This is a genomic window from Enterobacter asburiae (genome assembly GCF_001521715.1).
Lineage (GTDB): Bacteria > Pseudomonadota > Gammaproteobacteria > Enterobacterales > Enterobacteriaceae > Enterobacter > Enterobacter asburiae.
Genome location: NZ_CP011863.1, coordinates 3,598,847 through 3,714,189 on the forward strand (window position 1 = coordinate 3,598,847; position 115,343 = coordinate 3,714,189).

At 55.2% G+C, this 115,343-nt stretch carries 96 protein-coding genes, 4 tRNA genes, 3 rRNA genes, 6 pseudogenes and 1 riboswitch (2 of these 110 running past the window's edge); of the genes and pseudogenes, 61 read left to right on the forward strand and 48 right to left on the reverse strand.

The features are described from left to right. Positions 1-1,059: the 3' portion of an oxygen-independent coproporphyrinogen III oxidase gene (gene hemN, locus ACJ69_RS17395; RefSeq protein ID WP_054829777.1), read on the forward strand. The gene continues 315 nt to the left of window position 1, outside the view; the window shows 1,059 of its 1,374 coding nt (coding positions 316-1,374); the start codon falls outside the window, past its left edge; its stop codon occupies positions 1,057-1,059. A 72-nt stretch (positions 1,060-1,131) separates the two neighbouring features. On the opposite strand, the gene ACJ69_RS25345 is transcribed toward hemN, so the two are convergent. The 4 genes from ACJ69_RS25345 to glnA all read right to left on the reverse strand — a co-directional run bounded on the left by ACJ69_RS25345 (position 1,132) and on the right by glnA (position 5,408). Next, complete coding sequence (locus ACJ69_RS25345; RefSeq protein ID WP_023333898.1) at positions 1,132-1,242, reverse strand: YshB family small membrane protein; 111 nt, start codon at positions 1,240-1,242, stop codon at positions 1,132-1,134. 111 nt (positions 1,243-1,353) lie between these two features. Further along, a complete protein-coding gene (gene glnG / locus ACJ69_RS17405; RefSeq protein WP_023309765.1) occupies positions 1,354-2,766 on the reverse strand; it encodes a nitrogen regulation protein NR(I) in 1,413 nt (470 codons plus the stop codon). Positions 2,767-2,777: 11 nt separating this feature from the next. Then, a complete protein-coding gene (glnL, locus tag ACJ69_RS17410; protein ID WP_008501857.1) occupies positions 2,778-3,827 on the reverse strand; it encodes a nitrogen regulation protein NR(II) in 1,050 nt (349 codons plus the stop codon). 171 nt (positions 3,828-3,998) lie between these two features. Then, positions 3,999-5,408, reverse strand: a complete 1,410-nt coding sequence (gene glnA, locus ACJ69_RS17415; RefSeq protein ID WP_023309763.1) for a glutamate--ammonia ligase — start codon at positions 5,406-5,408, stop codon at positions 3,999-4,001. A 378-nt stretch (positions 5,409-5,786) separates the two neighbouring features. On the opposite strand from glnA, the gene typA reads away from it, so the two are divergent. After that, positions 5,787-7,610, forward strand: a complete 1,824-nt coding sequence (gene typA / locus ACJ69_RS17420; protein WP_029741474.1) for a ribosome-dependent GTPase TypA — start codon at positions 5,787-5,789, stop codon at positions 7,608-7,610. A 54-nt stretch (positions 7,611-7,664) separates the two neighbouring features. On the opposite strand, the gene ACJ69_RS17425 is transcribed toward typA, so the two are convergent. Beyond that, positions 7,665-10,592, reverse strand: coding sequence for an autotransporter outer membrane beta-barrel domain-containing protein (locus ACJ69_RS17425; RefSeq protein WP_059347392.1), 2,928 nt, complete (start codon positions 10,590-10,592; stop codon positions 7,665-7,667). 71 nt (positions 10,593-10,663) lie between these two features. Then, positions 10,664-11,281: a hypothetical protein gene (locus ACJ69_RS17430; RefSeq protein WP_059347393.1), complete on the reverse strand. Its 618-nt coding sequence runs from the start codon at positions 11,279-11,281 to the stop codon at positions 10,664-10,666. A gap of 547 nt (positions 11,282-11,828) precedes the next feature. On the opposite strand from ACJ69_RS17430, the gene ACJ69_RS17435 reads away from it, so the two are divergent. From ACJ69_RS17435 to fabY, 6 genes are all read left to right on the forward strand, one after another. Further along, positions 11,829-12,572, forward strand: coding sequence for a winged helix-turn-helix domain-containing protein (locus ACJ69_RS17435; protein ID WP_059347395.1), 744 nt, complete (start codon positions 11,829-11,831; stop codon positions 12,570-12,572). Beyond that, positions 12,569-13,039 carry a hypothetical protein gene (locus ACJ69_RS17440; protein ID WP_054829776.1) on the forward strand — a complete coding sequence of 157 codons (471 nt, stop codon included), beginning with the start codon at positions 12,569-12,571 and terminating at the stop codon, positions 13,037-13,039. The genes ACJ69_RS17435 and ACJ69_RS17440 overlap by 4 nt, the downstream gene beginning before the upstream one ends. Positions 13,040-13,127: 88 nt before the next feature. Then, a complete protein-coding gene (gene yihX, locus ACJ69_RS17445) occupies positions 13,128-13,727 on the forward strand; it encodes a glucose-1-phosphatase (protein WP_029740331.1) in 600 nt (199 codons plus the stop codon). Next, on the forward strand, positions 13,721-14,602 hold the full coding sequence (locus tag ACJ69_RS17450) for a virulence factor BrkB family protein (protein ID WP_047646947.1): 882 nt from the start codon (positions 13,721-13,723) through the stop codon (positions 14,600-14,602). The genes yihX and ACJ69_RS17450 overlap by 7 nt, the downstream gene beginning before the upstream one ends. Beyond that, positions 14,599-15,036: a D-aminoacyl-tRNA deacylase gene (gene dtd, locus ACJ69_RS17455; RefSeq protein WP_008501836.1), complete on the forward strand. Its 438-nt coding sequence runs from the start codon at positions 14,599-14,601 to the stop codon at positions 15,034-15,036. Before ACJ69_RS17450 ends, dtd begins: the two co-directional genes overlap by 4 nt. Positions 15,037-15,080: 44 nt before the next feature. Further along, the gene (gene fabY / locus ACJ69_RS17460; RefSeq protein WP_059347397.1) at positions 15,081-16,022 is read left to right on the forward strand and encodes a fatty acid biosynthesis protein FabY; all 942 of its coding nucleotides are present in this window, start codon (positions 15,081-15,083) and stop codon (positions 16,020-16,022) included. A gap of 8 nt (positions 16,023-16,030) precedes the next feature. Here the strand turns inward: fabY and ACJ69_RS17465 are convergent, their stop codons facing one another. After that, on the reverse strand, positions 16,031-16,951 hold the full coding sequence (locus ACJ69_RS17465; protein ID WP_054829775.1) for an alpha/beta hydrolase: 921 nt from the start codon (positions 16,949-16,951) through the stop codon (positions 16,031-16,033). 199 nt (positions 16,952-17,150) lie between these two features. Between ACJ69_RS17465 and ACJ69_RS17470 the strand changes: the two genes are divergently transcribed. Next, positions 17,151-17,393 carry a ribbon-helix-helix domain-containing protein gene (locus ACJ69_RS17470; RefSeq protein WP_029741590.1) on the forward strand — a complete coding sequence of 81 codons (243 nt, stop codon included), beginning with the start codon at positions 17,151-17,153 and terminating at the stop codon, positions 17,391-17,393. 2 nt (positions 17,394-17,395) lie between these two features. Continuing rightward, entirely contained in the window at positions 17,396-17,767 is a 372-nt protein-coding gene (locus ACJ69_RS17475; RefSeq protein WP_081051446.1) for a type II toxin-antitoxin system VapC family toxin, read from the forward strand. Between the two features lie 39 nt (positions 17,768-17,806). On the opposite strand, the gene fdhE is transcribed toward ACJ69_RS17475, so the two are convergent. The 4 genes from fdhE to fdnG are packed head-to-tail and all read right to left on the reverse strand — an operon-like array spanning position 17,807 to position 23,330. Further along, positions 17,807-18,736 carry a formate dehydrogenase accessory protein FdhE gene (gene fdhE, locus ACJ69_RS17480; protein WP_029741588.1) on the reverse strand — a complete coding sequence of 310 codons (930 nt, stop codon included), beginning with the start codon at positions 18,734-18,736 and terminating at the stop codon, positions 17,807-17,809. Further along, complete coding sequence (gene fdoI, locus ACJ69_RS17485; RefSeq protein WP_010436852.1) at positions 18,733-19,368, reverse strand: formate dehydrogenase cytochrome b556 subunit; 636 nt, start codon at positions 19,366-19,368, stop codon at positions 18,733-18,735. The genes fdhE and fdoI overlap by 4 nt, the downstream gene beginning before the upstream one ends. Next, the gene (fdxH, locus tag ACJ69_RS17490) at positions 19,365-20,267 is read right to left on the reverse strand and encodes a formate dehydrogenase subunit beta (RefSeq protein ID WP_008501831.1); all 903 of its coding nucleotides are present in this window, start codon (positions 20,265-20,267) and stop codon (positions 19,365-19,367) included. The genes fdoI and fdxH overlap by 4 nt, the downstream gene beginning before the upstream one ends. A 12-nt stretch (positions 20,268-20,279) precedes the next feature. Further along, positions 20,280-23,330 (reverse strand): formate dehydrogenase-N subunit alpha, encoded by a 3,051-nt coding sequence (gene fdnG, locus ACJ69_RS17495; RefSeq protein WP_155616783.1) that lies wholly within the window; start codon positions 23,328-23,330, stop codon positions 20,280-20,282. Between the two features lie 373 nt (positions 23,331-23,703). Here fdnG and fdhD point away from each other — a divergent pair, with 373 nt between their 5' ends. Together fdhD and ACJ69_RS17510 are read left to right on the forward strand one after the other, a co-directional pair. Continuing rightward, positions 23,704-24,540, forward strand: a complete 837-nt coding sequence (gene fdhD, locus ACJ69_RS17505) for a formate dehydrogenase accessory sulfurtransferase FdhD (RefSeq protein WP_029741586.1) — start codon at positions 23,704-23,706, stop codon at positions 24,538-24,540. A 114-nt stretch (positions 24,541-24,654) separates the two neighbouring features. After that, positions 24,655-24,867 (forward strand): YdgH/BhsA/McbA family protein, encoded by a 213-nt coding sequence (locus tag ACJ69_RS17510; protein ID WP_039264236.1) that lies wholly within the window; start codon positions 24,655-24,657, stop codon positions 24,865-24,867. A 39-nt stretch (positions 24,868-24,906) separates the two neighbouring features. Here ACJ69_RS17510 and ACJ69_RS17515 read toward each other — a convergent pair whose 3' ends face one another. Both ACJ69_RS17515 and ACJ69_RS17520 read right to left on the reverse strand, forming a co-directional pair. Then, positions 24,907-25,230, reverse strand: coding sequence for an AzlD domain-containing protein (locus ACJ69_RS17515; RefSeq protein ID WP_033146957.1), 324 nt, complete (start codon positions 25,228-25,230; stop codon positions 24,907-24,909). Further along, on the reverse strand, positions 25,230-25,889 hold the full coding sequence (locus ACJ69_RS17520) for an AzlC family ABC transporter permease (RefSeq protein ID WP_059347401.1): 660 nt from the start codon (positions 25,887-25,889) through the stop codon (positions 25,230-25,232). Before ACJ69_RS17520 ends, ACJ69_RS17515 begins: the two co-directional genes overlap by 1 nt. A 103-nt stretch (positions 25,890-25,992) precedes the next feature. Between ACJ69_RS17520 and ACJ69_RS17525 the strand changes: the two genes are divergently transcribed. The 3 genes from ACJ69_RS17525 (at position 25,993) to yiiM (ending at position 28,111) form a co-directional block, all read left to right on the forward strand. Next, complete coding sequence (locus ACJ69_RS17525) at positions 25,993-26,541, forward strand: helix-turn-helix domain-containing protein (protein ID WP_059347403.1); 549 nt, start codon at positions 25,993-25,995, stop codon at positions 26,539-26,541. Between the two features lie 203 nt (positions 26,542-26,744). Further along, entirely contained in the window at positions 26,745-27,365 is a 621-nt protein-coding gene (gene sodA / locus ACJ69_RS17530; protein ID WP_004203668.1) for a superoxide dismutase [Mn], read from the forward strand. 71 nt (positions 27,366-27,436) lie between these two features. Continuing rightward, positions 27,437-28,111, forward strand: coding sequence for a 6-hydroxyaminopurine reductase (yiiM, locus tag ACJ69_RS17535; protein ID WP_059347405.1), 675 nt, complete (start codon positions 27,437-27,439; stop codon positions 28,109-28,111). 53 nt (positions 28,112-28,164) lie between these two features. Here the strand turns inward: yiiM and cpxA are convergent, their stop codons facing one another. Beyond that, positions 28,165-29,538 carry an envelope stress sensor histidine kinase CpxA gene (gene cpxA, locus ACJ69_RS17540; RefSeq protein ID WP_023309731.1) on the reverse strand — a complete coding sequence of 458 codons (1,374 nt, stop codon included), beginning with the start codon at positions 29,536-29,538 and terminating at the stop codon, positions 28,165-28,167. Then, the gene (gene cpxR, locus ACJ69_RS17545; RefSeq protein WP_006179159.1) at positions 29,535-30,233 is read right to left on the reverse strand and encodes an envelope stress response regulator transcription factor CpxR; all 699 of its coding nucleotides are present in this window, start codon (positions 30,231-30,233) and stop codon (positions 29,535-29,537) included. The genes cpxA and cpxR overlap by 4 nt, the downstream gene beginning before the upstream one ends. A 150-nt stretch (positions 30,234-30,383) precedes the next feature. On the opposite strand from cpxR, the gene cpxP reads away from it, so the two are divergent. From cpxP to ACJ69_RS17575, 6 genes and pseudogenes are all read left to right on the forward strand, one after another. Continuing rightward, on the forward strand, positions 30,384-30,890 hold the full coding sequence (gene cpxP / locus ACJ69_RS17550) for a cell-envelope stress modulator CpxP (RefSeq protein ID WP_059347407.1): 507 nt from the start codon (positions 30,384-30,386) through the stop codon (positions 30,888-30,890). 152 nt (positions 30,891-31,042) lie between these two features. Beyond that, positions 31,043-31,936 (forward strand): CDF family cation-efflux transporter FieF, encoded by an 894-nt coding sequence (fieF, locus tag ACJ69_RS17555; RefSeq protein ID WP_023309697.1) that lies wholly within the window; start codon positions 31,043-31,045, stop codon positions 31,934-31,936. A 174-nt stretch (positions 31,937-32,110) separates the two neighbouring features. Further along, a complete protein-coding gene (pfkA, locus tag ACJ69_RS17560; protein ID WP_023309696.1) occupies positions 32,111-33,073 on the forward strand; it encodes a 6-phosphofructokinase in 963 nt (320 codons plus the stop codon). A gap of 232 nt (positions 33,074-33,305) precedes the next feature. Next, positions 33,306-34,295 carry a sulfate ABC transporter substrate-binding protein gene (locus ACJ69_RS17565; RefSeq protein WP_029741703.1) on the forward strand — a complete coding sequence of 330 codons (990 nt, stop codon included), beginning with the start codon at positions 33,306-33,308 and terminating at the stop codon, positions 34,293-34,295. 170 nt (positions 34,296-34,465) lie between these two features. Then, positions 34,466-35,145 (forward strand): annotated as a pseudogene (locus ACJ69_RS17570) (CDP-diacylglycerol diphosphatase). 73 nt (positions 35,146-35,218) lie between these two features. Next, positions 35,219-36,523 (forward strand): SLC13 family permease, encoded by a 1,305-nt coding sequence (locus tag ACJ69_RS17575; protein WP_059347408.1) that lies wholly within the window; start codon positions 35,219-35,221, stop codon positions 36,521-36,523. A gap of 99 nt (positions 36,524-36,622) precedes the next feature. Here the strand turns inward: ACJ69_RS17575 and tpiA are convergent, their stop codons facing one another. Together tpiA and ACJ69_RS17585 are read right to left on the reverse strand one after the other, a co-directional pair. Beyond that, positions 36,623-37,390: a triose-phosphate isomerase gene (gene tpiA, locus ACJ69_RS17580; RefSeq protein WP_014172206.1), complete on the reverse strand. Its 768-nt coding sequence runs from the start codon at positions 37,388-37,390 to the stop codon at positions 36,623-36,625. Between the two features lie 111 nt (positions 37,391-37,501). Next, on the reverse strand, positions 37,502-38,098 hold the full coding sequence (locus tag ACJ69_RS17585) for a DUF1454 family protein (protein ID WP_023309692.1): 597 nt from the start codon (positions 38,096-38,098) through the stop codon (positions 37,502-37,504). A gap of 112 nt (positions 38,099-38,210) precedes the next feature. On the opposite strand from ACJ69_RS17585, the gene ACJ69_RS17590 reads away from it, so the two are divergent. Next, positions 38,211-38,630: a DUF805 domain-containing protein gene (locus ACJ69_RS17590; protein WP_023293600.1), complete on the forward strand. Its 420-nt coding sequence runs from the start codon at positions 38,211-38,213 to the stop codon at positions 38,628-38,630. Here ACJ69_RS17590 and fpr read toward each other — a convergent pair whose 3' ends face one another. Both fpr and glpX read right to left on the reverse strand, forming a co-directional pair. Beyond that, complete coding sequence (gene fpr / locus ACJ69_RS17595) at positions 38,631-39,377, reverse strand: ferredoxin--NADP(+) reductase (RefSeq protein WP_059347409.1); 747 nt, start codon at positions 39,375-39,377, stop codon at positions 38,631-38,633. It abuts the gene before it with no gap. Between the two features lie 96 nt (positions 39,378-39,473). Further along, positions 39,474-40,484 carry a class II fructose-bisphosphatase gene (gene glpX, locus ACJ69_RS17600; protein WP_054829771.1) on the reverse strand — a complete coding sequence of 337 codons (1,011 nt, stop codon included), beginning with the start codon at positions 40,482-40,484 and terminating at the stop codon, positions 39,474-39,476. Between the two features lie 206 nt (positions 40,485-40,690). Here glpX and ACJ69_RS25350 point away from each other — a divergent pair, with 206 nt between their 5' ends. Next, positions 40,691-40,870 carry a hypothetical protein gene (locus ACJ69_RS25350; RefSeq protein ID WP_153251320.1) on the forward strand — a complete coding sequence of 60 codons (180 nt, stop codon included), beginning with the start codon at positions 40,691-40,693 and terminating at the stop codon, positions 40,868-40,870. Positions 40,871-40,925: 55 nt separating this feature from the next. After that, on the forward strand, positions 40,926-42,515 hold the full coding sequence (locus ACJ69_RS17605) for an anti-phage dCTP deaminase (RefSeq protein ID WP_071886582.1): 1,590 nt from the start codon (positions 40,926-40,928) through the stop codon (positions 42,513-42,515). Between the two features lie 40 nt (positions 42,516-42,555). Here the strand turns inward: ACJ69_RS17605 and glpK are convergent, their stop codons facing one another. Next, positions 42,556-44,064 carry a glycerol kinase GlpK gene (glpK, locus tag ACJ69_RS17610; RefSeq protein ID WP_029739196.1) on the reverse strand — a complete coding sequence of 503 codons (1,509 nt, stop codon included), beginning with the start codon at positions 44,062-44,064 and terminating at the stop codon, positions 42,556-42,558. 21 nt (positions 44,065-44,085) lie between these two features. Further along, a pseudogene (locus ACJ69_RS17615) lies at positions 44,086-44,930 on the reverse strand (MIP/aquaporin family protein). 399 nt (positions 44,931-45,329) lie between these two features. On the opposite strand from ACJ69_RS17615, the gene zapB reads away from it, so the two are divergent. Then, positions 45,330-45,569: a septal ring assembly protein ZapB gene (zapB, locus tag ACJ69_RS17620; RefSeq protein ID WP_010436935.1), complete on the forward strand. Its 240-nt coding sequence runs from the start codon at positions 45,330-45,332 to the stop codon at positions 45,567-45,569. Between the two features lie 84 nt (positions 45,570-45,653). On the opposite strand, the pseudogene ACJ69_RS25775 reads toward zapB, so the two are convergent. The 12 genes and pseudogenes from ACJ69_RS25775 to priA form a co-directional block, all read right to left on the reverse strand. Then, positions 45,654-45,768: pseudogene (locus tag ACJ69_RS25775) on the reverse strand (RraA family protein); the annotation flags it as partial. Between the two features lie 28 nt (positions 45,769-45,796). Further along, the gene (locus ACJ69_RS17625) at positions 45,797-46,885 is read right to left on the reverse strand and encodes a DUF6708 domain-containing protein (protein ID WP_059347411.1); all 1,089 of its coding nucleotides are present in this window, start codon (positions 46,883-46,885) and stop codon (positions 45,797-45,799) included. Continuing rightward, the gene (locus ACJ69_RS17630; RefSeq protein ID WP_054829767.1) at positions 46,878-47,129 is read right to left on the reverse strand and encodes a hypothetical protein; all 252 of its coding nucleotides are present in this window, start codon (positions 47,127-47,129) and stop codon (positions 46,878-46,880) included. Before ACJ69_RS17630 ends, ACJ69_RS17625 begins: the two co-directional genes overlap by 8 nt. Further along, positions 47,104-48,192 carry a DUF6708 domain-containing protein gene (locus ACJ69_RS17635; RefSeq protein WP_059347414.1) on the reverse strand — a complete coding sequence of 363 codons (1,089 nt, stop codon included), beginning with the start codon at positions 48,190-48,192 and terminating at the stop codon, positions 47,104-47,106. The genes ACJ69_RS17630 and ACJ69_RS17635 overlap by 26 nt, the downstream gene beginning before the upstream one ends. Further along, the gene (locus ACJ69_RS17640) at positions 48,185-50,836 is read right to left on the reverse strand and encodes a T6SS effector BTH_I2691 family protein (RefSeq protein ID WP_059347415.1); all 2,652 of its coding nucleotides are present in this window, start codon (positions 50,834-50,836) and stop codon (positions 48,185-48,187) included. Before ACJ69_RS17640 ends, ACJ69_RS17635 begins: the two co-directional genes overlap by 8 nt. 362 nt (positions 50,837-51,198) lie before the next feature. Beyond that, a complete protein-coding gene (gene rraA / locus ACJ69_RS17645; protein WP_032662736.1) occupies positions 51,199-51,684 on the reverse strand; it encodes a ribonuclease E activity regulator RraA in 486 nt (161 codons plus the stop codon). Positions 51,685-51,776: 92 nt separating this feature from the next. Continuing rightward, positions 51,777-52,697 (reverse strand): 1,4-dihydroxy-2-naphthoate polyprenyltransferase, encoded by a 921-nt coding sequence (gene menA, locus ACJ69_RS17650; RefSeq protein WP_033146936.1) that lies wholly within the window; start codon positions 52,695-52,697, stop codon positions 51,777-51,779. 68 nt (positions 52,698-52,765) lie between these two features. Beyond that, positions 52,766-54,100 (reverse strand): HslU--HslV peptidase ATPase subunit, encoded by a 1,335-nt coding sequence (gene hslU / locus ACJ69_RS17655; protein ID WP_023309685.1) that lies wholly within the window; start codon positions 54,098-54,100, stop codon positions 52,766-52,768. A gap of 9 nt (positions 54,101-54,109) precedes the next feature. Then, entirely contained in the window at positions 54,110-54,640 is a 531-nt protein-coding gene (gene hslV / locus ACJ69_RS17660; protein ID WP_008501802.1) for an ATP-dependent protease subunit HslV, read from the reverse strand. Positions 54,641-54,734: 94 nt separating this feature from the next. Beyond that, on the reverse strand, positions 54,735-55,733 hold the full coding sequence (ftsN, locus tag ACJ69_RS17665; RefSeq protein WP_047646961.1) for a cell division protein FtsN: 999 nt from the start codon (positions 55,731-55,733) through the stop codon (positions 54,735-54,737). A 93-nt stretch (positions 55,734-55,826) separates the two neighbouring features. Then, the gene (gene cytR / locus ACJ69_RS17670) at positions 55,827-56,852 is read right to left on the reverse strand and encodes a DNA-binding transcriptional regulator CytR (protein WP_023309683.1); all 1,026 of its coding nucleotides are present in this window, start codon (positions 56,850-56,852) and stop codon (positions 55,827-55,829) included. A 119-nt stretch (positions 56,853-56,971) separates the two neighbouring features. Further along, positions 56,972-59,167 carry a primosomal protein N' gene (gene priA / locus ACJ69_RS17675; RefSeq protein WP_059347417.1) on the reverse strand — a complete coding sequence of 732 codons (2,196 nt, stop codon included), beginning with the start codon at positions 59,165-59,167 and terminating at the stop codon, positions 56,972-56,974. 200 nt (positions 59,168-59,367) lie between these two features. Here priA and rpmE point away from each other — a divergent pair, with 200 nt between their 5' ends. Then, positions 59,368-59,580: a 50S ribosomal protein L31 gene (gene rpmE, locus ACJ69_RS17680; RefSeq protein ID WP_003862040.1), complete on the forward strand. Its 213-nt coding sequence runs from the start codon at positions 59,368-59,370 to the stop codon at positions 59,578-59,580. A gap of 48 nt (positions 59,581-59,628) precedes the next feature. Here rpmE and metJ read toward each other — a convergent pair whose 3' ends face one another. Next, positions 59,629-59,946 carry a met regulon transcriptional regulator MetJ gene (metJ, locus tag ACJ69_RS17685; RefSeq protein ID WP_015966498.1) on the reverse strand — a complete coding sequence of 106 codons (318 nt, stop codon included), beginning with the start codon at positions 59,944-59,946 and terminating at the stop codon, positions 59,629-59,631. Between the two features lie 276 nt (positions 59,947-60,222). Here metJ and metB point away from each other — a divergent pair, with 276 nt between their 5' ends. The 4 genes and pseudogenes from metB (at position 60,223) to katG (ending at position 67,259) form a co-directional block, all read left to right on the forward strand. Continuing rightward, positions 60,223-61,383 carry a cystathionine gamma-synthase gene (metB, locus tag ACJ69_RS17690; protein WP_047646964.1) on the forward strand — a complete coding sequence of 387 codons (1,161 nt, stop codon included), beginning with the start codon at positions 60,223-60,225 and terminating at the stop codon, positions 61,381-61,383. A 2-nt stretch (positions 61,384-61,385) separates the two neighbouring features. Beyond that, positions 61,386-63,818 (forward strand): bifunctional aspartate kinase/homoserine dehydrogenase II, encoded by a 2,433-nt coding sequence (locus tag ACJ69_RS17695; RefSeq protein WP_029739191.1) that lies wholly within the window; start codon positions 61,386-61,388, stop codon positions 63,816-63,818. Positions 63,819-64,044: 226 nt separating this feature from the next. Beyond that, a complete protein-coding gene (gene metF / locus ACJ69_RS17700) occupies positions 64,045-64,932 on the forward strand; it encodes a methylenetetrahydrofolate reductase (RefSeq protein WP_023309676.1) in 888 nt (295 codons plus the stop codon). A gap of 147 nt (positions 64,933-65,079) precedes the next feature. Next, positions 65,080-67,259, forward strand: a pseudogene (gene katG, locus ACJ69_RS17705) (catalase/peroxidase HPI). Between the two features lie 83 nt (positions 67,260-67,342). On the opposite strand, the gene gldA reads toward katG, so the two are convergent. The 5 genes from gldA to argE all read right to left on the reverse strand — a co-directional run bounded on the left by gldA (position 67,343) and on the right by argE (position 74,183). Then, positions 67,343-68,446, reverse strand: coding sequence for a bifunctional L-1,2-propanediol dehydrogenase/glycerol dehydrogenase (gene gldA, locus ACJ69_RS17710; protein WP_059347418.1), 1,104 nt, complete (start codon positions 68,444-68,446; stop codon positions 67,343-67,345). Positions 68,447-68,458: 12 nt separating this feature from the next. Continuing rightward, positions 68,459-69,121 (reverse strand): fructose-6-phosphate aldolase, encoded by a 663-nt coding sequence (fsa, locus tag ACJ69_RS17715; protein WP_059347420.1) that lies wholly within the window; start codon positions 69,119-69,121, stop codon positions 68,459-68,461. A 128-nt stretch (positions 69,122-69,249) separates the two neighbouring features. Then, positions 69,250-70,014: a helix-turn-helix transcriptional regulator gene (locus tag ACJ69_RS17720; RefSeq protein WP_059347422.1), complete on the reverse strand. Its 765-nt coding sequence runs from the start codon at positions 70,012-70,014 to the stop codon at positions 69,250-69,252. 94 nt (positions 70,015-70,108) lie between these two features. Then, positions 70,109-72,760, reverse strand: coding sequence for a phosphoenolpyruvate carboxylase (gene ppc / locus ACJ69_RS17725; RefSeq protein ID WP_023309665.1), 2,652 nt, complete (start codon positions 72,758-72,760; stop codon positions 70,109-70,111). 271 nt (positions 72,761-73,031) lie between these two features. Further along, positions 73,032-74,183: an acetylornithine deacetylase gene (gene argE / locus ACJ69_RS17730; protein ID WP_023309677.1), complete on the reverse strand. Its 1,152-nt coding sequence runs from the start codon at positions 74,181-74,183 to the stop codon at positions 73,032-73,034. 88 nt (positions 74,184-74,271) lie between these two features. Here argE and argC point away from each other — a divergent pair, with 88 nt between their 5' ends. From argC to oxyR, 4 genes are all read left to right on the forward strand, one after another. Beyond that, positions 74,272-75,276, forward strand: coding sequence for an N-acetyl-gamma-glutamyl-phosphate reductase (gene argC / locus ACJ69_RS17735; protein WP_045355532.1), 1,005 nt, complete (start codon positions 74,272-74,274; stop codon positions 75,274-75,276). 6 nt (positions 75,277-75,282) lie between these two features. Continuing rightward, the gene (gene argB / locus ACJ69_RS17740) at positions 75,283-76,059 is read left to right on the forward strand and encodes an acetylglutamate kinase (RefSeq protein WP_153252515.1); all 777 of its coding nucleotides are present in this window, start codon (positions 75,283-75,285) and stop codon (positions 76,057-76,059) included. 74 nt (positions 76,060-76,133) lie between these two features. Further along, on the forward strand, positions 76,134-77,507 hold the full coding sequence (argH, locus tag ACJ69_RS17745) for an argininosuccinate lyase (protein WP_059347424.1): 1,374 nt from the start codon (positions 76,134-76,136) through the stop codon (positions 77,505-77,507). 337 nt (positions 77,508-77,844) lie between these two features. After that, on the forward strand, positions 77,845-78,762 hold the full coding sequence (gene oxyR / locus ACJ69_RS17750; protein ID WP_023309664.1) for a DNA-binding transcriptional regulator OxyR: 918 nt from the start codon (positions 77,845-77,847) through the stop codon (positions 78,760-78,762). Here oxyR and sthA read toward each other — a convergent pair. Next, the gene (gene sthA / locus ACJ69_RS17755) at positions 78,745-80,145 is read right to left on the reverse strand and encodes a Si-specific NAD(P)(+) transhydrogenase (protein WP_008501785.1); all 1,401 of its coding nucleotides are present in this window, start codon (positions 80,143-80,145) and stop codon (positions 78,745-78,747) included. The two genes, oxyR and sthA, sit on opposite strands and share 18 nt — an antisense overlap. Before the next feature lie 196 nt (positions 80,146-80,341). On the opposite strand from sthA, the gene fabR reads away from it, so the two are divergent. Both fabR and ACJ69_RS17765 read left to right on the forward strand, forming a co-directional pair. Beyond that, entirely contained in the window at positions 80,342-80,980 is a 639-nt protein-coding gene (gene fabR, locus ACJ69_RS17760; RefSeq protein WP_008501784.1) for an HTH-type transcriptional repressor FabR, read from the forward strand. 9 nt (positions 80,981-80,989) lie between these two features. Then, positions 80,990-81,349 (forward strand): YijD family membrane protein, encoded by a 360-nt coding sequence (locus tag ACJ69_RS17765; protein WP_008501783.1) that lies wholly within the window; start codon positions 80,990-80,992, stop codon positions 81,347-81,349. A gap of 77 nt (positions 81,350-81,426) precedes the next feature. Here the strand turns inward: ACJ69_RS17765 and trmA are convergent, their stop codons facing one another. Further along, positions 81,427-82,527: a tRNA (uridine(54)-C5)-methyltransferase TrmA gene (gene trmA, locus ACJ69_RS17770; protein ID WP_059347426.1), complete on the reverse strand. Its 1,101-nt coding sequence runs from the start codon at positions 82,525-82,527 to the stop codon at positions 81,427-81,429. 104 nt (positions 82,528-82,631) lie between these two features. After that, positions 82,632-82,807, forward strand: a riboswitch (cobalamin riboswitch). 66 nt (positions 82,808-82,873) lie between these two features. Here trmA and btuB point away from each other — a divergent pair. The 9 genes from btuB (at position 82,874) to ACJ69_RS17820 (ending at position 91,240) form a co-directional block, all read left to right on the forward strand. After that, positions 82,874-84,721, forward strand: coding sequence for a TonB-dependent vitamin B12 receptor BtuB (gene btuB, locus ACJ69_RS17775; RefSeq protein ID WP_059347428.1), 1,848 nt, complete (start codon positions 82,874-82,876; stop codon positions 84,719-84,721). After that, the gene (murI, locus tag ACJ69_RS17780; RefSeq protein ID WP_023309660.1) at positions 84,666-85,517 is read left to right on the forward strand and encodes a glutamate racemase; all 852 of its coding nucleotides are present in this window, start codon (positions 84,666-84,668) and stop codon (positions 85,515-85,517) included. The genes btuB and murI overlap by 56 nt, the downstream gene beginning before the upstream one ends. 381 nt (positions 85,518-85,898) lie before the next feature. Further along, positions 85,899-87,438, forward strand: a 16S ribosomal RNA gene (locus ACJ69_RS17790). 69 nt (positions 87,439-87,507) lie between these two features. Further along, a tRNA-Ile gene (locus ACJ69_RS17795) sits at positions 87,508-87,584 on the forward strand. 42 nt (positions 87,585-87,626) lie between these two features. Then, a tRNA-Ala gene (locus ACJ69_RS17800) sits at positions 87,627-87,702 on the forward strand. 181 nt (positions 87,703-87,883) lie between these two features. Then, positions 87,884-90,787: ribosomal RNA gene (locus ACJ69_RS17805) — 23S ribosomal RNA — on the forward strand. A gap of 76 nt (positions 90,788-90,863) precedes the next feature. Continuing rightward, positions 90,864-90,979 (forward strand): 5S ribosomal RNA (rrf, locus tag ACJ69_RS17810). Together the 16S, 23S and 5S rRNA genes with 4 tRNA genes alongside form the textbook arrangement of a ribosomal RNA operon. Before the next feature lie 55 nt (positions 90,980-91,034). Continuing rightward, positions 91,035-91,111, forward strand: a tRNA-Asp gene (locus ACJ69_RS17815). A 53-nt stretch (positions 91,112-91,164) separates the two neighbouring features. Then, positions 91,165-91,240: transfer RNA gene (locus ACJ69_RS17820), tRNA-Trp, on the forward strand. 99 nt (positions 91,241-91,339) lie between these two features. Here ACJ69_RS17820 and hdfR read toward each other — a convergent pair. Beyond that, the gene (hdfR, locus tag ACJ69_RS17825) at positions 91,340-92,161 is read right to left on the reverse strand and encodes an HTH-type transcriptional regulator HdfR (protein ID WP_059347429.1); all 822 of its coding nucleotides are present in this window, start codon (positions 92,159-92,161) and stop codon (positions 91,340-91,342) included. A 118-nt stretch (positions 92,162-92,279) separates the two neighbouring features. Here hdfR and ACJ69_RS17830 point away from each other — a divergent pair, with 118 nt between their 5' ends. Continuing rightward, entirely contained in the window at positions 92,280-92,618 is a 339-nt protein-coding gene (locus ACJ69_RS17830) for a MaoP family protein (RefSeq protein ID WP_023309658.1), read from the forward strand. A 29-nt stretch (positions 92,619-92,647) separates the two neighbouring features. On the opposite strand, the gene ACJ69_RS17835 is transcribed toward ACJ69_RS17830, so the two are convergent. Next, positions 92,648-94,168: a YifB family Mg chelatase-like AAA ATPase gene (locus ACJ69_RS17835; protein ID WP_054829705.1), complete on the reverse strand. Its 1,521-nt coding sequence runs from the start codon at positions 94,166-94,168 to the stop codon at positions 92,648-92,650. A 341-nt stretch (positions 94,169-94,509) separates the two neighbouring features. Here ACJ69_RS17835 and ilvL point away from each other — a divergent pair, with 341 nt between their 5' ends. The 7 genes and pseudogenes from ilvL to ilvA all read left to right on the forward strand — a co-directional run bounded on the left by ilvL (position 94,510) and on the right by ilvA (position 101,059). Continuing rightward, the gene (ilvL, locus tag ACJ69_RS24465) at positions 94,510-94,608 is read left to right on the forward strand and encodes an ilv operon leader peptide (protein WP_001311244.1); all 99 of its coding nucleotides are present in this window, start codon (positions 94,510-94,512) and stop codon (positions 94,606-94,608) included. Between the two features lie 86 nt (positions 94,609-94,694). Next, complete coding sequence (ilvX, locus tag ACJ69_RS25585) at positions 94,695-94,745, forward strand: peptide IlvX (RefSeq protein WP_166792073.1); 51 nt, start codon at positions 94,695-94,697, stop codon at positions 94,743-94,745. A gap of 2 nt (positions 94,746-94,747) precedes the next feature. Further along, positions 94,748-96,394: an acetolactate synthase 2 catalytic subunit gene (ilvG, locus tag ACJ69_RS17840; protein WP_059347431.1), complete on the forward strand. Its 1,647-nt coding sequence runs from the start codon at positions 94,748-94,750 to the stop codon at positions 96,392-96,394. After that, the gene (ilvM, locus tag ACJ69_RS17845; protein ID WP_003860184.1) at positions 96,391-96,654 is read left to right on the forward strand and encodes an acetolactate synthase 2 small subunit; all 264 of its coding nucleotides are present in this window, start codon (positions 96,391-96,393) and stop codon (positions 96,652-96,654) included. Before ilvG ends, ilvM begins: the two co-directional genes overlap by 4 nt. Positions 96,655-96,672: 18 nt before the next feature. Further along, complete coding sequence (ilvE, locus tag ACJ69_RS17850) at positions 96,673-97,602, forward strand: branched-chain-amino-acid transaminase (RefSeq protein ID WP_023326297.1); 930 nt, start codon at positions 96,673-96,675, stop codon at positions 97,600-97,602. 60 nt (positions 97,603-97,662) lie between these two features. Further along, positions 97,663-99,513 (forward strand): dihydroxy-acid dehydratase, encoded by a 1,851-nt coding sequence (gene ilvD, locus ACJ69_RS17855; RefSeq protein ID WP_059347432.1) that lies wholly within the window; start codon positions 97,663-97,665, stop codon positions 99,511-99,513. A 2-nt stretch (positions 99,514-99,515) separates the two neighbouring features. Continuing rightward, positions 99,516-101,059 (forward strand): annotated as a pseudogene (gene ilvA / locus ACJ69_RS17860) (threonine ammonia-lyase, biosynthetic). 45 nt (positions 101,060-101,104) lie between these two features. Here the strand turns inward: ilvA and ilvY are convergent. Beyond that, the gene (gene ilvY / locus ACJ69_RS17865) at positions 101,105-101,995 is read right to left on the reverse strand and encodes an HTH-type transcriptional activator IlvY (protein WP_023333829.1); all 891 of its coding nucleotides are present in this window, start codon (positions 101,993-101,995) and stop codon (positions 101,105-101,107) included. 152 nt (positions 101,996-102,147) lie between these two features. Between ilvY and ilvC the strand changes: the two genes are divergently transcribed. Continuing rightward, positions 102,148-103,623: a ketol-acid reductoisomerase gene (gene ilvC, locus ACJ69_RS17870; protein ID WP_023333828.1), complete on the forward strand. Its 1,476-nt coding sequence runs from the start codon at positions 102,148-102,150 to the stop codon at positions 103,621-103,623. A gap of 93 nt (positions 103,624-103,716) precedes the next feature. Here ilvC and ppiC (ACJ69_RS17875) read toward each other — a convergent pair whose 3' ends face one another. Then, positions 103,717-103,998, reverse strand: a complete 282-nt coding sequence (gene ppiC, locus ACJ69_RS17875; RefSeq protein ID WP_023309650.1) for a peptidylprolyl isomerase PpiC — start codon at positions 103,996-103,998, stop codon at positions 103,717-103,719. Between the two features lie 50 nt (positions 103,999-104,048). Further along, the gene (gene ppiC / locus ACJ69_RS17880; RefSeq protein ID WP_004886860.1) at positions 104,049-104,330 is read right to left on the reverse strand and encodes a peptidylprolyl isomerase PpiC; all 282 of its coding nucleotides are present in this window, start codon (positions 104,328-104,330) and stop codon (positions 104,049-104,051) included. 112 nt (positions 104,331-104,442) lie between these two features. Between ppiC (ACJ69_RS17880) and rep the strand changes: the two genes are divergently transcribed. Beyond that, positions 104,443-106,467, forward strand: coding sequence for a DNA helicase Rep (rep, locus tag ACJ69_RS17885; protein ID WP_047646985.1), 2,025 nt, complete (start codon positions 104,443-104,445; stop codon positions 106,465-106,467). Between the two features lie 59 nt (positions 106,468-106,526). Here the strand turns inward: rep and gppA are convergent, their stop codons facing one another. Continuing rightward, the gene (gene gppA, locus ACJ69_RS17890; RefSeq protein WP_047646987.1) at positions 106,527-108,011 is read right to left on the reverse strand and encodes a guanosine-5'-triphosphate,3'-diphosphate diphosphatase; all 1,485 of its coding nucleotides are present in this window, start codon (positions 108,009-108,011) and stop codon (positions 106,527-106,529) included. Between the two features lie 6 nt (positions 108,012-108,017). Beyond that, positions 108,018-109,286, reverse strand: a complete 1,269-nt coding sequence (rhlB, locus tag ACJ69_RS17895; RefSeq protein ID WP_059347435.1) for an ATP-dependent RNA helicase RhlB — start codon at positions 109,284-109,286, stop codon at positions 108,018-108,020. A gap of 144 nt (positions 109,287-109,430) precedes the next feature. Here rhlB and trxA point away from each other — a divergent pair, with 144 nt between their 5' ends. The 6 genes and pseudogenes from trxA to wecC all read left to right on the forward strand — a co-directional run. Then, a complete protein-coding gene (gene trxA / locus ACJ69_RS17900) occupies positions 109,431-109,760 on the forward strand; it encodes a thioredoxin TrxA (RefSeq protein WP_006179218.1) in 330 nt (109 codons plus the stop codon). A 345-nt stretch (positions 109,761-110,105) separates the two neighbouring features. After that, positions 110,106-111,365, forward strand: a complete 1,260-nt coding sequence (gene rho, locus ACJ69_RS17905) for a transcription termination factor Rho (RefSeq protein ID WP_008501566.1) — start codon at positions 110,106-110,108, stop codon at positions 111,363-111,365. 241 nt (positions 111,366-111,606) lie between these two features. Then, the gene (gene wecA, locus ACJ69_RS17910) at positions 111,607-112,710 is read left to right on the forward strand and encodes a UDP-N-acetylglucosamine--undecaprenyl-phosphate N-acetylglucosaminephosphotransferase (RefSeq protein WP_029739567.1); all 1,104 of its coding nucleotides are present in this window, start codon (positions 111,607-111,609) and stop codon (positions 112,708-112,710) included. A gap of 13 nt (positions 112,711-112,723) precedes the next feature. Then, complete coding sequence (gene wzzE, locus ACJ69_RS17915) at positions 112,724-113,770, forward strand: ECA polysaccharide chain length modulation protein (RefSeq protein ID WP_029739566.1); 1,047 nt, start codon at positions 112,724-112,726, stop codon at positions 113,768-113,770. Between the two features lie 56 nt (positions 113,771-113,826). Continuing rightward, entirely contained in the window at positions 113,827-114,957 is a 1,131-nt protein-coding gene (gene wecB, locus ACJ69_RS17920) for a non-hydrolyzing UDP-N-acetylglucosamine 2-epimerase (RefSeq protein WP_029739565.1), read from the forward strand. Next, positions 114,954-115,343 (forward strand): annotated as a pseudogene (gene wecC / locus ACJ69_RS17925) (UDP-N-acetyl-D-mannosamine dehydrogenase) (it continues 872 nt past the right edge of the window). The gene wecB and the pseudogene wecC overlap by 4 nt, the downstream one beginning before the upstream one ends.

The window sequence follows — 115,343 nt, forward strand, 5'->3', positions numbered from 1 at the left end:
AGCCAGCTTCACTGGGGCGGCGGCACGCCAACCTATCTGAATAAAGCGCAAATAAGCCGCCTGATGACCCTGCTGCGCGGCAATTTCAGTTTTAACGCCGATGCGGAAATCTCGATCGAAGTCGATCCGCGTGAAATTGAGGTGGATGTACTGGATCACTTACGCGCCGAAGGCTTCAATCGTCTGAGCATGGGCGTGCAGGATTTCAATAAAGAGGTTCAGCGTCTGGTGAACCGCGAGCAGGACGAAGAGTTTATCTTTGCCTTGCTCAACCACGCGCGTGATATCGGCTTTACATCGACCAATATCGACCTGATTTACGGCCTGCCAAAGCAGACGCCGGAGAGCTTCGCCTTCACCCTGAAGCGCGTGGCCGAACTCAACCCGGACCGCCTGAGCGTCTTTAACTATGCGCACCTGCCGACCCTCTTTGCCGCCCAGCGCAAAATCAAAGATGCCGATCTTCCTTCAGCCCAGCAGAAGCTGGATATTCTGCAGGAAACCATCACCTCGCTGACCGAAACCGGCTATCAGTTTATCGGGATGGATCACTTTGCTCGTCCGGATGACGAGCTGGCGATTGCGCAGCGTGAAGGGGTACTGCACCGTAACTTCCAGGGCTACACGACGCAGGGCGATACCGATTTGCTGGGGATGGGCGTCTCCGCCATCAGTATGATTGGCGACTGTTACGCGCAGAACCAGAAAGAGCTGAAGCGCTACTACCAGCAGGTTGATGAAACGGGCAACGCGCTGTGGCGCGGCATTGCGTTAACGCGCGACGACTGCATCCGTCGCGATGTCATTAAGGCGCTCATCTGCAACTTCCGTCTCGATTTCAGCGATGTTGAGTCGCAGTGGGATCTGCACTTCAGCGATTATTTTGCGGAAGACCTGAAGCTGATTGCACCGCTGGCGAAAGACGGGCTGGTGGATGTGTCGGAGAACGCGATTGAGGTCACGCCGAAAGGGCGTCTGTTGATCCGTAATATTTGCATGTGCTTTGACGCGTATCTGCGCCAGAAAGCGCGACTGCAGCAGTTCTCGCGGGTGATTTAAGGCGCATTGCAAAATGCACAAAACGTAGGCCGGGTAAGGCGAAGCCGCCACCCGGCTTTTACGTTTAACTCGCTAGCTAAACAGCCCAACCAGCGCCGCGCACAGCATAGCCGCAACGGCTGTTTGTGGCGTGTGGCTTTCAGCGGCTCCGCTAGAGAGCATATTCACGATTGTTTCCAGCATGATGTTCACCCCCAATTTCCGGGCACGATCATACAAAACTCATCGGAACAGTAAAGCGCAAAATAACGGCAATTTGCGCTCAATTAATAACCTTTACACAGCGGCGTACGATCACTCCATTCCCAGCTCTTTAAGCTTGCGCGTCAGGGTATTACGTCCCCATCCCAGCAGGCGAGCGGCTTCCTGCTTATGACCCTGAGTATGACGAAGCGCGGTAGTTAATAGCGTACGCTCCATCTCTGGCTGAGCTTCAGACAGCAGGTTTTGATGACCGGAACGCAGCGCGCGGTCGGCCCACTGCGCCAGCAGCGTCGCCCAGCTGTCCGGCAGCGCGTGCCCGGTACTGCTTTCAGGTGCGGTCGCTTCAAACAGCTCGGCCGGTAAATCCTGAATCAGCACTTCCTGCCCGGCGGCCATCACGGTTAACCAGCGGCAGGTGTTTTCCAGCTGGCGCACGTTGCCCGGCCACGCCAGACGCGTCAGAGCGGCATCGGTTTCCGGGTGAAGCTGCTTGGCTTCCACACCCAGCTCGCGGGCGGCCACCTGCAGGAAATGGCGCGCCAGGCGGGGAATATCTTCCCGACGCTCACGCAGCGGCGGCAGATGAACGCGGATGACGTTCAGACGGTGGAATAAATCCTCACGGAATTTTCCTTCCTGAACGCGTTGCTCCAGGTTCTGATGGGTCGCGGCGATAATACGCACGTCCACCTTCACCGGCGCATAGCCGCCCACGCGATAAAACTGCCCGTCGGCCAGCACGCGCAGCAGGCGTGTCTGGACATCCAGCGGCATATCGCCGATCTCATCCAGGAACAGCGTACCGCCGTCGGCCTGTTCGAACCGCCCCTGGCGAATGGTATTGGCGCCGGTAAATGCCCCTTTTTCATGGCCGAACAGTTCGGACTCAATCAAATCCTTCGGGATCGCCGCCATATTCAGGGCGATGAACGGCGCTTTTGCCCGCGGACTGTGGCGGTGCAATGCATGCGCCACAAGCTCTTTACCGGTTCCCGACTCACCGTTAATCAATACGCTGATGGACGAGCGGGATAAACGACCAATAATGCGAAACACGTCCTGCATCGCCGGCGCTTCACCGATGATGTCTGTCGTTGGCCCAAAATCGGGCGCGTGGCGCGGCTGTTGCTGCTCCTGATAATGGCTAATCGCGCGCTCAACCAGCGCCACCGCTTCGTCGATATCAAAGGGTTTGGGCAGGTAATCGAACGCCCCTTGCTGATAGGCGCTCACTGCGGCATCCAGATCGGAGTGCGCGGTCATTATGATGACCGGAAGCATAGGGTGGCGTTGTTTGATCTGCTTTAACAGCGCCAGCCCGTCCATGCCCGGCATGCGAATATCCGAAAGCAGAACATCTGGCGTTTTGGTGGTGAGTGCGTCGAGCACTTCGCTGCCGCTCTCAAACGTCGTGCAGCTTAATCCTGCCCCTGTGAGCGCGCGTTCAAGCACCCAACGGATGGAGCTATCGTCATCGACTACCCAGACTATCCCTCGTTGCATAAACGTCACCTTTATTTTTTAATCGGCAGGAAAACCGAAAACTCGGTATGTCCCGGCCAACTGGTAAATTCAATTTTCCCGGAGTGTTGATCGATCAAACTGCGGGCAATGGATAAGCCCAGGCCGGTTCCGCCTTCGCGACCGCTTACCATCGGGTAGAACAGGGTGTCCTGCAAATGCGATGGAATGCCGGGCCCGTTATCCTCAACGTCGATTCGGGCGGCCAGCCGGTAGCGCACGCCGTGTAACGTGAGCTGGAAGGCGGTACGGGTGCGTAAAATAATCTCGCCGCCTTCAGGTCCCAGCGCCTGCAGGGCATTACGCACAATATTCAACAGGACCTGCTCAATCTGGTCCGGGTCATGGGCCAGTTCCGGCAGGCTTGGGTCGTAATCACGTACCAGCGTGACGTTCTCCGGCAGCTCCATTGAGACGAGCTTCACCACCCGCTCAGCCACTTTATGGATGCTTTCCGTTACGTGCATTCCCGGCTGCTGCGGGCCGAGAAGACGGTCTACCAGATTCCGCAGACGGTCCGCCTGCTCAATAATGACGTTGGTATACTCCGCCAGCGCGGGATCGGGCAGCGCCTTGGTCAGAAGCTGCGCTGCGCCGCGTAATCCACCCAGCGGGTTTTTGATTTCATGTGCCAGACCGCGCACCAGGTCACGGGCGGCAATTTGCTGCGCATGCTGAAGCTGCTCCTGGCTCAGTCGACGCTGATTATCCATCGGCGCCATTTCCAGCAGGATCAGACCTTCGGGAAGACGCTGCGCGGTCAGCGACAGAATGTGCGAGCGCCCGTCGATCACCAGCGTGACTTCGTTATCGGTAAACCCCTGGCCAGCCTGCAAACTTTCCTGCATCAGGCCAATATTCAGCGAAAAATAGCTCAGGAGTTCAGGAAGCGGGGTGCCGAACAGTTTACGTGCGCTTTGGGCGAGCAGCTGCTGCGCGGCCGGGTTGGCGTAATGAACGGCCAGCTCGTCATCGACCAGCAATATGCTGTTAATCAAAGAATTGAGGATCTGCCCAGCATCGGGCAGCGTGCCAGTTGCCATTCAGCAGTCTCCTGGAGTCGTTTGCACTAATTTAGTGCAGTATAGCGTTTTCGGCGTAAAAAGCGCGTGAGATCAGGTTGTTGGTGGAGAAAAAAGCCCATCCGGAGATGGGCTAAAAGTTTCCACGGCAACTACCCCCGGCGCTTATCACGCCGGGTAAAACAACTTTAATTAAACGCTGTAGTACAGCTCGAACTCAACCGGGTGTGGAGTCATACGCACGCGGTCGTTCTCTTCCATACGCAGGGCGATGTAAGCATCGATAGCGTCGTCAGTGAATACGCCACCTGCAGTCAGGAACTCGCGGTCTGCGTCCAGCGCCTGCAGGGCTTCTTCCAGAGAGCCAGCAACCTGTGGGATCTCTTTCGCTTCTTCTGGCGGCAGGTCGTACAGGTTTTTGTCCATCGCTTCGCCCGGATGAATCTTGTTCTTGATACCGTCCAGACCGGCCATCAGCAGTGCTGCGAAGCACAGGTATGGGTTAGCCGCTGGGTCCGGGAAGCGAACTTCGATACGACGCGCTTTAGGAGAAGCCACCACCGGGATACGGATAGAAGCAGAACGGTTACGTGCAGAGTAGGCCAGCATCACTGGCGCTTCGTAGCCCGGGACCAGACGCTTGTAGGAGTTCGTGGTTGGGTTCGCCAGGGCGTTGATCGCTTTAGCGTGTTTGATAACACCACCGATGTAATACAGCGCCTGCTCGGACAGACCGGCATATTTGTCGCCAGAGAACAGGTTGGTACCGTTCTTGGACAGAGACATGTGGCAGTGCATACCGGAACCGTTATCGCCAAACATTGGTTTTGGCATGAAGGTCGCGGTTTTACCGAAACGGTGCGCAACGTTGTGCACAACGTATTTGTAGATCTGAATTTCGTCCGCTTTTTTGGTCATGGTGTTGAAGCGGGTTGCCACTTCGTTCTGACCAGCAGTCGCCACTTCGTGGTGGTGAGCTTCAACAACCAGGCCCATCTCTTCCATCACCAGACACATGGTGGAACGAATGTCCTGAGCAGAGTCGACCGGAGGAACCGGGAAGTAACCGCCTTTCACGCCAGGACGGTGACCTTTGTTACCACCTTCGTATTTGGTGGAGGAGTTCCATGCACCTTCGATGTCGTCGATAGCCACGTGGGAGCCAGAAATAGAAGCACCGAAGCGGATGTCATCGAACAGGAAGAATTCTGGCTCTGGCCCGAACAGAACGGTGTCTGCGATGCCGGTAGAACGCAGGTACTCTTCAGCGCGTTTCGCGATAGAACGTGGGTCGCGGTCGTAGCCCTGCAGCGTGCCTGGCTCGAGGATGTCGCAACGGATGATCAGGGTTGGTTCTTCGAAGAACGGATCAATGACCGCAGTGGTTGCATCTGGCATCAGAACCATGTCGGATTCGTTAATGCCTTTCCAGCCACCAATGGAGGAGCCGTCAAACATTTTGCCTTCTTCAAAGAATTCGGCGTTCACCTGATGAGCAGGGATTGTGACGTGCTGTTCTTTACCTTTGGTATCGGTGAAGCGCAGATCAACAAACTTCACTTCATGTTCGTTCAGCATCGTCAAAACGTGTTCAGCGGACATACTTAACTCTCCAGATTGGTCATTGTCGTCGTGGTAACGAGGTCTTCAATTTCTGTTTGTACTGGCTGGTGCCATGTATTTTTTATAAAGCGAAATCTGTGCCAACTTTTAAAACACCCCAAAAAGGCGTTATCATGCGCACCATAGTGCAAAAGGGCTGCACCACAATGGATTTGTTGCACCAGTATAGTGCTTCAATGTGAACATTGAGCACCATATTGGTGCAATTTACGTTAAAGTGCCCTTTTACCGCTCCGTGAAAGCGATCACAAAGCATCTCTGCAATACTTGTTTGCGGGGGATGTTTGTGATCCTGTTTTGTAGTGCGATTAATCCGTGTACAATAACGCGCTATTTCTAAATGCCTGAGGCAAAGTTGTGATCGAAAATTTGCGTAACATCGCCATCATCGCGCACGTAGACCATGGTAAAACTACCCTGGTTGACAAGCTGCTGCAGCAATCCGGTACGTTTGATGCGCGTGCCGAAACCCAAGAACGCGTGATGGACTCCAACGATTTGGAGAAAGAGCGTGGGATTACCATCCTCGCGAAAAACACCGCGATTAAATGGAATGACTACCGTATCAACATCGTTGATACCCCAGGGCACGCCGACTTCGGTGGTGAAGTTGAACGTGTAATGTCCATGGTAGACTCCGTTCTGCTGGTCGTTGACGCAATGGATGGCCCAATGCCACAGACGCGCTTCGTGACCAAAAAAGCTTTTGCCCATGGTCTGAAGCCAATCGTTGTTATCAACAAAGTTGACCGCCCTGGCGCGCGTCCTGACTGGGTTGTTGATCAGGTCTTCGACCTGTTCGTTAACCTCGACGCGACCGACGAGCAGCTGGACTTCCCTATCGTTTACGCCTCTGCGCTGAACGGTATCGCAGGTCTGGACCACGAAGACATGGCTGAAGACATGACCCCGCTGTATCAGGCGATTGTTGACCGTGTTCCTGCGCCAAACGTCGATCTCGACGGCACCCTGCAGATGCAGATCTCTCAGCTCGACTACAACAACTACGTTGGCGTAATCGGCATTGGTCGTATCAAGCGCGGTAAAGTGAAGCCTAACCAGCAGGTCACTATCATCGATAGCGAAGGCAAAACCCGTAACGGTAAAGTTGGTAAAGTACTGACTCACCTGGGTCTTGAGCGTATCGAGAGCGACATCGCTGAAGCGGGCGACATCATCGCTATCACCGGTCTGGGTGAGCTGAACATCTCCGACACCATCTGCGATCCGCAGAACGTCGAAGCGCTGCCAGCCCTGTCCGTTGATGAACCAACCGTAACCATGTTCTTCAACGTCAACACCTCTCCGTTCTGTGGTAAAGAAGGTAAGTTCGTTACCTCTCGTCAGATCCTTGACCGCCTGAACAAAGAGCTGGTGCACAACGTTGCGCTGCGCGTTGAAGAAACCCCGGATGCAGACGCATTCCGCGTTTCCGGTCGTGGTGAGCTGCACCTGTCTGTTCTGATTGAGAACATGCGTCGTGAAGGTTTCGAAATGGCGGTTTCCCGTCCGAAAGTAATCTTCCGCGAGATCGATGGCCGTAAACAAGAGCCGTTCGAAAACGTAACGCTGGACGTTGAAGAGCAGCACCAGGGTTCTGTGATGCAGGCTCTGGGTGAGCGTAAAGGCGACCTGAAAAACATGAATCCAGACGGCAAAGGCCGCGTACGTCTCGACTACGTGATCCCAAGCCGTGGTCTGATCGGCTTCCGTTCAGAGTTCATGACCATGACCTCCGGTACCGGTCTGCTGTACTCCACCTTCAGCCACTACGACGACGTGCGTCCGGGCGAAGTGGGCCAGCGTAACAACGGCGTGCTGATCTCCAACGGTCAGGGTAAAGCGGTTGCGTTTGCGCTGTTCGGTCTGCAGGATCGCGGTAAGCTGTTCCTGGGTCACGGTGCTGAAGTTTATGAAGGCCAGATCATCGGTATTCACAGTCGTTCTAACGACCTGACCGTAAACTGCCTGACCGGTAAGAAACTGACCAACATGCGTGCGTCCGGTACTGACGAAGCAACGGTTCTGGTTCCACCGATCAAGATGACTCTGGAGCAGGCTCTGGAATTCATCGATGATGACGAACTGGTAGAAGTGACTCCACAGTCAATTCGTATCCGTAAACGTCACCTGACCGAGAACGATCGTAAACGTGCGATGCGCGGTCCGAAAGAAGACTAATACGGCTAATGCGTATTAAAAAAAGCCGCTGAGAAATCAGCGGCTTTTTTGTTGTTATTTGAAGCTGTATTTCACCCCCAGCATCCCCTGGGTATCGCTGTAGCCTTTGTCGCCCATCTGTTGAGCCACATTGCCCCATACGCTAAGCTGCGGCGTAATCTGCCCCTCTACACCTGTTTTAAGTTCACCGATATTGCGAGTGCCGCGCATTTCATTGCTGACGTCATCCATGCGGATGCGCGTGGTCTGGGTATTGTGGATCCAGTTCGCCTCGATAAACGGCTGGAAGGTACGGGATTTACCGTCGTCAATCGCGTTATGTCCGCTGATATAGGCCTTCACGCCGAGACGTGTCATCAGGTTTCCCTGAGTCTCGTCTTTCACCCGCGTGCCGTTGCGCTCGCGATGGTCGTCAGCCTGCACGTCCATCCAAACGGCCTGCGCTTTCGGCTGGAGCCAGTAGCTGTTGCGGCCGCTTTCGCCCACCTTAACGCTATAGCCAGCTTCTACAGAGGCGGTTATGCCGCTGGAGCGATAACGCTCAGTCGCCTGATCCTGTCCCATCACCTTATTGTCGAACCAGTTATATAGCATCCAGCTATCAACGTAGGTACCACTTTTATCCGCGTCGTTTGCGTACCAGGTACCGTACAGACCGACGCTATAGCCATTCACTTCGCCACGCGAGTGGTATCCGGTCAGGCTGGAAGCACTCCGGCTCTGGCTGTTGCCGTAGCCCGCCATCAGGCCAAGATGCCAGCGATCCAGGCCGTCGGTGCTCCACTGGGCGACATCACCACCCAGCTGCAGCACGTAGCGATTGGCAGTCGTTTTTAACTGGCCGCTGCCGTCTCTGAAACGCGTATGGCCGCCGACGTTACGCATCCACAGGCTCGTTACTTTTTGCTCGCCGGTGAGCAGGTCGGTGTACTGCGTTTCACCCAGACGGTCGTGCAGGCGGGTCATAAACAGCGTATTTGCCGCATAGCTGTTCGCCTGATAGCTACCAAATTCAGGGCGATACTGATGCTCACTTTTCGGTGGCGCAGCAGGGGGCGCCGGTTCCTGCGGCGGAATCACCGGGTCGACGGGTGGCTCCACAGGGGCAACCGGTGGGTCTACCGGGTCAACAGGTGGGTCCACAGGGTCAACAGGCGGGTCCACAGGGTCAACAGGTGGGTCCACAGGGTCAACGGGCGGGTCTACCGGGTCAACCGGTGGGTCAACGGGCTCAGCCAGGCTGGTCAGAAACCAGTTTTTCCCTTTTTGCACAACGTTATAGTCATAACCCCCCGCCACGATACGGCTGGCCTTCTCGAACGTCCCGTCCGAGTTACCGCCAACGCTGACAATTTCAATCCCTTCTACGGTTTGTGCACCAGTACCGCCAATGTTGTTCACTTCTACCCCGGTTTGGCCGGAGGTGTTGCCTTCAACGATCAGTTTGTCCGTTTCCGAGGCGTCGTCAAACAGCACGGTATTGAAAACCAGCTTGCCGCCGTTGCCGATAAAATCGTCACTGATGGTCAGGGTTTGCCACGCCGCATCCTCAGCATGCTGGAAATTAATCGTACCGCCCGCGTTCAGCGTCAGGCTGGTCAGCGTGGAGCTGTCGCGCATATTCCACACGGCATCATTCATCGTAAGCGCGATAGTCCCGGTACCGTTGGCGTTGCTCTCAATATAAGACGCCCCGTTCCAGAGTGAGTTGTTATCCATATTCAGCGTAATGGTACTGTTTTGAGCCGGAAGCGTGCTGGTGGCCGCGATGCCGCCTGCGGAGAGGATATCGCCGTTGAGGACAAATTTTCCGCCCGCCGAGGCATCAATCACGCCACCGTTGCCGGCGTTCAGAGCGTAGCTTCCGCTGTCGCGCTGGCCTGCGGTGGTAACGGTTGCGCCACCCTCAAGCGTTATCACGCCGCGTGACCAGGCATACATCCCGTGCGGTGCCTGCGCGGAGCTGCTGGTTTTCTCGCTGCTGTTGACTGCAATGGTGACGTTATCCCCAATATTCACCGCGCCTGTATACGCATAGACGCCATGCGCGCTGGCACCGTTGGTGGTGATGGTCGCGCGTTCATCAAGGGTGATGGTTGACGAGCCGGTAGAGTACACCCCGGAGGCGCTGGCCGCGTCGGTGGTAATCGTCGCGTTTTTTCCCAGCTCAATTTTAGATGCGGAACCTGCATACAGGCCGTAGGCCGATGTGCCGTACGTTTCGATGGCGGCCTCATTCCCCAGACGGACGTATGAGCCGCTCTGGTTGGTACGAATCCCCTCGGCGTAGGTACCACGCGTTACAATATGCGCACGATCGCCGACGATAACGTTATTTTTGGCCTTTGACGCATCATTCAGTGCATAGGCGCTAATGCCTCGACCGGTACTGCCGGTGGTTTCGATATAGAGATCGTCACCCACATAAATATTGGCGGAGCCGAGAGATCCCTGGCTGAAGGAGCTGTATCCGGCGTTAATGCCGTCACCGCTTTGACCATTGACGTAAATATGGGTGCGGTCGCCGGTAATGACAAACACCGGGTTATCCGGCGTGTTCATACCATGGGTACGAATGCCGTCGACGTCTTTACCATTATTGGCAGCCACTTTTGACTGGGTGCGAATAGTCAGATCGTCACCAAATATCACCCCCGGGCTGCCGGATGTGGAGTTCTGAATAACGGTGACTGAATGCTCAAAGGCTTCCGCCCCCGGTCCTTCGAGGGTGATCCCATCTCCGTAGATCGGGATATTACCCGCGCTGTACTGGTAGACATAGTTAGGATCGCCGGTATTTTTGCTAAAGTTCGCATTTGCCGTTGCAGGAATCAGCGCCTGTATTTCTGCAGGCAAATCCGTCACTGCTCCCGAGGCAGGTAAATTAGCAAAGTCTATTATTGCCGCATGTGCGGTAAATAGCGTTGACGATAACGCCAGAGAAATCGCAGCGGCGATTGGTGAGTGTTTTAAATATGGCATAACTGCCCCCTTTCTTTCAGGCGTAGAACATCCTCCACAACATTAAATGTGGGTATGTTAAGTGGTTGAAATTACAAAATAGAAACGAGAATTTTATGAATGCTGATACCTAATTTCCTTTCAAGTCGTATTTTATGAACATAAATTTTTTTTACATCAATGCTGTCTGTTTTTATAATCTCCTGGAGGCACGCTCCTGATAAAAACCTGTTAAGTAAAGTGAATTCGACGGTATTCAACTTACTTCCTCGTCTGCTATTCACCCGTCTGCCGGAGAAAAGATGGCTAATTTTTTCCTGTAATATAACGTCCTTATCATCTGAATAAATAACTCCCTTTATTTCACTGCGCTGATTGAATAAGTAATTAGCTAGCGCCTCCAGCCTGCGGTCCGTGATAATCACGATATTCATGTTGGTTATCGCCAGACGTTCAATCCATTGCGGATCGGCAAGTGCGCGCAGGTTATACATCGAAAAGTCTACAAAAATAAACCCACGTGACAGGTGATTCTTGTTCCCACGCAATATCTTATTTTCAATTGCAGTCTGCAAAAAATGATTACCAACCGGCCAAACCGCGAACGAGGCGTTGCCACAGTATTGTGATCGTACTGCGTTATCTGGATATAACTGACAGGACAATTCACAGCTTATACAGCGGACAACCTTTTGCGACGATGTTATCATCCAGTCCACTCCTGTCTTATTTTCATTATCAATATTTCACTGCCGTTCAAATGTGTCAATCTTGAAACATATCTCGTAATCCTGTCTTATTTATAAAAAATAATGGCAGGGAATATAAATTCCTGGTGGTCTCTATTCCGTCAGGCCGTCTTCATAGCGAAAGAACATCAACTGGCAGAAGTAAACCAGGAATATTCATCAATCCTTTAAGATTATTCGACAAAAAAAAGGCGAAAAGCAAATTTACGAAATAGCACTAATAGCTAAAAATTTGTTTCTTAAATCTGCCGTAACGGCAGTCTTTCCTCTGGTTGCGGCTCAATATAATTATTTGGCCTGGTGAAGTGTAATGAAATCTCATTATGTCGTTTTAGATGAGGGAAACCTAAGAAAAGCAGCCTGTAACAGTTTGAAAAATAATACGTTGTTTTTAATCTTAGGTGGGGTGGTATCGCGTCCTAATCCATCTGACCTATAATGTTGTTAAATATACGTATATGTTTTTAGCGTATAAAGTTAAGCATTATTATCGCAGAGGAAAGGAAAATTGTATCTCATTAACAAGTTGGTCGAGTATGATCCAGAAAACAAAACGCTGGTGAATCATATTACCGGGCGCTCGATACAATTGCAGCTTCCTGCCAATCTCTGTTTTCTTTATCTCATCACCCATCCTGGGGAAATTATTTCGCAAAACCAGCTCATGGTGGTGGGATGGGGAGAGCGTAATGACGTCACCACACCGAATACCTTTTACCAGGCCATTTTGACATTACGCAATGCTCTGGCTGAGGTAGGGTTACCGCGCGATACGGTAAAAACGATTTCTCGCCGCGGGCTGATGCTTTCCGAAGCCACTCAGGTTGAAGTATTTACCCCAACCGCTGAACCCGTGATGATTAATAAAGATGCGGTATTAGCTGATGGCACGGCGATGCAAATGCCGGTCTGGTTGATAATAACCACCACTACGCTTTTGCTGATCGCGCTTATCAATGGGGTAATATTATATAAGCATCACCAGAACATGCCGTTTAGCCACTTCATTCCACTTTCAACGGGCAGCACGACCAACGCCTGCCAGCTTTTTTACGCACCTAATGAACATATTCAGGATCATTACTTGCGCCTGTTAAAAAACAATCCCGATCTGTGCGCCGAAAAACGATACGTCTTTCTCATCGGCTATAGTAAAACGGAGCGAATCGCGGCATTTGTCTGTAATAACGATGCGCGACGTGACGCAGCAGCATTATGTACCACGCATTATTTTTGGGCACATGAGCAATGAAGACACTCCGGAACCGTATTATTTTACTGGCAGCATTTCTGATGGCCGCTCTCACCAGCGGCTGGTTAGCGTATTCGCATTTCTCAAGTTCGCCGATACGCTGTACAGGTGATGTGGAGTGGACGATTGGTAAAAACCGATTTGTGGGTACGGTTTCCTGGCGGATGCAGCATCGGGAGGGGGCTACCGTCATTAACGGTAAATTATTTGGTCAGACGGTTTCTGAAGTTAACCGGACCATCTATTTTCACTACAGCTATCATCAGAACGCGCGCGTATTAAATAACGATCGGATTGTTAAAACCTTCGCCGATGATGCGGATGAGGCTGATATCAACGCCACGCTGCCGGGTTTTTATCGTACGCCGGGAAGAGAGCTGAGCCTGATGATCGATGAGTATCGCGGGGCCTGGCTTTTCGCCGCGTCAAACGTCCCTTCACTTTACTGTCGTAAAAGCGCCCCGTAAAAATCGATCGCACACCTTAGGCAGCACGCATAGTCAAATCTCTCTATTCCCGCTACAGTTATCTCTCCACGGCGAGCAGGAGATAACCATGCTTTATATCTTTGATTTAGGAAACGTAATCGTCGATATCGATTTTAATCGCGTGCTGGGGGCGTGGAGCGACTTTAGCCGCGTTCCGCTGGCGACGCTGAAGCAGAATTTCGCGATGGGCGAGACCTTCCATCAGCATGAACGCGGCGAGATTAGCGATGAAGAGTTCGCTGAACGTTTCTGTCAGGAGATGGATCTACCCTTAAGCTACGAGCAGTTTTCACACGGCTGGCAGGCAGTATTTGTCGCCATCCGGCCTGAAGCGATCGACATCATGCATAAGCTTCGCGAGCAGGGCCATCGGGTTGTTGTGTTGTCCAATACCAACCGTCTGCACACCACGTTCTGGCCTGAGGAATACCCTGAAGTTAAGGCGGCGGCCGACAAGATCTATCTTTCGCAAGAGATGGGGATGCGTAAGCCTGAAGCGCGAATTTATCAGGCTGTTCTGCAGTCAGAGGGATTCACCGCGGCCGATGCGGTCTTTTTCGACGACAACGCCGATAATATAGAGGGAGCTAACCAGTTGGGTATAACGTCAATTCTGGTGACCGGAAAAGAGACGATACCAAACTACTTCGCGAAGCAGCTATGCTAAAAACCGTTCATCAAAAAGCCACGCATCATACTCGCCCGCTGAGGGCCTGGCTGAAACTGCTCTGGCACCGTATTGATGAGGACAACATGACCACGCTGGCGGGTAACCTCGCCTACGTGTCGTTGCTCTCATTAGTGCCGCTGGTGGCGGTCATCTTTGCCCTGTTTTCCGCCTTTCCGATGTTTGCGGACGTCAGCCTGCAGCTTCGTCATTTTGTCTTCGCCAATTTCATTCCTGCAACCGGGGATGTCATCCAGAACTACATTGAACAGTTTGTTGCCAATTCCAGCAAGATGACGGCAGTGGGGGCGTGCGGTCTTATCGTTACCGCGCTGCTGTTGATGTACGCCATTGATAATGCGCTGAACACGATCTGGCGGAGTAAAAAAGCGCGGCCAAAAGTGTATTCCTTTGCCGTGTACTGGATGATCCTCACGCTGGGGCCGCTGCTGGCCGGGGCAAGCCTGGCGATCAGTTCGTATCTCCTTTCCTTGCGCTGGGCGAGTGATTTAAACGGCGTAATTGATAATGCGCTTCGCATCTTCCCGCTGATCCTGTCGTGGCTCTCGTTCTGGCTGCTCTATAGCGTCGTGCCGACCACGCGCGTGCCTAACCGCGATGCGGTTTTGGGGGCGCTGGTGGCGGCGTTGCTTTTTGAGCTCGGTAAAAAAGGGTTTGCCCTCTACATCACCATGTTTCCGTCCTATCAGCTGATTTACGGCGTGCTGGCGGTGATCCCCATTTTGTTTGTCTGGGTCTACTGGACCTGGTGTATCGTCTTGCTTGGTGCCGAAATAACTGTCACTCTCGGTGTGTACCGCGAACTTAAAAAAGCAGCAGAAGCTGAAAAACAATTAGAAGCAGACCAACCATGATTGCATTGATACAGCGCGTAACCCGTGCCAGCGTCACCGTGGAGGGAGAGGTGACGGGTGAAATTGGCCCAGGACTTTTGGTGTTGTTAGGTGTCGAAAAGGATGACGACGAACAAAAAGCCAACCGCTTGTGTGAGCGCGTGCTGGGCTACCGTATTTTCAGCGATGCGGAAGGCAAGATGAACCTGAACGTCCAGCAGGCGGGCGGCAGCGTGCTGGTGGTTTCCCAGTTTACGCTGGCAGCGGATACCGAGCGCGGCATGCGCCCGAGTTTCTCTAAAGGCGCCGCGCCGGATCGTGCAGAAGCACTTTACGAATACTTTGTTGAGCGTTGTCGCCAGCAGGAAATGAATACGCAAACCGGACGATTCGCTGCAGATATGCAGGTTTCGCTGGTGAACGATGGCCCCGTCACATTCTGGCTTCAGGTATGAGCCAACTGGCGGCGTGGCCGCGGGTAACAAGAGAGAGTACAGCTATGTATCACCTTCGAGTACCGCAAACGGAAGAAGAGTTAGACGCTTATTACCAGTTCCGCTGGGAAATGCTGCGCAAGCCACTGCATCATCCAAAAGGATCTGAACGCGACGCCTGGGATGCGATGGCTCACCATCAGATGGTGATGGACGAAGAGGGTAACCTCGTCGCCGTCGGGCGCTTGTATATCAACGCCGATAACGAAGCGTCGATTCGCTTTATGGCGGTTCATCCCTCCGTTCAGGACAAAGGTCTGGGAACGCTAATGGCGATGACCCTTGAGTCCGTCGCCCGCCAGGAAGGCGTTAAGCGCGTCACCTGTAGCGCCCGCGAAGATGCCGTAGAATTTTTTGCCAAGCTCGGTTTTGTGAATCAGGGGGAAATCACAACCCCGCAAACCACGCCGATCCGTCATTTTTTGATGATCAAACCCATCGCCACGCTGGATGATATTCTTCATCGCGCCGACTGGTGTGGACAGCTGCAGCAGGCCTGGTATCAGCACATTCCGCTCAGCGAAAAAATGGGCGTGCGCATTCAGCAGTACACCGGACAAAAATTTATTACCACTATGCCGGAAACCGGTAATCAGAACCCGCACCACACCCTGTTTGCCGGAAGTCTGTTTTCCCTCGCGACGCTCACCGGGTGGGGTCTCATCTGGCTGATGCTTCGCGAGCGTCATCTGGGTGGCACGATCATTCTCGCCGATGCCCACATTCGCTATAGCGCACCGATAAGCGGCAAGCCGAGCGCCGTGGCCGATCTGGGGTCACTGGGCGGCGATCTTGACCGTCTGGCACGCGGCCGCAAAGCGCGCGTTCAAATGCAGGTCGAACTGTTTGGCGATAAAACACCGGGCGCGGTGTTTGAAGGCACCTACATTGTTCTTCCGGCGAAGCCCTTCGGCGCGTATGAAGAGGGTGGGAACGAGGAGGAGTAATCTTCTGTTCATTCACCTCGGGCGTGCTTAATCCGCCCGGCGATATCCCGCATTAGGTCTCGCGCTGACTGGCTGACGCCGCCAAGCTGAAAGAAGCCATGGATGACGCCCAGCCAGCGCTGAGCAGTACACTTGACACCCTGCTCAGTCAGATGCTGATACAACATTTCTCCCTCATCGCACAGCGGATCGTACTCTGCGGTAATGATGTGCACTGGCGGAAGCCCGTAAAAATCATCGCGCCACAGCGGGCTGGCTTCCGGATGCTGGCGGCCAGTCTCTGCGAGATACATTTCATACCCGCTGAGCAGGGTATCGCGGGTGATAATATAATCCGTGCCATTAAGGGCATAGCTTTCAAAACTGGCCGTGGCGTCGAGCATGGGATAGATAAGAATAAGCTGTACAGGTTGCCAAAGCTTTTTAACCTTAAGCCGCAGCGCCGTTACCAGCGCCAGATGTCCTCCTGCGCTGTCTCCACAGAGGGTGAGCCGGTTCTTATCTACGCCTAATTTTTCTGCATACTGCCAGACCAGGTCTGCACCTCTTTCAGCATCGTCATGCGCGGCGGGGAAGGTATGCTCCGGCGCTAACCTGTACTGGACCGCGATCACCCGGCAATTGCCGTAGCAGGCTAACTGACGGAGTTGGTTGTCATGGGTTTCAAAGCCGCCGCTGATAAAACATCCGCCGTGATAGTAGATGGCAGCAGGCAATATTTCAGGGGCATTAAGAGGTGCAAATACCCGAATGGTAAGGCCCTCAAGCACTAGCGTTTCCACCTGAACGCGCGTTTCTGTTTTCCCGGCAAGCCCCGTGCTGGCAATGTACCCTGCTCGTCGTACCTCAATGGTCTGTCGACGTGACGAAGGCCGGCCTGCAGCGATAAATCCCTGAACCAGCTGCGCAATACCCTGTTCCAGTGCCATGAAAATTCCCTTTAACTGTATGGATATACAGGTTTATAACCTGGTTTAATTCAAAAGAAAATAAGAAAATTGTCGAGGACTAAAAATCTGGAAAGCGCTTCGCAAATAGCAGGAAAACTATAGCTACGGGCTTTAACCCTTCTGAATGAAAGCGTATGTTGCCTTAAAAATAGACAATGGTGATATACTAAGGTGATATATGAGTCTTTCCGCGGATCTTGATATGGGCAGAATTCTGATCGATTTGTCTGATGACGTAATTCAACGACTGGATAATCTGAAGCAGCTGCGTAACCAACCTCGTGCCGAATTACTGCGTGAAGCAATTGAGCAATATCTCGACCAGCAGAGTTCATCGGTTATCCGCGATGCGCTTGGCCTGTGGGGAAACCAGCAGGAAGATGGGCTTGAGTATGAACGCAAGCTGCGTGAGGAGTGGTAATCATGGAGCACATGGCAGTGTTTGATACCAATATTCTCATCGATCTTTTTAATAATCGTGTTGAGGCGGCGGATGCCATTGATCGCACGGCGTCGCATAGAGCCATTAGCCTGATCACGTGGATGGAGGTCATGGTGGGTGCGCGCAAGCACGGACATGAAGCAAAAACGGCGGCTGTGATGGGGGCTTTTGAGATTATTGATATTTCTCGGGATATCGCAGAAAGAAGCGTTTTACTTCGCGAGAAACATGGGATGAAACTGCCTGATGCCATTATTCTGGCTACTGCTCAGAGCAGAAGTTGCCCGTTAATCTCACGCAATACGAAAGACTTTTCGGGCATTACTGGAGTCGTTTCACCTTACCAGCTGTAGGCCGGGCAAGCTTACGCCGCCCGGCACTGTCAGAGGAAATTACTCCCCTTCACCCGGGAACAGGAACGGGTTGATCGAGCTGCGGGCAAAGCCCTCCTGCTCCATCTTCGCGTCCAGAATCAGCGAAGCGAGATCGTCGGCCACCGCTTCGACTTTCGGGTCTTTTTCCTGATACAGAATCTTCAGGTAAGTGCCGCAGTCGCCGCAGCTTTCGGCTTTCACTGCCGCTTCTTCATTTTCCAGCGACCAATAGTTCAGATCGCGGGTCTGCTCGCAGTTGCTGCATTTGATGCGCACCACGTGCCACTCGGTTTCACACAGGTTGCAGTGCAGGTAGCGCAGCCCCTGAGTCGTGCCGATTTGCACCATGCTCGATACCGGCATAGAGCCGCAGACCGGGCAGAACTGGCGCGCCTCGCCGTATTCGGCGCGGGCTTTACCGGGGATCAGGCTTGCCATTTGCGCCCAGTAGAGCGACAGCGCAGCCCAGATAAACGGCGCTTTATCGCTGCTCACCAGAGCGAAGTCGGAGGCAAACAGCGCGCTCGCCATCTCTTCCAGCTCAAGTTCGGACGCTTTTTCCAGATTCTCAATGACCGCCAGCGCGGTGCCGCTCATCTCCGGCTTCAGCTCGGCAATCAGCGAATGCAGCAGCTTTTGCCAGTGCTTGTCGCGCGGCAGGACGTGAATGTCCAGCGGCGGCTTGCCCTGCGCGTTGGCTTCTTTGATGCGCGCGGTCAGATCCATTTGCAGCGGGTGGTCGTACAGCACCACTTCCTGCGCGTGGGCAACCAGCGCGGCAAAGCGCAGAAAATCGCCCAGCGGGTTGTTCTCTGCCAGCTCGCGCAGACGCTCTGCGCGGCGGTTGTAGAGGTTCTTGAGTCTGGGGAATAACAACGGCGGAATATAATCCGCCGTGCGTTTCTCGCTCGACCCCAGCTCATCTTGCGGGATTATGCGAATACTCATTCAGATGACTTTTCCTGTTTCTGGCGGACTTCACGGTACCAGCGCGGGTGATGTTTCTTCGCCCACGTGCTGGTTACCCATCCTTCCACCATCGCGGTAATGGTGCCTTTCACCCAGAGGGCGGCGTAGATATGCACCATGATAACCACAATTAACGCCACTGCGGCAAATGAATGCAGCATCAGCGCAAATCGGATCACCGGGATTGAGAAAGCAGGCGCAAAGTACGGACGCCAGATGATCACGCCGCTCACCAGCAACAGGACCAGGAAGATAATCGCCGCCCAGAATACGCATTTCTGGCCGAAGTTATAACGCCCGGTATCACCCACTTCCTCGTTGACGACGATCTTACGAATATTCTTCGCCCAAAAGATATCATCCCGATTGATTAGGTTATGGTGCCAGTAGCGGAAAAACATGATGATAAACGAGGCAAACATCACCACACCCACGAACGGGTGAAGGATGCGCGCCAGCTGTGGCGTACCCAGTACCTGCATCAGCCAGTTGAAGGACGGGAAGAAGAACCCCAGCCCGCTTATCGCCGCCAGCATGAAGCAGAAGGCGGTGACCCAGTGGTTGATGCGTTCCGGCGCGGTGTAGCGCACGATGGTGTCACGTTTTCTCATTTGCGCACCTCGTCTTTCTCTTCATGCAGGTTGTCGTCTTCCTCTTCCGCGCGGTTCGGACCAACGCCGACGTAGTGGAAGATGCTCGCTGCGAAGGTGGCAGCAAAACCGACCGCTGCCAGCGGTTTCCAGATGCCTTTCCAGAACTTCACGGTGGCGCTGATTTCCGGGTTCTCCGGCAGGCCGTGATACAGGTTCGGCTTGTCGGCGTGGTGGAGCACGTACATCACGTGCGTACCGCCAACCCCGGCCGGATCGTACAGGCCCGCATTGTCGTAACCACGAGTTTTCAGCTCGCCCACGCGCTCTGCCGCCAGCGTTTTCATATCCTCTTTGGAGCCAAAGTGGATAGCGCCGGTTGGGCAGGTCTTCACGCACGCTGGCTCCTGGCCGACGGTGACGCGGTCTACGCACAGCGTGCATTTGTAGACGCGATTGTCTTCCGGGTTCAGGCGCGGAACGTCGAACGGGCAGCCCGCGATGCAGTAGCCGCAGCCGATACACTGTTCGGACTGGAAGTCGACGATGCCGTTGGCATACTGAATGATAGCCCCTTCTGACGGACATGCCTTCAGGCAGCCCGGATCCGCACAGTGCATACAGCCGTCTTTGCGGATAAGCCATTCCAGTTTGTCGTTCTGCTCCACTTCCGAGAAACGCATCACCGTCCAGGACTTGGCGGTCAGGTCCGCCGGGTTGTCATACACCCCGACGTTGTGACCCACTTCGTCACGCAGGTCGTTCCACTCTGAACACGCCACCTGACAGGCTTTACAGCCGATACAGGTGGTCACGTCGATAAGCTTCGCCACTTCCTGCTGGTGGTCCCGCGCCTGAGGCGCGGGCGTGAAACCGTTAGTCGCGGAACGACGGATAATGTCTTGAGATTGATAAGCCATAAGTCGTCTCCGTTACACCTTTTCCACGTTCACGAGGAAGGCCTTAAACTCCGGCGTCTGCGTGTTCGCATCGCCGACGAACGGCGTCAGGGTGTTCGCAATGAACCCTTTCTTCGCCACACCCTCATAGCCCCAGTGGATCGGGATACCGATGGTGTCCACCTCCTGACCGTGAACGTTCAGCGTGCGGATACGCTTGGTCACCACCGCCTTGGCTTTAATATAGCCGCGGTTAGAGGAGACCTTCACGGTATCGCCATGGGCGATGCCGAGCTTGCCCGCCAGCTTCTCGCCGATCTCCACAAACTGTTCCGGCTGCGCGATGGCGTTAAGCAGCGCGTGCTTGGTCCAGTAGTGGAAGTGCTCGGTCAGACGGTAGGTGGTGCCCACGTACGGGAACTTGTCCTTTTTACCCAGCGCTTCGAAATCGCCCTTGAAGATACGGGCTGCCGGGTTAGAGACCACGTTCGGGTGCAGCGGGTTGGTACCCAGCGGCGTCTCAAACGGCTCGTAGTGTTCCGGGAACGGACCTTCCGCCATCTTATCGATAGCAAACAGGCGTCCCATCCCTTCAGGCTGCATGATAAACGGCCCAACGTCGCTGCCCGGTGCGGCAGTGCTGTAGTCCGGAATATCCACGCCGCCCCATTTCGCGCCGTCCCACTTCAGAAGCTGACGCTTCGGATCCCACGGGTTGCCCTGCGGATCAGCGGATGCGCGGTTATAGAGGATGCGGCGGTTGAGCGGCCACGCCCATGCCCAGCCCAGCGTATTGCCAAGGCCCGACGGGTCTGCGTTGTCGCGGTTGGCCATCTGGTTGCCTTTTGGCGTCCAGCTACCGGCGAAGATCCAGCAGCCGCTTGACGTGGTGCCGTCATCGCGCAGGTGCGCGAAGGTGCTGAGCTGATCGCCTTTCTTCGCCAGCACTGTACCGGTGGCCGGGTCGATAACGTCCGCCAGCGCCTTGCCGTTGCTCTCCATCGCCACTTCTTCCGGCGCAGGGTTTTCCGGCGTCGAGTAGTTCCAGGTCATGTTCAGCACCGGTTCCGGGTTCGCGCCGCCTTCTTCCGCATACATCTTACGCAGGCGTAAGAAGATACCGGCCAGGATCTCGCCGTCGTTCATGGCGATGCCCGGGGCGTCCGCGCCTTTCCAGTGCCACTGCAGCCAGCGTCCGGAGTTAACGATAGAACCGTTCTCTTCCGCGAAGCAGGTCGACGGCAGACGGAACACTTCGGTCTGAATCCTCGATGGATCGACGTCGTTCGATTCCCCGTGGTTCTGCCAGAAGGTTGAGGTCTCGGTATTGAGCGGGTCAATCGTCACCAGGAACTTCAGCTTCGACAGGGACTCAACAACCTTGTTCTTGTTCGGGAACGAGGCAACCGGGTTAAAGCCCTGGCACAGATAGCCGTTCACTTTGCCCTGGTGCATCATCTCGAAATACTGCAGAACGTCGTAGCCTTTGTCCCACTTCGGCAGCCAGTCAAAGCCCCAGCTGTTTTCAGCCGTCGCTTTGTCGCCGAAGAAGGCTTTCATCATCGAGACGAAGAACTTCGGATAGTTGCCCCAGTAGTTTACCTGGCCTTCGAGCAGCGGTTTAGGCGTGCTGGCCGTCAGGTAGGTTTGCAGATCGGTCTGTTTCTCGCTTGGCAGGTTCATGTAACCCGGCAGGCTTTGGGACAGCAGGCCGAGGTCGGTCAGACCCTGAATGTTGGAGTGACCGCGCAGGGCGTTCACGCCGCCGCCTGCCATCCCCATGTTGCCGAGCAGGAGCTGAACCATCGCCATGGTACGGATGTTCTGCGCACCGATGGAGTGCTGCGTCCAGCCGAGGGCGTACAGGAACGACGCGGTTTTGTCTTTCGCGCTGGTCTCGGCGATCAGCTCGCACACCTTAAGGAAGTCTGCCTTCGGCGTCCCGCAGATATTCTCAACAACCTCCGGCGTGTAGCGGGAAGCGTGCTCTTTCAGCAGGTTCCACACGCAGCGCGGATGTTGCAGGGTGGTGTCGCGTTTCGCAAAGCCTTTCTCATCCAGCTCGTAGTTCCAGCTGGTTTTATCGTATTTGCGTTTTTCGGCGTCGTAACCGCTGAACAGGCCATCTTCGAAGTGGTAATCCTCACGCACGATCAGGCTGGCGTTGGTATAGGCTTCGGTGTATTCGCGGTTATATTTTTCGTTGGTCATCAGGTACAGCAATACGCCTGACAGGAAAGTGATGTCAGTACCTGAACGAATAGGGGTGTAGAAATCCGCCACTGACGCAGTTCGCGTAAAGCGGGGATCGATCACAATCAGTTTCGCACCGTTGTGGATTTTGGCTTCCATCGCCCAGCGGAACCCGACAGGGTGCGCTTCAGCGGCGTTACCGCCCATCACCACAATGAGGTTGGCGTTCTTGATGTCGACCCAGTGGTTGGTCATCGCACCGCGACCAAATGTTGGAGCAAGACTTGCTACCGTTGGTCCGTGTCAGACACGCGCCTGGTTGTCGACCGCGAGCATACCGAGTGCGCGCGTAAATTTCTGGGTTAAATATCCGGTTTCGTTGCTGGAAGCAGAAGCGCACAGCATCCCGGTGGAGAGCCAGCGGTTGACCGTAACGCCGTCGGCGTTCTTCTCAACAAAGTTGGCATCGCGGTCTTCTTTAATGTGTTTTGCGATGCGGTCGAACGCCTCTTCCCAGCTGATTTGCTGCCATTTATCGGAGCCAGGCGCGCGATATTCAGGGAATTTGAGGCGGCTTTCGGAGTGGATAAAGTCCACCAGACCGGCCCCTTTCGGGCACAATGCGCCGCGGTTGACCGGATGATCGGGGTCGCCTTCGATATGGAAAATAGACGCTTTGGCGTTTTTAGCACCGTCGCCGAGGCTATACATCAACAGCCCGCAACCGACAGAGCAGTACGTACAGGTATTACGGGTTTCACGGGTGCGCAGCAGTTTATACTGCCGCGTTTCCGCCAGCGCTACGCCGGGCGCAAAGCCCAGTGCCGCTGCCGTGGTGCCTGCCATACCGCCAGCGCAGATCTTAAAGAACTGCCTTCTGCTGACCTGCATGGGTCACTCCTTGTTTCGACATTGCTTACATATGTAGTTTTAACTTCGCGGTTGAGAATTGACCGCAAAGGAGAAAAATTTGCGTTAATCCCTCAATTCCACGAGGGATATCATCAGAATACCACAATGTCGGTACAGCTGTTCTAATGGCGTTAATACAAAGTGAACGTATTATCACCCTGTTGACTATAAAGTGTGATATTAATCACATTATTAACCCCGCATGTTAAAGGGGTGTAGCACGCGTTTTGTTGTACCTCTCACAAGTGAGTAGGTAAACTTGATGCTGAAAAGTTGATCCATACTATGCGTAAGCCCTGTTGTTTGTGATGCAATAGCAGGCTCACCTCCGTGGTTGTTCAGGAATACCGCTGTGTCTAAACAAAACCGTGCTCCCCACTCGTCACCCCTGCCTGCGGGCATTGTGGAACTGTCGGTACACAGACCGCCCCACATTACCCATGCCACGCCGGATTTTCTGGCGGAAGAGGTGCCCGTTGCGCTCGTTTACAACGGCATCTCGCACGTGGTGATGATGGCTTCGCCGAAAGATCTCGAACTGTTCGCCATCGGTTTTTCCCTCTCGGAAGGCATCATTGACCATCCGCAGGAGATCTACGGCATGGACGTGGTGCAGGCTTGCAACGGCCTTGAAGTGCAAATCGAACTCTCCAGCCGCCGCTTTATGGGGCTGAAAGAGCGCCGCCGCGCGCTGGCCGGGCGTACCGGCTGCGGCGTCTGTGGCGTTGAGCAACTCAATGATATTGGCAAACCCGTTGCGCCACTGCCGTTTACTCAGACCTTTGATCTGGCTCGCCTCGACCATGCGCTCGAGCATCTGAACGATGTACAGCCCATCGGCCAGCTGAGCGGCTGCACGCACGCGGCGGCATGGGTGTTGCCGTCGGGGGATATTGCCGGTGGGCATGAGGACGTTGGCCGCCACGTGGCCCTGGATAAGCTGCTTGGTCGCCGTGCGCGTGAAAGTGACGTCTGGAAGCAGGGGGCGGCACTCGTTTCCAGCCGCGCTAGCTATGAGATGGTGCAAAAATCGGCGATGTGCGGTGTGGAAATTCTGTTTGCGGTATCGGCGGCGACCACGCTGGCGGTGGAGGTGGCGGAGCGTTGCAACCTGACGCTGGTGGGCTTCTGCAAGCCGGGAAGGGCGACGATTTATACCCATCCGCAGCGGTTAATAGTTAATCAATAATTTTGAATGATAATAGCAAATCCTTCCGCTTTTAGTTGTTCATGATGAGGTCTAGTATTTATCTCATCAAGGCACGGTGCCTTACCTAAACAACTTAATGAAAGGGTTTATATTATGAATAGCATCAAAACTTTTGTCGCTGTAATCGCTCTGGCTACTTCTTTCGGTTCTTTCGCTGCACAGACCGTGACCGCAACCGCGTCAACCATTGATGGCGCAGAAGCTAAAATCGCGGCTCAGGCTCAGGATGCTGGGGCATCATCTTACAAAATTACCCAGGCGTTTTCAGGTAACCGCGTACACATGACTGCTGAACTGACTAAATAAGCTGTAACACCGTCGAAAGAGCGCCCCCGGGGCGCTTTTTTAGTTTATGCCCGCCACGCGCAGCAGCGCGGTTACGACTGCCGCCGCCACGATCACCACAATTAACGGCATCTTCCGCCAGGCCAGAAATACCGCAAACGCCACGCCCAGCACGCGCGCCATGCCGGCAAAGTGGTCACCTTCATAAAACGTGGTCGCCAGCGCCACGGAAAACAGCAATACCGTTGCCGCATCTGACAGCAGCGCCTGTGAACGCTCTGACAATGCCAGCCTGCTGCCCAGTTTCGCCCCGCCAAGACGCATCAGATACGTTCCCGCAGACAAAATGGCGATGCCGAGAATAAAAAACGTCATATTTCCCATTATTTTTTCCTCGCAGCGAGACCCAGTAAAGAGAGCAGCACCGGTAATCCCACCGGAGCAAACGGCACGGCGGCCAGCGACACAACGGCGCCGCTGCAGGCGCGGATCAGCGTGGTACGGTTTTTAAACGCGGGAACCACCAGCGCCAGCAATATGGCCGGGAATACCGCATCCAGCCCGATGGTTTCCGGGTCCGGCAGCAGCTTGCCGACCATGGCGCCCAGCAGGGCCCCCAGCGGCCAGACAATCGCCACGCCTAAACCACATAGCCAGTACGCCGCTTTGCGCTGTTCGGGCGTTTTTTGCGACAGGCCAAAGACCACGCTTTCGTCGTTCATGATGTGGCAGCCCAACAGGCTCAGGCCGCGTTTGCCCACCAGTTCACGCACCGTCACGCCAAACGGCACGTGCCGCGCGTTGACCAGCAACCCCGCGGCCGCGGCCGCCAGCGGGTTACCGCCGCTTGCCACAATGCCGATAAACATAAACTCTGACGCGCCCGCGAGTACGGTGATGGAGAGTACAAACGGTACCCAGACCGGGAAACCGTAGGCAATCGCCAGCGAGCCGTATGACATCCCGACCACGCCGACCGCGAGGCAGACCAGGATGATTGCTTTTATGGTGTCGCCTTTCAGGCAAGAGAGATGATGCTTCATACATTTTTAGCCATATCGAACGTGTATCCATTATAATGAACGCAACAGAAGTGTTTTTCAAGATGAACGATTCGTTCGGTTTATAGAAAAAAGAGGCCGTTATATGACGCAGCCAATCAGCCTGATCGCTAAAAGTCTGGTGCGGGAACGCCTGCGAACCGGGCTTTCACTGGCGGAAATCGCTCGCCGTGCCGGGATCGCTAAATCTACGCTTTCTCAGCTTGAGTCCGGTAACGGTAACCCTAGCCTGGAAACGCTGTGGTCGCTTTGCGTGGCGCTGGATATACCTTTCGCCCGCCTGCTTGAACCACAGCAGCCTACCACTCAGGTGATCCGCCGTGGTGAAGGGACGAAAGTGGTCGCCGGACAGGCCAATTATGAAGCCATTTTGCTGGCCGCATGCCCTCCCGGCGCGCGCCGCGATGTCTATCTTCTGATGACCCAGCCGGGCGCAGACCGCATTTCCCAGCCGCATCCGCCGGGGTCCGTTGAACATATTATTGTGACGCAGGGGCGCGCGTTAGTGGGCCTGATCGACGCGGCCGAAGAACTCGGCCCGGGAGATTACATCTGTTATCCCGCCGATCTGCCGCATATCTTTAAGGCGCTGGAGCCGGATACGCACGCGCTGCTGGTGGCGGAACAAAACTAACCCGACAATGCTGCCATCATCGCGGCAGCATCTTCCGTTAACCTCCTGAGTGAATTACCCATTTTGGCTTTTGTCAGAATGCGAATAACCTTATAAAAACTACGGCATTGATAATCATTTTCAATATCATTTAATTAACTATAATGAACCAACTGCTTACGCGGCATTAACAGCTGTGCCGCCCGACAATAATGGAGAGGATTATGAGTTATACACTGCCATCCCTGCCGTATGCCTACGACGCACTGGAACCGCATTTCGACAAGCAGACGATGGAAATCCATCACACTAAACACCACCAGACCTATGTGAACAACGCGAACGCCGCGCTGGAAAGCCTGCCAGAGTTCGCTAACCTGTCTGCTGAAGAGCTGATCACCAAGCTGGACCAGCTGCCAGCGGACAAGAAAACCGTTCTGCGTAACAACGCTGGCGGCCACGCTAACCACAGCCTGTTCTGGAAAGGCCTGAAGACCGGTACCACCCTTCAGGGCGACCTGAAAGCGGCTATCGAGCGCGACTTCGGCTCTGTTGACAACTTCAAAGCGGAATTCGAAAAAGCCGCTGCAACCCGTTTTGGCTCTGGCTGGGCGTGGCTGGTTCTGAAAGGCGACAAGCTGGCGGTGGTTTCTACTGCTAACCAGGACTCCCCGCTGATGGGTGAAGCAATTTCTGGCGCATCCGGCTTCCCAATCCTGGGTCTGGACGTTTGGGAACACGCTTACTACCTGAAATTCCAGAACCGTCGTCCGGACTACATCAAAGCCTTCTGGGACGTGGTGAACTGGGACGAAGCAGCAGCACGTTTCGCCGCTAAAAAATAAGGTTGCATAGACGCCTGTGAGAAGCGAGTCTTATGACTCGCTTTTTTTGTATCTGCGTAATGGAGGCAGCAATGCATTACCCGGTGAACGTGTTTACAGGCAAGGTAAGGGAGTACGATGGCAGCCGCCCGAGTGCCATCGCCAAAATTCAGGTCGACGGTGAGTTGACGTTAACCGACCTCGGGCTTGCGGGTGACGAGCAGGCCGAAAAGAAAATCCACGGCGGGCCCGATCGCGCGTTGTGCCACTACCCGCGTGAACACTATCAGCACTGGAAAACCGAATTCCCCGAGCAGACAGACCTCTTCGTCGCCCCCGCGTTTGGCGAGAATCTCTCCACCGAAGGGCTCACCGAAAAGAACGTGTTTATTGGTGATATCTACCGCTGGGGCGATGCCCTGATTCAGGTGACGCAGCCACGCTCGCCGTGCTTCAAGCTCAACTACCACTTCGGCATTCAGGATATGTCTGCCCAGCTGCAAAAAGCGGGTAAAACCGGCTGGCTGTATCGCGTGGTGCTGGCGGGACAGGTTTCAGCGGACGCGCCGCTTGAACTGGCGTCGCGCCTGAGCGATGTGTCTGTTTATGACGCCTGCGCCATTGCCTGGCATATGCCGTTTGATGACGAGCAGTATCATCGCCTGCTGTCGGCGGCGGGGCTATCGACCAGCTGGACAAGAACGATGCAGAAGCGGCGTTTAAGCAGCAGAATCGAGGATAATTCGCGGAGATTGTGGGGGGAATAGCCCTCCGCAGAGAGTAGGCCGGGTAAGGCGAAGCCGCCACCCGGCACTAACAGCTACGAACGCTTATACAACGGTAGCCACAGCGTTAACCGTAATCCACCCAGCGGGCTGTCGTCGGCTTTCACCCAGCCGCGGTGCTGCTGCATGGCGGTTTCAACAATCGCCAGACCCAGTCCCGTACCGCCCGATTCCCGGTCGCGCGCCTCATCGGTACGATAGAACGGACGGAAAATCTGCTCGCGGTCTTCCGGGCTCACGCCTGGGCCGTCATCATCGACAATGACGGTGATCCCGTCTTTATCCACCGAGAACGCCACCTCAATCTTCGTATGCGAGTAGCGAAGAGCGTTACGCACGATGTTCTCCAGCGCGCTTTCCAGCGTGTTGGGGTTACCGTACAGCGGCCACGGGCCCGGCGGGAAGTTGACGGTAAAGGATTTACCCATCTGTTCCGCTTCGAACGCCGCGTTGTCCAGCACCTCGTGCCAGAGGTGATTCGCTTTCACCGTTTCGCTAACCAGCGCGTTTTTCTGCTGATTGCGCGACATCACCAGCAGGTCGTTGATCATGCTGTCCAGGCGGTGCGCTTCCGTTTCAATACGCTCCAGCTCTTTGCTCTCACCGCTGCGGCGGCGCAGCAGCGCGGTGCCAAGCTGCAAGCGCGTAAGCGGGGTACGCAGCTCGTGCGAGATATCCGACAACAGACGTTGCTGTGCGGTCATCATGCGGTCGAGCGCGCTCACCATCTGGTTAAAACTGGTTCCGGCGGCAAGGAACTCCTGCGGACCTGCTTCCAGTTCAGGGTGCTGTCGCAGGTTACCCTGCGCCACTTCATCGGCGGCATTTTTCAGCTTGCGCGCCGGTTTTGCCAGGCTCCACGCCAGCCATAACAGCAGCGGCGAGCTGACCAGCATGGTGACAATCAGCAGCAGGAGAGGGCGGTCAAACAGCAGGTTGATAAAATCAGACTGGGAGTTACTCGCCGGACGGATCAGGTAGAGCTGATAATTATCCTCTCCGTCCCTGACGGAGAAAGGCCCCACCATCTCTACGCGGCCATATTTTTTCTTCTGGGGATGATCGGCGTTATCCGCCTGGCCAATGAAGTTGCGGATAATCTGCATTTCATTGCGATCGGCCCCAATGACGCGGCCTTCGCTGGTCACCAGCAGCAGGCGTTGTCCGGGCGGCGCCCACTTGTCGATAGCGCGAAACAGCCTGCGCCACCACATTAAATCGTTCGGCGGATCGTTTGCCAGCTCGGCTTCCACGTGCTGCTCGATCATCACGCCCTGACGTTGCTCGCTGTCGAGAAGCTCCGTCATCTGGCGTGAGTCGAGTTTTGGCAACATCAGTACGAGCATTAAAACCAGTGCCAGCGTCAGCCAGAAGATGGCGAAGATGCGGGCGGTTAAGCTTCCTATCATGAAGCAGAAACCATCAGATAACCGCGACCACGCAGGGTTTTAAACCATGGGTGACCGTCTTTACGCTCCGGCAGCTTACGGCGCAGGTTAGAGATGTGCATGTCGATGGCGCGGTCAAACGGGGTGAGGCGTTTGCCCAGCACTTCCTGGCTTAGATGTTCACGCGAAACCACCTGGCCGAGGTGCTGCGCCAGCAGATACAGCAGGGTGAACTCCGTGCCGGTCAGTTCCAGCGTCTGCCCATCAAAGCTTGCTTCCTGACGGCCCGGGTTCAGGCTCAGGGAGTCGACTTCAAGAGTAGGTGAGCTGTTGTCGGTATTTTGCTGCTGCTCGCTCCAGTGGGAACGACGCAGGATAGCGCGAATACGGGCAACCAGTTCACGGTCGTTAAACGGCTTCGGTAAATAGTCATCCGCGCCCAGCTCAAGGCCGAGTACGCGGTCAAGTTCGCTGCCGCGCGCGGTCAGCATGATTACGGGAGTCTGGTGTGTCTGGCGAAGCTCTTTCAACGTATCAATACCGTTTTTCTTCGGCATCATCACGTCGAGCAAAAGTAAATCGATGCTGTCGTCAAGGAGACTCAGCGCCTGCTCGCCATCATGGGCAACCAGGACGTTGAAACCTTCCATGTCGAGCAACTCCTTTAAAAGGGATGTGAGCTCTCGGTCATCATCAACTAACAGGATTTTATTCATTGTTTAAATACCTCCGAGGCAGAAATTACGACATCAAGGCTGTCTAATCCATGACTTTACGTTGTTTTACACCCCCTGACGCATGTTTGCAGCCTGAATCGTAGACTGTCTCTCGTTGAATCGCGACACGAAAGATTTTGGGAGCAAGTGATGCGCAAAGTTACCGCTGCCGTCATGGCCTCAACGCTGGCGTTCAGTGCGTTTAGCCAGGCTGCTGAAGCTATCATCAGCGATAACAGTCCCTTACAAGAGGGTGCAACGCAGAACAGCAGCCAAAGCCATATGTTTGACGGCATAAGTTTAACCGAACATCAGCGTCAACAGATGCGAGATCTGATGCAGAGGGCACGACACGACCAGCCCCCTGTTAATGTTAGCGAAATGGAGACAATGCATCGCCTTGTCACCGCAGAAAATTTTGACGAAAGCGCTGTACGCGCTCAGGCCGAAAAAATGGCACAAGAACAGGTTGCCCGCCAGGTAGAGTTGGCGAAGGTCCGCAACCAGATGTTCCACCTGCTAACGCCCGAGCAGCAAGCGGTTTTGAATACGAAACATCAGCAGCGAATGGACCAGCTGCGTGAGGTTGCACGGATGCAGCGAAGCTCAGAAACGACGTTTTTCAGTAGCAATAGCAGTACCCGTAGTAACCAGTAAACCCTGTTTTCCTTGCCATAGACACCATCCCTGTCTTCCCCCACATGATGTGGGGGTTTTTTTTGCCCCGCATCCGAGCTGTTAACCGTTTATTCATCCTTAGACTCCCCATGCTTCCGTTATACTAGCGGCATGACATGACAGGAGCGTTTATGAATCAATCCTATGGAAGACTGGTAAGCCGGGCCGCCATTGCGGCGACCGTCATGGCCTCCAGCCTGTTGCTGATTAAAATCTTTGCCTGGTGGTACACCGGCTCGGTCAGTATTCTGGCGGCGCTGGTGGACTCGCTGATGGACATTGCCGCCTCGTTGACCAACCTGCTGGTGGTGCGTTACTCGCTGCAGCCAGCGGATGAAGAGCACACATTTGGGCACGGCAAAGCGGAGTCGCTGGCCGCGCTGGCGCAAAGTATGTTCATTTCCGGCTCTGCGCTGTTCCTGTTTTTAACCGGCATTCAGCATCTCGTTTCGCCGACACCGATGAACGATCCCGGCGTGGGCGTAGTTGTGACGATCGTTGCGCTTATATGCACACTTGTTCTGGTAACGTTCCAGCGCTGGGTTGTTCGCAAAACGCAAAGTCAGGCTGTACGGGCGGATATGCTTCATTATCAATCTGATGTTATGATGAATGGGGCTATTCTTATTGCGCTCGGTCTGGCCTGGTATGGCTGGCATCGCGCCGATGCGTTATTTGCGTTAGGGATTGGTATCTATATTTTATATAGCGCCCTGCGGATGGGGTATGAAGCGGTGCAATCACTGCTTGACCGCGCCCTCCCGGACTCAGAACGTAATGAAATTTTTTCTATCGTGACCTCCTGGCCCGGCGTCAGCGGTGCACACGATCTTCGAACGCGGCAGTCAGGGCCGACCCGCTTTATTCAGATTCATATTGAAATGGAAGACAACCTGCCACTGGTTCAGGCTCACGTTATTGCTGAGCAGGTCGAGCAGGCGATTTTGCAGCGTTTTCCTGGTTCAGACGTCATCATTCACCAGGATCCCTGCTCGGTTGTACCCGGTCATGTTGGGCTTTCGTAATTCGTTGTAAAAAAGTGAGCCAGGCCAGCATTTTGTGTATAAATTACCGCCGTTTGGTCTGACCTGAATCAATTCAGCTGGAAGGGATTGATATACTATTTGCAGTATTCGTTGGTCGATAAGTTTCTTCCGGCAACAGATTTCAATTTTGCATTCCTAAGTTCAGAGGTAGTCATGATTAAGAAAATCGGTGTGTTGACAAGCGGCGGTGATGCGCCGGGCATGAACGCGGCAATTCGTGGTGTTGTCCGTGCAGCGCTGACGGAAGGCCTGGAAGTTTTTGGCGTTTATGACGGTTATCTGGGCCTGTATGAAGATCGTATGGTTCAGCTCGACCGTTACAGCGTGTCTGACATGATCAACCGTGGCGGTACTTTCCTCGGTTCCGCGCGCTTCCCGGAATTCCGTGATGAACACGTTCGTGAAGTGGCTATCGAAAACATGAAGAAACGCGGCCTGGACGCCCTGGTGGTTATCGGCGGTGACGGCTCCTACATGGGTGCAAAACGTCTGACCGAAATGGGCTTCCCGTGCATCGGTCTGCCGGGCACCATCGACAACGACATCAAAGGTACTGACTACACTATCGGCTTCTTTACTGCACTGGGAACCGTTGTTGAAGCGATTGACCGTCTGCGTGACACCTCGTCTTCTCACCAGCGTATCTCTATCGTTGAAGTAATGGGCCGTTACTGCGGCGACCTGACGCTGGCGGCAGCCATTGCGGGCGGTTGCGAATTTATCGTCGTGCCAGAAGTCGAATTTAGCCGTGAAGATCTGGTGGCTGAAATCAAAGCGGGCATCGCGAAGGGTAAAAAACACGCGATCGTGGCTATTACCGAGCACATCTGCGACGTTGACGAGCTGGCGAAGTACATCGAAGCCGAAACCAAACGCGAAACTCGCGCGACCGTACTGGGCCACATCCAGCGCGGCGGCTCCCCAGGCCCTTACGACCGTATTCTGGCGTCCCGTATGGGCGCGTACGCTATCGATCTGCTGCTGCAGGGCCACGGCGGCCGCTGCGTCGGTATTCAGAACGAAAAACTGGTTCACCATGACATCATCGACGCGATTGAAAACATGAAGCGTCCGTTTAAAGGTGACTGGCTGGACTGCGCGAAAAAACTGTACTGATCGGCTCTGTTGCCCGGTGGCGGCAAGGTAAATGCAAAACGGTAACCCTTGGGTTACCGTTTTTTTATGGTTGCCCCCTCTCCCGTGGGAGAGGGTCGGGGTGAGGGCATCAGGCCGCTCATGCACTTCTTTTATTCCACTAAGTTATAGCCAATCTTTTTTTATTCTTTAATCCTCGAATCGCTTTCTGGCACGCTGCATTCATCAAAACACTACACAAGAGAGCTGGGCGATGAATAAATGGGGCGTGGGTTTAACATTATTGCTGGCATCGACCAGCGTTCTGGCTAAGGATATCCAGTTACTGAACGTGTCATACGACCCGACGCGTGAACTGTACGAGCAATACAACAAAGCGTTCGCGGCACACTGGAAGCAGGAAACCGGCGACAACGTGGTGGTTCGCCAGTCTCACGGTGGATCTGGCAAGCAGGCGACCTCCGTCATCAATGGTATTGAAGCTGACGTGGTGACCCTGGCGCTGGCCTACGATGTCGACGCTATCGCCGAGCGTGGCCGCATCGACAAAAACTGGATCAAACGCCTGCCGGATAACTCCGCGCCCTACACCTCGACCATCGTCTTCCTGGTGCGTAAAGGAAACCCGAAACAAATTAAAGACTGGAACGACCTGATCAAACCGGGCGTTTCTGTCATTACCCCGAACCCGAAAAGCTCCGGCGGCGCTCGCTGGAACTACCTGGGCGCGTGGGGTTATGCACTGCACCACAACAATGGCGACCAGGCCAAAGCGCAGGAATTCGTGAAGGCGCTGTATAAAAACGTTGAGGTGCTGGACTCTGGCGCGCGTGGCGCCACCAACACCTTCGTCGAGCGCGGGATTGGCGACGTGCTGATCGCATGGGAAAACGAAGCCCTGCTGGCCACCAACGAGCTGGGCAAAGACAAATTTGAGATCGTGACCCCGAGCGAATCGATTCTGGCCGAGCCGACCGTTTCCGTGGTCGACAAAGTGGTTGAGAAAAAAGATACCAAAGCGGTGGCGGAAGCCTATCTGAAGTATCTGTACTCGCCGGAAGGCCAGGAAATTGCGGCGAAAAACTTCTATCGTCCACGCGATCCGGCCGTTGCGAAGAAATACGAAAGCGTATTCCCTAAACTGAAACTCTTCACCATCGATGACGAGTTCGGCGGCTGGACCAAAGCGCAGAAAGAGCACTTCTCTAACGGTGGTACTTTCGACCAGATCAGCCAGCGCTAACCATTAGCCAATGACACGGTAACCCGGCGTGAGAAATCCGCCGGGTTTTTTATTTGGTCATCATTTTGCGTTACTCTTTTGCCTCTATTGAAAACAGGGAACGCGTTGTGAAAAAAATTATCTTATTGATCCTCATTGTCATCGCCCTTGCCGCTGGCGGCGTGTACTGGATGAAGGCGGGTAATCCGAATGCGTTGCGCCATATCGTTCTCGACCAGTGTGTGCCGAATCAGATCCAGAACCGTAACCCGGCACCCTGCGCGCAGGTGAAAACGGATGCAGGCTATGTGGTATTTAAAGATCGCAACGGGCCGCTGCAATACCTGTTGATGCCGACATATCGCATCAACGGCACCGAGAGCCCGCTATTGACCGAAGCTCATACGCCGAACTTTTTCTGGCTGGCGTGGCAGTCGCGCAGCTTTATGACCCTGAAGCGTGGAACCGAGGTGCCTGACAGCGCCATTTCGCTGACGATTAACTCCCCGACAGGGCGCACGCAGAACCATTTCCATATTCATATCTCCTGCCTGCGCCCGGACGTGCGCGAAAAGCTCAACGCGGCACAGGGAGACATCAGTACCCAGTGGCTGCCTCTTCCCGGGGGCTGGAAGGACATGAGTATCTTGCTCGCCGCGTGACGGAGAATGAACTGGTCCAGCGCAGCCCGTTTATGATGCTGGCTGAAGAGCTGCCGGAAGCGCGCGACCATATGGGGCGCTTTGCCCTGGCGATGGCGCAGCAGTCGGACGGCTCTTTTGTTTTGCTGGCGACCGAGCGTAACCTGCTCACGCTTAACCGCGCGTCTGCGGAGGAACTGCAGGATCATCAATGCACTATCCTGAAGTAACCCCACCATAAATCGCGTTTACTCGGGCTGCCTGTCACCGTAGACTTGCTGAAAAATTCTACAGGAGACAGGTATGTCGCTCTGGTTAACGCATCCTCTGCTGCTGCCCTCACTGATCGTTGGCGTCACCATCGTGCTGTGGGCGACGTCGCTATTGCCGGAATTTATCACCGCGCTGCTGTTCTTCACGGCGGCGATGACCGCCAGAATCGCCCCGCCGGAGGTCATCTTCGGCGGTTTTGCCTCGTCGGCTTTCTGGCTGGTCTTCAGCGGCTTTGTGCTTGGCGTGGCGATCCGTAAAACCGGACTGGCGGACAGGGCCGCCCGGGCGCTGTCGGCAAAGCTCACCGACTCCTGGGTGTTGATGGTGGCGAGCGTGGTGCTGCTGAGCTATGCGCTGGCGTTTGTAATGCCGTCGAACATGGGGCGTATTGCGCTGCTGATGCCGATTGTCGCGGCGATGGCAAAACGCGCCGGTATCGCCGACGGCTCCCGCGCCTGGTATGGGCTGGCGCTGGCCGTGGGGTTCGGGACTTTCCAGCTTTCGGCGACGATCCTGCCTGCAAACGTCCCCAATCTGGTAATGAGCGGTGCGGCGGAAGGTTCGTACGGTATCCATCTGAACTATGTCCCGTATCTGCTGCTGCACACGCCGGTGCTGGGCATTCTCAAAGGCCTGATCCTGATTGGCCTCATCTGCTGGCTATTTCCTGGCAGCCCAAAACCGCCGAAGGAACAGGCGCCGTCTGAGCCTATGGGGCGGGATGAAAAGCGTCTCGCCTGGCTGCTGGCGGTGGTGCTGGGGATGTGGGTGACGGAGAGCTGGCACGGCGTGGGGCCCGCGTGGACGGGGCTGGCGGCGTCGATCGTCGTCATGCTGCCGCGCGTTGGCTTTATCACCGGGGAAGAATTTTCAGCGGGCGTGAACATGCGCACCTGTATTTACGTCGCGGGTATTCTTGGGCTTGCGATCGTGGTGACGCAAACCGGTATCGGAACGGCAGTAGGTGAGGCGTTGCTACGCATTATGCCGCTGGATGCAGACAGACCGTTCACCAGTTTCCTGGCGCTGACCGGTATTACCACCGCGCTCAACTTCATTATGACCGCCAACGGCGTGCCGGCGCTGTACACCACGCTGGCGCAGAGTTTTTCGGACGCGACCGGTTTCCCGCTGCTGTCGGTGATCATGATTCAGGTGCTGGGCTATTCCACGCCGCTGCTGCCGTATCAGGCGTCTCCGATTGTGGTGGCGATGGGGTTAGGAAAGGTGCCTGCAAGGGCGGGGATGGTGCTCTGTCTGGCGCTGGCGATAGCGACCTATCTGGTGCTGCTGCCGCTGGATTATCTGTGGTTTAGTTTACTGGGGAAAGTGTAGTTCGGTGCGAGCGGTTTCCCCTCACCCCAACCCTCTCCCAAAGGGAGAGGGAGGAGAAGAGCGGCGGGTAAGCGCAAGCGCCACCCGCCGCAAAGGCAATTACGCCTGTTTAGCCGCTTCTGCTGCCTTAACGATCACCGCGAAAGCGTCAGCTTTCAGGGATGCACCGCCAACCAGCGCGCCATCGATGTCTGGCTGGGTGAACAGCTCAGCAGCGTTGGAGGCGTTTACGGAACCGCCGTACTGAATAATCACTTGCTCAGCGACCTTCGCGTCGGCTTTAGCAATGTGGTCACGGATGAATTTGTGAACCGCCTGAGCCTGCGCAGGGGTTGCAGATTTGCCGGTACCGATCGCCCAGACTGGCTCGTATGCGATTACCGCGCCTTCGAACGCTGCCGCGCCCTGGGTTTTCAGCACTGCGTCGATCTGACGTGCGCATACTTCTTCGGTTTTGCCCGCTTCGTTTTCCGCTTCGGTTTCACCGATGCACAGAACCGGGATCAGACCCTGCTCTTTCAGCACGGCGAATTTCTTCGCGATGAACTCATCGGATTCTTTGTGATAGGTGCGACGCTCAGAGTGGCCGATGATGATGTATTTCGCGCCGATATCTTTCAGCATTTCAGCGGAGGTTTCACCGGTGAACGCGCCAGACAGGTTAACGTCAACGTTCTGCGCGCCCAGAATGATGTGGCTTCCGTCAGCGGCGTGTTTAGCCAGATCCAGGTACATATCCGGCGGAGCGATAGCAACCGCGCAGCCCGTCACGCCAGCCAGCTCTTTACGCAGGTTCGCAACCAGCTCGTTTACCATGTGGCGGCTGCCGTTCAGTTTCCAGTTACCCATCACTAAAGGATGTCGCATTTCAATTCTCCACGCTAAATAAGCGAATTAAGGAATATGGCCACCCTGTCGGGCAGCATGGTCTGTGAATCAGTATAGAGATTTTCCCTCGAAAGGCTTTGCTTTTTGTCATTAATTCGCCCCGCCGAGGGTGTCAGATAGTGCCAGCTTAATCGGTTCAACAGCGAAGGTCAGTCCTTTTTCGCCGTTGTCCGCCACAACATAGCGGATCGCGCCTTCGGTATCAGCGTAGTAACGCTTGTTTTTCCCGGCGGTAAGGAGTTTTTGCAGCTTTTGCTGACTTTGCTTTTTCGTCAGCGCAGGGGTAAAGGCCTGCAGTACCGCGCTCATGTACTCCAGCGCTTTCGCCTTCGCAGCTTTCTGCTCTGGCCCCTGTATCGGCAGCCAGGTGATTTGCATGCTTTTGATTTTTAACGTACCGCGCTCCAGCGCCGTAGAAGCATACAAATTCTCATTTATCTTGCTTGCCGCACGGGTCAGTGTGGGGGTATCGCGTGAGCCATCAATGGCGCGAAACTCATCCAGCGGCAGCGTGGGGTTGGTCTGATTGAAGGTTTCACGAAACTGGCTGATGGACTGATCGAAGGACGGCGCGCCCGCCAGCAGATACGGTGCTGTGGTCGGGGCAGTGGTTTCGGCGGCGTGCAGGGGATAACCCGCGCTGAGCAGCGCTAAACACAGGAAAAGAGAACGTGCCGAACTTTTCATCAACATTGCCCCTGGCCGTAAGTGCTCATGATTAAAACGATATCTGGTCGGCTTGTCAAAAGGTCACAACTCCAGGGTAAAATGCGCGCTATACGATAATAAGGAACCTTACATGACCATACAGCAGTGGCTGTTTTCATTCAAAGGGCGTATTGGACGCCGTGATTTCTGGATCTGGATGGTGACGTGGGTTGTCGCCATGCTGCTTCTGTTTTTCGTTGCTTACAACGCCTGGCTGAGCACGCAAACGGCGGCCTTCGCGCTGGTCTGTCTGCTATGGCCAACGGCGGCGGTTGTCGTAAAACGGCTGCACGATCGCGGACGTTCCGGCGCGTGGGCATTTCTGATTATTCTGGCGTGGATGCTGGTGGCGGGAAACTGGGCGATGCTTCCGTCCATCCTGCCGTGGGTCGTGGGCAGGCTGCTGCCGTCGGTCATCTTCGTGATGATGATTGTCGATCTGGGCGCGTTTATTGGCACCCAGAGCGAAAATAAATACGGTAAAGACACCGTTGAGGTGAAATACCGCTGATCACCAGTAGTGTTCGGCGGTCATATGGCCCGGTCGGCGACGAAGATGTTTCGTCATCTGCCGGGTATCCTTCAGAAGCTGCTGCGTGTCACGAACCATCTGCGGGTTGCCGCACAGCATGACGTGGCTGGTTTCAGCGTTCAGCGGCAAACCCACCGCGTCTTCCAGGGCGCCACTCTCAATTAACGCCGGCACGCGACCGGTAAGCGCTCCTGCTACGGTTTCGCGGCTGACCACCGTCTGAATCTTTAACTTCCCGCCGTACTGCTGTTCAAGCGCCTGCATCTGCGGCAAATAGCTCAGGTCTGCGGCGTAGCGCGCAGCGTGCACCAGCACGATGTTTTTAAAGCGCTCCAGGTCTTTGCCGTACTGCAAAATAGAGAGATAAGGGCCGATGGCCGTACCGGTTGCCAGCATCCAGAGCGTGTCGCAGTCAGGGATCTCTTCAAGCACAAAGAAGCCTGCCGCTTCACTCACAATTTGCACCTCGTCGCCGGGCTCTAGGGCGGCAAGGCGCGGGCTGAGCTTACCGTCAGGAACGGTGACCAGATAGAACTCGAGATCCGGGTTATCAGGCGCGTTAACGTAAGAGTAGGCGCGCTGCACGCGCTCGCCGTCGACGTCCAGTCCCAGCTTCGCAAATTGCCCGGCTTTAAACGGGTGAACGGGAGCATGTACGGTGAGACTAAATAGCGCATCGGTCCAGAACTGTACCTTTGTGACTTTACCTGTTACCCAGTCCGCCATGATCTTCTCCTGTGCTGTTTCTCTGTTCTATCTTCCGTACTTGTGGTGACAATTTCCAGCCCGTCAGGGCCGGAAAGCTCTATCGATCAAACGGTTTTACAGAATGTGCGTCTGCACGTCCGGGTCTTTGCGGTCGAGATAGTGGATAGACTGGATGCGCCGAATGGTGCGTGATTTACCGCGGATCAGCAGCGTTTCAGTGGTGGCCATATTACCCTTGCGGGTGATGCCGTCCAGCAGATCGCCTTTGGTGATGCCGGTCGCCGAGAAGACAACGTTATCGCTACGCGCCATCTCGTCCAGAGCCAGCACTTTATTGGCCTCGATGCCCATCGCTTCGCAGCGCGCAAGCTCGTTTTCCCCGATGCGGCGGTTCTCTTCGCTGTCGCCTTTCACCTCATGGCGGGGCAGCAGACGGGCCTGCATATCGCCATCCAGCGCGCGGATCACTGCCGCGGAGACCACACCTTCCGGCGCGCCGCCGATGCCGTACAGCACGTCGACTTCGCTGTCCGGCATGCAGGTCAGGATCGAGGCGGCAACGTCACCGTCAGGGATGGCAAATACGCGCACGCCGAGCTTTTGCATCTGCGCGATGGTGGCGTCGTGGCGCGGTTTCGCCAGAATCGTCACGGTAAGTTCGCTAAGGGGTTTGCCCAGGGCTTTGGCGATGTTGTGCAGGTTCTCTTCCAGCGGCAGGCTAAGGTCGATTGCGCCCTTCGCGCCAGGACCGACAATCAGCTTTTCCATGTACATATCCGGCGCGTTGAGGAAGCAGCCCTTATCGCCCACGGCCATCACCGCTAACGCATTGGCCTGACCCATCGCCGTCATGCGGGTGCCTTCGATCGGGTCAACCGCGATATCTACGGCATCGCCTTTGCCTGTACCGACTTTTTCACCGATGTAGAGCATCGGCGCTTCGTCGATCTCGCCTTCGCCGATCACAATGGTGCCGTCGATGTTGACCTGGTTAAGTACAATGCGCATGGCATGGACGGCTGCGCCGTCTGCGGTATTTTTGTCGCCACGACCCAGCCATTTATAGCCTGCAAGTGCGGCCGCTTCGGTGACGCGGGAAAACTCGATAGCAAGTTCACGTTTCATGAGGTACTCGTGCAATCAAAAGGAATTGCACGAAGTTTATCACGCAACTTTTGAATATGCCCATTTGATTTTTGTTTAATTTCAATGTGTTAAATTGTGTTGTTGTAATTATTTTCTGATGCGCTATTTTAGATAAACAGCTTAATTTTGATATTGACGTTGTGATAGGTATGCGTAAAATGCATGCAGATTTTATAGGGGGCAGCATGATTATCACTCTTAATACGAGCAAATCTACAACAACATCTAAAGACAAATCTGGTTCTTATTGTGCTCAAAGGGACGCTAAAGTACTTGATTTCGTGACGCCTGAAAAAAGCAAGAAGGTTGATGAAGATCAAGCAATTGCTGCGATACTTAAGCGAGCTCAATCACTGAAGTGGTGATCGCCGTTTAAGTCTTCTATATTGAAAGCTTCGATAACATTCGAGAGCTTTCATTATGTCTTCTAATACAGCAAAGAAAATACCTGCCTCCTTATCTACCACAAATTCTTCTTCAGAAGACTCTATTCAAACTATCGTTAACCGGCAATCAAAAGAATTAATTATTGCATTCTGTGGTCCTATCGGATCTGGGATCAAAGCCGTTCGTACAGCGTTTGAAAAGAACTTAAAGGACCTAGGATATATAGTTCACCATATACATATTAGCAGTTTAATGGATGTGGTAAATAAAAAACAATTAAGATTTAGTGACGCCTACGATAGATATATTGAAAAGCAAAAACAAGGCAATTTTCTGCGAGAAAAGTTCGGTTATCAAATAATGGCCGAAGCTGCGATCGCTAGTATTGCTGAGATAAAAGAGAAATCAAAACCTAAAGACACTTCTGAAACGCGATTCACAGGTAAGTTTGCTTATATAATAGATCAGTTGAAAAACCCTGCTGAAGTTGAGTTGTTACGATTAGTTTATCAGCATAATTTTTATTTAGTAGGTGTAGTTAGAAATGAATCTGAAAGAAAGAGAAATCTTAGAGATGAAGGCATTTCACCTCAAAATATTGATGATTTAATACACAGAGACAGAAAGAGCGGTGGAAATTCAGGGCAGCAAGTCGAAAAGACTATTTTAGATGCTGATTTCTTTATAAGAAATAATCAAAGTCATTCTACTCAGTTAAATCGTAAGGTAGAGCGTTTTCTCGGTTTAGTGCATGGAAAAAATGGCATAACGCCATCATTGCATGAAAAAGGCATGTTTAATGCTTTTAGCGCGTCGTTACTGTCAGCATGTCTTTCACGTCAGGTTGGGGCTGCAATAGTTGATAATATGGGGAATGTTTTATCCACAGGTAGAAATGATGTTCCTAGACCTGGTGGAGGGTTATATACATTTGAAGATGAAAATAAAGATTACAGGTGTATCCATAAAGGTGGAAAATGTTATAACGATCTTCATAAATCAAAAATAAAAGAAAAAATAGTTTACCTGATAACAAAAAAAATTGACGGAATTAGGTTAGAAACAGCATCGAAACCATTTGTTGAAAAATCAATTAGAGAATTATTGATTGAGAGTGATTTTATTGAATCATTATCTTCATCAATATATGAAAACTCTCCAATTAAATCATTGATAGAATACTCAAGAGCAATCCATGCTGAAATGGATGCTATTACAACTTTGGCTAGAACAGGTGATGCCTCAACGAAAGATAAAATTATGTTTACTACAACCTATCCTTGCCATAATTGTGCGCGGCATATCGTTGCGGCAGGTATTAGTAGTGTATATTATATCGAACCTTACGAAAAAAGTCTTGCCTTAGACCTTCATGATGATGCTATCAATGATATAAACATTGAAGATTGCAGAAAGGTTAATTTTATTCAATTTGAAGGTGTATCCCCTCGGCGATATACTAAATTTTTCTTCTCGACATCAGATAGAAAGGATCCTGAAGGTTTTGCATACCCCTTTGCGACAAAGTATGAGAATCATGCGGATTTTCAATTTATGGACAGTTATCAAGATATGGAAGATAAAATAACTGAAATTTACACAAAAAAAATTAATCCAGAATAATTGAAAATGGGTGGCCGGATATAGGCCACCCATTCTCGCATTACTCTTCGTGATCTTCCCACGCCAGGGCGCGTTTCACCGCTTTTTTCCAGCCGCTGTAGCGGAAGTTACGCTCGGTGGTTTCGATGCCCGGACGGAACTCGCGTTCGATAACCGCTTTTTCCTGCAGCTCGTCCAGGTTCTGCCAGAAGCCTACCGCCAGACCGGCAAGGTACGCCGCGCCCAGCGCCGTGACTTCACGCACTTCAGGGCGCTCAACGCGGGTGCCGAGAATGTCGGACTGGAACTGCATCAGGAAGTTATTCGCTACCGCACCGCCGTCCACGCGCAGGGCGTGCAGACGAATGCCGGAATCAGCCTGCATCGCTTCCAGCACGTCGCGCGTCTGGTAGGCGATGGATTCGAGAGTAGCGCGAATAATGTGGTTAGAGTTCACACCGCGCGTCAGGCCGAAAATCGCCCCGCGTGCATACGGATCCCAGTACGGTGCGCCCAGACCGGTGAACGCAGGCACCACGTACACGCCGTTGGTGTCTTTCACTTTGGTCGCGAAGTACTCGGAGTCGAACGCATCGCTGATCAGCTTCATCTCGTCGCGCAGCCACTGGATAGACGCACCGGCCATGAACACCGCACCTTCCAGCGCATAGTTCACTTCGCCGCGCGGGCCGCAGGCGATGGTGGTCAGCAGGCCGTTTTCTGATTTCACCGCCTTTTCGCCGGTGTTCATCAGCATAAAGCAGCCGGTGCCGTAGGTGTTCTTCGCCATCCCTTCCTTGACGCACAGCTGGCCAAACAGCGCCGCCTGCTGGTCACCGGCGATACCGGCGATAGGAATACGGGTGCCGCCTTTACCGCCGATGTTGGTCTGGCCGTATACTTCTGAAGACTTACGCACCTCAGGCAGCATCGCGCGCGGAATGTCCAGCGCGTCCAGCATCTTGTCATCCCACTCCAGGGTGTTGATGTTGAACAGCATGGTACGCGAGGCGTTGGTGTAGTCGGTGACGTGAACGCGTCCCTGGGTCATCTTCCAGATAAGCCAGGTATCGACGGTACCGAACAGCAGCTCGCCGCGTTTAGCACGCTCGCGTGAACCTTCTACGTGGTCGAGGATCCATTTCACTTTGGTGCCGGAGAAATACGGGTCAACCACCAGACCCGTGGCGCTGCGCACGTACTCTTCCATACCGTCGCGCTTCAGCTGTTCGCAGATCTCGGATGTACGGCGGCACTGCCAGACGATAGCGTTGTAAATAGGCTTACCGGTTTCACGTTCCCAGACCACGGTAGTTTCACGCTGGTTGGTGATACCAATCGCGGCAATCTCGTCGGAACTGATATCGGCTTTCGCCAGCACTTCAACCAGCGTGGAGCTTTGCGATGCCCAAATCTCCATCGGGTCGTGTTCTACCCAGCCTGGACGAGGATAAATTTGCTCAAATTCGCGCTGTGACACGCTGACGATGTTCGCGTCATGATCCATTACGACAGCGCGGGAGCTGGTAGTGCCCTGGTCGAGCGCAACGATATATTTTTTTTCGGTCATGGTATGTGTCCCGTAGTCAGATTACAGCGAAGCTTTTTGTTGTGCGGTAGAAGTCGTTTCCTTCTCCTCTTCCACACAGGTGTCGCACGGTAAGTGGCGACCAATTAATTTGCGATAGCTAAACGCACCCAGCGCAGCCCGACAACCGGCGCAAACAGCGGTACCAGGAAGTAAGGAATGTCTTTGCCGCCGGTGAAGGCCACGTCGCCCCAGCCAGCGATAAAGGCGAAGGCTTTTGGGCCGATATCACGTGCCGGGTTCATCGCGAAGCCGGTTAGCGGGCCCATGGATGCGCCAATCACCGCAATCAACAAACCAATCAGCAGGGGTGCCAGCGGGCCGCGCGGAATGCCGTTTCCGTCGTCGGTCAGCGCCAGGATAACGCCCATCAGAATAGCGGTAATCACCATTTCAACTGCGAACGCCTGCACAAAATTGATATGCGGGTTAGGGTAGGTTGAGAAGATGCCTGCCAGATCCAGACTTTCGACGCTGCCGCGTACCATATGATGCGTCTGTTCGAAGTCGATGAAAAGATTGTAATAAAGCCCGTAAACTAACGCCGCTGCGCAAAACGCGCCGGCAAACTGAGAAAGAATGAAAGGAACTACTTTGCGTCCGTCGAAGCACGCGAACAGCCACAGTGCGATTGTCACCGCCGGGTTAAGATGTGCACCAGAAACCCCTGCGGTCAGGTAGATGGCCATCGCCACGCCCAGACCCCAGATGATACTGATTTCCCACTGACCAAAACTGGCACCCGCCACTTTCAGTGCAGCAACACAGCCCACTCCGAAGAATATCAACAACCCGGTACCAAGGAACTCGGCAATGCACTGGCCTTTTAAGGTTGATGTCTGACTCATAATCGGAATCCTGAAGAAATTGATGTTTATTGTTAGCATGGCCGCCCGTGACAGCCACGATGCCCTGTAGACATAGTGTTAATTTATCGTTAACGAGCAAAAACGAGAAATATCGAAATCAAAATGTGTGGTCTGTGTCAATAAAATGAGCGTTTTCGCGCCATAAAGCACATTTTTGCATCAGTACAGGAATGTGAGCTGAATCATTTCATTAACGAATCAGTTAACAATTTAGGGGTATATGACGCGAACACACCAGGACCAGACCTAAAAGTGTTGCAAACCGCGATCTGCGCGGTGTGTCGCTGGACACAGAGCGCCGCGCTCCATACAATCGACGGTATATGTCGTGCGCGTTTATGTTAAAGCGTCGCCTTGCAATTCAGGAGAGGTAGCATCATGTCTTTAGAAGTGTTTGAGAAACTGGAATCGAAAGTACAGCAGGCGATTGACACCATCACCCTGCTGCAGATGGAAATTGAAGAGCTGAAAGAGAAGAACAACAGCCTGGCGCAGGAAGTTCAGAACGCTCAGCACGGCCGCGAAGAACTGGAGCGCGAAAACAACCAGCTGCGCGAACAGCAGAACGGCTGGCAGGATCGCCTGCAGGCGCTGCTGGGACGTATGGAAGAAGTCTAATTTCTCTCGGGAAATACAGATGAAATAAGCCGGGTAAGGCGTCGCCGCCACCCGGCTTTTTTTATGGTTCTCGCTGACTTTTTACTACTCGATATCCAGCGGGTCTTCGGAAAGGATAATGCCGGTATTATCGGCGTAGAGATGGTCCCCGGAGAAGAAGGTCACGCCGCCCGAAATTCACGCGTACGTCGCTTTCGCCAGTATTCGGTTCATGACCGATAAGCCCCTCAGTCCGCATGGTTCTGCCCGCCATATTTGGCTTTCAGCCGGGCAACAACCCGGTCCATTGCTCCGCGCTCTTTTGCAAACGTGCGGGCATAACGCTCCTTGCCCTGCAAGCCCAGCATTGGTCGCCAGACCTGCGGTGGATTATGCTCAGCGCCTTTATTGACAGGGTCATTCTCGTCCGGCTGACAGGCAGCAGCTACCTCCGCAGGCCATTCCGGTATTTTGCAGGTCAGCATGACCAGCCAGCGCGGAAAGCTGATGACGAAAAAGAAGGGAAGCTGCAGCGCATTCACCAGCAGGCCGAGCCGCCCGAGCCACTGCTTGCTAAGGTAGAGCAGTCCGAACAGCCAGCCCTCTTTCTGCTTTTCAACCGGCGGGCACCAGGCAATGGAGTCCGCGAGGTCCGGGAGATACTCATCCCCCTCTTCCATATAGCAGCGGATAAATTCCCAGTACATGGTCAGGTCTTCGGGGTCCCAGGCCAGATTAATAGGAAGGGGGAAAGTTCGCGTGATCGTGTCCCCGTCATCTCCCATAACACACCCTATAATGGCCCATTCTGTAATGGTGAAATTCTTTCCATTGGTCAGAACAAAGCGAAAATCCTGCCACGGTATCGACAAAACATCTCCACCGGACTGGTAGACATACACCATCCCATTTTTACGGTTAAAGCGGATCGGGTAATAGGTACTGAAAAAAACTTCAGAGACCATTATCCGGCTTGCCCCCCAAGATAGCAGTAACATAACGATCCAGAGAATGATGGCAACAATCCATATGCCAATGCTATGAAAGCCAGTTTGTAACAGTGTAATTAGTGGCTGAAAAAACAAACCCAGGAACAGACAAAAAAAGAAAGCTCCCGCAAATGTCCAACCTTCACGCCATCTGTAATTCCGATCAACCAGCTCCAGGTACGTTGAGTTCAGCCGCACCACGCTGTCAAATCCGTAAATCCCTTTCACATCCGGGTCGCCCGTTTTCTGCGAATAAACCCGGGAGACGCCTTTATCACTGAGGCGGAGAAACATTTTATCGAACTGTTTGGACGGGTCGGCAGGGAATCGTTTAAAGGGATTAAACATGCGCGCCTCCTTGAGCCGTCAAAGCCATATAGCCCTTCTTTTCTATTTGTGCATCCGGGCAGATAGCCGGGATGTCACTCTCGCCCGGCGGCACCCGACGCCACTGTGTGCTGAGCAGCCAGGTCTGTATGTCGTTACGGGTATGGCTTAACAGCCAGGCTCCCGCCCCCAGAACCAGCAGCATCCCGACAAATATTCCCGCCAGACCGATAATCCCCTCAGTCCGCATGGATCTGCCCGCCATATTTGGCTTTCAGTCGGGCAACGATCCGGTCCATTGCTCCGCGCTCTTTTGCAAACGTGCGGGCGTAACGCTCCTTACCCTGCAAGCCCAGCATCGGTCGCCAGACCTGCGGTGGATTATGCTCAGCGCCTTTATTGACAGGGTCATTCTCGTCCGGCTGACAGGCCGCAGCTACCTCCGCAGGCCATTCCGGTATTTTGCAGGTCAGCATGACCAGCCAGCGCGGAAAACTGAGAACGAAAAACACAGGAAGCTGCAGCGCATTAACCATCAGACCGAGTCGCCCGAACCACTGCTTACTGAGATAGAACAGTCCGAACAGCCAGCCCTCTTTCTGCTTTTCAACCGGCGGGCACCAGGCTATGGAGTCCGCGAGGTCCGGGAGATACTCATCTCCCTCTTCCATATAGCAGCGGATAAATTCCCAGTACATGGTCAGGTCTTCCGGGTCCCAGTTCACATTAATCGGGAGAGGAATCGCCCCCGTGACAGTATCTCCGTCATCACCCGTAAGACATCCCACAATGGTCCACTGCGTTGAGAGTCGTCCCTTCGTTGGATACAGGACAAAAGTAAGCTCCTGCCAAGGAACGGACAACACCGTTCCGCCGGACTGGTAGACATAAACCATCCTGTTTTTACGGTTAAAGCGGATCGGATAGTAGGTGCTGAAAAATACCTCGGAGGTCATCATCCGGTATAACCCCAAACAGAGCGGCAGCGTAATCCCCCAGATAATGATGTCAACAATCCAGAGAGCTGCACTATGAAAACCATCTTGCAACAACGTGATTAACGGCTGTAAAAACACATAAAAAGACAGACAAAAAAAGAAAAATCCGGCCAGCGTCCATGTTCCGCGCCAGTTGTAAAAACGGTCAACCAGCTCCAGATAGGTCGAGTTCAGGCGCACCACACTGTCAAACCCGGAGACCCCTTGAACATTCGAATTGCCTGTTTTCTGCGAATAAATTTTAAAAACACGTTCATCACTGAGGCGGAGAAATCCCTTATAGAACCGTTTTGTCGGGTCGGCAGGGAATCGTTTAAAGGGATTAAACATGCGCGCCTCCTTGGTCGGTCAGAGCCATATAGCCCTCCTTTTCCATACGCGCATTTGGCCAGGTCGCCGGGATATCGCTCTCACCCGGCGGAACCCGCCGCCATTGCATGCTGAGTAGCCAGGTCTGGATATCGTTTCGGGTCTGACTTAACAGCCAGGCTCCCGCACCCAGAACCAGCAGCATCCCGATAAATATCCCCGCCGGCCCCAGGAAAAACGCCGCCAGTTCTGAACTTTCAAGGATTGTTGCTGACAAACCAAAACGGGCAAGGATTGCAACCGATATCTCGCTACCGGCCCCGACAGTCATCATCCCGACACCGAGGGCGTTAATCAAATGTGCAATACCGATACCTGTCTTTCCGTTTTCTAATGCCTCCCGTCCACTTAGAACCTCTGTCAGGGTATAAACCATCCCCCCTCCGAATCCTAACCATCCCCAAATCTCCGCCCCGACAACCTTCATCATTACGTTTCTTATCATCGACACAGTCGATGGCAGCTCCAGCCTCATCAGTGGCGTCATCGCCAGCTTCAGCGCTTCCGCCGTTGACGCCACCGCCATACTGGCATTGGCGCCGAACACCGTCGTTGCTTTACCATCGGACGGCAGGCCGCTCTCTTTCATACCGTACCCCAGCACCATCCACTGAAAGTACGCTGAGAACACCGTCCCGCCAAACGTCATGCCTTTCGCCGCCATCTCCGTCGCCAGCGTGCCGGGTTTCATCCCGCTCAGTTGCGCCACCGATGAGCCCAGCGATTTCGGGAACAGCATTCGCGCCAGCTCGTCCTCCGTGAGCATTGCCGTACTGAGCTTCGCCAGCCGCTCTTTAACCGGCAGGGCGGCCAGTGCCTTCGCCTCCTGCACGTCAATAATCCGCGACAGAGATATTTTCTCCAGCGAGCGCTCCGGTAGCTCCTTCACCAGTCGGTCGGTCAGCTTTTGCATCGCGGTATATAATTGCCCGCCGCTGCGTCCACTCATTTCCAGCATCCCGGCCATTCCCCGGGTCATCGCCCCGACATAGTTTTTCGTCCCCGGCACCACGCTGACGGCTGAGAACGCCTTACCCTGCATCGCCAGTATCCCGACAGCAAAGCGCACCGGCGTCCCTTTCACCATCAGATCCACCGATTTCATCATCGTGTCAGACCAGAGCATGCTGAGCTTTTCCAGCCCGGTCAGGATCGCACTGGCGTAGCTGCCGCTGTACTCCTTCGCGCCGTCCGCCAGACGGTCCCAGCTTATGCCCAGCCACCAGTCTGGTCCGCCGCTTTTCAGCTGTGCGTTCACCTCTGCAATCCAGCCGTCATGATTAAAGAAGGCCGCCCGCTGAAGAAAGTTTTCCGGCGTCAGCGGGGCCTGATTCAGCTGCTGATCGATGTGGGTAATCACTCCGCCTTTGTCGTTCATTCCTGCCAGTACTTTTGTCACTGTCTGGATATAGCGTCCGCCACTGTGCGCACAGGTCGGATCAAAGTGCTGCACAAAGTAATTCGCCATCACCGGCTCCTGCAGCCAGGCCAGATACATCCGGGTGATGGGAATGACTGAACTGTTGTCATATTCAGTCAGCCAGTCTTTCAGTGTCTGACTGAATGCCTGTGTCTTCGCCCGGTCGATGTATTTTTCGTAGCCGGTCTGCCATGCCTCATCCACCCGGTCCTTCCGGCTGGCCTCATTCAGGACATGCATCCGGTCGGCCATGTCCGGAGCCGGAAATCTCGGTCCTGCTGGCGTGTCCCTGCCGTAGCGCATCTGGCGCTCATAGCTTTCATCCCCGGCTTCTGCCTGCAGGTAAAAATAATTACGCATTGCCAGTTCGACGCTGCCGAGCATGGTCAGCAATGCGGTACCACGGCTCAGCGCCGGATTCATGGCTATGGCCTGCTGCATCCGGTAACGCACCAGGGCCGAAATCTCCGTCGCCACCCCAACCGGGTCAGACAACATCAGAATCGCACCGTTGCCCGCGTTCAGATTATCTGCCGCCTGTCGTAAAGCGGCCGCAGAATGACTACTGACCGCTTTGAGGGGAGAGGGAGTCCAGGCTTTAAGAGTGCTGTTGCGTAGTCCTGGACTGTATTCAGCCACGCAATTAACGAGCTGACTGAAGGGCAGGGCCTGCTGACCGTTGTGGCTGGCAAGCCACGCATCCATATCAAATTTCTGCATATACTGGCACCGCCAGGCGGCATCTTCATGCTGTTTGCGTACCACAGGTGTCCACGACTCTTCAGACCACGCAAACCAGTACACCCCGTTAACGATTCCGGCGGGCTTTACCGGCAGTGTCACCAGGGAAGCGGTTGCCAGTTCATCTGGTCGGGTAATACAGGGGGTAATGTCTCCGCTTTCCACGCGCGGGGGCACGATGCCGTCCTCTGGAAGAGGATAAAAATAGCCGTCGCCGGTAGCATAATAGTTAATCCAGCGTTGTGAACGTTCCGCCCAGATGTATAAAAAGCCCTGCCTCAGCAGACGGGCGGTATAGTCTGCACCTCCTTCGGCCGTTACCGGTACGGTGATACTGCCGGATAAAGCCGGTAACGCGTCACCTTTTTCCATGATTGCCGGACGAACCGGCAGGACGGGTAAACCGTCGCGCTGGCAGAACTTACATCCCTTTTCATTGCTCATGATGAATCCATTCTTCTTCTGTCAGGTAAGCCCGTCCGGTAAGCAGGAAAGGTAACCCTGAAATTGTGGTGGTTATTTACTCATAATACACCGTAAAGACGTTAACCTAAGCTAAATTTTCTTTATTTCGTAGGCAGTTAGTGCGCATTTGCTGTGCAGGGAAAGTACGACGTGATATGCAAAATATGTGGCAAACGACGGCGATTGAATGAACGGTTATTCTGGAGCGCCGAAACCATCAGGAGACGCTCCGGGGGAGTGTTATTGCAGTATAAAAAGAGGAGATATCTAAACCTGTGTTAACTTCACGGTTTGGGTGATGATAAAAACAAAGGCCATCCGATAAAAGATGGCCTGTTAAATTACTCGATATCCAGCGCGTCTTCCGACAGGATAATGCCGGTATTATCGGCGTAGAGATGGTCCCCGGAGAAGAAGGTCACGCCGCCGAAATTGACGCGCACGTCGCTTTCGCCGATGCCGTCACCTGCCGCCCCTACCGGTATGGCCGCGATGGCCTGAATCCCGATATCCAGGTCTTCCAGATCGTCCACCTGACGCACGGAACCGTACACTACAAGGCCTTCCCACTCATTCTGGACGGCAATGCCGGCCAGTTCAGCATCAATTAATGCACGGCGCACGGAACCGCCGCCGTCTACCACAAGAACGCGGCCGCGGCCATTCTGTTCGAGCAGATCGTACAGCAACCCGTTGTCCTCGAAACATTTCACCGTGACGATTTGACCGCCAAACGACGACCTCCCACCAAAGTTGGAGAACAGCGGTTCAACGACGTTGACATCTTCCTGGTAGATGTCACAGAGCTCGGAGGTATCGTATTTCATAGGTTTAACGCTCAGTTGCTGCGAATGTGTTCAGTATATCGTGCGAAATGCGTTGTTGGCAAAATCATCAATTGTTAATTGATATTTGTCAGCTAACGCAGCGTCTGGCTTAAAACAATCCCGATGACGAACAACAGGTTAGTCAGCAACGCGCCTTTTACCGTGCGTTCCAGCATTGGCGGCATGGCGGACGGGCTGAGTTCACGCATCACAAAGCGGGCCTGCTTAATCAGCAGCGGCGCGGCAAGCACAAACAGCCAGCCCCACAGGCTCTGCAAGGAAATCAGGTTAAACAGCGCCAGGCAAACCAGCGCGCCAATGAGCAGACAGGCGTGATAGCGGCGCGCATTGACCGGCCCCAGACGCACCGCCAGGGTGTTTTTGCCGTTCTCGCGATCGCTGTCGATGTCGCGCAGGTTGTTGATGTTGAGCACCGCCGTCGCCAGCAGGCCGCAGGCGGTTGCGGGCAGGAACAGGGCAGGGATCACCGTATGCGCCTGCAGGTACCAGCTTCCCATCACGCTCAGCCAGCCGAAGAACACCAGTACGGAGATATCCCCGAGTCCAATATAACCGTAAGGACGCGTGCCGACGGTGTAGGTGATGGCCGCGATAATAGCCAGTAAACCCAGCACCAGGAAGCCAATGAAATCGCTGGTGGTCTTAGACGCCACCGTCACCAGCGCCAGGCCGGATACGCAGATCAGCACCACGGTGATAATCAGCGCGCGTTTCATCTGCGCCTGGGTAATCACCCCTTTCTGCATTCCGCGCAGTGGTCCTATGCGGTCCGGCTTGTCGCTGCCTTTTACCGCGTCGCCGTAGTCGTTGGCGAGATTGGAGAGGATTTGCAGCAGGCCCGCGGTAATCAATGCCAGCGCGGCGACCAGCGGATCAAAATAACCCTGCCACCAGGCAAGGGCGGTGCCAACGATAATCGCGGCAAAGGCCAGAGGAAGCGTTTTAGGGCGCAGACTTTCGAGCCACGCCTGAGTACGGCTGATGTCAGTCATAAGTATTTAGCCAATAAAAATGGGGGCATTAGCCCCCATTAAACGTGATGAGAATCCAGTAACCGCGATTATAGGATAAAACGGCTCAGATCTTCATCTGCCACTAACGCATCCAGATGTTTACTCACATATTCTGCGTCAATGGTAACGGTTTGACCGTTAAGGTCGCTCGCGTCGTAAGAGATATCTTCAACCAGGCGTTCCAGCACGGTATGCAGGCGACGCGCACCGATGTTCTCGGTGGTTTCATTGACCTGCCATGCGGCCTGGGCAATACGCTTGATACCGTCTTCGGTGAACTCGAGGTTCACGCCTTCGGTCGCCATCAGCGCTTTGTACTGTACGGTAGCAGAGGCGTTTGGCTCGGTCAGGATACGTTCGAAATCTTCGGTGGTCAGCGCCTGCAGCTCAACGCGGATAGGCAGACGGCCCTGCAGTTCCGGGATCAGATCCGACGGGCTGGCAACCTGGAACGCACCGGAAGCGATAAACAGGATGTGGTCCGTTTTCACCATGCCGTGCTTGGTGGAGACGGTGCAGCCTTCAACCAGCGGCAGCAGGTCGCGCTGAACGCCTTCGCGGGATACATCCGGGCCGGAGCTGTTGCCGCCGCGCTTACAAATTTTGTCGATTTCGTCGATAAACACGATGCCGTGCTGCTCAACCGCGTCGATAGCGTCCTGCTTCAGCTCTTCCGGGTTTACCAGCTTCGCCGCTTCTTCTTCAATCAGCAGCTTCATCGCGTCTTTGATTTTCAGCTTACGCGCTTTCTGCTTCTGGCCGCCCAGGTTCTGGAACATGGACTGCAGCTGGCTGGTCATCTCTTCCATGCCCGGAGGCGCCATGATTTCCACACCCATTGGCGCGGCAGCGAGATCGATCTCAATCTCTTTGTCGTCCAGCTGGCCTTCACGCAGCTTCTTGCGGAACGCCTGACGCGCAGCGGACGGTTCCGCCTGCTGTTCTGCCTGGCCCCAGTTGTTTTTTGCCGGTGGGATCAGCACGTCGAGAATGCGCTCTTCCGCCATCTCTTCCGCGCGGTAGCGGTTTTTCTCGATCGCCTGGACGCGCACCATCTTGATCGCCGAGTCGGTCAGATCGCGGATGATGGAGTCCACTTCTTTACCCACATAGCCCACTTCGGTGAACTTAGTGGCTTCAACTTTAATGAACGGTGCGTTAGCCAGCTTCGCCAGACGACGGGCGATTTCGGTTTTACCGACGCCGGTCGGGCCGATCATCAGAATGTTTTTCGGCGTCACTTCGTGGCGCAGCTCTTCGTCAAGCTGCATACGACGCCAGCGGTTACGCAGGGCGATAGCCACGGAACGCTTGGCGTTATCCTGGCCGATAATGTGTTTGTTCAGTTCGCTGACAATTTCGCGTGGGGTCATTTCAGACATGGGAGATCCTTACGCTTTGGAGGTCAATTCTTCGATGGTGTGGTTGTGGTTGGTATAAATGCAGATATCGCCTGCAATATCCAACGCCTTCACCGCGATATCACGCGCGTTCATGTCGGTATTCTCCAACAGCGCGCGGGCTGCAGCCTGGGCATAAGGGCCGCCAGAGCCGATGGCAATCAGGTCATTTTCCGGCTGAATCACGTCGCCGTTACCGGTGATGATCAGCGAGGCGGTTTCATCGGCTACGGCCAGCAGCGCTTCGAGCTTGCGCAGCATGCGGTCGGTACGCCAGTCTTTCGCCAGCTCAACGGCAGCTTTCACCAGATGACCCTGGTGCATTTCCAGTTTGCGTTCAAACAGTTCAAACAGCGTGAAGGCGTCCGCCGTGCCGCCTGCAAAACCGGCGATCACTTTGTCATTGTAGAGACGGCGCACTTTCTTCACGTTGCCTTTCATGACGGTATTACCCAGCGTGGCCTGGCCATCACCGGCGATTACCACATGGCCGTTACGGCGTACACTTACTATTGTTGTCACGAGCAGACCCCCTGGTTACAGAATCGGGAAACAGAAGCCCTGAGCCTGTGCTCAGGGCTGAATTAAATGATAGATGGGGGAGATTTTGGGGGTTTCAACCCCCGGAGGCGAGTCGAATGCAGTTTGTGTGACCAGCGATTTTCAACCGCGAAATGGTGCCATCGGCATTTTCTTTGCCTTTGACCGGACCAATCACCACGCGATTCCAGCCGTTATTGGTGGTAATACGCGAATCAAACCCTTCAAAGGCCAGCTGCGCGCGCACCGTTTCCGCCTGCTCTGCGCCTTTGAACGAACCGCACTGTACCATCCAGCGGCGTTCATCTTTTTTCTCAGCCGTCTGCTTCGGCGCTTCGGTCTCTTTGGTCACCGGCGCGGCCTGCTGCGTTTTCGGCTGCTGCGCGGTGGTATGCGCTGGCGTCTGGAGCAGATCCTGATACGGCTGAGCCGCCTGTTTCTGCGGCTGCGTTTTCGGCTGCTGCTGGACAGGCTGAGACTGCGCCGTACGCGTCTGCTGCTGGTATGGCTGTTCCGTTACCCGCGGCTGTGCTTTCGGCTGCTGCACCGGCTGGGTTTGCGCCCACTGCTGCTGTTGTTGCTGCTGCTGGATCTGCTGTTGCGCCTGACGTCGCTGCAGCGTTTGCTGGCGCTGTGCCGGCGTCTGCTCATTCCACGGTACTTCGTTCAGCTGCGTAGGCTGCTGGCGCATATCGGCCTGCATTTGGGCCAGCAGCTGACGCTGTTCATCCGTCAGCTGATTCGCATTCTGCACTTCACCACCCGCAGAAGGTTCGGTTGGCGCACGCACACCGGGCTGACGGCTTTCCAGCTCTTTGATATAGCGCCAGCGCTCTTCAGGCTTCGGAGGAAGGCCATTTCCGGCAACTTTACTGGCCTGAAGCGCCTCAGACTCTTCTTTTTTATGGTGCGTGATGAAGTACAGGCCACCAATAAAGGCGACGACTACAGCCGCAGCAATAGCGACCATTGCTGGCGAGACAGCAGGCAGGTTACGTTGCTTTTTCCTTGAGCTACTCTTTTTGCGTCGCGAAGGTGCCGGCTGGCCGCGACGTACATAATCTCGTTGTGCCACTATCGTTTCGCTGTATTTATTCGTTCGTCAGTCCGCCATGTTACTTAAGCGGCGGGGCTTTGACCAGATAAGGGTATCCGAAAGACGTTTACTTTAAGTCAATGCCTGGGTAGTGCCGCGAACAATCAGTTCGCAGTCCAGCAACCGCGAGCCGCTGCTAACTGTTTGACCATGAAGCTGATCCAGCAGAAGAAGCATCGCTTCGCGGCCGATTTGATAGCGCGGCTGTGCGACCGTTGAGAGCGGCGGATCGCAAAATTCTGAAAGCGAAATATTGTCGAATCCGATGATCGATAAATCTTTTGGTATCCGCAGGCCGCGGCGTTTGGCGTACGACAATGCGCCCAGCGCCATCACGTCGCTGTGACAAAATACGGCGGTTGGCGGTTCAGGCAGGTCCAGAAGTTTCTCCAGCGCTTGTCCACCCGCGGCGAAGGTAAAATCACCGCGCGCAATGTAGTGCGGATCGACGGTGACGCCGGTACGGCGCAGCGCCTGCACGTAGCCCTGTAAGCGATAGTGACACAGCGGCATCTCTTCAGGCCCGGCAATACAGCCAATACGCTTATGCCCCAGCTCCTGGAGATAGTTTACGGCGTTGAACGCGGCGGTGAGGTTATCAATGTGGACCGTCGGCAGCTCCAGCTCTGGCGCAAATTCGTTGGCCATCACCATCGGCGGTAAATTACGCTGCTCTTCAATGCTGGCATCAAACGGCAGGCGAGAGCCAAGCAGCAGCATCCCGTCGATCTGCTTGGTGATAATGAGATCGATGAAGGTTTTTTCCTGCTGGTTCTGATGAGCACAGTCGCCAATCAGTACCAGGTAACCCTGTTCCGCTGCGGTGACTTCAATACCGCGGATAATCTCGCTGAAGAAGGGGTCACAGATGTCCGGCACAATCACCAGAATGGTGCGCGACTCATTGCGTTTGACGTTACGCCCCATCGCCTGTGGGAAATAGCCCACTTCAAGCGCAGCCTGCTCTACCCGGTTACGGGTCGCCTGGGAGACTTTATCCGGGTTCATTAATGCGCGGGATACCGTTGCCGTAGAGACTTGTGCTTTCTGGGCAACGTCTTTCATGGTCGCCGGTGCAACCTCTTTCCTGGACTTCAACGTCTTCTCCTCGCCTGAACACCGAACTTCTGACATCACCATTTTTACAGATAGTTAATGGAATCGGTTACAGAATTTTCATAAAAAGTGTGAGGAGCGTTAAATTTTTCGATCCGTCTTCAGCCTTCGATGGGATCGACATCCAGTACCCACTTCACTTTTCGCGCTTCCGGCAGCGTGTTGATGAGCGCCAGCGTGCCGCTGACGATGTGCTGAAGACGAACGCGCGAGGGGTGCTGGAGCAAAATTTGCCAGCGAAAACGTCCGCCGCGCTTTGGCGCGAGCGCCGGCACCGGGCCCAAAATCCACAGCTGATTATCCACCAGCGGGCTGGCCTGCAGGAGGTTTCTCAGCTGCTGCAGGAAAAGCGGCGCCTGCTGGTTGTTGTGATCTTCCGCGCGGATGATGACGTGGCTGGTCCACGGCGGCAGCTGCATGGTCTGGCGTTCGGCCAGCGCCTGCTCGGCAAAGGCGTCATAGCCTTTATGCAGCAGGGTTTGCAGCAGCGGGTGCTCAGGATGGTGCGTTTGCAGCACCACTTCGCCCTGTTTACCGGCGCGACCGGCCCGCCCTGCCACCTGGGTATAAAGCTGGGCGAAGCGCTCGGCTGAGCGGAAATCTGCCGAGAACAGCGCGCCATCCACGTCCAGCAGGGCAACCAGAGTGACCTCCGGGAAGTGGTGGCCTTTGGCCAGCATCTGGGTGCCAATCAGGATGCGCGCGCCGCCGCGATGCACTTCCGCCAGCTGCTGTTCCAGCGCGCCCTTTCGGCTGGTGGTGTCCCGGTCGATACGCGAGATAGGCACGTCCGGGAAGAAGGGGCCAAGCGCCTGTTCCAGCTGTTCCGTCCCCAGACCGACCGGCACGATATGCGTTGAGCCACACGACGGGCACTGGCGCGGCACCGGGCGCTGGCTGTCGCAGTGGTGGCAGCGCAAATGCCGCTGGGCCTGGTGGAAGGTATAGTAGTGGTCGCAGCGCGGGCACTCGGCAATCCAGCCGCAGTCGTGGCACAGCAGGGCGGGGGCAAATCCGCGTCGGTTAAGGAACAGAATGACCTGGTTCCCCGCCTGCAGGTGCTGGCGCATGCGGGTAATCAGAGCAGGCGCGAGCCCGGCCTGAACCTGCTGGCCTTTCAGATCCAGCACGTGCTGAATGGCCGGACGGGCATTCCCCGCGCGACGCGTCAGGCGCAGCATATGGTATTTACGCTGGCGCACGTTGTGCAGCGTTTCGAGCGCAGGCGTGGCGGAGCCGAGAATAATGGGAATTTGCTCGCTGTGCGCGCGATAAACAGCCAGATCGCGGGCGTGATAGCGCCAGCCTTCCTGCTGTTTATAGGAGCTGTCGTGCTCTTCGTCGATCACGATAACGCCAAGATTTTTAAACGGCGTAAACAGCGACGAGCGGGTGCCGATCACAATCGCCGCTTCGCCGTTTTTGGCTTTCAGCCAGGCGCTGAGGCGTTCGCTATCGTTCAGGCCGGAGTGCAGCACCTCAACCGGCGCGTTAAAGCGTTCGCGGAATCGGGCGATGGTTTGCGGCGTCAGGCCAATTTCCGGCACCATCACCAGCGCCTGTTTGCCCTGCGCGAGCACGTTTTCCAGCACGCTCAGGTAGACTTCCGTTTTGCCGGAACCCGTCACCCCTGCCAGCAGCCAGGCAGAGAAATGATCGGAGGCGCTATGAATCGCGCCCACGGCGGTGGCCTGCTCGGTATTCAAACGCAGGCGATCCCCTGAAACAGAGAAACTCTCCCGCCAGTCGTAAAGAGCGGGGGCTTCGCTGGCCAGTTCGCTCAGCCCTTTCTTTCTTAAGGCCTGTAGCGCCGTTTCGCTGACCTCAAGCTCGTCGACCTGATGTCGCCAGATTTTTCCCTGACGCAGCGCCGCCAGCGCCTGCTGCTGTTTTTGCGATCGCTTCAGGCTGTTGATATCCACCGCCTGGCCCTGCTCGGTGGCAAACCAGTACCACATCGGCGCATGGCTGGCGCTTTTGCCCTGGCGCAGCATGATTGGCAGGGCGTGGAACAGCACGTCGCCAATCGGGTGATGATAATAATCCGCCGCCCACAGCAGCAGTCGCCAGGTGCTGGTAGAGTAAACCGGCTCGCTGTCCAGCACCTCAACGACCGACTTCAGCTCGTTAAGCGGTAATTCGCTTTTATCGCTGACGGAGACGACGATCCCCACGCGCTGCTGTTTGCCAAACGGCACGGTCACGCGGCAGCCCGCTTTGGCGCTCATGCTGTCGGGCAGCAGGTAGTCAAAGGTGCGGGGAAGCGGAACGGGCAGGGCAACGTGAGCGACGGGCATCGAATCTTCCTGACTTGAAAAGTGGCGCGTTAGTATACACATTAGTAAAAGCGGCGTGCGGATCAGTTTGCATACGTTGGTCAAATTCTGTATGATTCGCCGCCTTTGGTGTATATTACGCCAGAGAAATTACATTCAACATCGCGTGGTGTCTGGCGTTAGGGCTGGAAGAGCGACGCGGCCTTAACTGAGGTTCTCCCATGAAAAAAGATATTCACCCGAAATACGAAATGATTACTGCAAACTGTTCTTGCGGTAACTCTATCCAGATCCGCTCTACCGTGGGTCACGATCTGAACCTGGACGTGTGCGGCAAATGCCACCCGTTCTACACTGGTAAGCAGCGTGACGTTGCAACCGGTGGCCGTGTTGACCGCTTCAACAAGCGTTTCAGCATCCCGGGCGCTAAATAAGTTTCCCGAAAAAAAGGCACCGCAAGGTGCCTTTTTTGTATCCGCTTCTCAGTATTCCCACGTCTCCGGGTCAATACCCAGTTCACGCATGATCACCTTCGCCTCTTCCGGGATTTCATCACTACGCTCTTTGCGCAGATCTTCATCGTTCGGCAACGGTTGACCGGTAAACGCATGCAGAAACGCTTCGCACAGCAGTTCGCTGTTGGTCGCGTGGCGCAGGTTGTTCACCTGACGACGCGTACGTTCATCGGTGAGGATCTTCAACACCTTCAGAGGAATGGAAACCGTAATTTTCTTTACTTGCTCACTCTTCTTACCGTGCTCAGCGTATGGGCTGATATATTCGCCGCTCCATTCAGCCATGAGATACCTTTAATCCTCTCAGTCATTTATTTAAAGGTGCAAAACCTGTAACCACCCGTTTTGAACCGCAATCTTGTCTAGTTTACCGTAGAGACGATACCGTGGCACGGATATTGCCGCTGCAGCGTGCACTAAAGCATATAATTTTAACGGCTATTTGCGCATTGCTCAATCTATACGCAAAGAAGTTTAGATGTCCAGATGTATTGACGTCCATACTTTCAATGTTTACTCTGGTGCCTGACTTTTCACCTCATTCGCCAGGAAGCCCTCACCATGACGCGTAAACAGGCCACTATTGCAGTGCGTAGCGGATTAAATGATGACGAGCAGTACGGCTGCGTTGTCCCGCCGATTCATCTTTCCAGTACCTATAATTTCACCGGATTTAATGAACCCCGCGCGCATGATTATTCGCGTCGTGGCAACCCTACGCGTGACGTGACCCAGCGCGCGCTGGCCGAACTGGAAGGTGGCGCAGGTGCAGTATTAACCAATACGGGGATGTCCGCCATTCACCTGGTGACCACGGTGTTCCTGAAACCAGGTGACTTGCTGGTTGCGCCGCACGACTGCTACGGCGGCAGCTATCGTCTGTTTGACAGCCTGGCGAAACGCGGCTGCTATCGCGTGCTGTTTGTCGATCAAAACGACGAACAGGCGCTAAAACAGGCCCTGGCAGAGAAACCGAAGCTGGTTCTGGTGGAAAGTCCAAGCAATCCATTGTTGCGCGTTGTCGATATTGCGAAAATTTGTCAGCTCGCAAGGGATGCGGGAGCGATAAGTGTAGTGGATAATACGTTCCTCAGTCCGGCCCTTCAGAACCCACTCGCACTGGGTGCCGATCTGGTATTGCATTCATGCACTAAATATCTGAACGGCCATTCTGATGTGGTGGCGGGCGTGGTGATTGCCAAAGATCCCGACGTTGTCACCGAACTGGCATGGTGGGCCAATAATATTGGCGTCACCGCGGGGGCCTTCGACAGCTATCTGCTGTTGCGCGGCATCCGCACGCTATCGCCGCGCATGGAGGTGGCGCAGCGCAATGCCCAGGCGATTGTCGATTTCCTGAAAACCCAGCCGCTGGTGAAAAAGCTTTATCACCCGTCGCTGCCGGAAAATCAGGGGCACGAGATTGCCGCGCGTCAGCAGAAAGGGTTTGGCGCGATGTTAAGTTTTGAACTGGACGGTGACGAGCAAACGCTGCGTCGCTTCCTGAGCGGGCTGTCATTGTTTACGCTGGCGGAATCCTTAGGTGGGGTTGAAAGCTTGATCTCCCACGCCGCAACCATGACGCACGCAGGTATGGCACCGGAAGCTCGTGCCGCCGCCGGAATTTCTGAGACGCTGCTGCGTATCTCAACCGGCATTGAAGATTCTGAAGATTTAATTGCCGATCTGGAAAATGCCTTCCGGATCGCAGCCAAGGGGTAATCATGAGTGTGATAGCGCAGGCAGGGGCGAAGGGTCGTCAACTGCACAAGTTTGGTGGTAGTAGTCTTGCTGATGTGAAATGTTACCTGCGCGTTGCAGGCATCATGACGGAATATTCACAGCCGGGTGACATGATGGTTGTCTCGGCGGCGGGCAGCACCACCAACCAGTTGATTAGCTGGCTGAAACTGAGCCAGACCGATCGCCTTTCTGCGCATCAGGTGCAACAGTCCTTACGCCGCTACCAAAGCGAGCTGATTGCCGGCCTGCTGCCTGCGGACGTGGCGGACGGGCTGATCGGCGCCTTCACGCATGACCTTGAACGTCTGGCTGCCCTGCTGGACAGCGGGATTACCGACGCGGTGTATGCCGAAGTGGTGGGCCACGGTGAAGTGTGGTCCGCGCGCCTGATGGCCGCCGTGCTGCAACACCTGGGCGTAGAAGCGGCCTGGCTCGACGCGCGTGATTTTCTGCGCGCCGAACGCGCCGCGCAGCCGCAGGTGGACGAAGGGTTGTCCTACCCGCTGCTGCAACAGCTGCTGGTGCAGCACCCGGGCAAACGTATTGTCGTCACCGGCTTTATCAGTCGCAGCAACGCGGGCGAAACCGTGCTGCTGGGCCGTAACGGTTCTGACTACTCGGCAACGCAGATTGGTGCGCTGGCGGGCGTGTCCCGCGTCACCATCTGGAGCGACGTGGCCGGTGTGTACAGCGCGGACCCGCGTAAGGTGAAAGATGCCTGCCTGCTGCCGCTGCTGCGTCTCGACGAAGCCAGCGAGCTGGCGCGTCTGGCCGCGCCGGTGTTGCACGCGCGCACGCTGCAGCCGGTTTCCGGCAGCGATATCGACCTCCAGCTGCGCTGCAGTTACACCCCGGATCAAGGCTCCACGCGCATTGAGCGCGTACTGGCGTCCGGTACCGGAGCGCGTATTGTCACCAGCCACGACGACATCTGCCTGATTGAGTTCCAGGTGCCTGCGGGCCAGGACTTCAAGCTGGCGCATAAAGATATCGACACTATCCTGAAACGCGCCCAGGTGCGTCCACTGGCCGTTGGCGTGCATAACGATCGTCAGCTGCTGCAGTTCTGCTACACCGCTGAAGTGGCGGACAGCGCGCTGAAAATTCTGGATGAAGCGGGCCTGCCGGGCGAGCTTCGCCTGCGTCAGGGGCTGGCGCTGGTGGCGATGGTGGGCGCGGGCGTCACCCGTAACCCGCTGCACTGCCACCGCTTCTGGCAGCAGCTGAAAGGCCAGCCGGTGGAGTTCACCTGGCAGTCGGAAGAGGGCATCAGCCTGGTCGCCGTCCTGCGCAAGGGCCCAACCGAGAGCCTGATTCAGGGTCTGCACACCTCCCTGTTCCGCGCGGAAAAGCGCATCGGTCTGGTGCTGTTTGGTAAAGGCAACATTGGTTCCCGCTGGCTGGAACTGTTTGCCCGCGAACAGGTGACGCTCTCGGCGCGTACCGGGTTTGAATTTATTCTTGCGGGCGTGGTGGACAGCCGCCGCAGCCTGCTGAACTACGAAGGGCTGGACGCCAGCCGCGCGCTTGCCTTCTTTAATGATGAAGCCGTAGAGCAGGACGAAGAGTCGCTGTTCCTGTGGATGCGCGCGCACCCGTATGACGATCTGGTGGTGCTGGACGTTACCGCCAGCGAACAGCTTGCGGATCAGTATCTGGATTTCGCCAGCCACGGTTTCCACGTTATTAGCGCGAACAAGCTGGCGGGGGCGAGCAGCACCGATAAATACCGCCAGATCCACGACGCGTTTGAAAAAACGGGGCGCCACTGGCTCTATAACGCCACCGTTGGGGCTGGCCTGCCGGTTAACCACACCGTGCGTGACCTGATTGAAAGCGGCGACAGCATTCTGGCGCTGAGCGGTATCTTCTCCGGCACGCTCTCCTGGCTTTTCCTGCAGTTTGACGGCACCGTACCGTTCACCGACCTGGTGGATCAGGCGTGGCAGCAGGGCTTAACCGAGCCCGATCCGCGCGTTGACCTTTCCGGCAAAGACGTAATGCGTAAGCTGGTGATCCTGGCGCGTGAAGCCGGTTACGACATCGAACCGGATGCCGTACGCGTCGAATCGCTGGTGCCTGCCGGCTGTGAAGAAGGTTCTGTGGATCATTTCTTTGAAAATGGTGAAGAGCTTAACGAGCAGATGGTACAGCGGCTGGAAGCGGCGAACGAGATGGGGCTGGTGCTGCGCTACGTGGCGCGTTTTGAGGCCAACGGAAAAGCGCGAGTCGGCGTCGAGGCGGTGCGTCCTGAACATCCGCTGGCGGCGCTGCTGCCGTGCGATAACGTCTTCGCCATCGAAAGCCGCTGGTATCGTGATAACCCGCTGGTGATCCGCGGTCCTGGTGCGGGGCGCGATGTCACCGCTGGAGCCATTCAGTCCGACATCAACCGTCTGGCTAAGCTGCTGTAAAACCTGAATTTCCCTCTCCCTGTGGGAGAGGGTTAGGGTGAGGGCATCAGACCGCACTCACCCTCATCCTGAATTTCCCTCATATTCCCTGAGCAAACCTCACCGTTATTGTTGATTATTTATGTTGACGTCACTCCGCTTTTCCGTCATTTTTACATCTGGACGTCTAAACGTATAGAAGTTCACAACACAACAAATAACGACATGCGATTGATAGAGGTAAGGTATGAGCTTTTTTCACGCCAACCAGCGGGAAGCACTGAATCAGAGCCTGGCCGAAGTAAACGGCCAGATTAACGTCTCTTTTGAATTTTTCCCGCCGCGCACCAGTGAAATGGAGCAAACCCTGTGGAGCTCTATCGATCGTCTTAGCAGCCTGAAGCCGAAGTTCGTCTCCGTGACTTACGGTGCTAACTCCGGCGAGCGTGACCGTACGCACAGCATCATTAAAGGCATCAAAGATCGTACCGGTCTGGAAGCGGCGCCGCACCTCACCTGTATCGACGCGACCCGCGACGAACTGCGGGCCATCGCCCAGGATTACTGGAATAACGGCATTCGTCATATCGTCGCTCTGCGCGGTGACCTGCCGCCGGGCAGCGGTAAGCCGGACATGTATGCCGCCGATCTGGTCGCGCTGCTGAAAGACGTGGCCGACTTTGATATCTCCGTTGCCGCTTATCCGGAGGTGCATCCGGAAGCGAAAAGCGCCCAGGCCGATCTGCTGAACCTCAAGCGTAAAGTGGACGCCGGCGCGAACCGCGCCATTACCCAGTTCTTCTTTGATGTGGAAAGCTACCTGCGTTTCCGTGACCGCTGCGTCTCCGCGGGCATCGACGTTGAAATTATCCCGGGTATTCTGCCGGTCTCTAACTTCAAACAGGCGAAGAAGTTCGCTGATATGACCAATGTCCGCATTCCGCTGTGGATGTCCAAAATGTACGAAGGGCTGGACGACGACCCGGAAACCCGCAAGCTGGTGGGGGCCAATATCGCGATGGACATGGTGAAAATTTTAAGCCGTGAAGGGGTGAAAGATTTCCACTTCTATACGCTGAACCGCGCGGAGATGAGCTACGCCATTTGCCATACGCTGGGTGTTCGTCCGGCGTAATAAGCCCAAAGCCCTCGTATTACGAGGGCTTTTTTGTCACGCGAATAGTTAAAAGGTATTAGCTATCGAATCTGTGGATTAATTCAACTATAACTTATTGCTAGTGGTGTATATCGTAACGGTAACACTGTAAAAGGGAGCATAGCGATGAGCACGTCAGACGAGACCAATAAAGCGGCATCGGTCGGCAAATGCCCGTTCCACCAGGGCGGCGTCGATCACAGCGCGGGGGCAGGTACAGGCAGCCGCGACTGGTGGCCAAAACAACTCCGCATCGATCTTCTTAACCAACATTCCAATCGTTCGAACCCGCTGGGTGAAGACTTCGACTACCGCAAAGAATTCAGCAAACTTGATTACTCCGCCCTTAAAGGCGACCTCAAAGCCCTTTTAACCGACTCTCAACCGTGGTGGCCTGCCGACTGGGGCAGCTATGCGGGCCTGTTTATCCGTATGGCCTGGCACGGCGCGGGTACCTATCGCTCCGTGGACGGACGCGGCGGTGCCGGACGTGGTCAACAGCGCTTTGCGCCGCTGAATTCCTGGCCGGATAACGTGAGCCTGGATAAGGCGCGCCGTCTGCTGTGGCCAATTAAGCAAAAATACGGACAAAAATTTCCTGGGCCGACCTGTTTATCCTCGCGGGTAACGTGGCGCTGGAGAACTCCGGTTTCCGCACCTTTGGTTTTGGTGCCGGGCGTGAAGACGTCTGGGAGCCGGATCTGGACGTGAACTGGGGTGATGAAAAAGCCTGGCTGACCCACCGTGACCCGGAAGCGCTGGCGAAGCGTCCTCTGGCCGCCACCGAAATGGGCCTGATCTACGTTAACCCGGAAGGGCCAAACGCCAGCGGCGAACCCCTGTCTGCTGCGGCGGCCATTCGCGCGACCTTCGGCAACATGGGGATGAACGACGAAGAGACCGTTGCGCTGATCGCGGGCGGCCACACTCTCGGCAAAACCCACGGCGCGGGTGAAGCCACGCACGTGGGCACCGACCCGGAAGCCTCGCCGATTGAAGCGCAGGGCCTGGGCTGGGCCAGCACGCACGGCACGGGGATTGGCGCAGATACCATTACCTCCGGTCTGGAAGTTATCTGGTCGCAAACCCCGACCCAGTGGAGCAACTACTTCTTCGAGAACCTGTTCAAATACGAATGGGTGCAGACCCGCAGCCCGGCGGGGGCGATTCAGTTTGAAGCCGTGGATGCGCCGGAAATCATGCCCGATCCGTTCGACCCGTCGAAAAAACGCAAACCTACTATGCTGGTCACCGATCTGACGCTGCGTTTTGACCCGGAATTCGAGAAAATTTCCCGCCGCTTCCTGAACGATCCGCAGGCCTTCAACGAAGCCTTCGCGCGCGCGTGGTACAAGCTGACGCACCGCGATATGGGGCCAAAATCGCGTTACCTTGGCCCGGAAGTGCCGAAAGAAGATCTGATCTGGCAGGACCCGCTGCCGCAGGCGGTGTTCAATCCGTCGAAAGAAGACATTGAAAGCCTGAAGGCGGAAATCGCTGCATCTGGCCTCTCCGTGAGCGAACTGATTTCCGTTGCCTGGGCGTCAGCTTCAACCTTCCGCGGCGGCGACAAGCGTGGCGGCGCCAACGGCGCGCGTCTGGCGCTGGCCCCTCAGCGCGACTGGGATGTGAACGCCGCAGCGGTTCGCGCGTTGCCGGCTCTGGAAGCTATCCAGCGCACCACCAACAAAGCGTCTCTGGCCGATATCATCGTGCTGGCGGGCGTGGTGGGCGTTGAGCAGGCGGCGAAAGCGGCAGGCGTTTACGTCAACGTTCCTTTCACGCCGGGCCGCGTCGATGCGCGTCAGGATCAGACGGATATCGAGATGTTTAACCTGCTCGAACCGATTGCCGACGGCTTCCGCAACTACCGTGCGCAGGTGGATGTGTCCACCACTGAGTCACTGCTGATTGATAAAGCCCAGCAGCTGACGCTGACCGCGCCTGAGCTGACGGTGCTGATCGGTGGCCTGCGCGTGCTGGGCGCAAACTTTGATGGCAGCAAGAATGGCGTGTTCACCGACCGCGAGGGCGTGCTGAGCAACGATTTCTTCGTGAACCTGCTGGACATGAACACCCAGTGGAAGGCGACCGACGAATCTAATGAACTGTTTGCCGGAAGCGATCGCGCCAGCGGTGAAGTGAAATACACCGCCACCCGCGCCGATCTGGTCTTCGGTTCTAACGCCGTCCTGCGCGCGCTGGCAGAGGTTTATGCCAGTGATGATGCGCATGAGAAGTTTGTTCGCGACTTCGTTGCCGCATGGGCGAAGGTGATGGATCTGGACCGGTTTGACCTGCAGTAACCGTTGTGCCGGGTGGCGCTGACGCTTACCCGGCTTACGGACAAAAAAATCCCCGCTGATGCGGGGATTTTTATTCACGCTATTTACTCCCACTCCTGCAGGAACCGCTGCCCATACTGGTCGGCCACCAGCAGTGCCGCATACACCTGATCCGGCGTTACGCCGCCAGGCATGTTGTGGATAGTTTCCCCTTCGGCACAGGAGGCTTCCGCGATCAGGCGCATTTTGGCCGGAATATCCTCTTTGATGTTCAGCTGCGCCAGCGTGATCGGCAACCCAACGCTGTGACAAAGCGCGGCGACGGTCTCTATTTCTTCTACCGGCGCGTTTTCCAGCACCAGCTGCGTCAGCGTACCAAACGCCACTTTTTCGCCGTGATAGAAGTGGTGCGCGTCCGGTACCGCCGTCATACCGTTATGAATAGCGTGTGCCGCCGCCAGCCCGCCGCTTTCAAAGCCTACGCCGCTGAGATAGGTATTGGCTTCGATAATGCGTTCCAGCGCCGGTGTAACCACATGCTGTTCTGCCGCCAGCATCGCTTTTTCACCCTCTTCAACCAGCGTGTTGTAGCACAGCTCGGCCAGCGCGAGTGCTGCCTGCGTACATTTGCCGCCCGCCATGGTGGTGGCGCCGCTGCGCGAGCAGGCGCGTGCTTCAAACCACGTCGCAAGCGCATCGCCAATCCCCGCGGCCAGCAGGCGTGCCGGCGCGCCCGCTACCACTTTGGTATCGACGATAACCATGTTCGGGTTGTGCGGCAGCATCAGGTAGCGATCGAACTCACCGCTGTCAGTGTAAATGACGGAAAGGGCGCTGCACGGCGCATCGGTGGAGGCGATAGTTGGGGCTATAGCCACGGGTACGTCCATAAAATGGGCCAGCGCTTTGGCGGTATCCAGCGTTTTACCGCCGCCGATACCCAACACCGCCAGACAGTCGGCGCTGTCGGCCAGTTTTTTCAGTCGGTCGATTTCATTTTGTGAACATTCGCCACCAAACGGCGCGATTTCGGCATGCAGTTCGGCTTTTTTAAAACTCTGACGCAGGGTCTCTTCGGCAAAACCCAGCACAAATTTATCGCCGACAACCAGCCAGCGATTGGCCAGGGGGTTCAGATAGTCGCCGAGACGGGTAAGCACATCAGCGCCCTGGATATATTTTCCCGGCGATTGAATGATACGGTCCATAACAGTTCTCCCTTAGAGGTTGAGGTTACCAAACGCGTTTTTCCAGTCCTGCTCGAACTTCTCTATGGCTGACTCTACCGCTGGCGTGCCGAGCATTTGTTGCGCTACGTCTAAGGGAAGCGTGATTGCCTCGCATCCCGCCAGCAGGCAGTCCAGCGCCTGACGCGGCGTTTTGAAGCTGGCGGCCAGCACGCTGCTTTCCGGCGCGTGCATTTCCAGGAGGGATTGCAGCTCCTGGACCATGCGAATGCCGTCACCGCCCTGAGCGTCAACGCGGTTTACATACGGCGCGACATATTTCGCGCCTGCCAGCGCGGCGAGCAGGCCCTGTGCCGCGCCGTAAACGGCGGTTCCCAGCGTGGTTATCCCCTCTTTTTTCAATGCCTTAATCGCGATGAGCCCCTGAGCCGTCACCGGGATTTTCACCACGATGTCAGGGACGGCGTTACTCAGGCGTTTGGCCTCCGCCACCATGCCTTCGGCATCGCGGCTCATGGTTTGAGCAAACAGCGTGCCTTCCGGTCCGATGGCTTTTTGCAGACGCGGCAGCACGTTCCAGATGGATTCACGGCTGGCGGCAACGATGCTCGGGTTGGTGGTAACGCCCGCAATGGGGAAAACACGCGCCAGGCGTTCAACTTCCGCCACGTTGGCGGTATCCAGGTACAGTTCCATTATTTTTCCTTAAGTCAGAAAGGTTGAATAAAGGATAAGACGCGGGCAGGCAGAGCGGATACAGGCCAATTTTGCCAAATACTGGACAAATGTAATGTCCTTAGCGAAGTGCGAGAGCGATCACAATGCTATTTTTTGGCGATCAGCTCGCTGTGATACTGGCGACGATATTCGGAAGGGGAACGCTCGGTGTGCTTGCGAAAGAGACGGCAGAAGTAATTGCTGTCTGTAAACCCGCAGCTTGCGGCGATATCTTTGATTTTAAGATCGTAGCCTTTCAGCAGCTGGCGCGCGTGTTCGAGTCGCGTTTGGGTCAGGTATTCGTTGAACCCCACGTTGCCAATCTTCTGAAAGAGGTGGGAAAGGTAGTTCGGCGAGACGTAGAACGCCTGCGCGACGGATTCACGGGTTAACGCCGAAGCATGATGTTCTTCGATGAAGCGGCGAATGGCCTCAAACAGGGCGCGGCTGCGGCTGGCGGTGTGGATATCGCTGCCAAGCAGATCCCGGCAGTGGCTGAGCAAGCTTAATACCACCAGTATCGCGGTCTCTTGCTCATCCGGCTGCATCTGTAATTCGGTTAGCGACTGTAGAAGAAAAGCACCCGTTCGCGGACCGCGGCGGGCAACCTGGAGCTGCTGCACAAGCGTATTGTCATGCTGTAACTCGATAGTCAGCAGCTGCTTACCGAAATGTATGCTCAGGGCGTCAGGCGATGGCTGCGTTAAGTGTCCAAAGGATGAATATATCGCCTCACAGGGGGTATCAAGGGTAATGACGAGGCAGGGAGATGTTCGGGTGTATTGTTCAGACAGCGCTGAGAAATGAATCTGACCCAGCGGTAGCGTGCGGTTCACCAGGTCTGCCAAAATTTGGGTGATATCGAAATGCATGAGAAGACTACCGAAATGTGCCGGGTGGCGCTAACGCTTACCCGGCCTATCAATCATAGGTCCGGGCAAGCGCGGCGCCGCCAGGCATAGCGTATTAGCCGGTGTTACGCATACCCGCAGCAACACCCGCAATCGTCACCATCAGCGCCTGTTCAACGCGCGGATCCGGCTCTTTACCTTCTTCTTCCGCCAGACGCGAACGGTGCAGCAGCTCTGCCTGCAGGACGTTCAGCGGGTCGGTGTAGATGTTACGCAGCTGAATAGACTCGGCAATCCACGGCAGGTCCGCCATCAGATGTGAGTCGTTGGCGATGTCCAGCACCACTTTGATGTCGCCTTCCAGCAGTTCGCGTAGCTCTTTACCCAGCGCCCACAGCTCTGGTTTCACCAGACGCTGGTCGTAGTATTCCGCCAGCCACAGGTCGGCTTTCGAGAAGACCATCTCCAGCATGCCCAGACGGGTAGAGAAGAACGGCCAGTCGCGGCACATGGTTTCCAGTTCGTTCTGTTTACCGTCTTCCACCACTTTTTGCAGCGCGGCACCGGCACCCAGCCAGGCGGGCAGCATCAAACGGTTCTGCGTCCAGGCGAAGATCCACGGGATCGCGCGCAGAGACTCTACGCCACCGGTCGGGCGACGCTTCGCAGGACGTGAGCCCAGCGGCAGTTTACCCAGCTCCTGCTCAGGCGTGGCCGAGCGGAAGTAAGGGACGAAATCTTTGTTTTCACGCACGTAGCCGCGGTACAGATCGCAGGAGATATCGGACAGTTCGTCCATGATATGGCACCAGGATGCTTTCGGCTCCGGCGGCGGCAGCAGGTTTGCTTCCAGGATCGCGCTGGTGTAGAGCGACAGGCTGCTGATGGTCACTTCCGGCAGGCCGTATTTGAAGCGGATCATCTCGCCCTGCTCGGTGACGCGCAGGCCGCCTTTCAGGCTTCCCGGCGGCTGCGACAGCAGCGCTGCGTGCGCCGGTGCGCCGCCACGGCCAATTGAACCACCGCGTCCGTGGAACAGGGTCAGTTCAATGCCGGCTTTCTCGCAGGTTTTGATCAGTGCGTCCTGCGCCTGATACTGCGCCCAGGATGCCGCCATCACGCCCGCGTCTTTAGCGGAGTCGGAATAGCCAATCATCACCATCTGTTTGCCCTGAATAAAGCCGCGGTACCAGTCGATATTCAGCAGCTGGGTCATGACGTCGTTGGCGTTGTTCAGGTCGTCGAGGGTCTCAAACAGCGGGGCGACCGGCAGAGCGTAGTCGATTCCCGCTTCTTTCAGCAGCAGATGAACGCCCAGCACGTCGGACGGGGTCTTCGCCATGGAGATCACATAGGCGGCCACCGATCCTTTCGGCGCATCCACGATCGCTTTACAGGTGTTGAGCACTTCGCGGGTTTCGTTGCTTGGCTCCCAGTTGCGCGGCAGCAGAGGGCGCTTCGAGTTCAGCTCGCGGATCAGGAAGGCCTGTTTGTCGGCTTCGGACCAGCTTTCATAATCGCCGATGCCGAGATAGCGGGTCAGCTCGCCCAGCGCTTCGGTATGACGGGTACTTTCCTGACGGACGTCGATACGCACCAGCGGCACGCCGAAACACTTCACGCGGCGCAGGGTGTCGAGCAGTTCGCCGTTAGCGATGATGCCCATCCCGCAGGCCTGCAGTGATTTATAACAGGCGTAGAGCGGCTCCCAGAGCTGTTCGTTCTGGCTGAGCAGCCCTTCCGGCTTCGGCAGGCGCTGACCTTTCAGACGCGCTTCCAGCCAGGCCTGAGTGGCCATCAGCTGACCACGCAGTTTTTTCATCAGGAAACGGTACGGCTCGCTGGCGCCTTCTTCTCCGGCCAGCGCGCGCAGTTCAGGCGTTGCCTCAACCATCGACAGCTCGGAGATCAGCACCTGAATGTCTTTCAGGAACAGGTCGGTCGCTTTCCAGCGGCTCAGCAGCAGGACGTGACGGGTGATTTCTGCGGTCACGTTCGGGTTGCCGTCGCGGTCGCCGCCCATCCAGGAGGTGAAGCGCACCGGAACAAAGTCGACCGGCAGGCGGTAGCCGAGGTTCTCTTCCAGCTGTTCGTTCAGCTCGCGCAGGTAGTTAGGTACCCCTTCCCACAGGCTGTTTTCCACCACCGCAAAACCCCATTTGGCTTCGTCGACCGGGCTTGGGCGATGCTTACGAATTTCATCGGTGTGCCAGGACTGGGCAATCAGCTGGCGCAGACGGCGCATCAGCTGGTTACGTTCGTAGTCGGCAATGTCTTTATTATCCAACTGCTTCAGACAGTTGTTCACTTCCACCATTTTGTGGATCAGGGTACGACGGGTAATTTCAGTGGGGTGTGCGGTCAGCACCAGCTCCAGCGAAAGTGACTCCACCGCTTTTTTGATGGTGGCTTCGTTGAGGTCTGGCTGATCTTTCAGTTTACGAAGGGTGCGGGCAATGACTTCCGGGTTGCTTGCCGCTTCGCCATTTGGCGAAATGCTGTGGTATTGCTCAGCGGTGTTAGCCAGGTTCAGGAACTGGCTGAATGCGCGTGCAACGGGCAGCAGCTCATCGTTTGAGAGGTTCTGCAAGGTGGTGAGCAGCTCCTGACGACTGGCCTCGTTACCGGCACGGGAAGATTTGGACAGCTTGCGGATGGTTTCAACGCGGTCGAGGATGTTCTCCCCCAACGCGTCTTTGATGGTATCTCCAAGCACTTTGCCGAGCATACTGACATTACTACGCAACGCGGAATATTGTTCGTTCATAAAAACCCAGTCACCCCATCATTTTTGTTTATGTCCAGGCGAAAATTTTCTGGACATTATTTTGTCATCTCCCTTTATAAAGCCACGTAAAACCCCCGTCGTCAATTGCTGCGAAAACGGTTCAGCAAACGAATAAATGTGGGCAATTTACGAAATTTAATTCGCATTGCTTCAGATAAGAGATGCTTATGGGAATGTGACGGAGATCATGCGGTTTATTGCCCTCACCCTAACCCTCTCCCACAGGGAGAGGGGACTCTTCGGTGCGGTTTTAATGCCAGCAGAAGTGATGCACAACCTGAGTAATCAGTTCGCGGGTTGGCTTGATGAAGCGGGTTTCCAGATATTCATCCGGCTGGTGCGCCTGGTTGATGGAGCCGGGGCCCAGGACCAGCGTAGGGCAAAGCGTCTGAATAAACGGCGCTTCGGTGCAGTAGTTCACCACGTCGGTTTTCTCACCGAGCAGCTTTTCCACCACCTCAACCAGCTGATGGTCCGGCGGGCATTCGTAACCCGGGATCGGCGGATGCAATTCGGAGACCGTCAGGCGGCCCGGCCAGCGCTCGCTCACCGGAGCCAGCGCTTCATTCAGCAGGCCGTCGAGATCGCTGAGGGTCATGCCCGGCAGCGGGCGGATGTCCATATGCAGTTCGCAGCAGGCGCAGATGCGGTTCGAGGCATCGCCGCCGTGCAGGCTACCGAGGTTCAGGGTCGGATACGGCACGGTGAACGCGTCGTAGTGGTAGCGCTCTTTCAGATCGTCGCGCAGGGTCATGATGCGCCCGATGGCATCATGCATCAGCTCAATGGCGTTCACGCCGCGCGCCGGATCGCTGGAGTGGCCGGACTGGCCCAGCACGCGCACGGCGGTAGAAATATGGCCTTTGTGCGCGCGGATCGGCTGCAGAGACGTCGGCTCGCCGATGATCGCGCAATCCGGACGAATCGACGTGTTTTCAGAGAAGTAGCGCGCCCCCGCCATGCTGGTTTCTTCATCGGCGGTCGCCAGAATGTAGAGCGGTTTTTTCAGTTTCGTCACGTCCACGTCACGCAGCGCGTCGAGGATAAAGGCGAAGAAGCCTTTCATGTCGGCGGTGCCCAGGCCATAGAGCTTGTTGTCGTGCTCGGTCAGGGTGAACGGATCGCGCGTCCAGCGGCCGTCGTCAAACGGCACCGTATCGGTATGACCGGCCAGCAGCAGGCCGCCCGCACCGGTTCCGGTGCTGGCGAGCAGGTTAAATTTGTGGCGGGTTCCGGGGACGGGTTGAACCTCAACGTTAAACCCAAGATCGCTAAACCAACCCGCCAGCAGATTGATTAAAGACTCATTGCTCTGATCCAGCGCTTCTTCCGTTGCGCTGATGGACGGTGTGGCAATCAGGGCGCGGTAGATCTCGATAAATGGCGGTAAGTTCATTTTCATTGTTGACACACCTTAGGTCGTGATAGTATCAATATTCATGCAATAAATGTGAATAAAAATACATTAACGTTGAGCATAAAGGAACCCGATGTTGAATACGCTGATTGTAGGCGCTAGCGGTTATGCGGGCGCAGAGCTTGTAAGCTACGTGAATCGCCATCCACATATGACCATAACCGCTTTGACCGTGTCAGCGCAAAGCAATGATGCAGGAAAGTTAATTTCCGATTTGCATCCGCAGCTTAAGGGCATTGTCGATCTGCCGCTGCAGCCCATGTCTGACATCAGCGAGTTTACCGACGGCGTCGACGTGGTGTTTTTAGCCACCGCGCACGAGGTCAGCCACGACCTGGCGCCGCAGTTCCTGGCGGCCGGCTGCGTGGTCTTCGACCTTTCCGGCGCGTTCCGCGTGAACGACGGCGCGTTTTATGAAAAATATTACGGTTTCACCCATCAGCATCCGGATCTGCTTGAAAAAGCGGTGTACGGCCTGGCGGAGTGGAGCGCAGATAAACTGAAAGAAGCGGACCTGATTGCCGTTCCGGGCTGCTACCCGACGGCGGCGCAGCTTTCCCTGAAGCCGCTGATCGACGCAGGTCTGCTGGATCTGAGCCAGTGGCCGGTGATCAACGCCACCAGCGGCGTGAGCGGTGCAGGACGCAAGGCCGCTATCTCCAACAGCTTCTGCGAAGTGAGCCTTCAGCCGTATGGCGTGTTTAATCACCGTCATCACCCTGAAATCACGACGCATCTGGGCGCGGAGGTAATTTTCACGCCGCACCTGGGCAGCTTCCCGCGTGGGATCCTCGAAACCATTACCTGCCGCCTGAAGCCCGGCGTGACCAAAGAGCAGGTGAACGAGGCCTTCACGCAGGCGTATGCGGATAAACCGCTGGTGCGCCTGTACGACAAAGGCGTGCCGGCGCTGAAAAACGTGGTCGGCCTGCCGTTCTGCGACATCGGCTTTGCCGTGCAGGGCGAGCATCTGATTGTGGTCGCCGCGGAAGATAACTTACTCAAAGGCGCTGCCGCACAGGCAATGCAGTGTGCAAATATTCGTTTCGGTTTCCCGGAAACGCAGGCTCTTATTTAAGGTGTGATGATGAACCCATTAATTATCAAACTCGGTGGTGTACTGCTGGACAGCGAAGAAGCGCTGGAGCGTCTGTTTACCGCGCTGGTGAACTATCGCGAATCACACCATCGTCCGCTGGTGATTGTGCACGGCGGCGGCTGCGTGGTGGACGAGCTGATGAAAGGGCTCAACCTGCCGGTGAAAAAGAAGAACGGCCTGCGCGTCACGCCTGCTGACCAGATTGACATCATTACCGGTGCGCTGGCGGGTACGGCGAACAAAACGCTGCTGGCGTGGGCGAAGAAACACCACATCGCGTCCGTTGGCCTCTATCTGGGCGATGGCGACAGCGTAAAAGTGACCCAGCTCGACGAAGAGCTCGGCCACGTTGGACTGGCGCAGCCAGGTTCGCCTAAGCTGATTAACACGCTGCTGGAAGGGGGATTCCTGCCGGTGGTGAGCTCTATCGGCGTGACCGAAGAGGGCGAGCTGATGAACGTCAACGCTGACCAGGCGGCGACGGCACTGGCGGCAACGCTTGGCGCGGATCTGATCCTGCTCTCCGACGTGAGCGGCATTCTGGACGGCAAAGGTCAGCGCATTGCGGAAATGACGGCTGAGAAAGCCGAGCAGCTGATTGCTCAGGGCATTATTACCGACGGCATGATCGTCAAAGTGAACGCCGCGCTGGATGCCGCACGCACGCTGGGCCGTCCGGTGGATATCGCCTCCTGGCGTCACGCGGAACAACTGCCGGCGCTGTTTAACGGCACGCCGATTGGCACGCGTATTTTAGCGTAAGTTTTTATTGAATGACCGTAGGCCGGGTAAGCGAAGCGCCACCCGGCAGAACTAACGAATAAAGGAATCATGTTATGGCACTTTGGGGTGGGCGTTTTACACAGGCAGCGGATCAGCGGTTCAAACAGTTCAACGACTCTTTGCGCTTCGACTACCGCCTGGCCGAACAGGATATTGTCGGCTCTGTGGCCTGGTCCAAAGCGCTGGTGACGGTGGGCGTACTGACCCCAGACGAACAATTACGGCTGGAAGAAGCGCTGAACAATCTGCTGGAAGAGGTGCGTCTTAACCCGCAGCAGATCCTCGAAAGCGATGCTGAAGATATTCACAGCTGGGTGGAAGGTAAACTGATCGACAAGGTCGGCCAGCTAGGTAAAAAGCTGCATACCGGCCGCAGCCGTAACGACCAGGTCGCCACCGATCTGAAGCTGTGGTGTAAAGATACCGTTGGCGAACTGCTGGCGGCTAACCGTCAGCTGCAGAGCGCGCTGGTGGAAACCGCGCAGAACAACCAGGACGCGGTGATGCCGGGTTATACCCACCTGCAGCGCGCGCAGCCGGTGACCTTCGCGCACTGGTGTCTGGCCTACGTCGAGATGCTGGCGCGTGACGAAAGCCGTCTGCAGGATACCCTGAAACGTCTGGACGTCAGCCCGCTGGGCAGCGGCGCGCTGGCCGGTACGGCGTATGAAATCGACCGTGAGCAGCTGGCAGGCTGGCTGGGCTTTGCCTCCGCCACCCGTAACAGCCTGGACAGCGTGTCCGACCGCGACCACGTACTGGAGCTGCTCTCCAATGCGTCTATCGGAATGGTGCATCTGTCGCGCTTTGCCGAAGACCTGATCTTCTTTAACTCTGGCGAAGCGGGCTTCGTCGAGCTGTCCGACCGCGTGACCTCAGGCTCCTCCCTGATGCCACAGAAGAAAAACCCGGACGCGCTGGAGCTGATCCGCGGCAAGTGTGGCCGCGTGCAGGGCGCGCTGATCGGCATGATGATGACCCTGAAAGGGCTGCCGCTGGCGTATAACAAAGACATGCAGGAAGACAAAGAAGGGCTGTTCGACGCGCTCGACACCTGGCTGGACTGTCTGCATATGGGCGCGCTGGTGCTGGACGGCATTCAGGTGAAACGTCCGCGCTGTCAGGAAGCGGCGCAGCAGGGCTATGCGAACTCTACCGAACTGGCGGATTATCTGGTGGCGAAAGGCGTACCTTTCCGTGAAGCGCACCATATTGTGGGTGAAGCGGTGGTGGAAGCCATTCGTCAGGGTAAACCGCTGGAAGATCTGGCGCTGGCCGACCTGCAGAAGTTCAGCGCGGTTATCGGGGATGATGTATATCCGATCCTTGCGCTGCAGTCCTGTCTGGATAAACGTGCCGCGAAAGGCGGCGTGTCGCCTAAGCAGGTGGCGCAGGCGATAGCGGATGCGAAAAACCGGTTGGTTTGATTTGGTTTGAACAGTGCGGGCTGGTGTCCTCACTCCGGCCCTCTCCCACGGGGAGAGGGAGCAAACACTAAAAATGGCAACTTCGGTTGCCATTTTGCTTTTACCTCGGGTTTTTTTTACGCAAAAAAAAAGCGGACCACGGGGTCCGCAAAAGTTCACGTTGGCTTTAGTTGTTCGAGTTTTGAGAGAAACTCGCTGACGGTGCGGGGACGTCAAGGGTCAAACACGTGCCGCCTCGTCTATGTGGTGTATTATTCAACAGAATGCTTGATAGGGATAATCGTTCGTTGCTATGCTATCTATCGCCATGAACTATCGTGGCGACGGAGGATGAATAATGAATATTCGTGATCTTGAATACCTGGTAGCGTTAGCCGAGCATCGTCACTTTCGCCGCGCGGCAGACTCCTGCCACGTCAGCCAGCCCACGCTGAGCGGTCAGATCCGCAAGCTGGAAGACGAGCTGGGCGTGATGCTGCTGGAGCGCACCAGTCGTAAGGTTCTGTTCACACAGGCAGGTCTGCTGCTGGTGGATCAGGCGCGCACCGTGCTGCGCGAGGTCAAAGTGCTCAAGGAAATGGCAAGCCAGCAGGGGGAGGCAATGTCCGGCCCGCTGCATATCGGCCTGATCCCAACCGTTGGCCCGTACCTGTTGCCGCACATCATTCCGATGTTGCACCAGACGTTCCCGAAACTCGAAATGTACCTGCATGAAGCGCAGACCCATCAGCTGCTGGCGCAGCTAGACAGCGGCAAGCTCGACTGCGCCATTCTGGCGCTGGTGAAAGAGAGTGAAGCCTTTATTGAAGTGCCGCTGTTCGATGAGCCGATGATGCTGGCGATCTATGAAGATCACCCGTGGGCGAACCGCGATCGCGTGCCGATGGCCGATCTGGCCGGTGAAAAGCTGCTGATGCTGGAAGATGGCCACTGCCTGCGCGATCAGGCGATGGGCTTTTGCTTTGAAGCGGGTGCGGATGAGGATACCCATTTCCGCGCAACCAGCCTGGAAACGCTGCGTAATATGGTCGCGGCGGGAAGCGGTATTACGCTGCTGCCTGCGCTGGCCGTGCCGCGCGAGCGTAAGCGTGATGGCGTGGTTTATCTGCCGTGCATTAAGCCGGAGCCGCGTCGCACTATCGGCCTGGTGTATCGTCCGGGTTCACCGCTGCGCAGCCGCTATGAGCAGCTGGCAGAGGCCATCCGTGGTTCGATGGATGGCCATTTCGACAGCGCGTTAAAACAGGCGGTTTAAGCCGTTCAGCGCAGCTACCCGATAGGCTTCCGCCATGGTCGGGTAGTTAAAGGTGGTGTTAACGAAGTACTCAATGGTGTTACCACCGCCTTTCTGCTCCATTATCGCCTGGCCGATATGAATGATTTCCGCCGCGCGTTCACCAAAGCAGTGAATGCCGAGGATCTCTTTGGTCTCGCGATGGAACAGGATCTTCAGCGTTCCCACGCTCATCCCCACGATTTGCGCCCGCGCCAGATGTTTAAACTGGGCACGTCCCACCTCGTAAGGCACCTTCATTGACGTCAGCTGCTGCTCGGTTTTCCCGACAGAACTGATTTCCGGGATGGTATAGATGCCCGTCGGAATATCTTCGATCAGGTGCGCCGTCGCTTCGCCTTTTACCAGCGCCTGTGCGGCAATGCGTCCCTGGTCGTAAGCGGCTGAGGCCAGGCTTGGGTAGCCAATCACATCGCCGACCGCGTAAACGTGCGGCAGGGCGGTCTGATACATGCTGTTGACCTTCAGCTGACCGCGACTGTCGGTTTCAAGCCCGATATTTTCCAGCTGCAGTGAATCGGTGTTGCCGGTACGACCGTTGGCATACAGCAGGCAGTCTGCTTTCAGCTTCTTACCGGACTTCAGGTGCATGATCACCCCGTCGTCACAGCCCTCAATCTTCTCGTACTCTTCGTTGTGGCGAATCACCACGCCGCTGTTCCAGAAGTGGTAGGAGAGGGAGTCCGACATCTCCTGATCGAGGAACGCCAGCAGGCGGTCACGGGTGTTGATCAGGTCAACTTTGACGTCCATTCCGCGGAAGATCGACGCATATTCGCAACCAATGACCCCTGCGCCATAGATAATGACGTGGCGGGGTTCATGGTGCAGGCTCAGAATCGAGTCGCTGTCGTAGACGCGCGGGTGCGAGAAGTCCACGTCGGCCGGATGGTAAGGGCGTGAGCCGCAGGCAATCACAAATTTTTCAGCCGTGATGGTTTCAACCGAACCGTCGTGGCATTCGAGTGCCAGGGTGTGTTCATCCACAAAATGCGCGTTGCCCTGCAAAATTTCACAGTGGTTACGCTCATAAAATCCCTGACGCATGCGTGTCTGCTGGTTAATAACGGTATCCGCGTGATTCAGGATGTCAGCAAAGGATGAACGAAGAAGTCTGGAGTGGTCGCTGTAAAGAGGGTTCTGGTTAAATTCGATAATGCGGCTAACGGCGTGGCGGAGGGCTTTCGAAGGGATGGTGCCCCAGTGGGTGCAACCGCCGCCGACATTATGGTAGCGCTCGATGACCGCTACTCTGGCTCCCTGTTTCACCAGACCCATAGCAGCACCTTCGCCGCCGGGGCCGGAACCAATAACTATTGCGTCGTAATCGTAGGAATGTGGCATGGTAAGGCTTACCTGTTCTTATACATAAAAGCAACAGAATCATAACATCATTGGCAGAGTAACCCAATTATCGTTGTGCTTTTTTCGGGCAGTGGGGCACAAACCGCACGTAAACAATCATTCACAAAGCCAGGCAAACAGATTAATTTTATTCTCTGGTATAGTGCCATCAGGCCTTTGGAAGGATTCAACTATCGTGATGGGCGTAAGAGCACAACAAAAAGAGAAAACCCGGCGTTCGCTGGTGGAAGCCGCATTCAGTCAACTGAGTGCTGAGCGGAGTTTTGCCAGTTTGAGCCTGCGCGAAGTCGCACGCGAGGCCGGTATTGCGCCAACGTCCTTCTATCGTCATTTCCGTGATGTGGATGAACTGGGCCTGACCATGGTCGACGAGAGCGGTCTGATGCTGCGCCAGCTGATGCGCCAGGCGCGTCAGCGTATCGCCAAAGGGGGCAGCGTGATCCGCACCTCCGTATCGACCTTTATGGAATTTATCGGCAATAACCCCAACGCGTTTCGTCTGCTTCTGCGCGAGCGTTCGGGCACATCGGCGGCGTTTCGTGCCGCCGTCGCGCGTGAAATTCAGCACTTCATCGCGGAACTTGCCGACTATCTTGAACTCGAAAACCATATGCCGCGTGCGTTTACTGAAGCACAGGCTGAGGCGATGGTGACGATTGTTTTCAGCGCGGGTGCCGAAGCGCTGGATGTCAGCATTGAACAACGCAAGCAGCTCGAAGAGCGGCTGGTATTGCAGCTCAGGATGATCTCCAAAGGCGCGTACTACTGGTATCGCCGTGAACAAGAGAAACTGGCACATCAAACCGAAGAGTGAAGGTGAGTAATGAAACAGTCAGGTCAGGATAAAGGGACGCTGTTGCTGGCATTGATCGCTGGCTTATCCATTAATGGTACGTTTGCCGCTATTTTTAGCTCAATCGTTCCATTTTCGATTTTCCCGCTTATTGCGCTGGTGCTGACGGTTTACTGCCTGCATCAACGTTACCTGAACCGCACCATGCCGGTGGGGTTACCGGGGCTGGCCGCTGCCTGCTTTATTCTGGGGGTATTGCTATATAGCACGGTGGTTCGCGCGGAATATCCGGATATCGGCTCTAACTTCTTCCCTGCGGTACTGTCTGTGGCGCTGGTGTTCTGGATTGGCTCGCGCATGCGTAGCCGTAAGAGCCAGTTACCAGAGTAATGAATTATTTGTAGGGCAGGTAAGCGAAGCGCCACCTGCCAAAACGCGGATGGCGCTATGCTTATCCGGCCTACAGATCACCGTGCGGTAAGTAAAACGCCGCACTCCATATGGTGCGTATACGGGAACTGATCGAACAGCGCCAGACGTTCAACCTTGTGCGTCTGGCCTAATGTTTCGAGGTTCTTGCACAGCGTCTCCGGGTTACAGGAGATGTACAAAATACGCGGGTACGCCAGCACCATCTTCTCGGTTTCGCTGTCCAGGCCACTGCGCGGCGGGTCGACAAAAATTGTCTCACACTGGTAGCTCTTGAGATCGATCCCTTCCAGACGGTTAAACTGGCGTACGCCGTTCATGGCCTGCGTGAACTCTTCTGCGGCCATACGAACGATCTGCACGTTGTCGATATGGTTAGCGGCGATGTTGTACTGCGCGGCAGCCACCGACGGCTTGGCGATTTCCGTTGCCAGAACGCGATCGAAGTTACGCGCCAGCGCCAGGGAGAAGTTGCCGTTACCGCAGTAGAGCTCAAGCAGATCGCCCGTTGACCCTTCCGTCGCCTTCAGCGCCCACTCGAGCATCTGCACGTTCATCGCGGCATTCGGCTGGGTGAAGCTGTTCTCGACCTGACGATACACCATCTCTTTACCTGCCACCGGCAGGCGCTCGTCGATGTAGTCCTGATCCAGCATGATTTTGGTTTTTGTCGCGCGGCCAATCAGGTGAACGTTGATGTTCTGCGCGCGCAGCGCATCGCGCAGCGCTTCTGCCTGCTCGCGCCACTCGTCGTTAAGCGCTTTGTGATACAGCAGAGAGACAATTGCCTGATTGCTTTGCGTGGTCAGGTAGTCAATCTGGAACAGCTTGTTACGCAGTACCGGATTGTTGCGCACGCCGTCCATTATCAGCGTCATCAACTGGTTAATGAGCTCGCTCGCCGCCGGAAAGCTGTCCACGCGAATACGGGATTTCGTCTGCTGATCGAAAATGATGTGGTACAGGTCGTCGCCGTCGTGCCAGATCCGGAACTCGGCGCGCATGCGGTAGTGGCTGACGGGAGAGCGGAACACCTCGGGAACGGGCGCGTTGAAAGGCGTCATCATACTTTGCAGGCGGACGACTTTCTCTGCCAGCTGCGCGTCGTACTGTTCTGTCGGGAGGTGTTCTGGGGTCATGATGCGTCCTGAATGATAAAGAATTACGCGGGGATTGTAGGCATTGTTCAGGGGATGTCCAGATTTAATGGGCAATAGCTGTCTGGACATCCATACGTGTCTAATTGTAGCATTCTGTTTCCGGTCTCCTGAGAGTGAAAAGGGAATCCAGTGTAAATCTGGAGCTGACGCGCAGCGGTAAAGTCTGGCGGGATGAGCGTTGTAGACACTGTGAAAATGGGAAGTCTTCATCCTTATATAGCCACCTAGCCCGAAGACCTGCCGGGATCACGTCGCATTTGGTTTCATCATCGCGTGCTATCGATGAGGCCTGCGGCATCCTTCTTATATTGTGGATGCTTTAACAATGATTAAAAAAGTATCGCTGTTGACGGCGTTGTCCGTCACGGCATTTTCGGGCTGGGCGCAGGATAGCGCCGACTCGTTGGTGGTGACGGCAAATCGTTTTGAACAACCTGAAAAAACTATTCTGGCTGCAACCTCCGTTGTTACGCGTGCCGATATTGACCGTTGGCAATCAACCTCAGTCCTGGATGTTATGCGTCGCCTGCCTGGCGTGGATACGGCGCAAAGTGGTGGGATGGGGCAACTCTCTTCTCTCTTTATACGTGGCACCAACTCCAGCCACGTCCTGATCCTTGTTGATGGGATCCGCCTTAACCAGGCGGGCGTCACGGGGTCATCCGATCTCAGCCAGTTCCCGATCTCCCTGGTGCAGCGTATCGAATATGTTCGTGGACCGCGTTCGGCGGTATACGGCTCGGACGCGATCGGCGGAGTCGTAAACATTATTACCACTCGCGCGAAGGACGGTACCACGCTGAACGCAGGTGCAGGGTCGCATGGTTATCAGAATTATGGCGGCAGTACTCAGCAAACATTGGGCGACAGCACGCGCGTCACGCTTGCGGGTGATTACACCTATACCAAAGGGTTTGATGTGGTTGCGGACGGCAACAATGGTGGCCTTGCCCAGACCGATCGCGACGGCTTTATGAATAAAACGCTCTATGGTGCAGTGGATCACGCATTCTCGGAGCAGTGGAGCGGATTTGTTCGCGGCTTTGGCTATAGCAACCGTACTGCCTACGACGGTTACTACAGTTCATTTACCCCTGACGTACTGGTCGATACCCGCCAGCTCTATAGTCAGACCTGGGATGCAGGATTGCGCTTCAACGATGACATCTTCCATTCACAGCTGCTCACCAGCTATAGCCACAGCAAGGACTATAACTACGACCCAAATTTAGGCCGCTACGATTCAACAGCCACGTTGGATGAAATCAAACAGTACAACGTCCAGTGGCTGAACTCCGTTGACGTTGGCCATGGGAACATTGGCGCGGGCGTTGACTGGCAGAAGCAGAGCACCGAGCCGGGTACAAACTACGTGACCAGCGGCTACGACCTGCGTAACACCGGCGTTTACCTGACCGGGTTGCAGCAGTTTGGTGACTTCACTCTGGAAGGAGCGGTTCGCAGCGATGACAACTCTCAGTTCGGTCGCCATGGCACCTGGCAAAGTAGTGCGGCCTGGGAGTTCGTGGAGGGTTACCGCTTCGTTGCTTCTTATGGTACGGCCTATAAAGCACCGAATCTGGGTCAACTCTATGGTTTCTATGGCAATGACCATCTTGATCCCGAAGAGAGCAAGCAGTGGGAAGGTGCGTTTGAAGGCCTGACAGCGGGCGTGAGCTGGCGCGTCTCTGGCTACCGTAATGACGTTGATAATCTCATCGACTTCAATAATAACCTCCAGCAATATTACAACGTCGGTAAAGCGCGCATTAAAGGTGTTGAAGCGACAGCATCATTTGATACGGGCCCGTTGACGCATACTGTAGGCTACGACTATGTGGATGCCCGCAATGCCGCAACCAACGAACTTCTGGACCGTCGTGCTAAGCAGCAGGTGAAATATCAGCTCGACACTCAGATCTATGATTTCGACTGGAGCCTGACTTATCACTATCTCGGTACGCGTTATGACACCGATTTTGGTACTTATCCGTCTGAGAAAGTAAAAATGGGCGGTGTAAGCCTGTGGGATGTCGCAGTTTCGTATCCTGTCACCTCACATCTCACCGTTCGTGGTAAAATAGCCAACCTGTTCGATAAAGATTACGAGACAGTTTATGGCTACCAAACTGCAGGACGGGAATACACCTTGTCTGGCAGCTACACCTTCTAATCCGCGTCCCACCGTGCTGGTGTTTGATTCCGGCGTCGGTGGGCTTTCGGTCTATGATGAGATTCGGCATCTCCTGCCGGATCTCCATTACATCTACGCCTTCGATAACGTCGCTTTCCCGTATGGGGAAAAGAGCGAAGATTTTATTGTTGAGCGTGTGGTTGAAATCGTCACCGCGGTACAAAAGCGCTATCCCCTTGCGCTGGCCGTCATTGCCTGTAATACGGCGAGCACCGTTTCTCTTCCCGCCCTGCGTGAAAAATTCCAGTTCCCGGTTGTGGGCGTTGTTCCTGCGATAAAGCCTGCCGCACGCCTGACGGCGAACGGCATTGTGGGTTTGCTGGCAACGCGAGGCACGGTAAAGCGTCCTTATACCCGCGAGCTGATCGACCGTTTTGCTAACGAATGCCAGATTGCGATGCTGGGTTCGGCTGAGCTGGTGGAGATGGCTGAAGCGAAGCTGCATGGAAAAGCGGTATCACTCGACGAGCTGCGTCGTATTCTTCGTCCGTGGCTGCGGATGCCCGAACCTCCGGATACCGTTGTGCTGGGCTGCACCCACTTCCCGCTATTACAGGAAGAGCTATTAGAGGTGTTGCCGGAGGGGACGCGCCTGGTGGATTCCGGCGCGGCTATCGCCCGTCGCACGGCCTGGCTGCTGGAGCATGAAGCGCCGGATGCGAAATCTACCGATGCGAATATCGCGTTTTGTATGGCCATCACGAAAGAGACTGAGCAACTTTTACCCGTTTTACGCCGTTATGGCTTTGAAACGCTCGAAAAACTGGCGCTGTAGCACGGTTTTGAGCAAAAAAGAGACGGTTGAAAGTTTTTTTTAAAAGAGGGGTTGTCAACGTCTGAGAACTCCCTATAATGCGCCTCCACTGACACGGAACAACGGCTTACAGGCCGCCGGGTTAGCGGGGTTCAGAGATGAACGCCGGCAGAGAAAAGCAAAAATAATCGCTTGACTCTGAATGAGGAAAACGTAATATACGGGACCTCGCAACGGTGAGCGAAAGCCGCGTTGCACTGCTCTTTAACAATTTATCAGACAATCTGTGTGGGCACTCAAAGTGACATGGATTCTTAACGTCGCAAGACGAAAAATGAATACCAAGTCTCTGAGTGAACATACGTAATTCATTACGAAGTTTAATTCACGAGCATCAAACTTAAATTGAAGAGTTTGATCATGGCTCAGATTGAACGCTGGCGGCAGGCCTAACACATGCAAGTCGAGCGGTAACACAGGGAGCTTGCTCCTGGGTGACGAGCGGCGGACGGGTGAGTAATGTCTGGGAAACTGCCTGATGGAGGGGGATAACTACTGGAAACGGTAGCTAATACCGCATAACGTCGCAAGACCAAAGAGGGGGACCTTCGGGCCTCTTGCCATCAGATGTGCCCAGATGGGATTAGCTAGTAGGTGGGGTAACAGCTCACCTAGGCGACGATCCCTAGCTGGTCTGAGAGGATGACCAGCCACACTGGAACTGAGACACGGTCCAGACTCCTACGGGAGGCAGCAGTGGGGAATATTGCACAATGGGCGCAAGCCTGATGCAGCCATGCCGCGTGTATGAAGAAGGCCTTCGGGTTGTAAAGTACTTTCAGCGGGGAGGAAGGCGATAAGGTTAATAACCTTGTCGATTGACGTTACCCGCAGAAGAAGCACCGGCTAACTCCGTGCCAGCAGCCGCGGTAATACGGAGGGTGCAAGCGTTAATCGGAATTACTGGGCGTAAAGCGCACGCAGGCGGTCTGTCAAGTCGGATGTGAAATCCCCGGGCTCAACCTGGGAACTGCATTCGAAACTGGCAGGCTAGAGTCTTGTAGAGGGGGGTAGAATTCCAGGTGTAGCGGTGAAATGCGTAGAGATCTGGAGGAATACCGGTGGCGAAGGCGGCCCCCTGGACAAAGACTGACGCTCAGGTGCGAAAGCGTGGGGAGCAAACAGGATTAGATACCCTGGTAGTCCACGCCGTAAACGATGTCGACTTGGAGGTTGTGCCCTTGAGGCGTGGCTTCCGGAGCTAACGCGTTAAGTCGACCGCCTGGGGAGTACGGCCGCAAGGTTAAAACTCAAATGAATTGACGGGGGCCCGCACAAGCGGTGGAGCATGTGGTTTAATTCGATGCAACGCGAAGAACCTTACCTACTCTTGACATCCAGAGAACTTTCCAGAGATGGATTGGTGCCTTCGGGAACTCTGAGACAGGTGCTGCATGGCTGTCGTCAGCTCGTGTTGTGAAATGTTGGGTTAAGTCCCGCAACGAGCGCAACCCTTATCCTTTGTTGCCAGCGGTTCGGCCGGGAACTCAAAGGAGACTGCCAGTGATAAACTGGAGGAAGGTGGGGATGACGTCAAGTCATCATGGCCCTTACGAGTAGGGCTACACACGTGCTACAATGGCGCATACAAAGAGAAGCGACCTCGCGAGAGCAAGCGGACCTCATAAAGTGCGTCGTAGTCCGGATTGGAGTCTGCAACTCGACTCCATGAAGTCGGAATCGCTAGTAATCGTAGATCAGAATGCTACGGTGAATACGTTCCCGGGCCTTGTACACACCGCCCGTCACACCATGGGAGTGGGTTGCAAAAGAAGTAGGTAGCTTAACCTTCGGGAGGGCGCTTACCACTTTGTGATTCATGACTGGGGTGAAGTCGTAACAAGGTAACCGTAGGGGAACCTGCGGTTGGATCACCTCCTTACCTTAAAGAATCTGCCTTTGTAGTGCTCACACAGATTGTCTGATGAAAAACAGCAGTAAAAATCTCTGCAGGCTTGTAGCTCAGGTGGTTAGAGCGCACCCCTGATAAGGGTGAGGTCGGTGGTTCAAGTCCACTCAGGCCTACCAAACTCCTTTTAAAGGATGAGCGGTACAGAGATTACACACGATGGGGCTATAGCTCAGCTGGGAGAGCGCCTGCTTTGCACGCAGGAGGTCTGCGGTTCGATCCCGCATAGCTCCACCATCTTTTACTGCGAACACAAGAAAACTTCAGAGTGAACCTGAAAAGGTGCACTGCGAAGTTTTGCTCTTTAAAAATCTGGATCAAGCTGAAAATTGAAACGACACATCTTTAATGGTGTGTTCGAGTCTCTCAAATTTTCGCAAGTCGATGGTGAATCGAAAGAAACATCTTCGGGTTGTGAGGTTAAGCGACTAAGCGTACACGGTGGATGCCCTGGCAGTCAGAGGCGATGAAGGACGTGCTAATCTGCGAAAAGCGCCGGCGAGGTGATATGAACCTTTGACCCGGCGATGTCCGAATGGGGAAACCCAGTGTGATTCGTCACACTATCGTTAACTGAATACATAGGTTAACGAGGCGAACCGGGGGAACTGAAACATCTAAGTACCCCGAGGAAAAGAAATCAACCGAGATTCCCCCAGTAGCGGCGAGCGAACGGGGAGCAGCCCAGAGTCTGAATCAGCTTGTGTGTTAGTGGAACGGTCTGGAAAGTCCGGCGATACAGGGTGACAGCCCCGTACACGAAAGCACACAGGTTGTGAACTCGAAGAGTAGGGCGGGACACGTGGTATCCTGTCTGAATATGGGGGGACCATCCTCCAAGGCTAAATACTCCTGACTGACCGATAGTGAACCAGTACCGTGAGGGAAAGGCGAAAAGAACCCCGGCGAGGGGAGTGAAAAAGAACCTGAAACCGTGTACGTACAAGCAGTGGGAGCACCTTCGTGGTGTGACTGCGTACCTTTTGTATAATGGGTCAGCGACTTATATTCTGTAGCAAGGTTAACCGTATAGGGGAGCCGAAGGGAAACCGAGTCTTAACTGGGCGTTAAGTTGCAGGGTATAGACCCGAAACCCGGTGATCTAGCCATGGGCAGGTTGAAGGTTGGGTAACACTAACTGGAGGACCGAACCGACTAATGTTGAAAAATTAGCGGATGACTTGTGGCTGGGGGTGAAAGGCCAATCAAACCGGGAGATAGCTGGTTCTCCCCGAAAGCTATTTAGGTAGCGCCTCGTGAACTCATCTTCGGGGGTAGAGCACTGTTTCGGCTAGGGGGCCATCCCGGCTTACCAACCCGATGCAAACTACGAATACCGAAGAATGTTATCACGGGAGACACACGGCGGGTGCTAACGTCCGTCGTGAAGAGGGAAACAACCCAGACCGCCAGCTAAGGTCCCAAAGTCATGGTTAAGTGGGAAACGATGTGGGAAGGCACAGACAGCCAGGATGTTGGCTTAGAAGCAGCCATCATTTAAAGAAAGCGTAATAGCTCACTGGTCGAGTCGGCCTGCGCGGAAGATGTAACGGGGCTAAACCATGCACCGAAGCTGCGGCAGCGACGCTTATGCGTTGTTGGGTAGGGGAGCGTTCTGTAAGCCGTTGAAGGTGTGCTGTGAGGCATGCTGGAGGTATCAGAAGTGCGAATGCTGACATAAGTAACGATAAAGCGGGTGAAAAGCCCGCTCGCCGGAAGACCAAGGGTTCCTGTCCAACGTTAATCGGGGCAGGGTGAGTCGACCCCTAAGGCGAGGCCGAAAGGCGTAGTCGATGGGAAACAGGTTAATATTCCTGTACTTGGTGTTACTGCGAAGGGGGGACGGAGAAGGCTATGTTAGCCGGGCGACGGTTGTCCCGGTTTAAGCATGTAGGCGGAGGTTCCAGGTAAATCCGGTACCTTTTAACGCTGAGGTGTGATGACGAGGCACTACGGTGCTGAAGTAACAAATGCCCTGCTTCCAGGAAAAGCCTCTAAGCATCAGGTAACATCAAATCGTACCCCAAACCGACACAGGTGGTCAGGTAGAGAATACCAAGGCGCTTGAGAGAACTCGGGTGAAGGAACTAGGCAAAATGGTGCCGTAACTTCGGGAGAAGGCACGCTGATATGTAGGTGAAGCCCCTGCGGGTGGAGCTGAAATCAGTCGAAGATACCAGCTGGCTGCAACTGTTTATTAAAAACACAGCACTGTGCAAACACGAAAGTGGACGTATACGGTGTGACGCCTGCCCGGTGCCGGAAGGTTAATTGATGGGGTTAGCGGCAACGCGAAGCTCTTGATCGAAGCCCCGGTAAACGGCGGCCGTAACTATAACGGTCCTAAGGTAGCGAAATTCCTTGTCGGGTAAGTTCCGACCTGCACGAATGGCGTAATGATGGCCAGGCTGTCTCCACCCGAGACTCAGTGAAATTGAACTCGCTGTGAAGATGCAGTGTACCCGCGGCAAGACGGAAAGACCCCGTGAACCTTTACTATAGCTTGACACTGAACACTGGTCCTTGATGTGTAGGATAGGTGGGAGGCTTTGAAGCGTGGACGCCAGTCTGCGTGGAGCCAACCTTGAAATACCACCCTTTAATGGCTGGTGTTCTAACGTAGACCCGTAATCCGGGTTGCGGACAGTGTCTGGTGGGTAGTTTGACTGGGGCGGTCTCCTCCCAAAGAGTAACGGAGGAGCACGAAGGTTAGCTAATCCTGGTCGGACATCAGGAGGTTAGTGCAATGGCATAAGCTAGCTTGACTGCGAGAGTGACGGCTCGAGCAGGTGCGAAAGCAGGTCATAGTGATCCGGTGGTTCTGAATGGAAGGGCCATCGCTCAACGGATAAAAGGTACTCCGGGGATAACAGGCTGATACCGCCCAAGAGTTCATATCGACGGCGGTGTTTGGCACCTCGATGTCGGCTCATCACATCCTGGGGCTGAAGTAGGTCCCAAGGGTATGGCTGTTCGCCATTTAAAGTGGTACGCGAGCTGGGTTTAGAACGTCGTGAGACAGTTCGGTCCCTATCTGCCGTGGGCGCTGGAGAATTGAGGGGGCTGCTCCTAGTACGAGAGGACCGGAGTGGACGCATCACTGGTGTTCGGGTTGTCATGCCAATGGCACTGCCCGGTAGCTAAATGCGGAAAAGATAAGTGCTGAAAGCATCTAAGCACGAAACTTGCCCCGAGATGAGTTCTCCCTGACCCTTTAAGGGTCCTGAAGGAACGTTGAAGACTACGACGTTGATAGGTCGGGTGTGTAAGCGCAGCGATGCGTTGAGCTAACCGATACTAATGAACCGTGAGGCTTAACCTTACAACGCCGAAGCTGTTTCGGCGGACGAGAGACAGACAATCAAATTTCAGCTTTGATACAGATTTAACAGAATTTGCCTGGCGGCTTTAGCGCGGTGGTCCCACCTGACCCCATGCCGAACTCAGAAGTGAAACGCCGTAGCGCCGATGGTAGTGTGGGGTCTCCCCATGTGAGAGTAGGGAACTGCCAGGCATCAAATTAAGTAGTAAGCCGGTGCATAAATCCGGTGGTTACAGCAGTCTTCGGTGGAGCGGTAGTTCAGTCGGTTAGAATACCTGCCTGTCACGCAGGGGGTCGCGGGTTCGAGTCCCGTCCGTTCCGCCACTTATTAAGACATTAAGCCTGCCTTGTTGGCAGGCTTAATGGCAAAAAACTTTAGGGGCGTAGCTCAGTTGGTAGAGCACCGGTCTCCAAAACCGGGTGTCGCGAGTTCGAGTCTCTCCGCCCCTGCCATATAGAATCCTTTGCTTCGGCAAAGGATTTTTTTTTGCCTGAAACACTGCAGAAAATTCTCTTCTTAATTTTCAGCCAGCATCCCTGCTGGCTGATGCATCAATCCATTACATTGATTTTTAACAGATCTTTTATCTGAGATTGCTTATCACTGTTTTGCAGCCAAATTGCATACAGCGGCCTGGTAAGCGTGGTGGAATCCAGTACGGTGTGCAGCCCTGCTTTAGCATCTGCCCAGCAAACAGGTAACCAGGTACAACCTTTCAGCAGGGACAGCTGCTGACAGGCGATCTCTGCCGAGCTGGTCGTTAACTGCGGAACATCATCAGGTGCAATCAGTCCCGTCTCGTGCTGCTGAAAATCCGGTCCCCATTCCAGGCGTAAATAGGTCAGGTCTGCCTTCATCATCGAAGGTTCAGACGCATAAAGCGCCAGGCCAAACTGGCCCACAATCTGGCTGCTAAATTCGTCCATCTTGGGGGCTTCGGTTGTGATCAGAAGATCAAGCTGGCGCTCATGAAGTTGCTTAACCAGCGACTGCCGCTGTGCAATCCTGGCTTCAAATTGCAGGTGCCCGTGTGAGTGATATAGCCGGGTAAGCCACTGACTTAGCATGCATTCCCACAGAGAAGCGCTGGCCCCTATCGAAAATTCATTATGTCTTGAAGTATGTGCGACCTCTTTACGTGCCGCCTGCCAGGTATTCATCAGCGTTTCTGCGTACGGCAGCAGTTTCTCGCCGGCTGGCGTTAAGCGAATATTGTTGCGATGGCGGGTAAAAAGATTCACACCCAATTGATTTTCCAGCTGTCGAATACGAAAACTGACTGCTGACTGCGTCAGGTAAAGGGCTTCAGCTGCTCGCCCAAAGTGACGTGTTCTGCTCACTTCAAGGAAAGTTTTAAGCAATTCCGTATCCACATCTTTCTCCGCAAAATTATTTGTCGTTATGATTTAAATGTTTTGTTTTACACTCTGTCAAGCGTAACTAATACTCCGCGCCATAAATAGCTCGGCCAAAGAATTAGGAGCGTGTAGGATGGCGGAAAGCTTTACGACGACTAATCGTTTTTTCGACAATAAACATTATCCGCGCGGGTTCTCTCGTCACGGCGATTTCACCATCAAAGAAGCTCAACTGCTTGAGCGCCATGGTTATGCCTTTAACGAGCTGGATCTTGGTAAGCGTGAACCTGCAACCGAAGACGAAAAACAGTTTGTTTCTGTTTGCCGTGGTGAGCGTGAGCCGGAGTCTGAAGCGGAACGTGTATGGATCAAATACATGGCGCGCATTAAGCGTCCAAAACGCTTCCATACGCTTTCTGGCGGCAAGCCGCAGATGGAAGGTGCAGAAGACTACACCGAGTCTGATGACTAAATGAAAAGAAGGGGCTACGGCCCCTTTTTTTATGCCAGCAATTTCTGCAAATGCAGCAGCAAACGATCGATAGCGCGGTAGCTCAGCGCCTCCTGCAAATGCTTTCTCTCAATGTCAGTGCATCCCTCCACGTCAGCAATAGTTCTGGCCACCTTCAGCAAACGTTGCCACGCACGTATGGACAGCCCGAACCGCGTTAACGTATCTTCCAGCCATCCCGCATCTTCAACGTTAAGAGAACAAAACTGCCGAATCCCGGCATTATCCAGCCGTGCATTCAGTTTGTTCTGGCGAGCGTACTGCCGCGTCTGGGCTGCAATCACCCGCTCGCGTACCTCCGCTGAGCTTTCACCCGTTATGCCCGTTTGCCTGAGCAGACCCGGCGGGGGAAGGGGGATTTCGAGGGATAAATCGAAACGGTCGAGGAACGGGCCGGATAACTTACCCAGATAGCGCAACGTCTGCTCTGGCGTACAGCGGTTATGGTTGCCCTGGTAGTGACCCGTCGGGCTGGGATTCATCGCCGCGATTAACTGAAACTGCGCGGGATAGCTTATTTTCGCTCGCGTGCGTGAGATATGTATCTCACCGGATTCAATGGGTTCCCTTAGTGCATCCAGCACGCGGCGCTCAAACTCAGGCAGCTCATCGAGAAACAGAATGCCATTGTGTGCCAGCGAGATCTCACCTGGCCCGGGGATAGACCCGCCGCCAACCATTGCCGTCAATGAAGCGCTATGATGCGGCGAACGAAAAGGACGGCGCCGCCACTGTTTTTGCAACGACGTCGAACTGATAAGGCTATATATGGCAGCACTTTCCAGCGCTTCATGATTATTGAGCGGTGGAAGCAACCCACTTAACCTGCTTGCCAGCATTGTTTTACCCGTACCCGGCGGGCCAATTAACAGAAGATTGTGTCCACCTGCCGCCGTAATCTCCAGCGCCCGTTTCCCTTGCTCCTGTCCCATAATCTCGCTGAGATCCTCTGGAGCATCCGCTATAGCATCATCGCACTCCTCCGGCTCGGACAGTTCATGACGCCCTTCCAGCCAGGCACAAACTTCCTGTAAATGCCCCGCGATGAGACACCCCTTCTCGGCGATAAGACTCACTTCTGATGCGTTTTCATTGGCGACAATGATTTGCCGTCCTGCTCGTATGGCTTCCAGCGCTCCCGATATCGCACCGGGAACGCCTCTTAACGCGCCTGTAAGCGCGAGTTCGCCAACGAACTCATACGAGCCTAGCCGTGTCGTATTAAGCTGCTCAGAAGCCGCGAGAAGGGCAATTGCGATAGGTAAATCGTATCGTCCCCCCTCTTTAGGCAGATCGGCGGGGGCAAGGTTGATGGTGATCTTCTTCGCGGGGAAGGTATAACCGCTATTTATTATTGCGCTGCGAACGCGATCCCTGGCCTCTTTAACCGTCGTTTCAGGTAACCCGACAAGCGTGAGTCCGGGTAGCCCATTGCTCAAATGAACCTCGACGGAAATAAGCGGTGCCTTTACCCCGAGAGCCGCACGCGTATAAACAACTGACAGTGACATTTGCACTACCTCCTGTGGTAACTATGCCAGCGCCTGTTTTGTCTGTTTAGCGTCATTTTGCGAATTTACGCCGCCTGTTCAGAGATTTTAAGCGCACAATGAAATCCTTGCATAACCGTGGAAGCCTCCTCGCAGAATGTAAAAAGCCCCGTTTTGACGCTTAAAACCGCAGTAAAAAAATGAAAAATATTCATTTTCTATTTTCCTCATATAAAACAACGATTTTAAGAAATATGATTTGCTGGCTAATCAAATGAGCCATAAATAAATCTTGTGTTTGTTTTGAATTCTGTGATAACTCTTTAGGTATTCCTTCGAACAAGATGCAGAAAGAACTGAAAATGACAGCCCTTCTACGAGTGATTAGCCTGGTCGTGATTAGCGTGGTGGTGATTATTATCCCACCGTGCGGGGCTGCACTTGGACGAGGAAAGGCTTAGAAATCAAGCCTTAACGAACTAAGACCCCCGCACCAAAAGGTCCGGGGGTTTTTTTATGACTAAAAAACGTAAATGAGGAGCAGAGAATGACGACTAGCACAAAATTCTGTTTCTCCCGATTTATGACGGGGAACTAACTATGAATGGGGCACAGTGGGTAGTACATGCGTTGCGCGCGCAGGGAGTCGAAACAGTATTCGGTTATCCGGGTGGCGCAATTATGCCGATTTACGATGCACTGTATGACGGCGGCGTGGAACATCTGTTGTGCCGACACGAGCAGGGCGCAGCGATGGCAGCCATCGGTTATGCCCGCGCGACCGGTAAAACCGGCGTGTGTATGGCGACTTCAGGCCCGGGCGCAACGAACCTGATCACCGGTCTGGCTGACGCGCTGCTGGATTCCGTTCCCGTTGTCGCCATCACCGGGCAGGTGGCGTCTCCGTTCATCGGTACTGATGCTTTCCAGGAAGTCGACGTCCTCGGTTTATCGCTGGCCTGCACCAAACACAGCTTCCTCGTTCAGTCTCTGGAAGAGCTGCCGCGCGTAATGGCAGAAGCGTTCGAAGTGGCAGGCTCCGGCCGTCCTGGTCCGGTTCTGGTCGATATCCCGAAAGATATCCAGGTGGCGCTCGGCGATCTGGAGCCGCACTTCTCTACCGTTGAAAGCGACGATGCTTTTCCGGAAGCGGAAGTTGAAGAGGCCCGTCAGATGCTGGCGCAGGCGAAACAGCCGATGCTGTACGTCGGCGGTGGCGTCGGCATGGCGCAGGCCGTTCCAGCCCTGCGCAAATTTATCGCAACAACGCAGATGCCAGCGACCTGCACGCTGAAAGGTCTCGGTGCTGTCGACGCGGATTACCCATACTATCTGGGCATGCTGGGGATGCACGGCACCAAAGCGGCAAACCTGGCGGTGCAGGAGTGCGATCTGCTCATCGCCGTAGGTGCCCGTTTTGACGACCGCGTCACCGGCAAGCTGAATACCTTTGCGCCGAACGCCAAAGTCATCCATATGGATATCGACCCGGCGGAGATGAACAAGCTGCGTCAGGCGCACGTTGCGCTGCAGGGCGATCTCAACGCGCTGTTACCGGCATTGCAGCAGCCGCTGGATATCAACGCATGGCGTCAGCACACCGCAGACATGCGCGCCGAGCACGCCTGGCGTTACGACCACCCCGGCGAGGCCATCTACGCGCCGCTGCTGTTAAAGCAGTTGTCCGACCGTAAACCGGATGACAGCGTCGTCACTACCGACGTAGGCCAGCACCAGATGTGGTCCGCGCAGCACATGACCTACACCCGCCCGGAAAATTTCATCACCTCCAGCGGCTTGGGTACCATGGGCTTCGGTCTGCCAGCCGCCGTTGGTGCGCAGGTTGCTCGCCCTAACGATACCGTTATCTGTATCTCCGGTGACGGCTCCTTCATGATGAACGTTCAGGAGCTCGGCACCGTTAAGCGCAAGCAGTTGCCGCTGAAAATCGTCTTGCTCGACAACCAGCGTTTAGGGATGGTTCGCCAGTGGCAGCAGCTGTTCTTCCAGGAGCGTTACAGCGAAACGACTCTCACCGATAACCCCGATTTCCTCACCCTGGCCAGCGCCTTTGGCATCCCTGGCCAGCACATCACCCGTAAAGATCAGGTTGAAGCGGCGCTCGACACCATGCTGAACAGCGATGGGCCTTACCTGCTTCATGTCTCAATCGACGAACTCGAGAACGTCTGGCCGTTGGTACCGCCTGGTGCCAGTAACTCACAAATGATGGAGAAATTATCATGATGCAGCATCAGGTCGCCGTACAGGCTCGCTTCAACCCGGAAACCTTAGAACGCGTTTTGCGTGTGGTGCGTCATCGTGGTTTTCAGATTTGCTCTATGAATATGGAAACGGCCACAGACGCCCAAAACATCAGTATCGAATTAACCGTTGCCAGCCCGCGGCCGGTCGACTTACTGTTTAGTCAGTTATCAAAGCTGGTAGACGTTGCCCATGTTGCCATCTGCCAGAGCACAACCACATCACAACAAATCCGCGCTTAAGCGTGACAGGACGAAAAAATGACGACAAAAAAAGCTGATTACATTTGGTTCAACGGTGAGATGGTTCGCTGGGAGGACGCGAAGGTCCACGTGATGTCCCACGCGCTGCACTACGGTACCTCCGTATTTGAAGGCATCCGCTGCTACGATTCTCACAAAGGGCCAGTGGTGTTCCGCCATCGCGAACACATGCAGCGTCTGCATGACTCAGCCAAAATTTATCGTTTCCCGGTTTCACAAAGCGTTGACGAGCTGATGGAGGCCTGTCGCGACGTGATCCGTAAAAACAACCTGACCAGCGCCTATATTCGTCCGCTGGTGTTCGTGGGCGACGTCGGCATGGGCGTGAACCCGCCGGCCGGTTATAACACCGATGTGATCATTGCCGCGTTCCCGTGGGGTGCTTATTTGGGTGCAGAGGCCCTGGAGCAGGGGATCGACGCAATGGTCTCTTCATGGAATCGCGTTGCGCCAAACACTATTCCGACCGCCGCGAAAGCAGGCGGTAACTACCTTTCTTCCCTGCTGGTCGGTAGCGAAGCGCGCCGCCACGGCTATCAGGAAGGTATCGCCCTGGACGTGAATGGCTACATCTCTGAAGGCGCGGGTGAAAACCTGTTTGAGGTGAAAGACGGTATCCTGTTCACGCCGCCGTTTACCTCGTCCGCGCTGCCGGGCATCACCCGCGACGCCATCATCAAGCTGGCGAAAGATCTGGGTATCGAAGTGCGCGAGCAGGTGCTGTCCCGCGAATCCCTGTATCTGGCCGATGAAGTGTTCATGTCCGGTACCGCGGCTGAAATCACGCCGGTGCGCAGCGTAGACGGTATCCAGGTGGGCGAAGGCCGCTGTGGCCCGGTCACCAAACGTATTCAGCAAGCGTTCTTTGGCCTCTTTACCGGCGAAACAGAAGATAAATACGGCTGGTTGGATCAGGTTAATCACTAAGCATAAATTTGGGACGGCACGCACCGTCCCATTAAATAGTCAGACGGGAGTAAATAAAGCATGCCTAAGTATCGTTCAGCCACCACCACCCACGGCCGTAATATGGCGGGTGCCCGCGCACTGTGGCGCGCCACCGGAATGACCGACGCCGATTTCGGCAAGCCGATTATCGCCGTAGTGAACTCCTTCACCCAGTTCGTACCGGGCCACGTGCACCTGCGCGATCTCGGTAAGCTGGTTGCCGAGCAAATCGAAGCCTCCGGCGGCGTGGCGAAAGAGTTCAACACCATTGCGGTGGATGACGGTATCGCGATGGGTCACGGGGGCATGCTCTATTCACTGCCGTCGCGCGAGCTGATCGCCGACTCGGTTGAGTACATGGTAAACGCCCACTGCGCCGATGCGATGGTCTGCATCTCCAACTGTGACAAAATCACCCCGGGGATGCTGATGGCCTCCCTGCGCCTGAATATTCCGGTGATCTTCGTCTCCGGCGGTCCAATGGAAGCGGGTAAAACCAAGCTCTCCGACAAAATCATCAAGCTCGACCTGGTTGATGCAATGATCCAGGGCGCGGACCCGAAAGTCTCTGACGAGCAGAGCGACCAGGTGGAACGCTCCGCGTGTCCGACCTGCGGCTCCTGTTCCGGGATGTTCACGGCGAACTCCATGAACTGCCTGACCGAAGCGCTGGGCCTCTCTCAGCCGGGTAACGGCTCGCTGCTGGCGACCCACGCCGACCGTAAGCAACTGTTCCTCAATGCCGGTAAGCGCATCGTTGAGCTGACCAAACGCTACTACGAGCAGGACGATGCCAGCGCTCTGCCGCGCAATATCGCCAGCAAAGCGGCGTTCGAAAACGCCATGACGCTGGATATCGCCATGGGCGGCTCCACCAACACCGTACTGCACCTGCTGGCCGCCGCGCAGGAAGCCGAAATCGACTTCACCATGAGCGACATCGACAAGCTGTCCCGCAAAGTGCCGCAGCTGTGTAAGGTCGCGCCGAGTACCCAGAAGTACCATATGGAAGACGTACACCGCGCGGGGGGCGTGCTGGGCATTCTGGGCGAGCTGGATCGCGCCGGGCTGCTGAACCGTGAAGTGAAAAACGTGCTCGGCCTGACGCTGCCTGAGTCGCTGGACCAGTACGACGTGATGCTGACCAAAGACGACGCGGTGAAAAAGATGTTCCGCGCTGGCCCTGCCGGCATCCGTACCACCCAGGCATTCTCGCAGGACTGTCGCTGGGATACCCTGGACGATGACCGCGCCGAAGGCTGCATCCGCTCGCTGGAGCACGCCTACAGCAAAGACGGCGGTCTGGCCGTGCTGTACGGTAACTTCGCGGAAAACGGCTGCATCGTGAAAACCGCAGGCGTGGACGACAGCATCCTGAAATTCACCGGTCCGGCGAAGGTATACGAAAGCCAGGATGAAGCGGTAGAGGCAATTCTCGGCGGCAAAGTGGTGGAAGGCGACGTGGTTGTCATTCGCTACGAAGGGCCGAAAGGCGGTCCCGGCATGCAGGAGATGCTCTACCCAACCACCTTCCTGAAATCCATGGGACTCGGTAAGGCGTGTGCGCTGATCACCGACGGGCGTTTCTCCGGCGGCACCTCCGGCCTCTCTATCGGCCATGTTTCCCCGGAAGCGGCAAGCGGCGGCAACATCGCCATCATCGAAGACGGCGATCTGATCGAAATCGACATTCCGAATCGCGGTATTCAGCTGAAGCTGAGTGACCAGGAAATTGCGGCCCGTCGTGAAGCGCAGGAAGCCCGCGGCGATAAAGCCTGGACGCCGAAAGACCGCCAGCGTGAAGTCTCCTTTGCCCTGCGCGCCTACGCGAGCCTTGCCACCAGTGCAGATAAAGGCGCGGTGCGCGATAAATCTAAACTTGGGGGCTAATGATGGCCGAGTCACAACCCTTATCCGCCGCCCCCGAGGGGCGGAATACCTGAGAGCGGTGCTGCGCGCGCCGGTCTATGAAGCCGTGCAGGTTACGCCCCTGCAGAAAATGGAAAAACTCTCTTCGCGCCTCGACAACGTCATTCTGGTCAAGCGCGAAGACCGTCAGCCGGTGCACAGCTTTAAGCTGCGCGGCGCCTACGCGATGATGGCCGGGCTGACCGATGAGCAGAAAGCACGCGGCGTGATTACCGCGTCTGCGGGCAACCACGCCCAGGGCGTTGCGTTCTCGTCTGCTCGTCTGGGGCTGAAGGCGCTGATCGTGATGCCGGTCGCTACCGCAGACATCAAAGTCGACGCGGTGCGCGGTTTCGGCGGCGAAGTTCTGCTCCACGGCGCCAACTTTGACGAAGCCAAAGCCAAAGCGATTGAGCTTGCGCAGCAGCAGGGTTTCACCTGGGTGCCGCCGTTCGACCACCCGATGGTGATTGCCGGGCAGGGCACGCTGGCGCTGGAACTGCTGCAGCAGGATGCCCATCTCGACCGCGTGTTTGTGCCGGTCGGCGGCGGTGGCCTGGCTGCGGGCGTCGCGGTGCTGATCAAACAGCTGATGCCGCAGATTAAAGTCATCGCCGTTGAAGCGGAAGACTCTGCCTGCCTCAAAGCGGCGCTGGATGCGGGTCATCCGGTGGACCTGCCGCGCGTCGGGCTGTTTGCCGAAGGCGTGGCGGTGAAGCGCATTGGGGATGAAACCTTCCGCCTGTGCCAGGAATATCTCGACGATATCGTCACGGTCGATAGCGACGCCATCTGCGCGGCGATGAAGGATCTGTTCGAGGATGTGCGTGCGGTGGCGGAACCTTCCGGCGCGCTGGCGCTGGCGGGGATGAAAAAATACATCGCCCAGCACAACATTCGCGGCGAGCGGCTGGCGCACGTGCTGTCTGGTGCCAACGTGAACTTCCACGGTCTGCGCTACGTTTCCGAGCGCTGCGAGCTGGGTGAACAGCGGGAAGCGCTGCTGGCGGTGACGATTCCGGAAGAGAAGGGCAGCTTCCTGAAGTTCTGCCAGCTGCTGGGCGGCCGTTCGGTGACGGAGTTCAACTACCGTTTTGCCGATGCCAAAGACGCCTGCATTTTTGTCGGCGTGCGTCTGAGCCGCGGCGTGGAGGAGCGCAAAGAGATCCTCAACCTGCTGCATGAGGGCGGCTACAGCGTGGTCGATCTCTCTGATGACGAGATGGCGAAGCTGCACGTGCGCTATATGGTCGGCGGGCGTCCATCGAAGCCGCTCAAGGAACGTCTGTTTAGCTTCGAGTTCCCGGAATCACCGGGCGCGTTGCTCAAGTTCCTGCACACGCTGGGCACGCACTGGAACATTTCCCTGTTCCACTACCGTAGCCACGGCACCGACTACGGCCGCGTGCTGGCGGCGTTCGAACTGGGCGAGCACGAGCCGGATTTCGAAACGCGGCTGAACGAGCTGGGCTATGAGTGCCACGACGAAACCCATAACCCGGCCTTCCGCTTCTTCCTCGCGGGCTAAGGGCTGAGCGGCATGTAGGCCGGGTAAGCGCAGCGCCACCCGGCTTTAGTGGTTCGGCAATATCGTCCAGAACGCATCAATAAGCGGCTCATGCAGCCGCTTTTTTTGTGCGCACACGCCAAGCTCAAACGGCGTCTTCTCGTCGCTGCGCTCCAGAATCATCACGCGATTACGAACGGGCTCCGGGCTGTTTTCCAGCACCACTTCCGGCAGCAGCGCCACGCCGCAGCCGAGCGCCACCATCGACACCATCGCCTCGTGGCCGCTGACCGTGGCGTAAATCGACGGGTTGCTGATTTTCTGACGGCGGAACCACAGCTCGATGCGGCGGCGCACCGGCCCCTGATCGGCCATGATAAACGGTACCGTCGACCAGTCCGGTTTTTCCACCGACACCTGATTACGCACCGGGCAGGGCAGCGCCGGCGCGATCAGCACCACCGCCAGATTCTCCAGCATTGAGAATGCCACCGCACCCGGCAGAGTTTCGGGTTTCCCGGCAATAGCGAGATCCGCTTCGCCCGTCACCACTTTTTCCATTGCGTCGGAGGCGTCGCCGGTGGTGAGCTTAATTTCAACCGACGGATGCGCCGCGCGGAAGCGGTCAAGGATGGGCGGCAGATGGCTATAGGCGGCTGTGACGGAGCAGAAAATATGCAGTTCGCCGGAAAGGGACGGCCCCTGCTGGTCAATCGAGTGCCGCAGCTGCTGGTACTGCAACAGCGTCTGCTGGGCAAAAATGCGCAGCTCTTCACCCGCTTCCGTGAGGGTGACGGTGCGGTTGTCGCGCACGAACAGCGGCTGGCCGAGGTCTTCCTCAAGCCGCTGGATCTGGCGTGAAAGCGTGGAGGGGCTAACGTGCATCGCCCGGGCGCTGCGGCCAAAATGGCGGCTTTCCGCCAGGTGCAGGAACATTTTTAGATCGCGTAAATCCACCGATTCCACTCCCTCTTTTTATATTGCAAAAATTGCAACATGACGTTGTGAATATATCAATTTCCGCAATAAATTTCCTGTTGTAATGTGGGTACATTCTCGCTGAAACGCGAACCGAACAATAAGACACACAACATCACGAGGTATCACCCATGGCTAACTACTTTAATACACTGAACTTGCGCCAGCAGCTGGCGCAGCTGGGCAAATGCCGCTTCATGGCGCGCGACGAATTTGCCGATGGCGCGAGCTACCTTCAGGGTAAAAAAGTGGTCATCGTCGGCTGTGGCGCACAGGGTCTGAACCAGGGCCTGAACATGCGTGACTCCGGTCTGGATATCTCCTACGCTCTGCGCAAAGAAGCAATTGCCGAGAAGCGTGCTTCCTGGCGCAAAGCGACCGAAAACGGCTTCAAAGTGGGCACCTACGAAGAGCTGATCCCGCAGGCGGATCTGGTGGTTAACCTGACCCCGGACAAGCAGCACTCTGACGTAGTGCGTTCCGTACAGCCGCTGATGAAAGACGGCGCCGCGCTGGGTTACTCCCACGGCTTCAACATCGTTGAAGTGGGCGAACAGATCCGTAAAGACATCACCGTGGTGATGGTGGCGCCGAAGTGCCCGGGTACGGAAGTACGCGAAGAGTACAAGCGTGGCTTCGGCGTGCCGACCCTGATCGCGGTTCACCCGGAAAACGATCCGAAAGGCGAAGGCATGGCGATTGCCAAAGCATGGGCAGCAGCGACCGGCGGTCACCGTGCGGGCGTGCTGGAATCTTCCTTCGTTGCCGAAGTGAAATCTGACCTGATGGGTGAGCAGACCATTCTGTGCGGCATGCTGCAGGCCGGTTCTCTGCTGTGCTTCGACAAGCTGGTGGAAGAAGGCACCGACCCGGCCTACGCGGAAAAACTGATTCAGTTCGGCTGGGAAACCATCACCGAAGCGCTGAAGCAGGGCGGTATTACGCTGATGATGGACCGTCTGTCCAACCCGGCAAAACTGCGTGCTTACGCGCTGTCTGAACAGCTGAAAACCATCATGGCACCGCTGTTCCAGAAACACATGGACGACATCATCTCCGGCGAATTCTCTTCCGGCATGATGGCGGACTGGGCGAACGACGATAAAAACCTGCTGACCTGGCGTGAAGAGACCGGTAAAACTGCGTTCGAAACCGCGCCACAGTATGAAGGTAAAATCGGCGAGCAGGAGTACTTCGATAAAGGCGTACTGATGATCGCGATGGTGAAAGCAGGCGTTGAGCTGGCGTTCGAAACCATGGTGGATTCCGGCATTATCGAAGAGTCTGCGTACTACGAATCTCTGCACGAGCTGCCGCTGATCGCGAACACCATCGCCCGTAAGCGTCTGTACGAAATGAACGTGGTAATCTCTGATACCGCAGAATACGGTAACTACCTGTTCTCTTACGCCTGCGTACCGCTGCTGAAAGAGTTTATGACCACTCTGCAGACGGGCGATCTGGGCAAAGCGATTGCGGAAGGTGCCGTGGATAACGCGCAGCTGCGTGATGTGAACGAAGCGATTCGCAGCCACCAGATCGAGAAAGTGGGTCACAAACTGCGTGGCTACATGACCGATATGAAGCGTATCGCGGTAGCGGGCTAACACCTGGTGCGGGCTGATGCCCTCACCCCGCCCCTCTCCCACGGGGAGAGGGTGCAAACATTAAAGGCCTTCTCTTAGAGAAGGCCTTGTTGTTTATTTCCGATACAGTACTTTAATAATGTGATACCCGAACTGCGTGTGCAGCGGGCCGGTTGGCTCCAGCACCGGGCAGGAGAACACCACTTTATCGAACGCCGGAACCATCTGACCCTGGCGGAACTCACCCAGATCGCCGCCGCGTTTGCCTGACGGACAGATAGAGTGCTTCTTCGCCAGCTTGCCGAAGTCGGCACCGTTTTTAATCTGCTCCAGAAGATCTAAAGCCAGTTTCTCTTCTTTAACGAGGATGTGCACTGCTGCTGCTGTTTTTGCCATGATCGTGCCTTGAATAGGTTGAAATAAATCGGGGCGCAATATACCACGCGTCAGCGGCGATAAAGCACCTTAATGATATGGTAGCCAAATTTGGTTTTTACCGGGCCGTAGGGCTTCAGAAGCGGGCAGCTAAAGACCGCCTGATCGAACGGGCCGACCATCGCACCTTGTTGAAACTCGCCAAGATCCCCGCCATTGCGTCCGGACGGGCATTTAGAGTAACGCTTCGCCAGATGATCAAAGCTGATGCCGCGCTCCAGCTTGGCCAGGATCTCCTGGGCCAGTTTCTCTTCTTTTACCAGAATATGCAGGGCTGCTGCGGTCTTTTTCATGGTTCTGCTCTGCGGGTTAAACGCGATTTCTCCACTTTATCATTAGCCGGTAAATCTGCGCCCGGCTTTCTGCTACAATCCACACCCCGTTCGAAGATTGAGCAATACTCCCATGCGTTTAAACCCTGGACAACAACAAGCGGTCGAATTCGTTACTGGACCATGCCTGGTGCTGGCAGGGGCCGGTTCGGGTAAAACCCGCGTGATCACCAACAAAATCGCCCATCTGATCCACAACTGCGGATATCAGGCGCGACACATTGCGGCGGTCACCTTTACCAATAAAGCGGCGCGCGAGATGAAAGAGCGCGTCGCTCAGACGCTGGGCCGTAAAGAGGCGCGCGGCCTGATGATCTCCACCTTCCACACGCTGGGGCTGGATATCATCAAACGCGAGTATGCGGCGCTGGGAATGAAGTCCAACTTTTCGCTCTTCGATGACACCGATCAGGTGGCGCTGCTCAAAGAGCTCACCGAGGGGCTGATCGAAGATGACAAAGTGCTGTTGCAGCAGCTGATCTCGACGATCTCGAACTGGAAAAACGATCTGATGACGCCGGCCCAGGCCGCGGCGATCGCCAAAGGCGAACGGGATCGGATCTTCGCCCACTGCTACGGTCTGTACGATGCGCATATGAAAGCGTGCAACGTGCTGGACTTTGACGACCTGATCCTGCTGCCCACGCTGCTGCTGCAGCGCAATGAAGAAGTGCGCGAGCGTTGGCAGAACAAAATCCGCTACCTGCTGGTGGATGAATATCAGGACACCAACACCAGCCAGTATGAGCTGGTGAAGCTGCTGGTGGGGCAGCGCGCGCGTTTCACCGTGGTAGGCGATGACGACCAGTCGATTTACTCCTGGCGCGGCGCGCGCCCGCAAAACCTGGTGCTGCTGAGCAAAGATTTCCCGGCCCTGCAGGTGATTAAGCTGGAGCAAAACTACCGATCCTCCGGGCGTATCCTGAAGGCGGCAAACATCCTGATTGCCAATAACCCGCACGTATTCGAGAAGCGTCTCTTCTCCGAACTGGGCTACGGCACGGAGCTGAAAGTGCTCAGCGCCAACAATGAGGATCATGAAGCGGAGCGCGTGACGGGCGAGCTCATCGCTCACCACTTCGTCAACAAAACCGAATATAAGGATTACGCGATCCTCTATCGCGGCAATCACCAGTCGCGCGTCTTTGAAAAGATGCTGATGCAGAACCGCATTCCGTACAAAATCTCGGGCGGCACGTCGTTCTTCTCACGACCAGAAATCAAAGATCTGCTGGCCTACCTGCGCGTGCTCACGAACCCGGATGACGACAGCGCGTTTCTGCGCATCGTGAATACGCCAAAACGCGAGATTGGCCCGGCGACGCTGCAAAAGCTCGGCGAGTGGGCGATGACCCGCAACAAAAGTATGTTTACCGCCAGCTTCGACATGGGGCTGAGCCAGACGTTAACCGGACGCGGGTATGACTCGTTAACCCGCTTCACCCACTGGCTCGGCGAAGTGCAGCGTCTCGCGGAGCGCGAGCCGGTGGCGGCAGTGCGCGATCTCATTCACGGCATCGACTATGAGTCCTGGCTGTATGAAACCTCAGCCAGCCCGAAGGCGGCAGAGATGCGCATGAAAAACGTTAACCAGCTCTTCAGCTGGATGACCGAAATGCTCGAGGGCTCTGAAATCGACGAGCCAATGACCCTGACGCAGGTGGTCACTCGCTTTACCCTGCGCGACATGATGGAGCGCGGCGAGAGCGAAGAAGAGGCCGATCAGGTTCAGCTGATGACGCTGCATGCGTCAAAAGGGCTGGAGTTCCCGTATGTTTATCTGGTCGGCATGGAAGAGGGATTGTTGCCGCACCAGAGCAGCATTGATGAAGATAACGTCGACGAGGAGCGCCGTCTGGCCTACGTGGGGATCACACGCGCGCAGAAAGAGCTAACGTTCACGCTGTGTAAAGAGCGCCGCCAGTATGGTGAACTGGTACGCCCGGAGCCGAGTCGTTTCCTGCTGGAACTGCCGCAGGATGACGTGATCTGGGAACAGGAGCGCAAAGTGATTACCGCGGAAGAGCGGATGCACAAGGGTCAGGCTAACGTGGCGAACATCCGCGCCATGCTGGCAAAAGCCAAAGAGAAAGGATAAGGCCGTAGGGATCTGTAGGCCGGGTAAGGCGAAGCCGCCACCCGGCAATGTTTAGTGTATTACTTTACCTCAAGCACCCAGTGCACATAGCTCTGCCACTGGCATTCCTGCTCGATCATTTCTGCCCCTAACGGGTGACGATCAATCCAGTTCTCCGGCAGCGTCAGCGAAAGCTTCTCGTCATCGGCCACCAGATTAATGGCGGGCAGCAAATCATCGCGGCGGCGGCTGGCAAACAGGATCGCCAGACGCAGCAGGCGGCACATATGCTCGGCCACGCGCGGCGGGACGGCGTTTTGCTGATGCAAAGAGGAGAGATCGACGGCATTGGTCTGGTTCAGCAGCAGCGTTGCCAGCAATTTTTTCTGCGCGGGTGTATAGCCCGGTAAATCAAGGTTGCGTACCAGATACGCTGCGTGAGCCGGTGCCTGCTTAAAATCAATGCTCAGTCCGACTTCATGGAGCGCGCAGGCGCTCAGCAGTAAATCCCGGCTCAGATGATCAAGATCCCAGACGTTAGCAACCCGATCGGCGAAGCGTGACGCCAGCTGCGATACGCGTCCTGCCTGATCGATATCAACCAGAAAACGACGCTGAACGTTGCGCAGGGTACGGCTGCGGATGTCCTGATCGACCGACAGATGCAACATCCCATAGACCAGACCTTCGCGCAGCGCGCCGCCGGCCAGGGTCATACACTGGATGTTCAGCTCGGTGAAAATGGCGATAAGAATAGCCAGCCCGCTCGGGAAGACCAGCGCGCGTTCCAGCGTCAGGCCTTCAATTTCCAGCTCTTCCAGGCGCCCGCACTGAATAGCGCGCTGTTTCAGCTGCTGAAGCTTGGCAAGCGTAATCCGCTCGTCCATTCCCTGTGCCATCATGATTTCCTGCAGAGCTTGCACGGTACCCGAGGCACCCACGCAGACTTTCCAGCCGTGATAGCGCAGCTCGTCCATCACCGGGCGTAACACCTCGCGCGCGGCGTTTTCTGCCTCGTCGAAGTTCTCTTTGCCCAGGTTCCGATCGGTAAAGTAGCGCTCAAGCCAGGTCACGCAGCCCATCGACAGGCTGAACAGCGACGTTGCCTGCGCGCCGGTGCCGGTCACAAGCTCGGTACTGGCACCGCCAATATCCACCACCAGACGGCGATCGTCACCTCCCGTGGTGTGCGCAACGCCCTGGTAAATCAGGCGAGCTTCTTCTTCACCGCTGATAACCTGTACCGGACAACCCAGAATTTCCTGCGCTCTGGCAATGAAATCCACGGCGTTAACCGCCAGGCGGAGTGTCGCAGTGGCGACCACGGTGATTTGGGCATGCGGGATATCCTGCAGACGCTCGGCAAAGAGCCGCAGACACTGCCAGCCACGTTCCATGGCCTCAGGTGAGAGGTGATTATCGCTGCTCAGGCCCGCCGCGAGGCGGACCTTGCGCTTGATGCGCGTCAGCGTTTGTATGCTTCCCGCCACCTCGCGCACAACCAGCATATGAAAACTATTCGAACCGAGATCAATTGCCGCATAAAGCGAGGTGGAGCTGAGCATATTTTCTTAACCTGAACGACGACGATTACGCGGTGCGCCGCCTGAACGACGCGGACCATTGCCGGAGCGTGGGCGGGTTAGACGCTTAGGCGGCGGCAGTTCACTTAACAGCGCTTCCGGATTGTATTTGCTCTGCGGAATAGAGTGACCGATATACGTCTCAATGGCCGGGAGATTCAGCGCATACTCTTCACACGCAAGGCTAATCGAGTGACCGCTTGCGCCCGCACGACCGGTACGACCGATACGGTGTACGTAGTCTTCGCAGTCGTCTGGCAGATCGTAGTTAAAGACGTGCGTCACGGCCGGAATGTGCAGACCACGAGCCGCTACGTCGGTTGCGACCAGAATATCAAGATCGCCACGGGTAAACTCTTCCAGAATACGCAGGCGTTTTTTCTGCGCCACGTCGCCGGTCAGCAGACCAACACGGTGACCGTCTGCAGCCAGATGGCCCCAGATGTCTTCACAACGGTGTTTGGTGTTCGCAAAGATAATGGCGCGATCTGGCCACTCTTCTTCAATCAGCGTTTGCAGCAGACGCATTTTCTCTTCATTGGAAGGATAGAAGAGCTCTTCTTTAATGCGGTGACCCGTTTTCTGCTCCGGTTCCACTTCAACATATTCGGCGTTGTTCATCTGTTCGAACGCCAGCTCGCGTACGCGATAAGAAAGGGTAGCGGAGAACAACATGTTCAGACGCTGATTGGCCGGCGGCATGCGGCGGAACAGCCAACGAATGTCTTTAATGAAGCCCAGATCGTACATGCGGTCAGCTTCATCGAGCACCACAACCTGGATTGCGCCGAGGTTAATGTGGTTCTGTTTGGCGTAATCGATAAGACGGCCGGTGGTACCGATCAGGATATCCACACCGCTTTCCAGTACTTTCAGCTGTTTATCGTAGCCGTCGCCGCCATAGGCCAGGCCAAGCTTCAGTCCGGTAGAATGCGCCAGGGGTTCAGCGTCTGCGTGGATCTGTACCGCAAGTTCTCGCGTCGGGGCCATAATTAGCGCGCGCGGCTGGTTAACTTTGCGGTCTGCAATCGCTGGGTGAGAAAGTAAATAATGAAACGTTGACGTTAAAAACGCCATCGTTTTGCCGGTACCGGTTTGCGCCTGCCCGGCAACATCGCGACCGGCCAGCGTCAGCGGCAGCGCGAGGGCCTGAATGGGCGTGCAGTTATGAAACCCTTTATTTTCAAGGGCTTCAATCACCTTCGGGTGCAGCGCGAAGTCGGAAAACTTCTGTTCTGTTAAATGTGTTTTGCTCATAGTGTGGTAGAATATCAGCTTACTATTGCTTTACGAAAGCGTATCCGGTGAAATAAAGTCAACCTTTAGTTGGTTAATGCGACATCAACACGTCGTTGGTGGAGACAAAACCAACGTACCAGGCTTATTCCTGTGGAGTTATATATGAGCGATAAAATTATTCACCTGACTGACGACAGTTTTGACACGGACGTACTTAAGGCTGACGGGCTGATCCTCGTCGATTTCTGGGCTGAATGGTGTGGTCCTTGCAAAATGATCGCCCCGATTCTGGATGAGATCGCCGACGAATATCAGGGCAAACTGACCGTTGCCAAGCTGAACATCGACCAGAACCCGGGCACCGCACCAAAATACGGTATCCGTGGCATCCCAACCCTTCTGCTGTTCAAAAACGGCGAAGTGGCAGCGACCAAAGTGGGCGCGCTGTCCAAAGGTCAACTGAAAGAGTTCCTGGACGCTAACCTGGCGTAAGGTTTCTCCGCTGTGCGTTCAGAGCTCCCGGCTAAATGATGTGGAACTCTGGACGCCCGGCTGAAGTCGTGCTAAGTTAGCTATGACTTCGTTTTAAACATATCTTGTTGTTTGAATCTTGTTTTACCCGATACTTCCCGTTGTTAACATGAACAGTGCGTGAAGTGGCTAAATTCCGGGCTTGTCACTCAATCCGTCTTGTCGTTTCAGTTCTGCGTTCTTTCCCTGTGACCAGACAGCGAACAGACATGAGTTGATGGCCGCTAAACAGGCATGGATGACCCTGCCATACCATTCACAACATTAAGTTCGAGAATCACCCCGAGTTTAAGAACCCACACCATTATGAATCTTACCGAATTAAAGAATACGCCGGTTTCTGAGCTGATCACTCTCGGCGAAAATATGGGGCTGGAAAACCAGGCTCGTATGCGCAAGCAGGACATCATTTTCGCCATCCTGAAGCAGCACGCTAAGAGTGGCGAAGATATCTTTGGCGACGGTGTGCTGGAGATATTGCAAGACGGATTTGGTTTCCTCCGCTCTGCAGACAGCTCCTACCTCGCCGGCCCTGACGACATCTACGTATCCCCCAGCCAAATCCGCCGTTTCAACCTCCGCACTGGTGACACCATTTCAGGTAAGATTCGTCCTCCTAAAGAGGGTGAACGCTACTTTGCGCTGTTGAAAGTCAATGAAGTTAACTTCGACAAACCGGAAAACTCGCGTAATAAGATCCTCTTCGAGAACTTAACGCCGCTGCACGCGAACTCTCGCCTGCGCATGGAGCGTGGTAACGGTTCTACTGAAGACTTAACCGCGCGTGTTCTGGATCTGGCATCACCAATTGGTCGCGGCCAGCGTGGTCTGATTGTGGCACCGCCAAAAGCGGGTAAAACCATGCTGCTGCAGAACATCGCGCAGAGCATTGCCTATAATCACCCAGACTGCGTGCTGATGGTGCTGCTGATTGACGAACGTCCGGAAGAAGTGACCGAGATGCAGCGTCTGGTTAAAGGTGAAGTGGTTGCTTCTACCTTCGACGAGCCAGCATCTCGCCACGTTCAGGTTGCGGAAATGGTTATCGAGAAGGCGAAACGCCTGGTTGAGCACAAGAAAGACGTGATCATCCTGCTCGACTCCATCACCCGTCTGGCGCGTGCCTACAACACCGTGGTTCCAGCGTCCGGTAAAGTGCTGACCGGTGGTGTGGATGCTAACGCCCTGCATCGTCCGAAACGCTTCTTCGGTGCCGCACGTAACGTGGAAGAGGGCGGAAGCCTGACCATCATCGCGACGGCGCTGATCGATACCGGTTCAAAAATGGACGAAGTGATTTACGAAGAATTTAAAGGTACAGGTAACATGGAACTGCACCTTTCTCGTAAAATCGCTGAAAAACGCGTCTTCCCGGCTATCGACTACAATCGTTCCGGTACCCGTAAAGAAGAGCTGCTCACCACGCAGGAAGAGCTGCAGAAAATGTGGATCCTGCGCAAAATCATCCATCCAATGGGTGAAATTGACGCGATGGAGTTCCTCATTAATAAACTGGCGATGACCAAAACCAACGACGATTTCTTCGACATGATGAAACGCTCGTAACGCAAATAAAGCCAGCGAACGCCACGTTTTTACGTGGCGTTTTCCTTTTATGGACTATACGCTAGTACCACCAACTCCCAATTTTGACTGGTCAGTGCGACAATAAGATAATTCGCACAGTAAAAACATTAATAGCTTGAATAATAAACAAATGGAATTGTAAGAGGTTTGCTTTATAACTTCAGGCTCAGCGCCTTGATGGTTATACTTCCTTGACTAACATTTGTTGAGAACATCCATTGTGAACCTACTTGATACGTTTACTGAACTAACCAGTATTTTCTTGTTTACCACCTGCTTTTTGTTTCTGGCACGTAAGGTGGCGAAATATCTGGGGTTAGTGGATAAACCCAACTTCCGTAAGCGTCATCAAGGTATGATTCCTTTGGTCGGCGGTATCTCTGTTTTCGCGGGGATCTGCTTCACGTTTGCCATCGCGGATTACTATATTCCACATGCCAGACTGTACCTGACCTGTGCGACAGTGCTTGTGGTGGTTGGCGCTCTTGACGACCGTTATGATATTAGCGTTAAAATCCGCGCCTTCGTTCAGGCTGCTGTAGCTATCGCTATGATGGTGTTCGCTAAGCTGCACTTGAGTAGCCTGGGCTATATTTTTGGCTCCTGGGAGATGGAACTCGGTCCGTTCGGTTATTTCCTGACACTTTTTGCCGTGTGGGTGGCAATTAACGCGTTCAACATGGTTGACGGTATCGATGGTTTATTGGGAGGCTTGTCCTGCGTCTCATTTGCCGCAATTGGTTTCATTTTATGGTTCGATGGGCAATATAGCCTTGCTATGTGGTGTTTTGCCATGATTGCGGCCATCCTGCCTTATATCCTGTTGAATCTCGGCGCATTGGGCCGGCGTTATAAAGTATTCATGGGTGATGCGGGTAGCACACTTATCGGCTTTACTATCATTTGGATCTTGCTGGAAACCACTCAGGGTGATGTACACCCCATTAGCCCAGTAACGGCATTATGGATTATCGCTATCCCGTTAATGGACATGGTTGCGATTATGTATCGCCGCCTGCGTAAAGGGATGAGTCCTTTCTCTGCTGACCGTCAGCACATTCATCATTTGATCATGCGAGCCGGATTCACTTCCCGGCAAGCATTTGTGCTTATTACGCTGGCGGCTGCTATTCTAGCGGGGATTGGCGTGACGGCGGAATATACACATTTTGTGCCTGAATGGGCTATGTTGGTATTGTTCTTGCTAGCTTTTTCTCTCTACGGCTACTGCATCAAGCGTGCATGGAAGGTAGCACGCTTCATTAAACGTATTAAGCGCAGGATGCGTCGTAACAGTGGCAAACATACAACATTAACTAAGTAAAACCGGGACTATGATGACTCAACCGTTGGCGGGAGCGAAATCAGTGGTAACAGAGAATGAGCTGGATATTCGGGGTTTGTTTCGCGTGTTATGGGCAGGCAAACTTTGGATTGCGGGGATCGCGCTGGGGTTTGCCCTGTTAGCGCTGGCCTATACGTTCTTTGCAAAGCAAGAGTGGAGCGCCACGGCAATCACAGACAAGCCAACGGTTAACATGCTCGGGGGATACTATTCCCAGCAGCAATTCCTGCGTAACCTGGACATCAAAGCCAGTCTTGCTACGCCAGACCAGGCTTCCGTTATGGATGAAGCCTATAAAGAGTTTGTGATGCAGCTGGCCTCGTGGGATACCCGCCGCGATTTCTGGTCCCAGACGGATTACTATAAGCAGCGCCGGGTTGATAATACAAAAGCCGATGCCGCCCTGCTGGACGATCTGATTAACAATATTCAGTTTATGCCGGGCGACGCGCTGCGTAGCGTGAATGACAGCGTCAAGCTGATTGCAGAAACCGCGCCGGATGCCAACAACCTGTTGCGTCAGTATGTCGCGTTTGCCAGCCAGCGTGCCGCAAGCCATCTTAACGAAGAGCTTAAAGGTGCCTGGGCGGCTCGTACAATCCAGATGAAAGCCCAGGTGAAACGTCAGGAAGAGGTGGCGAATACCATTTTCGGTCGCCGCGTGCATAACATTGAGCAGGCGCTGAAAATTGCGGAACAGCACAATATTTCCCGTACTGAGACGGACGTGCCGGCCGATGAGCTGCCTGATTCAGAAATGTTCCTTCTTGGCCGCCCCATGCTGCAGGCGCGTCTGGAAAACCTGAAGGCCGTCGGGCCTGATTTTGACCTCGATTACGATCAAAATCGCGCGATGCTCAATACGCTTAATGTCGGCCCATCCCTGGACCCGCGTTTTCAGACCTATCGTTATTTGCGAACACCTGAAGAACCTGTAAAACGCGACAGTCCGCGCCGCGCATTCCTGATGATCATGTGGGGGATTGTGGGCGCACTGACGGGCGCTGGCGTGGCGTTAGCGCGTCGCCGCAAAAACTAAGAACGCCGTTTACGATGAAGGCTATGGCCTTCATCGCCTAATCGAAGAGAATCGATGTGAAAGTACTTACCGTATTTGGCACCAGGCCGGAGGCCATTAAGATGGCGCCTCTGGTTCATGCGCTGGCCAGCGATCCTGATATTGAAGCGAAAGTCTGCGTCACGGCACAGCACCGTGAAATGCTCGACCAGGTTTTAACGCTCTTTTCCATCGCCCCGGATTACGACCTTAATATTATGAAACCGGGGCAAGGCTTGACCGAAATAACCTGCCGCATACTGCAAGATCTCAAGCCGATCCTGGAGTCATTTAAGCCCGACGTCGTGCTGGTACACGGTGACACCACCACAACCGTGGCGACAAGCCTGGCCGCGTTTTACCAGCGAATTCCCGTGGGGCATGTTGAGGCGGGTCTGCGTACCGGCAATCTTTATTCGCCGTGGCCGGAGGAGGCCAACCGCACGTTAACGGGTCATCTGGCGATGTACCACTTTGCGCCAACGGAAAACTCTCGTCAGAACCTGCTGCGTGAAAATATCGCCGATAACAAAATCTTTGTGACCGGCAATACGGTCATTGACGCGTTAATTTGGGTACGTGACCGCGTCCTGGCAAACAGCGATCTTCAGAAAGAGCTCGCTGCACGCTATCCGTTCCTTCACAACGGCAAAAAAACCATTCTGGTCACTGGCCACCGTCGCGAGAGCTTTGGCCGGGGTTTTGAGCAAATCTGTCACGCGCTGGCTGAAATCGCCGCGCAGAATGACGATGTGCAAATTGTCTATCCAGTACACCTTAACCCTAACGTCAGCGAGCCGGTTAACCGGATCCTGGGCCATGTCGAAAATGTCCTTCTGATTGAACCTCAGGACTACATGCCGTTTGTCTGGCTGATGAACCACGCCTGGCTGATCCTCACCGATTCCGGCGGCATTCAGGAAGAAGCGCCATCCCTCGGCAAACCGGTGCTGGTGATGCGTGAAACGACCGAACGTCCGGAAGCCGTCAAAGCCGGTACGGTGCGTCTGGTCGGCACCAACGCGCAGCTCATCGTCGAAGAGGTCACGCGCCTGCTGCATGACGATGAAGCGTATCAGGCGATGAGCCGTGCCCATAATCCGTATGGAGACGGGCAGGCTTGTGGCCGTATCTTGCATGCACTTAAACACAATCGGGTATCGCTATGAGTTTTACTACCATCTCTGTCATTGGTCTTGGCTACATTGGCTTGCCTACTGCGGCCGCGTTTGCCTCTCGTCAGAAACAGGTTGTTGGTGTGGATATCAACGCACGGGCGGTAGAAACCATTAACCGTGGCGAGATTCATATTGTGGAGCCCGATCTTGACCGCGTGGTGAAAGAGGCGGTGGAGGGGGCTTCCTGCGTGCAAGCACGAGCCCAGTTGAAGCGGATGCCTACCTGATTGCCGTCCCTACCCCGTTTAAAGGTGACCACGAGCCCGACATGGCATTCGTCGAGGCGGCGGCAAAATCCATAGCGCCCGTGCTGAAGAAAGGGGCGCTGGTGATCCTGGAATCGACCTCTCCGGTCGGCGCTACCGAGCAGATGGCAC

Bases quoted from the DNA above. Each gene is read 5' to 3' on its own strand.
- ACJ69_RS25345 (WP_023333898.1), bottom strand. From the start codon at position 1,242: ATGCTGGAAACAATCGTGAATATGCTCTCTAGCGGAGCCGCTGAAAGC.
- glnG (WP_023309765.1), bottom strand. From the start codon at position 2,766: ATGCAACGAGGGATAGTCTGGGTAGTCGATGACGATAGCTCCATCCGT.
- glnL (WP_008501857.1), bottom strand. From the start codon at position 3,827: ATGGCAACTGGCACGCTGCCCGATGCTGGGCAGATCCTCAATTCTTTG.
- glnA (WP_023309763.1), bottom strand. From the start codon at position 5,408: ATGTCCGCTGAACACGTTTTGACGATGCTGAACGAACATGAAGTGAAG.
- ACJ69_RS17425 (WP_059347392.1), bottom strand. From the start codon at position 10,592: ATGCCATATTTAAAACACTCACCAATCGCCGCTGCGATTTCTCTGGCG.
- ACJ69_RS17430 (WP_059347393.1), bottom strand. From the start codon at position 11,281: ATGATAACATCGTCGCAAAAGGTTGTCCGCTGTATAAGCTGTGAATTG.
- ACJ69_RS17440 (WP_054829776.1), top strand. From the start codon at position 12,569: ATGAAGACACTCCGGAACCGTATTATTTTACTGGCAGCATTTCTGATG.
- yihX (WP_029740331.1), top strand. From the start codon at position 13,128: ATGCTTTATATCTTTGATTTAGGAAACGTAATCGTCGATATCGATTTT.
- ACJ69_RS17450 (WP_047646947.1), top strand. From the start codon at position 13,721: ATGCTAAAAACCGTTCATCAAAAAGCCACGCATCATACTCGCCCGCTG.
- dtd (WP_008501836.1), top strand. From the start codon at position 14,599: ATGATTGCATTGATACAGCGCGTAACCCGTGCCAGCGTCACCGTGGAG.
- fabY (WP_059347397.1), top strand. From the start codon at position 15,081: ATGTATCACCTTCGAGTACCGCAAACGGAAGAAGAGTTAGACGCTTAT.
- ACJ69_RS17465 (WP_054829775.1), bottom strand. From the start codon at position 16,951: ATGGCACTGGAACAGGGTATTGCGCAGCTGGTTCAGGGATTTATCGCT.
- ACJ69_RS17470 (WP_029741590.1), top strand. From the start codon at position 17,151: ATGAGTCTTTCCGCGGATCTTGATATGGGCAGAATTCTGATCGATTTG.
- ACJ69_RS17475 (WP_081051446.1), top strand. From the start codon at position 17,396: ATGGAGCACATGGCAGTGTTTGATACCAATATTCTCATCGATCTTTTT.
- fdhE (WP_029741588.1), bottom strand. From the start codon at position 18,736: ATGAGTATTCGCATAATCCCGCAAGATGAGCTGGGGTCGAGCGAGAAA.
- fdoI (WP_010436852.1), bottom strand. From the start codon at position 19,368: ATGAGAAAACGTGACACCATCGTGCGCTACACCGCGCCGGAACGCATC.
- fdxH (WP_008501831.1), bottom strand. From the start codon at position 20,267: ATGGCTTATCAATCTCAAGACATTATCCGTCGTTCCGCGACTAACGGT.
- ACJ69_RS17510 (WP_039264236.1), top strand. From the start codon at position 24,655: ATGAATAGCATCAAAACTTTTGTCGCTGTAATCGCTCTGGCTACTTCT.
- ACJ69_RS17515 (WP_033146957.1), bottom strand. From the start codon at position 25,230: ATGGGAAATATGACGTTTTTTATTCTCGGCATCGCCATTTTGTCTGCG.
- ACJ69_RS17520 (WP_059347401.1), bottom strand. From the start codon at position 25,889: ATGAAGCATCATCTCTCTTGCCTGAAAGGCGACACCATAAAAGCAATC.
- ACJ69_RS17525 (WP_059347403.1), top strand. From the start codon at position 25,993: ATGACGCAGCCAATCAGCCTGATCGCTAAAAGTCTGGTGCGGGAACGC.
- sodA (WP_004203668.1), top strand. From the start codon at position 26,745: ATGAGTTATACACTGCCATCCCTGCCGTATGCCTACGACGCACTGGAA.
- yiiM (WP_059347405.1), top strand. From the start codon at position 27,437: ATGCATTACCCGGTGAACGTGTTTACAGGCAAGGTAAGGGAGTACGAT.
- cpxA (WP_023309731.1), bottom strand. From the start codon at position 29,538: ATGATAGGAAGCTTAACCGCCCGCATCTTCGCCATCTTCTGGCTGACG.
- cpxR (WP_006179159.1), bottom strand. From the start codon at position 30,233: ATGAATAAAATCCTGTTAGTTGATGATGACCGAGAGCTCACATCCCTT.
- cpxP (WP_059347407.1), top strand. From the start codon at position 30,384: ATGCGCAAAGTTACCGCTGCCGTCATGGCCTCAACGCTGGCGTTCAGT.
- fieF (WP_023309697.1), top strand. From the start codon at position 31,043: ATGAATCAATCCTATGGAAGACTGGTAAGCCGGGCCGCCATTGCGGCG.
- pfkA (WP_023309696.1), top strand. From the start codon at position 32,111: ATGATTAAGAAAATCGGTGTGTTGACAAGCGGCGGTGATGCGCCGGGC.
- ACJ69_RS17565 (WP_029741703.1), top strand. From the start codon at position 33,306: ATGAATAAATGGGGCGTGGGTTTAACATTATTGCTGGCATCGACCAGC.
- ACJ69_RS17575 (WP_059347408.1), top strand. From the start codon at position 35,219: ATGTCGCTCTGGTTAACGCATCCTCTGCTGCTGCCCTCACTGATCGTT.
- tpiA (WP_014172206.1), bottom strand. From the start codon at position 37,390: ATGCGACATCCTTTAGTGATGGGTAACTGGAAACTGAACGGCAGCCGC.
- ACJ69_RS17585 (WP_023309692.1), bottom strand. From the start codon at position 38,098: ATGAAAAGTTCGGCACGTTCTCTTTTCCTGTGTTTAGCGCTGCTCAGC.
- ACJ69_RS17590 (WP_023293600.1), top strand. From the start codon at position 38,211: ATGACCATACAGCAGTGGCTGTTTTCATTCAAAGGGCGTATTGGACGC.
- fpr (WP_059347409.1), bottom strand. From the start codon at position 39,377: ATGGCGGACTGGGTAACAGGTAAAGTCACAAAGGTACAGTTCTGGACC.
- glpX (WP_054829771.1), bottom strand. From the start codon at position 40,484: ATGAAACGTGAACTTGCTATCGAGTTTTCCCGCGTCACCGAAGCGGCC.
- ACJ69_RS25350 (WP_153251320.1), top strand. From the start codon at position 40,691: ATGATTATCACTCTTAATACGAGCAAATCTACAACAACATCTAAAGAC.
- ACJ69_RS17605 (WP_071886582.1), top strand. From the start codon at position 40,926: ATGTCTTCTAATACAGCAAAGAAAATACCTGCCTCCTTATCTACCACA.
- glpK (WP_029739196.1), bottom strand. From the start codon at position 44,064: ATGACCGAAAAAAAATATATCGTTGCGCTCGACCAGGGCACTACCAGC.
- zapB (WP_010436935.1), top strand. From the start codon at position 45,330: ATGTCTTTAGAAGTGTTTGAGAAACTGGAATCGAAAGTACAGCAGGCG.
- ACJ69_RS17625 (WP_059347411.1), bottom strand. From the start codon at position 46,885: ATGTTTAATCCCTTTAAACGATTCCCTGCCGACCCGTCCAAACAGTTC.
- ACJ69_RS17630 (WP_054829767.1), bottom strand. From the start codon at position 47,129: ATGGCGGGCAGATCCATGCGGACTGAGGGGATTATCGGTCTGGCGGGA.
- ACJ69_RS17635 (WP_059347414.1), bottom strand. From the start codon at position 48,192: ATGTTTAATCCCTTTAAACGATTCCCTGCCGACCCGACAAAACGGTTC.
- ACJ69_RS17640 (WP_059347415.1), bottom strand. From the start codon at position 50,836: ATGAGCAATGAAAAGGGATGTAAGTTCTGCCAGCGCGACGGTTTACCC.
- rraA (WP_032662736.1), bottom strand. From the start codon at position 51,684: ATGAAATACGATACCTCCGAGCTCTGTGACATCTACCAGGAAGATGTC.
- menA (WP_033146936.1), bottom strand. From the start codon at position 52,697: ATGACTGACATCAGCCGTACTCAGGCGTGGCTCGAAAGTCTGCGCCCT.
- hslU (WP_023309685.1), bottom strand. From the start codon at position 54,100: ATGTCTGAAATGACCCCACGCGAAATTGTCAGCGAACTGAACAAACAC.
- priA (WP_059347417.1), bottom strand. From the start codon at position 59,167: ATGCCCGTCGCTCACGTTGCCCTGCCCGTTCCGCTTCCCCGCACCTTT.
- rpmE (WP_003862040.1), top strand. From the start codon at position 59,368: ATGAAAAAAGATATTCACCCGAAATACGAAATGATTACTGCAAACTGT.
- metJ (WP_015966498.1), bottom strand. From the start codon at position 59,946: ATGGCTGAATGGAGCGGCGAATATATCAGCCCATACGCTGAGCACGGT.
- metB (WP_047646964.1), top strand. From the start codon at position 60,223: ATGACGCGTAAACAGGCCACTATTGCAGTGCGTAGCGGATTAAATGAT.
- ACJ69_RS17695 (WP_029739191.1), top strand. From the start codon at position 61,386: ATGAGTGTGATAGCGCAGGCAGGGGCGAAGGGTCGTCAACTGCACAAG.
- metF (WP_023309676.1), top strand. From the start codon at position 64,045: ATGAGCTTTTTTCACGCCAACCAGCGGGAAGCACTGAATCAGAGCCTG.
- gldA (WP_059347418.1), bottom strand. From the start codon at position 68,446: ATGGACCGTATCATTCAATCGCCGGGAAAATATATCCAGGGCGCTGAT.
- fsa (WP_059347420.1), bottom strand. From the start codon at position 69,121: ATGGAACTGTACCTGGATACCGCCAACGTGGCGGAAGTTGAACGCCTG.
- ACJ69_RS17720 (WP_059347422.1), bottom strand. From the start codon at position 70,014: ATGCATTTCGATATCACCCAAATTTTGGCAGACCTGGTGAACCGCACG.
- ppc (WP_023309665.1), bottom strand. From the start codon at position 72,760: ATGAACGAACAATATTCCGCGTTGCGTAGTAATGTCAGTATGCTCGGC.
- argE (WP_023309677.1), bottom strand. From the start codon at position 74,183: ATGAAAATGAACTTACCGCCATTTATCGAGATCTACCGCGCCCTGATT.
- argC (WP_045355532.1), top strand. From the start codon at position 74,272: ATGTTGAATACGCTGATTGTAGGCGCTAGCGGTTATGCGGGCGCAGAG.
- argB (WP_153252515.1), top strand. From the start codon at position 75,283: ATGATGAACCCATTAATTATCAAACTCGGTGGTGTACTGCTGGACAGC.
- argH (WP_059347424.1), top strand. From the start codon at position 76,134: ATGGCACTTTGGGGTGGGCGTTTTACACAGGCAGCGGATCAGCGGTTC.
- oxyR (WP_023309664.1), top strand. From the start codon at position 77,845: ATGAATATTCGTGATCTTGAATACCTGGTAGCGTTAGCCGAGCATCGT.
- sthA (WP_008501785.1), bottom strand. From the start codon at position 80,145: ATGCCACATTCCTACGATTACGACGCAATAGTTATTGGTTCCGGCCCC.
- ACJ69_RS17765 (WP_008501783.1), top strand. From the start codon at position 80,990: ATGAAACAGTCAGGTCAGGATAAAGGGACGCTGTTGCTGGCATTGATC.
- trmA (WP_059347426.1), bottom strand. From the start codon at position 82,527: ATGACCCCAGAACACCTCCCGACAGAACAGTACGACGCGCAGCTGGCA.
- btuB (WP_059347428.1), top strand. From the start codon at position 82,874: ATGATTAAAAAAGTATCGCTGTTGACGGCGTTGTCCGTCACGGCATTT.
- murI (WP_023309660.1), top strand. From the start codon at position 84,666: ATGGCTACCAAACTGCAGGACGGGAATACACCTTGTCTGGCAGCTACA.
- ACJ69_RS17830 (WP_023309658.1), top strand. From the start codon at position 92,280: ATGGCGGAAAGCTTTACGACGACTAATCGTTTTTTCGACAATAAACAT.
- ACJ69_RS17835 (WP_054829705.1), bottom strand. From the start codon at position 94,168: ATGTCACTGTCAGTTGTTTATACGCGTGCGGCTCTCGGGGTAAAGGCA.
- ilvL (WP_001311244.1), top strand. From the start codon at position 94,510: ATGACAGCCCTTCTACGAGTGATTAGCCTGGTCGTGATTAGCGTGGTG.
- ilvG (WP_059347431.1), top strand. From the start codon at position 94,748: ATGAATGGGGCACAGTGGGTAGTACATGCGTTGCGCGCGCAGGGAGTC.
- ilvM (WP_003860184.1), top strand. From the start codon at position 96,391: ATGATGCAGCATCAGGTCGCCGTACAGGCTCGCTTCAACCCGGAAACC.
- ilvE (WP_023326297.1), top strand. From the start codon at position 96,673: ATGACGACAAAAAAAGCTGATTACATTTGGTTCAACGGTGAGATGGTT.
- ilvD (WP_059347432.1), top strand. From the start codon at position 97,663: ATGCCTAAGTATCGTTCAGCCACCACCACCCACGGCCGTAATATGGCG.
- ilvC (WP_023333828.1), top strand. From the start codon at position 102,148: ATGGCTAACTACTTTAATACACTGAACTTGCGCCAGCAGCTGGCGCAG.
- ppiC (WP_023309650.1), bottom strand. From the start codon at position 103,998: ATGGCAAAAACAGCAGCAGCAGTGCACATCCTCGTTAAAGAAGAGAAA.
- ppiC (WP_004886860.1), bottom strand. From the start codon at position 104,330: ATGAAAAAGACCGCAGCAGCCCTGCATATTCTGGTAAAAGAAGAGAAA.
- rep (WP_047646985.1), top strand. From the start codon at position 104,443: ATGCGTTTAAACCCTGGACAACAACAAGCGGTCGAATTCGTTACTGGA.
- gppA (WP_047646987.1), bottom strand. From the start codon at position 108,011: ATGCTCAGCTCCACCTCGCTTTATGCGGCAATTGATCTCGGTTCGAAT.
- rhlB (WP_059347435.1), bottom strand. From the start codon at position 109,286: ATGAGCAAAACACATTTAACAGAACAGAAGTTTTCCGACTTCGCGCTG.
- trxA (WP_006179218.1), top strand. From the start codon at position 109,431: ATGAGCGATAAAATTATTCACCTGACTGACGACAGTTTTGACACGGAC.
- rho (WP_008501566.1), top strand. From the start codon at position 110,106: ATGAATCTTACCGAATTAAAGAATACGCCGGTTTCTGAGCTGATCACT.
- wzzE (WP_029739566.1), top strand. From the start codon at position 112,724: ATGACTCAACCGTTGGCGGGAGCGAAATCAGTGGTAACAGAGAATGAG.